Below are 108,657 nucleotides of genomic sequence, written 5' to 3'. Positions count from 1 at the left end.
ACCGGAGCCTATGGGGTATAGGTGAGGATTCCGAGCACCGCGCACAAATTCGCCGGGAGCGAATTTGAACCGTCTTTCGACGGGCCCGCAGGGTAGCCGCCATGGATGGCGGCTATAGCGCAGCGATTTGCCCGCGCAGGCATTTGTGCAGTGTTTTCTTAGGGGCAAGACGGCACCCAGACGGCAAATCGACTTCCGGCACCCTGCTCGCTCACCGCATCGATCCAGCCCCCGGCGCGGGCCATGAGCGTCTGACTGATCGAGAGCCCGAGCCCCGTGCCCTGGGAGCGCTTGGTGGTGAAGAAGGGATCGAAGATCCGCTTGAGCACCTCGGGCGCCATCCCGCGCCCGGTATCCATGACGATGATCGCGACCCCCGGCACCCCCTCGACGACGCGATCCTCAGTCTCCAGGGACAGGGTCCCGCCCTCGGGCATGGCATGAATGGCGTTCACCACCAGGTTGATGATGACCTGCTGCAGCTCGGTTCGCTCCACCAGGATGGCCGCCGTGCTGCGGTCATCCCGTTCGACGGTGATTTCGGCCTTGCTCGACAGGTGGCGAGTCAGTACCAGGCAGTCATCGATCACTTCGGCGGGAATCAGGCGATTGGCCGAGCCCGAAAACTCGCCGGGACGGGCGAACTGCAACAGCTTGGCGATAATCGCCGAAATGCGGTGCACCTGATCGTCGATCAGGTCGAACTCGGTGGTGACCTCATCGGCCCGCGCGCCAAGCGTCTGGCGGGCGACATCCAGATTGCCCTGGATGACCGCCACGGGGTTGTTGATCTCGTGGGCGACGCCGGCGGTAATTTCGCCGACCGCGGCAAGTTTCTCCGACATCACCAGCTGCTCGGTGGTGCGTTCCAGGCGTCGATTGGCCTCCTGGAGATCACGGGTGCGCTCCTCGACCTTGGCGTTCAGTTCACTCGCCCAGCCACGCAGGCGACGATCCCGCTCCTGGACCTGGTCGAGCAGGTCATCGAGGTGGCGGGCCACCCGGCTGATCTCGCCACGACCGCCGCCCGACCCGATGCGTGCCCCGAGGTCTCCCGCCTCGACGCGCCCGATCGTCTCGTTCATGCGCTCCAGCGGCCGAAAGATGCGCCGTGCCCAACGCAGGAAGATCGGCACCGAAATGGCGGTGATCGCCAGGAAGATCACCGCGATGAGAATGATGCTGGTGATCCGCGCCTCGCGAAACGGCGCCTCGAGGAAACCGACATAGAGCATGCCGACCCGCTCGCCGCGACTGTCGACGATGGGCTCGTAGGCGGAGATGTACCAGTCGTTGACCACGAAGGCGCGATCGAGCCAGACCTCGCCTCGCTCCAGCACCTGCGACCGGACCTCGGCCGAGACCCGAGTGCCCAGCGCGCGCTCGCCCTCGAACAGGCGCACATTGGTCGACACCCGGACATCATCGAGAAACAGGGTGGCCGTGCCCTGACTGCCCTCGGGCAGGCTGCGATCGCGATAGACCAGGTCGTTGATGGTATCGATAAAGTCGAGATTGCGGTTGAGCAGGCGCCCGCCGACCAGGGCCGCACGTTGACCGCTCGGCAGCCTGACCGGCGCCGCCGCGTGCAGCATCATGCCGTTCTTTACCACGCGACGGGAGGTAGGCACCGCCGCCCGGGTCGGGACGATCGGCACCCTCGCCCGCTCGGCCAGGGATGGCGACAGCCCCGTCAGTTGCTCATGGTTGAAGACATCGACCGCGCTGCGCGTGGTACCCTCAAGCGCCGCCCGCACCACCGGCCAGTCACGAGCCGCATAACCCGACATGGAAGGCGTATCGGATGAAATGATGCGCCCGCGACGCGTGACCACGTACAGGAAGTCGAGCCCGAGCGCGCGGCGGCGGCGCTCGAGGAAATCCGACGCCGCGCCGGATTGCGCCATGCCCTCGGCAAAGGCAACGGACGCGCCCAGCGCCTCGATGCGGTCCCCCGAATCCTCGCGGAGGCGTGCCATGTACTGGTGGGCAATGGTCAGGTCACCATTGACCTTCACCGTCAGCAGGTCATCCACCTTGCCGGACCAGCGCAACACGGCCATGCCCAGCAGCAGCGGCAACAGCACCAGCATCGGCAGCAGAGCGATGACCAGCAGGCGCACCCGCACCGACCGCGCCCAGGACGGCATCACACGCTTCATGTCAGAGGCCCCAGGCGGCACACTTGCGATCCACGGTCTTGCGCGACACCCCCAGCCGCCGGGCGGCCTCGGCGCGGTTGCCATGGGTCGCCTCCAGGGCATCGAGAATCTGGCGCCGTTCGACGACCTCCAGCGTCTCGATCTCGGTCTCGGGCAATGGCGCCAGCGTCTCGAGCGGAAAATGACCGAAGATCAGCGAGCGCTCGATGAAGTTCAGTAGTTCGCGGATATTGCCCGGCCAGCGATGACGCAGGATGGCCGCCCGGGTGGTAGTATCGATTTCCAGCCGCGCCAACCCCAGATGACGGGCGATCTCGGACATGAAAAGCTCGGCCAGCGCCAGGGTATCCGCGCCACGGCGCCGCAACGGCGGCATCTTGATCTCGATGACATTGACCCGAAAGTAGAGGTCTTCCCGGAAGCGTCCCGCGGCGACCTCACGGGCCAGATCCTTGGAAGTCGCACACACGAAGCGCAGGTCCAGCGGCACCTCCTGCTCGCCTCCCACCGGCCGCACGGTGCGATCCTCAAGCACCCGCGTCAGCGCCAGCTGCGCGGCGGCCGATAGCTCCCCGATCTCGTCGAGAAAGACCGTGCCGCCTTGGGCAGAAACCAGCAGGCCCTCGCGATGCCCCTCGACACCGGCGAAGGCGTTGCGCGTATGGCCGAACAGCTCGATCTCCAGCATATCGGCGGGGATCGCCGCGCAGTTCACCGCCACGAAGGGATACGACGCACGTTCCGAGGCAGCATGCAGGTGTCGCGCGGCCACCTCCTTGCCGGTGCCGGACTCGCCGCAGACCAGGATCGGCGTCGGCATGTTGACCACTCGTCCCAGGGTTCGGCGCACCTCCTCGATTTCCTCGGAATCGCCGATGAGCTCGCTGCGACGCCGCCGCCAGATATCCGTGCTCTGCAACTCGTGGCGCAGCAAGGTGTTCTCCCGCTTGAGCTGGCCCAGCTCGATGCAGCGACGCACGGCATTCAACACCTGATTAGAACGCACCGGCTTGAGGATGAAGTCACGGGCACCGGCACGCATTGCCTCGATGGCGGTATCCAGGTCGGCATAGGCCGTGACCACGATGGTGTCGGCGATGGCACCCTGACGGTGCCGCTCGGCAAGCCACTCGATACCGTTGCGCCCGGGCATGACGTTGTCGAGCAGCACCACATCGAAGCTCGCCTGGTGCATCCGGGCCTCGGCCTGGTCGACATCCTCGGCCTCGACGACCTCGCGGCAATACAGACGCAGCGTCTTCACCAGGAAGTTGCGCATGCCCGGCTCGTCGTCGATCACCAGCACGGCGGCCCGTGCCAGCAACCCGGTCAGCTCGTCCTCTCGATGTTCTTGATCTTGTTCTGGCATCGCCACTCTCCCCCGATAACGACGCGAACGCTCGATGATACGTCAACCGAAAGGCCTGGCGAGTGCGTCTACCACCAAAGATGAGTCTGGAAACCATTTCCGAAAGCAAGACAGAACGACAACGACACGGTATGCTGACGACTCAGGAAACGCTGAATAAATAGCCGAGCATAGTGAAGCGCAAGGCGCGCGGAGCACAGAAAGCGAGACATAACGAGGGGTTAGGCGAGCTTTCGAGCACCGTGCAACAAAGCGATTTGCATGCGCAGGCATTTAAGTAGTGTTTCCCTCAACAACAGCAGTGACGCGGGAGACGAGAGGTGAGCGAAGGCAGGCGTAGAACAGCGGGACGGCCGGCAACCGGCAAGAGCAGCGGCGGGCATAGCCAGTCGCTGGTGCGCGGGCTCAGTCTGCTCGAACGTCTGGCAGGCAGCCCCGGCGGCCTGGCCCTGTCCGAGATCGCCGAGCAGTCGGAACTCGCCCCCTCGACGACCCACCGGCTGCTGCAGGCTCTCCAGAGCCAGGGCTATGTCACTCAGGACAACGAGCTCGGGGTATGGAAGATCGACGTCAAGACCTTCCGCATCGGCAACAGCTTCCTCGAGGCAAGGGACTTCGTCGGCACCAGCCGGCCCTTCCTCCGCCGACTGACCACCCAGACCGGCGAAACCGCCAACCTCGGTGTACGTGATGGCAGCACGGCGGTCTTTCTCGCCCAGAGCGAGTCACCGCAGATGATGCGCATGATCACGCGACTCGGGTCCCGCGCGCCCCTGCACGCCTCCGGTGTCGGCAAGGCGTTGATGGCCTGGCTGCCGGACGACGAGTTCGAGCGCATTCTCGACGAACGCGGGCTGGCACGGGTCACCAACAACACCCTGCACGACCCGGTCGCCCTGCGCGAGAGCATGGCCGAAATCCGCGAGCGAGGCTATGCCTGCGATCGCGAGGAGCATGCCGTCGGCCTGCACTGCGTGGCCGCCTGCATCCATGACGAGCACGGCACCCCGCTGGCCGCCATCTCCGTTTCCGGCCCGGTCGCCCGCATTCCCGAGCCCCGGTTGCTGGAACTCGGCGAGCTGGTCCGCGACGCCGCCAGCGACATCACCGCCCGACTCGGCGGCCGCGTGCCCGCCCCGGACGAAGTGCCGGCCTGACCGCCCTCTCTCGGAGCGCCGGCTACTCGCCCTCCTGAAGCCGTCGCTCGAGCCTTCCCATCATGTCGAGCAGCCGGCGGTATTCGTCCGTCGTCAACGGCGCCACCAGCTCCGCTTCCCACGCCCTGACCTGCGGGACCAGCTCGACCATCAGTGCCTGTCCGGCCTCGGTCAGTCGCAGTTCGTGCAAGCGCTGATCCCGAGGCGACGGGCGGCGAACGATCAGATCACGCCCTTCGAGCACCTGAACGGCCCGTGACACCCGAGCCTTGTCCATGCGGGTCGACGCACAGATCTGCTTGGCGGTCAGCTCGTGCCGGTGATGCAACCAGGCCAACACCCGCCATTGCGCCACATTCAGGTCGTAATGGGCTTCATAGAGGTGGGCCAGGGCCTCGCTGACGCGATCCGCCAGGCGGTCCAGCCGATAGGGCAGGAAGTGGTCGAGATCGAAATCCGTCGGCGGCGTTTCGGCAGTCATGAGTCACCCGGGCGCGTTGTTCAGGCAGATGTTCGGATAGCGCGTGCTGAATAGTTGCACATGAAACCATACAGGGCTAGCATTCACTATATAGTTTCATTTGAAACCATATGCCGAGAGGTCGCCCAGAATGACAACATCGCTCGACTATCAGCGTGGCTTTCGCAATCACTTCGCCACCGAGGCCCTCCCGGGCGCGCTGCCCGAAGGGCAGAACTCACCACAGCGCTGCCCCTACGGCCTCTATGCCGAGCAGCTCTCCGGCTCGGCGTTCACCGCACCGCGCTCTCACAATCTGCGCAGTTGGCTATATCGCATCCGCCCCTCGGTGGTACAGAGTGCCTACGAGCCCTTGAACGTGGAGAAGGTGGCGACCTCACCGCTGGACGACCCCGCCGCCGACCCCAATCAGATGCGCTGGGACCCCGCCCCGCTGCCCGAGGCCCCCACCGACTTCATCGATGGGCTGCTGAGCGTGGCCGTCAACGGCAACGCCGATGCCCAGACCGGCTGTGGCGTGCATGTCTACGCCTTCAACCGCGACATGACCGAGCGCTTCTTCTACGACGCCGACGGCGAACTCCTGATCGTCCCGCAGCATGGCGGCCTGCGGCTGCGGACCGAGATGGGCGAACTCGACGTCACCGGCGGCGAGATCGCCGTGATTCCCCGTGGCATCAAGTTCCAGGTCCGCCTCGCCGACGGCAGCGACGCCGCTCGCGGCTATATCTGCGAGAACTACGGCATGCCCCTGGAACTTCCGGGCCTGGGCCCCATCGGCGCCAACGGCCTGGCCAACCCGCGGGACTTCGAAAGCCCCGTGGCCGCCTATGAGGATATCGAGGGCGACATCGAGCTGGTCGCCAAGTTTTCCGGTCGCTTCTGGGTCACCCGCCTGGATCACTCCCCCCTGGACGTGGTGGCCTGGCACGGCAACTACGCGCCCTGCAAGTACGACCTGTCGTGTTTCAATACCATCAACACGGTGAGCTTCGACCACCCCGACCCCTCGATCTTCACGGTGCTGACCTCGCCATCGGACACCCCGGGGATGGCCAATATCGATTTCGTCATCTTCCCGCCACGCTGGATGGTCGCCGAGCATACCTTCCGGCCACCCTGGTTCCACCGCAACCTGATGAGCGAATTCATGGGGCTGATCCATGGCACCTACGACGCCAAGGCCGAAGGCTTCCGGCCCGGTGGCGCCAGCCTGCACAACTGCATGTCGCCCCATGGCCCGGATGCCGACACCTTCGAGAAGGCCTCGACGGCAGAATTGACACCGCAATACCTCGGGAACACCTTGGCGTTCATGTTCGAGAGCCGTTACGTCTTCCACCCCACCGAGGCCGCGCTGGCCGCCGACTTCCGCCAACGCGACTACGTGGATGTGTGGTCGACGCTGCGACGCCACTTCGACTCGACATCTCGTTGAGCGGACATCTCTCCATGACGGCGTTTATTCAGAGATCGTTGAAGCCGCGGCCGAGGTGCTCATATGAGACGCTCTTCACCGTCAGAGTGTCCGGCGGCAAGCCTCCGCGAGGGCGCTGTAAACCCATCCATGGGCGCTACTTTTGCCCTGCGGCGCTAAAGCATCCTGCGCCGCTTGCAGGGCCTGGGTTGGCCATCCGTGGCCAACCCGCTCGGCGGGAAACGCATCCACTGGATGTGCTTCTCCTTCCGCCTCGCCCATGGCAAAAGACCCTCGCTTCGCCTTGCCCCCGGCACTTCCACTTACCGAACGTTTTGTCAGCGGCTCTATAGTCCGCCGCAACGCTTAATACCCAATCCCATTCACCTCCAACACCAAACAGGACGCCAAACATGAAACTCGCTTCTCTCAACCAGGGCCGCGACGGCGAACTGATCGTGGTCTCGCGCGACCTGACCCGCGCCGTACGTGCCACCGATATCGCGCCGACCCTGCAGGCGGTCATCGAGAACTGGAACAAGCTGGCGCCTCGCCTCGAGCAGCGCTATGCCCAGCTCAACGACGGCCAGGCCGAAGGCGCCTTCGATCTCGATCAGACCGCCCTGCATTCTCCCTTGCCGCGCACCTACCACTGGGCCGATGGCTCGGCCTATCTCAACCACGTCCAGTTGGTGCGCCAGGCACGGGGCGCCGAAATGCCGGAAACCTTCTGGACCGATCCCCTGATGTACCAGGGCGGCGGCGACAGTTTCATCGCCCCCACCGAGGACATCGAGGCCGTCAGCGAGGAGCACGGCATCGATTTCGAGGGCGAGATCGCGGTCATCACCGATGACGTTCCCATGGGCGTCGACACCGAGGCCGCCGCCGACCACATCAAGCTCGTGATGCTGGTCAACGACGTCAGCCTGCGCGGCCTGATTCCCGGCGAGCTGGCCAAGGGCTTCGGCTTCTTCCAGGCCAAGCCGGCCTCCAGCTTCTCGCCGATCTGCGTGACACCGGACGAACTGGGCGACGCCTGGCGGGACGGCCGCGTCCACTTGCCGCTCACCGTGCACCTCAACGGCGACAAGTTCGGTGAGCCCGAAGCCGGCCCCGACATGATCTTCGGCTTTCCCGAACTGGTCGCCCATGCCGCCCGCACCCGCTACCTGGGCGCCGGCGCGGTGATCGGTTCGGGCACCGTCTCCAACCCGGACGCCGATGGCGGCCCCGGCAAGCCAGTCACGGACGGCGGAGTGGGCTACAGTTGTCTGGCCGAGGTTCGCATGGTCGAGAAGATCCTCCACGGCGACAGCAAGACCCCCTTCATGCGCTTCGGCGACCGGGTGCGCATCGAGATGTTCGACCGCGACGGCCAGAGCATCTTCGGCGCCATCGACCAACAGGTCGTGAAATATCAGCCACACTGAATCTCGAGGAGGCAGGCAAATGACGACACTCTACGGCTATTTCCGTTCGTCGGCCGCCTACCGGGTACGCATCGCGCTGAACCTGAAGAACCTGGCCTATGACCAGGCCCCGATCAACCTGGTCAAGGGCGAGCAGCGAGACGACGCCTTTCTCGCCCATAATCCCCAGGGCCTGGTACCGGTGCTGGAGACCGACGACGGGCTGCGACTGACCCAGTCGCTGGCGATCTGCGAGTATCTGGAAGAACGCCACCCCGAGCCGGCGCTGCTGCCCGAGCATCCCGCCGATCGAGCCCGGGTCCGGGCGCTGTCCCAGGTAGTGGCCTGCGAGATCCATCCGCTGGACAACCTGCGAGTGCTCAAGTATCTGGTGAATGAGCTCGGGGTCGATGACGACGCCAAGCAGACCTGGTACCGCCACTGGATCCACCAGGGCTTCTCCGCCCTGGAGGCCATGCTCAGCCGGGAGGCCGGCAGCGGCGACTTCTGCCACGGCGACGCGCCGACCCTGGCCGACGTCTGCCTGGTGCCTCAGGTCTTCAACGCCGAGCGCTTCGAATGCGACCTCTCGGCCTACCCGCGAATCCGACGCATCACCGAGAACGCCCGCACGCTGGACGCCTTCCGGCTCGCCGCCCCCGGCGAGCAGCCAGATGCAAACTGAGTTATAATGAGCGGTCTAAATAATCTCGTCGCCACCGCCATGCCCAGGCGATCACGCTGACGAGTCTGGAACAGCTCGATCCATCAGGCGCCGCAGACAACAGGCGGGCACGGCACAGACCGTGCCCGCCTGTCGCGTCCCTGACGACCCTCACTCATCCATGGAGCAGCACGTGCTGAGGCTGACCTCGACCGCGACCGTAGTGCTACTGGCCACCTTGACCGCCCTTGGCCCCCTGGCCACCGACATGTACCTGCCCGCCATGCCCAGCATGGCCGCATCGCTGTCGACCGGACCCGACGAGATCCAGCTGACCCTGAGCCTCTACATGGCCGGCTTCGCCCTGGCCCAGCTGTTCTGCGGTCCCATCTCCGACCGTTTCGGGCGTCGGCCGGTGATGATCGCGGGGTTCGGCCTGTTCCTGTGCGCCAGCCTGCTTTGCATGCTGGCCAGCAATGTGGAAACGCTGCTCGTCGGCCGTTTCCTGCAGGCTTTTGGCGGCGCCGCCGGGCCGGTACTGGCCCGCGCCGCGGTACGCGACATCTTCGGTCCTGTCGAGGCCGGGCGGGTGCTCTCCTACATGGCCAGTACCATGGCGCTGGCACCGGCACTGGCGCCGGTCATCGGCGCCGGCCTGCTGTTGTTCTTCGGCTGGCAGGCCATCTTCACGCTGTTGGCCCTTTACGCCGTGGCGATGCTGCTGTTGCTGACATTCGCGATGCCCGAGCCGCTGCCCGTCGAGCGACGCCAGTCGATACAGCCCAGTGTGATTCTGGCCAATTTCCGCATGCTGCTGACCCAGCGCACCTTCCTCGGCTATACCCTGACCAATGCCACCGGCTTTGCCGGCCTGTTCGCCTTTCTCTCCGGCTCGTCCTTCGTGCTGATCGACTTCATGGGATTGACGCCCTTCGAGTACGGCATCGGTTTCATGCTGATCGTCGCGGGGTTCTTCGTCGGTTCATTGCTCAGCGGCCGCTACAGTCATCGACTGGGGCGCGACCGGCTGCTGCAATACGCCACCCTGCTGTGCGCCCTGGCCGGCACGACCATGGCCGGCCTGGCGTTCGCCGGCGTCTACGCCGCCTGGGCGGTCATCGGCCCGCACATCCTGTTCCTCGTCGGCTTCGGCATCCTGATGCCCCAGAGCATGGCGGGAGCCCTCGCGCCCAACCCGCAATGCGCCGGGTCGGCCTCCTCGCTGTTCGGTTTCCTGCAGATGACCGTGGCGGCGCTGATCGGCACCCTGGTCGGCCAGTTCCATGACGGCACCTCCCATGCCATGGCCCTGACTATCGGCCTGGCCGGCATCCTCTCGATGACCAGCTTCTGGTGCCTGGCCCGGCCTGCCTCGCGGCAGGCCGATGCCCGTCTCTCGCCGGCGAGATGAGGGTAACGCCGACTCAGGAAGCGCTGAACAAATCGACGAGCGGAGCGAATCGCAAGGCGCACGGAGCACAGGAACCGGAGCCTATGGGGTATAGGTGAGGATTCCGAGCACCGCGCAACGCAGTGATTTGCCCGCGCAGGCATTTGTGCAGTGTTTCCCTCAGTCCCGGGGGTAAAAGGCGCCTTCACCGACGAGACAGGCCTGACCGGCGACCTCGACCCGTACCTGGTCGCCGTCGCGCCGGGCCCGGGCGATGATCTCGCTGGGGCGCCCCATGTCCACTCCCTGGCGAATGCGCCACTGGCGATCGTCGAGCCGATCCCGGGTCCCCAGGTAGCCGGCCAGCGCCGATGCCGCGCTGCCGGTGGCAGGGTCCTCGCGTAACCCCGTGAACTCACGACTGAAGGTACGGGTCGACAGCGACTCGCCGTTCTCCACATACAGGTAGACCTGGTCGACCCCGCTGGGCGAGACATGCAGCGTCCATTGCCCGACGTCCGGCGCCACCTTCGCCAGCGAGGCTTCGCTATCCAGGGGAATGAGGTGGAACGGCAGCCCGCAGGAGGCCTGGACCGGGTCGCCGACGATCTCCGAGGGCTCGAGGCCGAGCAGTGTGGCCGCGGCAGTGCGCCCCAGTGAGCTCGTGCCGACCTCGACCGGCACAGCGGTAGTGAAACGCGCTTCCTCTCCCTCGAAGCGGACGTCCAGCGGCCCCACCGGGGCCCTCAGCGTCAGCGGTCGCGTTGCGTCCACCAGCCCCTGGGCGGCCAGCAGGTGCGCCGTACCGATGGTCGGGTGGCCGGCGAACGGCAGTTCGCGGCTCGGCGTGAAGATGCGCACCGGGAAATCGTTCTCTGCCTGTCGCGCCCCCACGAAGACCGTTTCCGCCAGATTGAGCTCGTTGGCGATCGCCTGCATGTGCGACGCCTCCATGCCCTCGGCATCGAGGAACACGGCCAGCGGATTGCCCGCCAGCGGCGTATCGGTGAACACGTCCAGCAGGTAGTAGCGTGAGAGTGGACTGGGCATGGAACCTCCTGTATCGAATTGTCGTGTTTCCCTCAGGCCACGACCTCGGCCCGGACTTTCCAGCATAGAGGCCATGGCCTGACACTGCCGATGCTCAACGTCGCCAGAACGGCTTGCGAGCTTCACGTTCGGCTCGAGCCGCACTGATCCCGACATCGTCGAGCAGCCGTGCATCGAGATCACGCAGCCGACGGCGAGTATGATGGCGCTGCCGCTGGCGACGCCAGACCAGTCTCCAGTTAACCCAATGATCACGCATCATGGCCGGCCTCCTGTCGCAGTCCTTCGGGAAGGTTCCGACAGGTTAGGCTCGACGCCGCGACCGATACAGATTCAGTATCATCGTTTATATAGGGTACAGTTTTACTGTCAGCCTGACTGTACCGAGCGCCTTGCGCTCATCTGTACCGCTTCGGATGAGTACCACGATGACAGCCCCGACACGCTACGACGACATTGCCGACCTTCTCGCCCGGCGCATCGCCCAGGGTATCTATCCGGTCGGCGACCGGCTCCCCTCGATTCGCGCGCTATGCCGTGAACAGGGCATCAGTGTCACTACCGCGCAGAGTGCCTATGCACGTCTGGAGGAGGCGGGCCTCGCTGCCGCACGCCCTCGCTCCGGCCATTATGTATTGCCGCGCCCTCGGCCCCGGGACTTGCCGACGATGTCCCGCCCCTCCCAGCGACCGCTCGAGGTCGCCCAGTGGGACCAGGTGCTGGCCATGGTCGGATCGGGCCCGGGCGACGATCAGCCGCGACGCCTGGGCGCCGGAACACCGGCCCTGGATGCCCCGACCCTCAAGCCGCTCGGTCGCCTGCTTTCCGGCCTGCACCGTGATCCGGACCCTCGCGACCTCGGTTACGATGGCCTGGCCGGTCATCCACCGCTACGCCAGCAGGTGGCACGCCTGGCCACGACATCCGGCTGCCTGCTGCATCCCGACGACGTGGTCATCACCACCGGCTGCCAGGAAGCCCTGGCCATCGCCCTGCGCATGCTCGCCGCCCCCGGCGACGTGGTCGCCGTGGATTCCCCCAGCTTCTACGGCGCCATGCAGATTCTCGAGGCCCATGGCCTCAAGGTGATGGAGATTCCCACCGACCCGCGTCGCGGCATCAGCCTCGAGGCGCTGGAGCTGGCGCTGGACCAGTGGCCGATTCGGGCCATCCAGGTCACGCCAACCTGCAACAACCCGCTCGGCTATACCATGCCCGAGTCGCGCAAGCGCGAGCTGCTCGAGCTGGCCCGGCGCTACGACGTGGCGATCATCGAGGACGATATCTATGGCGACCTGGCCTTCGACACGCCCCGGCCCAGGGCCATCAAGGCCTTCGACGACGAGGGGCGGGTATTGCTGTGCAGCGGGGTGTCGAAGAGCCTGATGCCCGGCCTGAGGGTCGGCTGGATAGCGCCGGGGCGCTACCGTGACCGCGCCCTGCACGAGAAGTACGTCTCCACCGGCGCCTCGGCGACTCAGCCCCAGCGTGCCGTAGCCGCCTTCATCGAAAAAGGCCATTACCAGCGCCACCTGCGCGAGATCACCCGCCGTTACCAGCGCCAGCGAGACCTCATGATCGACTGGGTCGGCGAATACTTCCCCGCCGGCACCCGCATCAGCCAGCCCCGGGGCGGCTTCCTGCTATGGGTGGAACTGCCCGAGACCATCGATACGACCCGACTCAATGAACGACTCGCCGCCGAACGCCTGCACGTGGCACCGGGGCCCATGTTCTCCGCCTCGGGCAAGTATCGCCACTGTCTGCGCCTCAATTACGCCGAGCGTCCCACCGCCTCGCGCGAGGCCGCCATTCGTCGCGTCGGCGAACTCGCCGGGGAAATGCTGGAATACCAAGACAGTGAAGCGCCCCTGCCATGACGTTACACTAGGCCCGCCATCTCCACCGCCAGCCGAGGCCCACGCATGAGTTCCCATCTTCTCTCCATCGATTCCCTGTCCCGCGACGATGTCGATCACCTGATGCGCGTGGCGGCACGCATGGAGCCGGTCGCCCAGCGCCGCAAGGTCACCCGGGTCCTGGAGGGCGCAGTGCTCGGCAACCTCTTCTTCGAAGCCAGCACCCGCACCCGGGTCAGTTTTCATGCGGCCTTCTGCCGGCTGGGCGGCAGCGTCTGTGATACCACCGGCTTCACCTTCTCCTCCATGGCCAAGGGCGAATCGCTCTACGACACCAGCCGGGTGATGAGCGGCTACTGCGACGCCATCGTGATGCGTCACCCGGAGCAAGGCTCGGTGGCCGAATTCGCCAGCGCGACCAACGTGCCGGTGATCAACGGCGGCGACGGCCCCGGCGAGCACCCCAGCCAGGCGCTGCTCGACATCTACACCATCGACAAGGAGTTCGCCCGGCGCGGCAAGCGCCTGGCCGGCGCCCATGTCCTGCTCACCGGCGACCTGAAGTTCGGCCGCACCGTGCACTCGCTGATCAAGCTGCTGTCACTCTACGAGCCGATGCGGATCACCCTGGTCTCGCCCCCCGGCCTGGAGATGCCGCAGCACCTGATCGAGCTGGTCGCCTCTCGCGGCCACCGGGTCGAGACCCGCGAAAGCCTGGCCGCCGACTACTCGGACGTGGACATGGTCTACACCACGCGAATCCAGAAGGAGCGCTTCACCGCCGAGATGAGCGAGGGCTTCAGCCTGTCCCGGGACTACACCGTGGACAAGGCCTTCATGGACCAGCGCGTCAATGACCACGCCATCGTCATGCACCCGCTGCCCCGCGACAGCCGTCCCGACGCCAACGACCTGGACGTGGACCTCAACGGCGACCCGCGCCTGGCGATCTTCCGCCAGACCGACAACGGCATCCCGGTGCGCATGGCGATCTTCGCCACCCTGCTGCAGGTGGAAGACCTGGTCGAGAAGGACCAGCGCGACGTGCCCTGGTTCGTGCCGAAGACCGTCGGTGTTGACGACGCCGAACGTTGACCGTCGACGAGGGGAGGAGCAATCGGCGAGTTTCACCTAAGCTGGCAGGGAGGCCGTCGATGGCCATCAGGGGCGGCGCCCCGCAAAGATGCAACCGACAACCTGTGACGAGGAGAGGCGAGCCGATGAATCTGCAACGTGCCTATACCCTGCTGGCGATCTTCTATACCGCGCTGCTGGCGGTCGGCGTCCTTGCCGTCGTGATGGGTGGCGGCACGCCACTCTCGCTGGTTCAACTGGCCATCGGCACCGTGACCGTCGTCGGGCTCTGGGGCTATTTCCTCGGCCGCCAGGTCATGAGCTGGCGGACCTGGCGGCCCTTCGCCGGGCTTCTCGCCGTCGCCATTGCGGCAAACATCTGGCTGATGTTCACGACCTCCCCCTCGAGCGCCGAACTCACCTGGCTGCTGGCCAACATCATCTTCACCGCGATACCGACGCTGCTGCTGTTCCGTTACGGCAATCGCGACCAGGACCTCTGGGCCTCGCCGGACGAGATCGAGGGCGGCCGCACATTGCGTGAGCTGCTCGAGCGACAAGGCGAGCTGGTGGTGGAAAAACGCGACGCCGCGCGCCCTGCCACCGTCAATGTCCGCCGGGAGGGCGAGCGCTACCGTGCCAGCGTGGTGCGTGGACAAGGCAACGAGTCGGAGCGTTTCGAGGAGCGCTTTCAACGCCCCTCGACCCTCGCCTTCTTCATCGAGAGATTCACCTGCGTCGAGGTGGGGGATTTCGTGGAGAAGTATCGCGGCGAGGAAGAAAGGGCCCAGGAGAGCTAAAAGCCCGCTTCAGCGGGGAAGGCCTTCCTGGTCGGCCAGCCAGCCTTCGAGAATCAGCACCGCGGCCAGGCCGTCGACGCCGTCGTCGCGGTAGTTGCCGCGATGCCCGGCGTCACGGGCGATGGCCTTGGCCTCGCGGGTCGAGCCACGCTCGTCGGCCATCTCGCAGGGGATGCCGAAGCGGCCGAACAGCCGCTTGCCGAACTTGCGAGCACGGGTGCTCATCACGCTCTCGGTGCCGTCCATGTTGAGTGGCAGGCCGACCACGAACAGGTCCGGCCGCCACTCGTCGACCAGCCGCGCCACCCGTTCCCAGTCGGGGATGCCGTCGCGAGCCGGCAGCGGCTCCTGGGGGCGGGCACTGGCGGTGAGCTCGTTGCCCACCGCCACGCCGATGCGCCGGGTGCCGAAGTCGAAGCCCAGGATCAGGCGTTGGCCCTTGCCACTCATCGGCACCGCCCCCCGGGGTGGCGCCCGGCTGGCGAACGTGCCGGACGAGCACAGGCCATTCCCGTCATATCAGGAGTGCCCCGCCTCGCGGGTCATCAGGTTCAAGTCGACGCCGAGAACGCCGGCACTGGCGCCGAGACGCTGCTCGGGCTCCACCTCGAAGAGGATATCGGCCCGACCCTCGACGGTGAGCCAGGCATTGTCCTTGAGCTCGGACTCGAGCTGACCGGACTCCCAGCCTGCACAGCCGAGACATACCAGAAAGCGTTCGGGACCACGACCGGCGGCCAGGGCCTCCAGAATGTCCATGGACGTGGTCAGGGCGATGTCATCGGCCACCTGAAGACTCGAATCCCAGTCTTCGCTGCCCCCTTCGTGCAGGATGAAGCCACGATCCTTGTGGGTCGGCCCACCATAGTAGACGGGCACGTTACGATGCGGGCTGTCGCCGCCCTCGAGCTCGAGCTGCTCGAACAGCGCATCGAGGGTCAGCTCCAGCGGCCGATTGACGATCACCCCCATGGTGCCCTTTTCGTCGTAATCGCACAGATAGCTCAGGGTGCCGGCGAAATTGGGATCTTCCAGGTGCGGCATCGCCATCAGGAAGTGGTTTTTCAAGCTTTGCATGGGACTCCCCGGCGGACCTTGTGAACGCCGTAATGTTTGCCTTCGCCGAATCGCCAGACGCGCGTGATGAACAGGTCCTCTCCTTGCCCATGCCCGCATCGAGGGGCCGACAGGGCACGACATCGAGAACGGTGTCCGGCACGGCCTGGTCGAGTTCGGTATTTCCCGAGGATTGTACCACCTCTACCCGGCGAGACGCCGAGAGATAGCGTCCATCAGCGAGCCAGCAATATCGGTGCCGCGCTGATCGTCGATCTCGCGCACGCAGGTCGGGCTGGTCACATTGATTTCGGTGATGTAGTCGCCGATGACGTCGAGGCCGACGAACATCAGCCCCTTGTCGCGAATCATCGGCTGCACCTGCTCGACCAGCCAGAGGTCCCGGTCGGTGAGCTCGCGGCTGACGCCCCGGCCGCCGGCTGCCAGGTTGCCCCGCGTCTCGCCGGCCTTTGGCACCCTGGCCAGGCCATAGGGCACCGGTTCACCCTCCACCAGGAGGATGCGGGTGTCACCGTCCTTGATCTCCGGGAGATAGCGCTGGGCCATGGCCTGCCGATGGCCTCGCTCGGTCAGCGTCTCGATCACCGCGCCGAGATTGCGTCCCTCTGGGCCGACATGGAAGATCCCGCTGCCGCCCATGCCGTCCAGGGGCTTGAGGATGACGTCGCCATGCTCGGCATGGAAGGCACGGATCTCAGTGTCGCGACTGGACACCAGGGTCGGCGCACAGCACTGCGGAAACTGCTGGGCGAACAGTTTTTCGTTGCATTCCAGCAGGGCGCGGGTCGGGTTGACCACCAGCACGCCTTCACGCTCGGCGAAGCCGAGCAGATGCACGGCATCGAGGAAGCGGCCGTCCACCGGCGGATCCTTGCGCATCAGCACCACATCCAGCTCGGCGAGCGGCGCGACTCGGGACTCGCCCAGCGCATACCAGTGTTCGGGGTCGCGATACACCTCGAGGTCACGCCAGCGGGCATGGGCCCGGCCATCGCGCAGGAACAGATCCTCCTGTTCCATGTAGTGCAACAACCAGCCGCGATCCCGGGCGGCCCACAGCATCGCCAGGCTGGTGTCCTTCTTGTAGCTGAGGTCGGCGATGGGGTCCATCACCACGCCGACCTTGAGGGGACGATCGTTCATCGAATCGGATTCCGGAGTGAAGGGTCAATGCGGCCAGTATGCCGTATGGCCGGCAAGGGCACCAAGGCGCTCGGGCTCAAGTCGTACCGCAAAGCGCTGATCCGTCGGCAGGCCTTCAAGGAGGCGCTGTAAACCCATCCCTGGGCGCTACCGACGCCGTCACTGGCGTCGGACCTCCTTTACGGCCTGCCCCCGGCGCGCTTCGCTACGGGGCTCCGTGAGAATCCTGATCCCTGCCAGGCACCAGGCGGATACCCGTCGGCTCCAGGGTGACGATCCCCTGCTTGTAGAGCCGGCCGATGGCCTGCTTGAAGGCATTCTTGCTGACGCCCAGTCGCGCCTTGATCTCGTCGGCCGAGCTCTTGTCGCCAAGCGGCAGGTACCCGCCGCTCTCGCGCAGCGCCTTGAGCACCGCCTCGCCCACCACATCGAGCCGCGCCGAGCCGGTCGGCAACAGCGACAGATCCAGGCGGCCGTCTTCGCGGACCCGCTTCACGTGACCCTCCAGGCGCTGGCCACGACGCAGCGGCCGGGTCACGTCATCGCGATACAGCAGTCCCCAGAAACGGCCGTCCACCACCGCCTTGTAACCCAGGTCGGTCTGATCGGCGATGACCAGCGCCACGGCATCGCCTGCCGCCAGGCCCTCGGCATGATCGGACAAGTAGCGGTCGAGACGCTGGGAGGCGAAAGGTCGACCGCGTGCGTCCTCGAGGATCATCACCAGCACGCGACGGCCCACCGTGGGACGAAAACGCTGCTCACCAAAGGGCAGCAGGAGATCGCGGGCATGTCCCCAGTCGAGGAAGGCCCCGGTCTCGTTGACCGTCACCACCGGCAGGTAGGCGGCCTCGCCGATGTTCACCCGGGGCTCGCGGGCACGGCGCATGGGCTCGCGGCGGGAATGGCCAGCGCGACGCTCTCGATAATCGGACATGCGAGTCTTCCGGAAGGATGTACGGTCATTATGGGGGCGAGGCCGACCAGTGGCTACAGGTCCCCGAAGCGATCCTGCAGCAGGCTCAGGGCGACCACCGGGGCGGTCTCGGTACGCAGGATGCGCGGACCGAGAGTCAAGGAGGCGAAACCAGCATCGGCGGCGGCATCCACCTCGGCAGAGGACAGCCCCCCCTCGGGGCCGATCAGCAACGCCGCACGGGCGGGAGCGTCGCGCCGGTCGAGCACACCGGGCGTGCCGGGATGCAGCACCAGGCGAAGGGGTTCGCCACGCTCGGCCAGCCACTCGGCCACGCTGCGGGGTGGATGCACCGGCGGCAGGGTAGCACGACCGCACTGTTCGCAGGCACTGGCCGCAACTGCCTGCCAGTGGGCCAGTTTCCTGGCCTCGCGCTCGCCCTTGAGACGCACGTCACCATGCTCGGTATAGAGCGGCGTGATCTCGGCGACGCCCAGCTCCACGGCCTTCTGAATGGCATAGTCCATGCGGTCGCCCTTGGAGATGGCCTGCCCCAGGTGCACGGCCAGAGGCGACTCGCCGCGCCCGGCGACAACGCGCTCGACCCGTGCCACCACGCGCTTCCGGCCGGTCTCGGACAGGACCGCCTCGGCCTCGTTGCCTCGACCGTCGAACACGGTGACCGACGCACCGGGCCCTAGACGCAGCACCCTCGCCACGTGACGCGCCGCCCCCTCGGGCAGCACGATATCGCCGCCGGCCGCCAGCTCGGTAGCGACGTGGATGCGAGGGGCTTTCATCGCCATAGGCTGTGCATGCTCTTGCTGATGGCCACCTTCGCGGGCGTTACTGCGTCGCCTGCTCGCCCTGCTGCTGCTGGGCCTCGCGCTGCTTGCGCTGGGCGTAGATCGCCTCGAAGTTCACCGGCGCCAGCATCAACGGCGGGAAGCCACCGCGGTTGACCAGGTTATCGACGCACTCGCGGGCATAGGGGAACAGCACGTTGGGGCAGAACGCGCCCAGGGTATGATCCAGTTGATCGCCCTCCAGGCCGCCGATGCGGAACATGCCGGCCTGCTCGACCTCGGCCAGGAAGGAGGTCGTGCCTTCCTCGCTGTGCGTCACCTGGGCGGTCACCTTGACGACCACTTCGTAGAGGTCCTCGCCGATCTTCTGGTGGGTCGTGTCCAGGTCCAGGCCAACCTTGGGCTTGAACGGCTGCTGGAACACGGCCGGAGAGTTCGGGGCCTCGAAGGAGAGATCCTTGATGTAGATACGCTGCAGGGCGAACTGTACCTGCGGCTTGTCCTGCTGGCCGGCGGCCTGGCCGTTGGCGCCGCTGCCCTGATTGTTGTCTTCCGCCATGGAAATGCGTCCTTTACGTTAAGTAGAGAATAGGAGAAACCGGCGTGTCACTTCTTGACCAGCGGCAGGCCATCGGTCTGCCACTGGGTCATGCCGCCCTTGAGCTTGAGCGCACGCTCGAAGCCGGCCTTGGCCAGCTTGCCCTGAACGGCACCGGAACTCTGGCCGTGCTTGCAGACCACGATGACCGGCTTGTCCTTGAACTTGTCGAGCTCGGCGAGGCGGTCATCGACCCGGCTCTGGGGAATATTGCGCGCGCCGGCGATATGGCCTGCCTTGAAGTCCTTGGCCTCGCGGATGTCGAGCACCACGGCGTCCTCACGATTGACCAGCTGGGTGGCCTCGCTGGTGGTCACGCCGTTGGCGCCGCTATTGCGGACCTCGTAGAGGACCCAGGCGAGCAACACCAGCAGGAAGGCGCCCACCAGCAGCGGATGGTTCTGCACGAATTCGAACAGCTGATCGATCATGGCTTGGAGTAACTCTTCTTCGGGTGCACGGTGAACGGGCCGGCAACCGCCGGCGGCGCCCAGTATACATGATGCAGGCCCCGACCGAGGACGGCCAAAATGACGCCCGGTGGACCCGTGCGATATGATGCCGTATGCAGTGGCAAGTCGCGACCCCACCAAGGCAACACGGTTGAAAAGCCGGTGCGAGTGAAGCGCTGCGCCATGTGTGGCTCGGAAGCTCGATGAATACTCCGTCATGTCGTGCTCTCCGTGCGCTCGGCGATATCTGCAGCGTTTCCCCGATGGCCTGCAAGGTGTCGCCCCCATCGCTTCTTCACTACGAGGCCTCTCCATGACCGATACTTCGACCCCCACGCCACGCCCGGTGGCACTGATCATCCTCGACGGCTACGGCCATAACCCGGATGCCGCCCACAATGCGGTCCAGGCCGCGCGTACCCCGGTAATGGACCGCCTCTGGAAAGAACGGCCCCATGCCCTGCTGCATACCGATGGACGCTTCGTGGGCCTGCCGGATGGCCAGATGGGCAACTCGGAGGTCGGCCACATGAACCTCGGGGCCGGACGTATCGTCTATCAGGACTTCACGCGCATCACCAAGGCCATCGAGGACGACGAGCTGGCCGACAATGCCATCCTGACCGACGCCATCGACGCTGCCGTGAGCGCCGGCAAGGCGGTTCACCTGCTGGGCCTGCTGTCACCGGGCGGTGTGCACAGTCACGAGGACCACATCCTGGCCATGGCCGAACTGGCCGCCCAGCGTGGCGCCAGGCGCATCTACCTGCACGGCTTCCTCGATGGCCGCGACACCGCTCCGAAAAGCGCCCTGGCCTCCATCGAGCGCGCCAACGCCAAGCTGGCCGACCTGGTCGGCGCCGACAATGGCTTCGTCGCCTCGCTGATCGGCCGCTATTTCGCCATGGATCGCGATAACCGCTGGTCGCGTGTCGAACAGGCCTACCGCCTGGTCACCGAAGGGCACGGCGACTATCGGGCAGCCAGCGCCGAGGCCGGCCTGCAGGCCGCCTACGAGCGTGACGAGACCGACGAGTTCGTCACATCCACCGCCATTGCCCCCGACGGCATGCCGGTCACCATGGACGACGGCGACGCCGCACTGTTCATGAACTTCCGCGCCGACCGAGCCAGAGAACTGACCCGCGCCTTCGTCGAGGACGATTTCGAGGGTTTCGAGCGCCAGGCCCGGCCCCGGCTGGCCAATGGCAGCCTGGTGACCATGACCCAGTATGCCGCCGACATTCCGGCACCAGCCGCCTTCCCGCCGGCCGATCTGCCCAACACCCTGGGCGAAGTGATGGAGCAGCGCGACCTCACCCAGCTGCGGATCGCCGAGACCGAAAAGTATGCTCACGTCACCTTCTTCTTCTCCGGCGGTCGCGAAGCCGAATTCAAGGGCGAAACCCGGATCCTGGTACCTTCGCCCCAGGACGTGAAGACCTATGACGAGAAGCCCGAGATGAGTGCCGTGGAGGTCACCGACCGCCTGGTCGGCGCCATCGAATCCGACGATTTCGACCTGATCGTGTGCAACTATGCCAACGGCGACATGGTCGGTCATACCGGTGACTTCGATGCCGCCGTGGCCGCCATCGAGGCCGTGGATGCCTGTGTCGGGCGGGTGGTCGAGGCCATGGAGAAGGCCGGCGGTGCCTGCCTGATCACCGCCGACCACGGCAACGCCGAGCAGATGGTGCACCCCGAGACCGGTGCGCCGCAGACCGCCCACACCACCTTCCAGGTGCCGCTGGTCCATGTCGGCGAGCGTCCCCTTCGGCTCCTCGACGATGGCAGCCTGTGCGACCTCGCGCCGACGCTGTTGGCAATGATGGACCAGCCGGTACCCGACGAGATGACCGGCCGGATTCTGATCGCCCCCCAGTGAGACGGGCATTCTCACGGCGACATAGCGCGCGCCACCTGCTGCCCCTGACGCTATGGCTGGCCATGTCGCCGGCCATGGCCGTCACCGATGAGCACGAAGCACGGCAACGGCTCGATGCCATCGGCGAGCGCATTCAGGACGTCTCAAGCGAGCTCGAGACCACCGGTCAGGCCCGGGACGAGGCCAGCGAGGCGCTGCGCGAGATCGAGACGACGCTGGCCGAGACCCACCGTCGACTCGACGACATCCAGTCGCAGCGTCGCGCGCTGCGTGACGAGGTCATCGAACTGGAAGAGGAGCGCGAACGCCTGGAGGCCGAGCGTCAGGAGCAGATCGCTGCCCTGGAGCAACAGGTCGAGGCCCTCTACCGCCTCGGTCTGACGCCACAGCTCAAGCTGCTGCTCAACCAGGACGACCCGAGTCGGCTGGACCGCCTGCAGACCTACCTCAACCATATCGCCGACGCCCGCAACGCCCGGCTGGAAGAACTCGACAGGCTGGACACGGCACTGGACGATAACCAGCAGGCCCTGGACGAGCGCGGGCAACGGCTGGAACAACTGGCCGCCGATCTGGAAAAACGCAGCGCCGAGCTGGCGAGTCAGGTGGACGAACGCGAGGCCCTGGTGGCCAAGCTCGACGAGCGCTACGCCACCAAGGAGGAGCGCCTTTCCGCCCTCGATCAGGAACAGGCCCATGCCGAGCAGGTGCTGCAGCAGGTTCAGGAGCGACTGGCTCGCCTGGAGCGTCCGCCTCCTTCCACCGCCATCGGCGAAACACGAGGCGACCTCCCCTGGCCAGTCCAGGGACAGGTGACATCGGCATTCCACCAGGGACGCGGCGTGCACCGCAATGGCATGCTGATCCGCACCGCGGCTGGCACGCCGGTCGAGGCGGTACATGCCGGCCGAGTGGTGTTCGCCGACTGGATGCGAGGCTTCGGCAATCTACTGATCATCGATCACGGCGATGGCGTGATGACGCTGCATGCCCACTTGCAGCACTTCAGCGTCGGGGTCGGCACGGCCGTCGAGACGGGACAGACCATCGGCGTGGTGGGGGCTTCCGGCGGGCAGTCCTCTCCGGGACTCTATTTCGAGGTACGTCGTGCCGGCGACCCGATCGACCCCCAGGGCTGGGTAGCCCAGCGATAAGCCCCGCGAAGATGTCCGGAACGACAGCCCCTTGCGACAGTGTTTTCTTGGCCGCCATGCCCACGCTATGCTGGGCCTACTCCACTGGAACCGCGAGAGACCGCATGTCCCTTAGTCCCACCCTTCGGCGCCGCCTGGGAGCGATACTGCTGCCCATCGCCGTGCTCGCCGCTCCGCTGCCCGCCGTTGCCGCTCCCGAGACGGAAGACGACCTGCCAGTGGCCGAGATCCAGGCCTTCGCCGAGGTGTTCGAGCGCATCAAGCGCGCCTATGTCGAGGAGGTCGATGACGCCACCCTGCTGCGCAATGCCATGCGCGGCATGTTGAGCGAACTGGACCCGCACTCCACCTACCTCGACGCCGAGGACTACGAGAGTCTGCGCGAATCCACCCAGGGCGAATTCGGCGGCGTGGGTATCGAGGTCGGCAAGCGCGACGGTCAGCTCACCGTGATCACCCCCATCGATGACACGCCCGCCTCGCAAGCCGGCCTCCAGGCCCAGGACACCATCCTGCGCATCGACGACACCCCGACCGAGGGCCTGTCGCTGCAGGAGGCGGTCGAGCTGATGCGCGGCGACCCGGGGACCGAGATCCGCCTGACCATCATGCGCCAGGGCGAGGATACGCCGCGCAACGTCACCCTGGAGCGCGAGATCATTCGTACCCAGAGCGTGAAAAGCGACACCCTGGCCCCGGGCTACGGCTACCTGCGGGTCAGCCAGTTCCAGACCCGCACCGGCGAGCAGGTCATCGACGCCCTGAACGAATTGAACGAGGACGGCCCGCTGCAGGGGCTGGTACTGGATCTGCGCAACAACCCCGGCGGCGTGCTCCAGGCTGCCGTCGACGTGGCCGATGCCTTCCTCGACGATGGCCGCATCGTCTACACCGAAGGCCGGCTGGCCGACAGCGAGTTGAGCTTCTATGCCAACCGCAAGACCACCGCGCCCGATGTGCCGCTGGTGGTGCTGATCAATGGTGGCAGCGCCTCGGCGGCGGAGATCGTCGCCGGCGCCCTGCAGGATCAGCGACGCGGCGTGGTGATGGGCACCGATAGTTTCGGCAAGGGGTCGGTGCAGCAGATCATGCCACTGGGTGAGGACGAAGCGCTCAAGCTGACCACCGCACGCTATTTCACGCCGAGTGGTCGCTCCATCCAGGCCCAGGGAGTCGAGCCCGATGTCGAGGTGGTACGCGGTCGCCTCGAGGTAGCCCAGGACAATGGCCTGCAGGTCCGCGAAGCCGACCTGGAAGGCCATCTGGTCGGCAACGGCGACGGCGCGGAAGACGGTGAACTCAATGCCCGCCTGCGCGACGACTACCAGCTCGGCGAAGCCCTGAACCTGCTCAAGGCCCTGAATGTGCTGGAGGAACGCAAGCGCTGACGAGGCGGGATCAGCGGCAGGCGGCGGGCAGGCGCCCTCGCTGCCCCGCCGCCTGCTGCATCAGCAGCCGCTTGACGGGGCCCAGCCGGTCGACGCCGGCAAGCCCCAGATTACGCGCCAGCGTCAGGGCCGGATGGCGCGCCCCGAAGAGCAGCCGGAACGCATCCATCAGGCATAGCATGGCGGCATTGTCGCCGCGCCGACGACGCGCATAGCGTGCCAGCCAGGCCTCATCGCCCGGGGCGATGCCGCGGCGCCGCGCCTCGAGCAATTCCTCGGCCAGCACCGCCACGTCCATCATCCCCAGGTTGGCCCCCTGACCCGCCAGGGGATGGATACTGTGCGCGGCATCACCCACCAGCGCCAGCCCCGGCAGCGTATAGCGTTCAGCATGACGCTGGGCCAGCGGCAGGCACACCGCGCGATCAGTCGGTGTCACCCGGCCCAGGCAGGCGCCGATGCCGGCCTCCAGCTCCGCCCCCAGCGATGCCGGCGACAGCGCCGCCAACCGCTCGGTTTTGGTCGGCGACGTCGACCAGACGATGGAGCAATGCCGCTCATCGCCGTCCAGCGTCAGCGGCAGAAACGCCAGGGGGCCATCGGCCAGGAAGGCCTGCCGCGCCACGCCTCCATGGGGGCGCTCGGTACGCACCGACGTCACCAGCGCCACCTGGCCGGTGTCATCTGATCGGGTCTCGATCCCGGCCATCTCCCTCAGTGGCGAACGCGCCCCATCGGCGGCCACCACCAGCGGCGCCCTCAGCCTTTCTCCACTTTCCAGGCACAACACCGGATCGTCATCGGACCTCTCGAGTCCGGCGACCCGAGCGGCGAAACGCCGCCGTACCGTCGGCAGCTCCGCCAGACGCGCGTCCAGGGCCGCCACCACGACATCATTCTCGACGATATGGCCGAGGACCGGCAGGCCCGCCTGGTCGGCGGAGAAGCTCACCTCGCCGGTGCCTTCGCCGTCCCAGACCCGCATGCGCCCGTAGGGCGTGACACGACGCTCACGCATCGACGGCCAGACACCCAGGCCATCCAGCAGGCGCTGGGAAACCGGCGTGAGCGCACTGACCCGCAGGTCTGCCGGGCCACACCCCGCCGTCTCGGCGTTCACGGACGACGGGGCGGCATCCAGCAGCATCACCGGCACGCCGGCCTGTCCCAGCAGGCAAGCCAGGGTCGCACCGACCATGCCGCCGCCGACGATGATCACGTCGTGATCCGCCATGTCACCCACCATATGTCATCCCTTCTCCACGCTCGTCTGGTGTCATCACCGCTCCACTCCCATGGCCCGCCTGGCCAGCGTGCGGCGCAGCGGCCCCAACAGGTTGAGCCCCACCAGGCCGGCGGCCCGGGCTCGCGACAACAGCGGATGATCGAAACCGAACAACCGCACCAGGCCATCGCTGAAGCGGATCACATTATCCCGATCCCCGCTGCGGCGCGCCTCGAAATCATTCAAGGTGGCCGCCTCGCCCGGCGCATCGCCTCGCACCACGCCCGCCTCGATGGCGGCCACCAGGTCCATCACGCCCCGCAGGGCCAGGTTGAATCCCTGCCCGGCCACGGGGTGCAGGGCATGGGCCGCATTCCCCATCACCGCCAGCCCCGGACGTACCGTCTCGCTGGCGGTGACCAGCGAGAGGGGATAGGCGTGGCGCTTGCCGACGCGGCGAAAGCGTCCTGCCCGGTCTCCGAAGGTGGCTTGCAGGCGAGCCAGGAAATCGGCGTCGGACAGCGACAGGGCGTCTCGCTCGCGACCGGCCGCAAAGGTCCAGATCAATGCCATGTGCTGCCCGGCCATGGGCAGCAAGGCGATGGGACCGGAATCCGTGAAACGCTCGTAGGCGATGCCATCGTGCGGGCGGTCGAGGGCTACGGTGGCGATCACGGCAACCTGCTCATAGGGGCGCTCCCGGCTCTCGATGCCGAGGCGCTCCTTGAGCCCCGAGCGACCGCCATCGGCCAGCACCGTCAGGCCGGCCTCGAGGCAGGCGCCATCGGAGAGGGCCAGTCGATGCCCCCCGGCCCGAGGCTGGATGCCTTCCACACGGGCCGGGCAGTGCCAGGCCAGGGGCAACTCGGTGAGTCGGCGATGCAGGACACGCCCCACCCAGGCATTGGGAATCACGTGACCCATGGCGTCTTCGCCGAATTCCTCGGCACGCAGCCGGGTCGTGCCCAGCCGGCCCTGCTCGCTGACATGGATACAGCGAATCGGAGAGGCCCGCTCGGCCATCTTCGACCATACGCCCAGGTTATCGAAATGGTTCGCCGTGCCCCGGGAAATGGCGCTCGCCCGAGCATCGAAGCTCGGTTGCCAGGGGGCATCCAGGCCATCGGGCAAGGGAGCCGCCTCGATCACCGCCACGGACAGCCCCCGGTCACGCATCAGCGGCGCCAGCGCCGCCCCCAGGCTGGCGCCGACCAGACCACCACCGACGATCGCGATATCCACGCGCTGTGGCGTATCAGACGAGGGCGATTCGCTCATGCGAGACTCTCCAGTATTTCATAACGTACATTACATAAAAGATGATTCGAGAACTTGCGAAGCGATCACTTTTCATCCATCAAGGCCTCGATATCAGCCACCCGTTTCGGTACCGCTCGTGTCAGCACCTCATGCCCCTCGGGCGTCACGACCACATCGTCCTCGATACGAATGCCGATGCCGCGAAATACCACCGGCAGATCGTCGTCGTCCGGCAGATAGAGTCCGGGTTCAATGGTGAGCACCATGCCCGGCCTCAGGGCTCGCGGCTCATCATTCGGGCGATAGCTGCCCACATCGTGAACATCGAGCCCCAACCAGTGAGAGGTGGCGTGAGGATAGAAGCGGCGTGCGACGATCGCCTCGGGCGTTTCCTCGCCATCCTCGGCCAGGATCCCCAGGGCCACGAGGCCGGCGGCGAGATCCCTCACCACGCCTCGGTGGATCGCCGCGAGGGTAGTACCGGGGTGCACGGCCTCGATGGCCCGCTCCTGGGCCGCCAGCACCACCTCGTACAGTGCCCGCTGCGCCGGCGTGAAGCGCCCGTTGACCGGAAAGGTCCGCGTGATATCACCGGCATAGAGATCGAATTCGACACCGGCGTCGACCAACACCAGCTCCCCGTCACGCAAGGGGTCTCGATTATCAATGTAGTGCAGCACACCGGCGTTGCGACCGCCAGCGACGATACTGGCGTAGGCCGGCCCGCTACCTCCATGCCAGCGAAACTCATGCTCCAGCTCGGCCTGTAGCTGGTATTCGGCGAGACCCGCACGGCAGGCTCGCATTGCCCGTCGATGGGCATGGGCAGAAATGTCGCCGGCATGGCGAAGCAGCGCGACCTCGTTGTCGCTCTTGGCGAGGCGCTGCTCATGCAGCATCGGCGCCACATCGGCAAGGCCAGGCAGGGCCTGCCCGCCCTGACGGGACCAAGCCCCCAGCGCCTCATGCAGCCGCTCCGCCAGATGCAGCGCCGAGGCGTCGCCCAGGGGTAGATAGAGCGTGACTCGCCCCGCCAGCAACTCGACCAGCCGAGCATCACGTTCGGCATTCTCGAAGGCCTGGTCGACACCATGAGCACGAACGGCCCCTTCGGCACCGAGACGATACCCCGTCCATGCCTCCATCGACGGATCACGGTCCTGGCAGAACAGCACGCATTCTCCTTCGGTGCGACCGGGCAGCAACAGCAGCAGGGCATCCGGTTCGGGAAAGCCGGTCAGGTAGTGAAAGTCGCTGTCCTGGCGAAACGGGAACTCGCTGTCACGGGAACGTGTGACCAGGGAGGCGCCGAGCAGCAGCACGGCGGCATCCGCCGGCAGGTTATCCATGAGGCGACGGCGTCGCCTCCGATACTCGTCCAGGCTGATGGCAGGCGGGCGGCACTCGGCTTCGGTCGACATGGCGACTCCTGGGTCAAGCGTGAAGGGGGGGAGACGAGGGGCATCAGACTCGGGCAACCGCAAGCGGATTCGAGCCGTCCCTGGCCGGGCCCACAAGGCAGCCGCCAGGGATGACGGCTACAACATGGCGGTGCACTCGCGCAGAACGTGAAACGGCATGTCCTCAGTGGGCCGGCCCCGGCTCCTCGACCTGCTCCACCTGCGGCTTGCCCGGATGCTGCTCGGTATAGAGCAGCATGGCAGCCATCCTCGCATGCTCGGTCAGCGCAAACAGGTCGTTCTCGTTCTCGGCGCTATCGTCGAGGTCGGTCTCGATGTCAGCCAGACCGCCCAGGTCGTCGATGGCCTCCCTGAGCGACTCCGACCAGCCCTTGCGTGGCCCGTCGCCGGCATCCTGAACCACCTCGAGGAATCCCAGGGTCCATTCCTGGAGGCCCTGGGCACGTTCCGCCAGCGAGAACAGCTCATCGGGCAGAAGAGGCTCATAGTTCATCTCCGCGGCGGACAAGGCCTCCAGCGTCTGGCGTCGCCAACCCAGCAGGCGCTCGGCGGATGGCTCGTCCCTGGGCTGCTCGACACCCAGATTGAGGCAGACCATCTCCAGCCAGCCTTCGGCATCGAGATCGTGCAGTGCCAGCGAGGCGCACAGGCGGCCGTCCAGGAAGGCCGGGGACTGCATGCTGCCATGCAGCAGGAAGGTATCGGCGATGGTGGAAAAGTCCTGGCGTTCGTTGATCAATGACATGACGCGATCCATGGTGGGGCCGCGCGCGTTGACCGCGCTTGAACGGCTCTCTTATAGTGACTGAAACTTCGTATTCCCCTCGATGTTAACGCATCGACCCCCCGAGGCGCGCCCTCGGCCCTCCGGAGCACCCATGAGCGACTCTTCACGGCCCACCATCGAGATCACCCTGCTGGAACGGCAGTACGTCATCGCCTGTCCACCGGACGAGGAAGACAAGCTCGAGCGCGCGGCACGTTATCTGGACCGCGCCATGCAGGGCATCCACGCCCAGGGCAAGGTGGTCGACCGCGAGAGGGTCGCCATCATGGCGGCCCTGAACATTGCCAACGAGCTGCTCGAGACCCAGGACGAACAGCGCGCCGGCGAGCAGAGCCTGAGCGAACTCAGCCAGCGCCTGGAGAAGGCGCTGGCCGATGCTCCCGGTCGTCAAGGGGCCTGAGGGGGATTCTTCCCTTTGGCCAGGCCGACGGCTCTGCTAGGATAGAAAGCGTTCCCTGGGGTGTCCGCCAGTCGTTATCGTCCCTCGAGCCTATGCGCATTACCCAGGGGGCCAACAGCTAGTCGGACCCGTGTGCATGTCCGTGAGACGGAAAGCCTGACGGTTCGACTGCGGCCACCCACCTTGAACCAATGGGTTCAAGGGCCAGAACGACAGCGGCACTCTGGGGAACTTCCTTCATCATGAGCGTCATGCAGGATACCGCCGCACCACAGGCACGACGCGAACTACGGCGAGAACTTCGGCGCCGTCGTCGTGAACTCGACCGGCGCGAGCAGGAGGCCGCCGCCATGCGGCTGTGCCGCTCCCTGCGACGATTGCCGGAGATCTTCAGCGCCCGGCGCGTGGCACTTTACCTGCCCAACGACGGCGAGATCGACCCGACCCCCCTGCTACCCTGGCTCGCGAAACGCGGGGCCCGTGCCTATCTCCCGGTACTGCGCCCCCTGGCACCCAATACCCTGTGGTTCGTCCACTACCATGGCGACACGCCCATGGTGACCAATCGCTTCGGCATCTCCGAACCCGATACTCGATACGGCGCGCATCGCGCCCGACGCCAGGCGGCCTGGACCCTGGATGCCATCCTCATGCCGCTGGTCGGCTTCGACGATGATGGCCAGCGTATCGGCATGGGAGGCGGCTTCTACGATCGCACCCTCGCTTTCACCCGTCGCCCCGGCCCCCGACCTCGACTGATCGGCCTGGCCCACGACTGCCAGCGCGTCGAACGGCTCCCGGTAGCCCCCTGGGATGTCCCCCTGGACGCCATCGTCAGTGATCGCCGAATCCTGCGCCCCTGAATCAAGCCGCTTCCAACGAAGAAGGCGGCCGATGCATTACGCGTCGGCCGCCTCGGCATTCATCTCATGGGAGCAGGTGGACAAAATCGCGATCAGTTGCCCGCCAGCGCCTGCGCATAGCCGGTCGCCACGACCGCGATGCTGAACAGCAGCACCAGTACCATGATCAGATCGGGCTTGCGCTTCATCGTCGACTCCCTGTTCGTCCAGCAGTTTCTGCCGTTATCATGTTCAAAACGACCTCGTTTCTCCGGCGACGCTGTCGCCATCTCCGGGAAACATTATCGGGACGACGACAGCGTTCCTTCGGGCTGTGAGAGTAGCCGAAGGCCCCGGACATGACAACCGCCATCCCCGGGAAAGTCGTGAAATAAGTTGATCTGACAGGCGTCTTGAAGTGAGTCAGCGCTCACTTTTCATGCATCACGCCATGAACAGCCGATATGCCGGGTTCTCGCTTTCCTTCCAGTAGCGATACCCGATGTCATCGAAGTACCCCTCGACATGACGATGATCGCCATTGGGCACCTGCATGCCCACCAGCACGCGTCCATAGGCGGCACCATGATTGCGATAGTGGAACAGCGAAATGTTCCAGTCCTGGGGCAGGTGGGTCAGGAAATTCATCAGGGCGCCGGGACGCTCGGGGAATTCGAAACGATACACTTCCTCCTCGAAGTGCTCCTGCGGACGTCCTCCTCCCAGATGACGAATATGCAGCTTGGCCAGCTCGTTGTCGGTGAGATCTTCCACCGGGTAGCCGGCACCTCGCAGCTTGTCGATCACTGCCTGGCGATCCTCGCCGCCCGGCTTGACCTGAACGCCGACGAAGATATGCGCCTGCTCGGGGTCGGCATAGCGATAGTTGAACTCGGTGACCATGCGCTTGCCGACGGTCCGGCAGAACTTCTTGAAACTGCCGGGGCGCTCGGGAATGGTGACCGCCAGGATCGCCTCGCGCTGCTCGCCCAGCTCGGTACGCTCGGCGATGTGCTGCAGGCGATCGAAGTTGGTGTTGGCACCCGAGTTGATGCACACCAGCGTCTCCCCGGTGGCTCCGGTCGACTGGATGTACTTCTTGAGGCCCGCCAGCGACAGTGCCCCGGAGGTCTCGGACACCGCCCGGGTCTCCTCGAAGATGTCCTTCACCGCGGCGCACATCTCGTCGGTGTTGACGGTGATGACATCATCCACCAGGTCACGCATGATCGCGAAGGGCGCCTCGCCGATCTGCGCCACGGCCACGCCCTCGGCGAAGACGCCGACCTGGTCGAGCGTCACGCGTTCGCCGCTTTCCAGCGCGGCCTTGAGACAGGCGCTGTCCTCCGACTCCACGCCGATCACCTTGATCTCCGGGCGCAGGTACTTGACGTAGGCGGCCACGCCGGCAATCAGCCCCCCGCCTCCCACCGGGACGAAGATCGCATCCAGGCGCCCGGCCTGCTGCCGCAGGATCTCCATGGCAACGGTCCCCTGACCGGCGATGACATCGGTATTGTCGAAGGGCGGGATATAGGTATAGCCGTGCTCCTCGATCAACTCCTGGGCGTGGGCGGCGGCAGCGGCGAAGGCATCGCCCTTGAGCACGACCCTGGCCCCCCAGGCACGCACCGCCTGGACCTTGATTTCCGGCGTGATGCGCGGCATCACGATCACGGCCTTGACGCCCATCTGCTTGGCGGCCATCGCCAGCCCCTGGGCGTGATTGCCCGCCGAAGCGGCGATCACGCCCTTGGCTTTCTGCTCGTCGGTCAGTTGGGCCATGCAGTTGTAGGCGCCGCGAATCTTGAAGGAGTGAACCGGTTGCAGGTCCTCGCGCTTGATCAGGATCTGGTTGTTGAATCGGCGGGAGAGGAAGGGGGCCGGCGAAATCGGCGTTTCCCGGGCGGCTTCATAGACCCGGGCCTGGAGGATTTTCTTGACGGTGGCTTCGAGCATCCTGATATCCCAATGGGGTAGCGCGTGAGAACCGCGGGAGTCACGGGCACCACGGACATGTGCCCGACGCGTCCCAATGCGGCTGAAGGGAACCCTTATTGGTAGCATTCTGCCTGCCACGGCGTCCAGCACGAGGCGACGACATGGCCTATAATGGCGCCGCATTCGCCACCTACCGGACAGCGAGCAGGACATGACCCAGGACGAACTCAAGGACGCCGTGGCCACCGCCGCCCTCGACGAGATCCGCCCGTTACTCGGGCGAAATACCGTCATTGGCGTCGGCACCGGCTCCACCGCCAATCGCTTCATCGACAAGCTGGCCACGCTGCGCGGCGATTTTCGCGGCGCAGTGGCCAGTTCGGAGGCTACCGCCGAGCGCCTGCGTGGCCACGGGATCGATGTCTTCGAGCTCAACGAGACCGGCACGCTTCCCGTCTATGTCGACGGCGCCGACGAAGTGAACGCTCACCTTCACATGATCAAGGGCGGCGGCGCGGCCCTCACTCGGGAGAAGATCGTCGCCGCCTGCTCGGAACGCTTCGTGTGCATCGCCGATGCCTCCAAGCGTGTCGAGCGCCTGGGCGACTTCCCCCTGCCCCTGGAGGTGATTCCCATGGCGCGTTCCTATGTGGCACGGGAGCTGGTCAAGCTGGGAGCGGACCCGGTCTACCGCGACGGGGTGGTGACCGACAACGGCAACCAGATCCTCGACTGCTATGAATTCATGATCGACGACCCGGAGGCTATGGAGGCCCGGCTCAACGCCATCGTCGGCGTGGTGACCAACGGCCTGTTCGCCGCCCGGGGCGCCGATGTGCTCCTGCTCGGTACCGACCGGGGAGTCGAGCGCCTGACGCCTGCAGGGTAAGCGAGCAACAACCTACCTCGCCAGGAGCGTTTCCAGGCCTTCCATGGTACGGGCCAGGGCCCCTCGGTTGGTCTCGACCACCGCTCGACCGGCCTCGGCGAGCCGCTGCCTTTCCGCCGGCTCGCCGAACAATCTCAGCAGGGCCGACGCCAGGGCATCGCCATCGGCCACTTCCACCAGGGCTCCGTGCTCGCGCAGCGCCTCGGCCACGTCCTCGAAGTTGGCCAACTCAGGACCGGTCAGGACCGGCACCCCCATGGCAGCCGGTTCGAGCAGATTGTGACCTCCCACCGGCACGAGGCTACCGCCGACGAAAGCCAGGTCCGCCGCCCCATAGAGGCTATTCAATTCGCCCATGGTATCGCCCAGATAAACGGCCGTCCCGGCGCCCGGTATCTCGCCTCTCGAACGCCGGGCCAGGACCAGCCCACGAGCCGCGCAAAGCTCGGCCACCGCCTCGAAGCGCCGGGGATGACGCGGCACCAGAATCAGCAACGCCTCGGGCAGCGCTTCACGCACCCTGGCATGGGCCGCCAGCAACGCCTCGTCCTCGCCGGGATGCGTGGACCCCGCGACCCAGACCGGCCGCTCGCCCAACGACCAACGCAAGCGCTCACTTACCTTGAAAATACCGTCCTCAAGGGAGATATCGAACTTCAACGAGCCGGTTACCGAGATGGCCTGCTCCGCCATGCCGAGCTCCCCGAAGCGTTCGGCATCCTGTCGTGACTTGGCGCCCAGCCAGTCGACATGGGAAAGCGCCTCGCGCATCAAGCGACGCAGGCGCCGGTATGTCCGCAGTGAGCGCGCCGACAGGCGGCCGTTCACCACGGCCACGGGCACGTCACACCGTCCGCAGGAGGCCAGCAGATTGGGCCAGAGTTCGGTTTCGAAGAAGATCGCCAGCGCCGGCTGGAGACGAGCGACGAAACGCCGGGCGGCGCAGGGGAAGTCCAGGGGCAGGAAGTAATGGCTCACTTCGCCGCCTCCCTCGCCGCTGTCGGCGTCGGCGTCGGCGTCGGCGTCGGCGTCGGCGTCGGCGTCGGCCAGCGCCATGGCACGCTCGGCACCGGTGGCCGTCATGGTGGTGATCACCAGACGACGCTGCGGATGGCGCCTGCGCAGGGCCTCGATCAGCGGCCGAGCGGCCTGGACCTCGCCGACCGAGGCGCAATGCAGCCACACGGGGCGATCGGCGGCCGACGAGGCGGGGATCCAGCCGAACCGCTCGCCCCGGGAGCAGCCGGCACGATGCTCACGCCACACACGCCACCAGAGCAACGGCGCCAGCGTCAGCAGGACGGCGGAATAGAGCCGACGCGTCCAGGGGTGGCCACCGGCCATCAGCGTTCCCGATCGAGAATGGTGGAAATCATGGCCGTGGTGGAAACGCCGTCCTCGAAGCCCAGCACCGTCACCTCGCCCCCGGCGGCGCGCACCGCCTCGCCACCGGCGATCTGTTCGGGGCGATAGTCGCCACCCTTGACCAGCACGTCGGGCAACACCGCCTCGATCAGCCGCTGCGGAGTGTCCTCGGCGAACGGCACCACCCAGTCGACGGCGCCCAGCCCGGCCAGCACCTGCATGCGCCGCGCCAGGGGGTTGATCGGCCGCGAGGCACCCTTCAGGCGCCCGATGGAGGCATCGTCGTTGACCGCCACGATCAGCCGATCGCCGAGCTGGCGGGCGTGTTCGAGGTAGGCGACGTGGCCGGCATGCAGAATGTCGAAACAGCCGTTGGTCATCACCACTCGCTCACCCCGAGCCTGGGCGGCACGCACCGCTTCACACAACGGGGCCTCCTCGATGGCACCGAACTCGGCCAGCTTGTCGCCGTGCAGCGCGGTGTAGAGCTCGGCGATGGACAAGGTCGCGGTACCGGGCTTGGCCACCACCAGGCCGGCGGCCAGGTTGGCGAGTGTCATGGCCTCGGGGAAGCCGTGGCCGGCCGCCAGCGCCAGCCCCAGCACGCCGATCACGGTATCCCCGGCGCCGGTCACGTCGAAGACCTCCCGGGCCCGCGTCGGCAGGTGCAGAGGGTCGGCCCCCTCGCGAATCAGGGTCATGCCCTTCTCGCTACGGGTGATCAGCAGTGCCTCGAGTTCCAGCTCGGCGCGTAGCGCCTCACCGCGAGCCGCCAGGGTGGCGTCATCGGGACAAGGGCCCATCACCGCCTCGAACTCGGTCAGGTTGGGGGTGATCACGCTGGCACCGCGGTACTTGCTGAAATCGCTGCCCTTGGGGTCGACCAGCACCCGTTTGCCGGTGTCGCGCACGCGGGCGATCAGGGTGGCGACATCGGTCAGGGTTCCCTTGCCGTAATCGGAGAGGATCACCAGGTCGGCGTCGGGTAACGCTTGCTCCACCTGTACCGACAACCCGTGGGTATCGACCTTGCCCAGCCCTTCCTCGAAATCGAGTCGGATCAGTTGCTGGTTGCGGCTCATCACTCGCAGCTTGGTGATGGTCGGTATCTCGGGGCTGCGAGAGAAGTGAGTGCTTACACCGGAGTCTTCCAGACGATGCATCAGCCGATCGGCGTTGTCGTCATCGCCGACCAGGCCAGCCAGGGCGGCTCGAGCCCCGAGCGAGGCGATATTGAGCGCCACGTTGGCCGCGCCACCCGGACGGTCTTCATCCTCCTCGACCCTGACCACGGGAACAGGGGCCTCGGGAGAGATGCGCGAGGTGCCGCCATGCAAGTAGCGATCGAGCATGACATCGCCCACCACCAGCAGGCGTGAGTGCTCCAGGGCGGTCAGATCAAGTTTCATCGGGGAACTCCGTTGGCTTGCGGGGCGAGGACGTGGCCAGCAATGCTTCAAGTCGATCGATCACGTCATCGGCACGAATCAGCGACATGGCGTCGGGATGACGCACACGCTGCCCCCAGGGCAGGGTGTCGGGGTCCTTGTGCAAATAGCGGCGTACCGCCTCGGGATAGCGGTTGACCACGAAATCCCGCCAGCGATAGGGGCCGGCACGCTCCGGGTTGGTGGTGGCAAACAGGCCGACGGTCGGCGTGCCCATGGCATTGGCCATGTGCACCGGCCCCGAATCCGGCGCGATCACCGTCCGCGCCTCGTCGATCAATGCCAGCAGTCCCTTGAGCGAGGATTCGCCGATCGCATCGATGACCGCGCCGGACTGGGCCTGGGCCGCGATGCGTTGGCCCATCTCGCGCTCCTGAGTACTGCCCCCGCCCGTCAGCACCGTCTTCAGGCCATGTTGCACCCAGGCGTGTTCGACCACCGCCGCGTAGCCTTCGGCGGACCAGTTGCGAAAATTGCGCAGGCGCGGGTTGGCACAGGGGCTCATCAGGATGTAAGGGCTTCCCGACGTGAAGCCGGCGGCCTCCTGGCGGGCGGCCTCGGGCACCGGCAATGACCAGTCCAGCGAGAGGTCCTCGACGCCCATCAGACGGGCAAAATCGAGAAAGGATTCCAGCACATGGGCCCGTGGGTGCGGATTCAGCTGGCGATGAGTGAACCAGTGCTGGGCATCCTTGGCTCGCGCCTTGTCGTAGCCGATGCGCAGGTCCGCCTTGAGCCCCAGCGACAGCACGCTGGCCCGCAGTGCCTGTTGCATGTGCAACAGCACATCGAAACGGGTATCGCCGAGGCGCCGCCAGAGCTCGCGCATGCCCGCCAGTCCGGTGGACTTGTCATAGACGATGAACTCGACCCCGGAAAGCCCGGCCAGTAGACTGTGCTCGCCCTTGCCGATGATCCAGGTGATGCGTGCCTCGGGCCATTGGCGTTGCAACGCGCGAACCGTCGGTACCAGATTGCAGACATCGCCCAGGGCAGAGAGACGCAGCACACCAATGTGCTCGGGTCGGTCGGGCAGAGGATGCTTCATGCGATTGGCAACGTATCGAAAGGGAAAGACTTGCATTCTATATGATGCGGATAGTTTATGTGACGCCGACGGGGCGCCACAAATCGGCCCGCATCACCTCGATCCCGAGCACTGGCGCCGAACAGGCAAGGTCGTCGGCGAAGCCCCCGGACGCGGCGCCAGTCTGTTTCTCCAGGCGGGGCACGAGCAATGGGTGCTGCGCCCCTACCGCCGCGGCGGTCTCGTCGCCCGAATCAGCGCCGATCGCTACCTGTGGTGCGGAGTGGAGCGCAGCCGCGCCTTTCGCGAAATGCGCCTGACCGCCCACCTCCATGCCCTCGACCTGCCCGTACCTCGCCCGGTGGCCGCCGGCGTGACGCGCGCCGGTCTCACCTACGAGGCCAGCCTGATCACCGTTCGCCTGCCCGGTTCGCGCGCCCTGGCCGAGTGTCTTCCCGAGGCCGACACGCCCTTGCTGCACCGAGTCGGCGATACCATACGACGTTTCCACGATGCCGGCCTCGACCACGTGGACCTCAACGCCCGCAACCTGCTGATCGCCCCCTCGGGTTCGGTCTGGCTGATCGATCTCGACCGGTGTCGCCTTCGCCGTCCAGGCCGATGGCAGCAGGCCAATCTCGAGCGCCTGGAACGCTCGTTGCAGAAGTTCCTGGCACCCAGCGAAGCGTCACGGGTAGCTCGGGTGATCACCCGCGGTTATGAAGGCTGACCGGTCTGCATGGCCGCAAAATGCGGCTCAACGAATTTGGCGATGAACTTTGCCCACTTGCGCCGTATCTTTCGCCCCCCCAGCCAAGGCAGGTACTCAGGCAGCGGAATCAGCTCCGAGGCACCCAGGCCATCTATTAACATGACGGTCGTGGCATCCGGCCTCTCGATCACCAGCAGATTGCTCATCACCAGGTCGCAGGGCACCACGTTATACGTCAACAAATACGCCTTGAGCGCATCAAGCCCCTCCCAGAAGCGGCTGATTTGCCGGGGTGTCAGCGGCACACTCAAGTATTGGGCGACATTGGGCGGTAGCTTGCCTTGATCATCAACGACCAGTTGCTGCTCGAAACCGATCAGGGCTTCATCTTCCACTATCCCGAAAAACTCTGGAATGTGTGTAAAAGGAATACCCCGGCGCCTCAAGGTCTGAAAATAGCGTAGTTCGCGACGGGTCTGCTTGGCCTTGTCTTTGCGACTGAGCTTGATGCAGCGTGACGGATCGTCTGGATGGAGATAGCAGTTGCGCTCATCCCCCCGCCCAATGATGTCCCAATGGTCGACCGTCAGCATCGGGTTGCCTGCTTCTGCCGATAGACGTCCAGGATGCAGCGGTAGTTCTCATCCATGACTTCTTTGACATCAAGCTTCAATGCCGTGTCTCGGCATTGTTCTCGCAATGACGCATCACCTTTGCGAGACGCCCAATAAGCCATGGCGGACGTCAAGCTGGCTATATTATCGGCCCGATCGATTACCGAGGCCACCTCGGATGATACTACCTCTTTTGCCCCGCAGTTTTCCGTGGTGATGACGGGTGTACCGCAGGCAAGCGCTTCGAGCATGGTAAAACCGAAAGGCTCATAATATGCCGGCAGCACATAACAGTCAGCGAGAGAAAAGTACCGTTCCGGAGACGACTGTTCGCCCAGAAAAAGGCATTTTTCGGCTATGCCAAGTTGTCGTGCCAACTCTTCAAACTTCGCCTGTCGGGAGTCGCGTCCCACTACCAGGAGATGTGCGTCGATGTCGAGTCGAGAGAACGCCTCAAGGGTCGAGGCCAATCCCTTACGCTGATAGCCGGTACCGAGAAACAGGAAGACCGGCCAGGATGCATTCAGCTCCAGCTCTCGAGCAAGATCAGGTACACTGTCACCCAGGCGTTCTCGGTCGAAACGTCGCGTATCGACAAAGTTGTGAATCACCGAGCGCTTTTCGACAGGAACCTCGTAGGCTTCAGCGATCTCCCTATCGCTCTGCCAAGAATTGGATACAACATGATAGTAGGCCCCGAGTGTCATGGCCCGAGCCTCGATTCGCGCCGCAACCCTGTCCTTCCAACGCCACTGACGCTTCGGTTTGGAGATCAGATGACGATGGACAGTACCTCCACCGATTCGCAACAAGTCGTGGGTCCAGGTTTTTCCCAAGCCATAGACAAGATCATAGTCCTCAGCTTCCACGTGACGCTCTACTGCCTGGGCAAAACGCCACATGCGCTGGGCCTTTCCAATACTGAATGGACGCAAGCGAACAAAACGAATGGCTGGATGAGGTGGGGCTGAATGAGAGCGGCATATGATCGTTACCTTTTCTCCACGTTCAGCCAAGTAACGCGACAATTCATTGAGAAATCTTTCGGTACCTCCGGATGCCGCATGACGCATGTGCACTAACGCTATTTTCATGAGCACTCCTTAGTGCCCACATGGACACTGGCGATGTTTACCAGCAAACCGAAGTTACAATATCTCGACAGCCGTTTTCTTTTAGACATCATCAAGGTACCATCATTGATCCCGAACACGGCGTTTCATGTATTTCCAGAAAACACCATTGGCATTTGACACCGCGATGACCAGCCCACGCCACCCGTCAAGAAAGCCTCTCTGCAAAAAGAAGGTACGAAAGAAGGCAAAGGCAGACTTAACCATAATGATCCATACAGGGTATACACGAAGGGTATCGGAGCTCGCACGAATCCCGGAGTAACGATTGACCTTTTCCAGAAACTGCCCAAGCTCGGTCACGGCTAGGTGCTCAATATGGCCATCCAGGCGAACCACCTGAGTGGTGTCGGTAACGGCAATGGATTCATGGACCATGGCATCATTGAAGTCATGGTGCTGGCGATTGAAGACCCGAATCAGCCAGTCACGGCCCCAACCGGAATGCTGGACGGGCTTCCCCAGCAGCCAGTTTTCTCGCCTCACCTCGACGACCTCCCGCGTGTCGGCATGGGTCAGCCAGCCGCCCAACGACTCGAGCCAGCGAGCTGTAGGCGCTTCATCGGCATCCAGCGAAAGAATCCAGTCCTGGCGGGCAAGAGATACGGCATGGCGCTTGGTCGGACCAAAGCCGAGAAAAGCGCCCGTATGCAGCGATACATTGTGATAACGACGGGCAATCTCGAGGGTCTCGTCAGTGGAGCCATTGTCATAGATGACCACCTCCCCGATGGGGTCGAGCGCGTTGAGCGTACGAGCCAGCGTGCCCGCCGCGTTGCGTGTAATAATAACGACACTTAACTCAGCGAGCATACAGAGGGCCATCCTGTCTGGATAGAAGATGAATGCTACTATAGCCGCCATTATCCCTACAAATCTTTCCGCGAGGCTGACTTTGCATATCATCCACGCCAATCTGGCCAAAGGGTTTCGTGGCGGTGAGCGACAAACCGTGTTGCTGATCAAGGCGTTGGCTGGCAAGCCCGGGGTCTCCTCCCAGACACTGGTGTGCCAACCTGACTCTCCTCTGCGGTCGGAACTGTCCACCACGCCGGGAGTGCGTTTTGTCAGCGCTCGCCATCAGCTGGCCGGACATCGGCAGGCCGGACGCACCGATTTGGTCCATGCCCATGATGCCAAAGCCGTTCATTGGGCCTGGCTGCATCGCCGATTCTTGGCCACGCCCTACCTCATTACTCGCCGGGTGGATACGCCGGTCAAGCGCAGATTCAGCAATCGCCTATTTTATCGCAATGCACAGCGCTGCGTCGCACTATCCAGTGTCATCGCCGATAATATTCAGCCCCTCAGCCCGTATCCGGTGGTAAAGATCCCCAGCGCCTTCACCTCGTTCACAACATCCCCTAAGGTGGCTCAGGATTTCCGTGCACGCTACCCTGATCGTTTCCTCGTGGGCCATGCCGGCGCGCTGGTGGATCGACACAAGGGTCAACGAGTGCTGATTGACGCCGCTCGCCGGCTACAGCGCTCGCAGCCGGACATGCTGTTCGTATTTTTTGGCCGGGGAGAAGATGAGACCACCCTGAAACAGGAAAGTGCCGATTTGGACAATGTGGTCTGGGCTGGCTTCAAGCCGGACCTGGGTCATTATCTTGCGGCGCTGGACGTTTTTGCCTTTCCTTCACGCAATGAAGGACTGGGATCGGTACTTCTGGATGCCATGAAAGCCGAAGTACCTATCGTCGCCAGTCAGACCGGCGGCATCCCGGATATTATCCACCATGGAAAGACGGGGTTATTGTTTCCCTCGGGTGACGCTGAAACATTGTCCCGCCACCTGGTCAGCCTGCGCGACAAGGCATTGCGTCTAACGCTTGCTCAAAATGCCACTCAACAACTCAGTCAATACACTCCCGAGGCCATGGCCAATTCTTACATGGATTTGTACTTGTCTATTGCCCAACATCCCAATCACTAGATCCTGCTCTCCATGATGAACGGCAAGAATGCTTATCGCGCGCACAAGATGATATTTTATTTCTCAGGTCTTCTGAGGTCACTTCCTCCAAGGCCTTTTTTTCAACGCCGTTGCCAGGCACTTCTCTCATCATTCGATGCCCTGCCCAGCGCTGAGCAGGAGGCCATCAACGCGCGTATCGATTACTACAACAAGCTTGATGCCACCCACGTTTTATCGGACACGGCAACCCGAAACCGCGACCTATCCCTGAGTTTCAAAAAGTCGACTTATCACCTTGACTTTTATCAAACAGCAAAATACTTTCCCGACGACGTTGCATACCATTATCGGTTTGGGGACAAAGTCTATGTGCCCGACGCCCCGACTTTCGTCAAAAGTCGGCCCATCCATGGTGAAAACCGAAACTCTGTACTCCTCAAACTCAACAGTGTACGTCATTTCTATACGGTAAAAGATCATTATCGTTACGACGACAAGAGAAACTCCTTGGTGTGGCGTGGAGCAGCCCACCAACCTCATCGTCGCCATTTCTTGGACCAATGCTATAATCTGCCATGCTGTGATATTGGTGCTACCGATGACAAGGAGAAAACCGCAGCTTACCGGAAACCCTTCATGCCTATCGAAAAACAGCTTGAGTACAAATTCATTTTAAGCATTGAAGGAAACGATGTTGCCACCAACCTGAAGTGGATCATGGCTTCCAACTCGCTCTGTTTCATGAAGCGCCCCATTTATGAAACTTGGCTCATGGAAGGCACGCTGATTCCCGGCTACCACTACGTAGAGGTGCGCGACGATTTTTCTGACTTGGAAGAAAAAATTGACTACTATTTAGCACACCCAGAAGAAGCCCAGGCCATCATTCGAAACGCAAATCGATACATTGCCGATTTCTTTAACTCGCAACGCGAAATGCTTGTCGCGATGAAGGTCTTTGAGCGCTACCTGTCGAAAACAAATAAAACCATATAAAGATCTATGCGCTAGTTCATGAAATGGCAACCTAAAGTTGATTGACACCGGCCGCCCGGGGTGCTTCTTTCCAGCGAGCGTCGCTTGGTGTGCCCTGCAAACACTCCTTGGGATATTCGTCATCGCCAACGCTCGCGCCAATGGCGTATTCTAACTGCATCTGAAGGCCCACTATCACGCCTCATGCAGTGCAGACTTTTATGACGCTTCGCTCTCGCTCAGACTGGCTAAAACATCCCCGCTGGTGGGCCTTGCTCACTCTCGGGCTCGCTCTTGGTTATGCCTTGGTCACGGCCCTCCAGCTCTCGCACTGGGGCCAGCTGCCCATCACGGCGGCCTGGCTGTTGACGGCTCGTGCCCTGCGCTGGGGCGTACCATCCCGTCATGCACCGGCGAAAGGCTGGCCCTGGTCGCTCGTGCCGCTCATCTTCTGGGGTGTCTACGTCTATCTCGCCGACAGCTTCGGCATTGTCGATCTCGGTGCGGTGCTCTTCCACCTGCAGGCCGGTATCAGCGAGCATGGCGGAGGCGAACGCACCATCGTCGCCATCCTCTACACCCTGGCCATGCTTCCGGTCCTGGCGGCCTTCACCTGGCTGGTCCGCCATGATCGTCGTTGGCGGCTGCTGGAGCGACTGCTGGCGTTGGTATTGCTGGCCACCAACCCTTTGCTCTACGGCATCGGCCAACGCAGTGCGGCCATCGTCGCCGAGGAAGGCGCCTGGCTGGACCAGCGTTACGTTGCCCCGGTGATCCTCGAGGCACCCGCCTCCCCACCCAACCTGCTGGTCATCTATCTGGAGAGCCTCGAGCGTACCTACGCCGACCGCGAGCGTTTCGGCGACGTCTATGCACCTCTCGGCGCCCTGGGCGACCAGGGCGTGGTGTTCGAGGGCGTACGACAGGTCGACAATACCGGCTGGACCATGGCCGGCATGATCGCCAGCCAGTGCGGGGTCCCATTGATGCCGGCAGGACTACTCCACGACAGCCAGCTGGAGCCGCTCGAACAGGTCGTCCCCGGCGTCTCCTGTCTGGGCGATCTGCTCGCCGGCCAGGGCTATTCACTGACCTACATGGGAGGGGCCAGCAAGCGCTTCGCCGGCAAGGGCAAGTTCTACGCGGGACATGGCTTCTCGCGGATCCTGGGTCGCGATGACCTGGCGCCCAGGCTGACGACTCCGGATGAGCTGAACAGCTGGGGCCTCTACGACGACGACCTCTATGCCTTGACCGTCGAGGAGATTCGACGCCTGGAAGCGAAGGATCGCCCCTGGGGACTGGTCAACCTGAGCCTGGCCACGCACCCGCCCTACGGCTATCCCCCCGAGAAGTGCCGTCAATACCAGGGGGCGTTCGATGGCACGGACATTCTCTACAGTGTCGAGTGTTCCGCCCGCATGGCGCATGACCTGGTGAAACGCCTGGCCGGCGACGGGCTGCTGAAGAATACCCTGGTGGTCCTCGCCAGCGATCATCTGTCGATGCGCGTCTCGGCCTGGGAGCAGCTGACCGCCAGCCCGCGCCACAACACCTTCATGCTGCTCGGCAACGACCTCGCACCGCGACGCATCAAGGTCGAGGCCTCGACCATGGACGTCCTGCCCACGGTGCTCGAAGCCATGGGGTTCGTCATCGACTGGCATCGCGCCGGACTGGGCGTGTCACTGCTCTCGAACGAGCCGACCCTGATCGAGCAGCACGGCCTGCAGACCCTCAACGATCAGCTCAAGCGGGAAACCGCGCTCCACGAACGTCTCTGGCAGGGCTTCGACATTGGCGGCATGGCTCCGGACGATGCGTCACGAACGCCATGGCTGCCCCCCGAAACGCCACCGGCCAAAGCGGCGGAGTGATCCATCGTCGGCCCCCTGGCGGCGCTATTCGAAGCGCCGCACCAGGGTGGCCAGGACCACCAGGAAGAAGGCATAGACCATCGCACCACTGTTGTGTTCGAAGAAGGACTGGGACAGGCCGAAATCGATGAAGCATATCGGCAACAAGGCGCCGCACAGGCTCATCGAGCGCCGAGTCAGGTCGTTGCTCTCGATCCCCGGCAGGAAGCGCCACAAGGCCGCCCCGTAGAGCAGCAGCAGTCCGAACAGGCCGATGATCCCCTCGAAGAGCAGGGTATTGAGTATCTCATTGTGCGGGTGCCCGAAATTCGCGATCGCCGGGGCCACGTCTCCGCGCTCGATGAGATCGGCCTCGAAGGCCATGTAGTCTTCCCTGTCCCAGCCAAGCACAGGATGCCGGGGAATGGCCTGCGCCGCCGCCGACCACATGTCGAAGCGCAGTCCCACCGAGGTGTTGGCATTGCCCTCGACCAGGTATTGCTCGACATTGCTGACGGCCTGGCCGACACGCTGGGCAACGCCGGTCTGCGGAATGGCCAGTATCAGGGCCAGCATGATCGTGCCGCCCCCGACGATAAGTGCCTGAAGGCGCCGACTCACATAGGGCGCATAGGCCCGGTAGAAGGCCAGGGCCACCAGGGGTAGCCCGACCCAGCCGCCTCGGCTCCCGGACATCAATGAACCCAGCATGCCCAGCAGGCCGCCCAGGATCAGCGCGCCCATCCAGACACGGGCATGCTGTGATCGCATGGCCGCCCAGCCCAGCCCCGCCAGGCATAGCAGTCCCATCAGCATGCTGATGTTGCCGAACTGAATGACATGGGTATATCCCATGGCCCGCGGGACGCCCTCGATCAACTTCTGCCACAGTCCCCAGAGCCCGGTCATCGACGCGCCCGCGACCAGCCCTGCCATGAAGTGCTCGACACGAGGCGGGAAGCGCAGCATCAGGAGAAAGGCCGGTATCGCCAGCAGGAAACGGCTCGGTCGGTCGAAGTCACTCCATGACAGGTCATGCACCACCTGCGCCACGAGATGCACCAGGACATAGCCCAGCAAGGCGACAAGGATCCAGGCCTCGCGGCGCCCGATGCGTTGCGTCGCCCCCCGCCAGCCGAACATCAGGCCCCCCAGCAGCAGCACTGCCGACCCGAGCGAGTAGCCGCTATCGATGATCAGGGACAACGCTGGCAGCAACAGCACGCCAGTGGCGACCAGCCCCTGGCCAAGCAGTGCCGGAAAACGGTGAGAATCGGTCTGACTGGTGGTCATATCGCCCATGCTTGATCAACAGTAGGTGTCATATCGGGAAAACGGCCTTCTAGCCACGAATGGCACTCAGCAAGCGCTCCGGCGGCAGGTGATTGAGGCAGTTGGTGTGTCCCAGCGGGCAGGTACGCTCGAAGCAGGGCGAGCACTCCAGCGCCAGGTAATGGATCTCGGCATTGTCGGTAAGCGGTGGTGTGTAGTCGGGCGAAGAGGAGCCGTAGATCGCCTGGACGCGAGTGCCGGCCGCCGCGGCCACATGCATGAGACCGGAGTCGTTGGTCACCGCCTGCCGACAATCGGCGAGCAGGTCCACGGCATCCCCCAGGCGGGTTCGTCCGCAGAGGTTATGCGCGTCGGCAAGCCCCGTCGCAATCGTGTCACCGGCCGCGGCATCCTTGGGTCCGCCCATCACGCGAACCTCATGGCCTTCGGCCACCAGTGCCTCGGCCAGTTCACGGAAATAGGACAGGGGCCACTGCTTGGCCGGCCCGTACTCGGCACCCGGCATCATGGCAATAGCCGGACGCGTGCTCAGCCCAAGCGCTTCACGCAGTCGTTCCAGATTGGCCGAGTCCCGACGCAGCTCCGGCCTGGGCAACGCGAAATCGCCCCGTTCGGCCTCGTCGACCGACAGGCCGAGTGCCACGAAGCGCTTGACGGTCTGATCGAGGATCGCCTTGTCGAGACGACGTCGATCAGTGAGCAGACCGTAGCGTTGCTCGCCGGTAAACCCTGTACGGCGGGGAATTCGCGCCAGAAACGGTACCAACGCCGATTTCCACGAGCGAGGCAGGACCAGGGCCCGGTCGAAACGCCCGCGCAGCTCCGCGGCCAACCGGCGCCGTGTCGCCCAGCCGAACTCGCCGTGTCCGACCTCCAGGGGCGCCACCTCGTCGACCTCCGCCATGCGCTCGAGGATCGGACGCGACCAGGCCGGCGCCACGACGCCGATATAGGCATCCGGCCGTTGTGCCTTAAGGGTCTTGAACAGGCTTTGCGCCATGACCATATCGCCGACCCAGGATGGGCCGACGATCAGGATACGCTCGCCGGGAGCGGCCTCAGCCATTCAGCCACTCCATATAGGCGCGTACGCCCTCGGCAACGGTGCGGAACTCGCGGTCATAGCCGGCTTCGCGCAGCTTCTCGATATCGGCGCGCGTATAACTCTGGTAACGCCCCTTGAGGTTCTCGGGGAAATCGATGTACTCGATCCGGCCACGCCCATGGTAGTCGATCACGGCCTCGCCGATGGCCTTGAAGGGCTCGGCACGCCCGGTCCCCAGGTTGAAGATGCCCGAAGCCTCAGGGTTGTCGAGGAACCACAGGTTGACGTCCACCACGTCGCCCACATAGATGAAATCGCGGCTCTGCATGCCCGCCTCGTATCCTTCCCAGGCACCGAACAGCTTGAGATTTTCGCCGCCACTGATCTGTGTATGGTGGTGATAGGCCACGCTGGCCATCTTGCCCTTGTGCTGTTCCCGGGGACCATAGACGTTGAAGTAGCGAAAGCCCACCACCTGGCTCTCGAACTCGTGATGCCGGGCTCGGACATACTGATCGAACAGCAACTTGGAATATCCGTAGACGTTCAGCGGCTTCTCGTGCTCGGGTTCCTCCCGGAATACCTCGCTGCCGCCATAGGTCGCGGCGGAGGATGCATACAGGAAAGGAATCCCCTTGAGCTGGCAGAAATGCAGGAGTTCCTTGGAATACTCGAAGTTGTTCTCGAGCATGAAACGACCATCCCACTCGGTGGTGTCGGAACAGGCCCCCTCGTGGAAGATGGCCTCGATGGTCGGCAGGTGCGTCTGTTCGCCTCGCAGGGCGGCTCTGACTCGCGACAGAAACGTGTCCTTGTCGAGATAGTCGCCGAGGGTACAGTCGGCGAGATTGATGAACTTGGTGCCGTCGCGTAGATCGTCGACCACCAGGATGTCGTCATGGCCTCGCTCGTTGAGTGCCTTGACCAGATTCGAGCCGATGAAGCCGGCCCCGCCTGTCACTACGATCATGGGATTCCTCTTGCTCCGGGCCTGCGCCTATAACCGATCTGCCTGTGATTGTATACTTGACGGCTCGTGAATTCATGGCCAACGGTGCTTTCGCAATGACACAGTCGACGCCAGACGTGACAACCTTCCAGGGCCTGATCCTGGCCCTGCAGCAGTACTGGGCCGAACAGGGCTGCGTGGTCCTCCAGCCCCTGGACATGGAGGTCGGGGCCGGGACCTTCCACACGGCTACCTTCCTGCGCTCCATCGGTCCCGAGACCTGGAATGCCGCCTATGTGCAGCCCTCCCGTCGTCCCACCGATGGCCGCTATGGCGAAAACCCCAACCGCCTGCAGCACTACTACCAGTTCCAGGTGGTGATGAAACCTTCCCCGGCGGACCTGCAGGAACGTTATCTCGGCTCGCTGAAGTGTCTCGGCATTGATCCGCTGGTCCATGACATCCGTTTCGTCGAGGACAACTGGGAATCCCCGACCCTGGGCGCCTGGGGGCTCGGCTGGGAGGTCTGGCTCAACGGCATGGAAGTGACCCAGTTCACGTACTTCCAGCAGGCCGGCGGCCTGGAATGCTATCCCGTCACCGGCGAGCTGACCTATGGTCTCGAGCGAATCGCCATGTACGTACAGGACGTCGACAGTGTCTACGACCTGGTATGGACGGTGGCCCCGGACGGCACCAGGGTCACCTATGGGGACGTCTTCCTGCAGAACGAGCGCGAGCAGTCCGCCTACAACTTCGAGCATGCCGATGTCCCGGCACTCTTCGAGGCCTTCGATCATCAGGAGCGCGAGTGCAACAAGCTGCTCGATGCCAGCCTGCCGCTACCGGCCTACGAACAGGTCCTGAAAGCCTCGCACACCTTCAACCTGCTCGATGCCCGTCACGCCATCTCCGTGACCGAGCGGCAGCGCTACATCCTGCGCGTACGCACCATGGCCCGCGACGTGGCCCATGCCTACTATGAATCCCGCAAGGCCGCCGGCTTCCCGCTGGCCTCCGAGGCCCTGCGCCAAGAACTGCTGGCGAATGAGTCGCCTGCCGAACAGGGAGACGCTTGAAGATGGCCGCCGATACCTTTCTGCTCGAACTGGGCGTCGAAGAACTGCCGCCGAGCGCGATCGACACCCTGTCCGACGCCCTCGCCGATGGCATCCGCCAGGGGCTGGACGACGCCGATATCGAACACGGTGATATTCGCGCCTACGCCAGTCCGCGCCGCCTGGCCGTGCAGGTCGCCACCCTGGCCGACAAGCAGCCGGATCGCGAAGTCGAACGCCGAGGCCCCTCCCTGAACGCCGCCTTCAAGGATGGCGAACCGACCAGGGCCGCCGAAGGTTTCGCCCGCTCCTGTGGCGTCAGTGTCGATGCGCTGATCCACCTCGAAACGGACAAGGGAACCTGGCTGGGCTACCGTGAACAGCAGCCCGGAGAGGCCACCACCACCCTGCTCCCGGGCATCGTCGAGAAGTCCATCGCCGCCCTGCCGGTCCCCAAGAACATGCGTTGGGGCGCCTCTCGGGTGGAGTTCTCGCGGCCCGCTCACTGGCTGGTGATGCTCTATGGAGAACGTGTCGTCGAGGCATCCGCCCTGGGACTCCAGGCAGGCCGAACCACCCGCGGTCACCGCTTCCACGCTCCAGAACCTGTCGATCTCGGTCATGCCGACGACTACCTGGATACCATGGAGAACGCCTGGGTCCTGGCGGATCGCGAGCAGCGTCGTGAGCGCATTCGCGAGCAGGTGCTCGCCGAAGCCGAAGTCCAGTCCGCCACCGCAGTGATCGACGAGGAATTGTTGACCGAGGTCAGCGGCCTGGTCGAATGGCCTGTCGCCCTGACCGGCAGCTTCGACGAGCGTTTCCTCGAGGTTCCGGCCGAATGTCTGGTGTCCTCCATGAAGGCCAACCAGAAGTACTTCCACCTGCTGGATGACGACGGACGGCTCCGCCCCCAGTTCATCACCATCGCCAATATCGACAGCCAAGCGCCCGAACAGGTGATCCAGGGTAACGAGAAGGTCATTCGCCCTCGCCTGGCCGATGCCGCCTTCTTCTATGACACCGACCGGCAGCAACCGCTTGCCGAACGCGTCAAGGGGCTCTCCAGCGTCGTCTTCCAGCAGCAGCTCGGCACCCTGGCCGACAAGGCGCATCGTAGTGCCGCCGTGGCTGCCTTTATCGCCGGTCGCATCGAGGGTGATGTGGGTCATGCCCGGCGTGCCAGCGAGCTGGCCAAGTGCGACCTGGTCACCGAAATGGTCCAGGAGTTCCCTGAACTCCAGGGCACCATGGGGCGCTACTACGCCACTCACGACGGCGAGGACGCCGAAGTGGCCCATGCTCTGGAAGAGCAATACCTGCCACGCTTCGCCGGCGACGAGGTACCGAGCACCCGAACCGGCCTGGCTCTGGCCCTGGCGGACCGCCTCGACACCCTGACCGGCATCTTCGGTATCGGCCAGCGCCCCAGCGGCACCAAGGACCCCTTCGCCCTGCGCCGCGCTTCCATCGGTGTACTCAATATCCTGATCAAGGGCGAGCTCGATCTGGATCTGCGCGAGCTGCTCGAACTGGCCGCATCCCAGCACCAGAGCCTGCCCAATGCCGAAGGACTGGTGGATGAGGTCCTGGCCTATATGCTCGACCGCTTCCGTGCCTGGGCACGCGACGAGGGCATCGAGGCCGAGGTCTACCTTGCCGTGCGCGCCCGTCCGGTAACCAAGCCACTCGACTTCGCTCGTCGCCTGCAGGCAGTGCACGCCTTCGCCAGCCGCGAGGAGGCTGGCGCCCTGGCCGCCGCCAACAAGCGGGTTTCCAATATCCTCGCCAAGCAGGACGGCAAGGTATCCTCCGAGGTCGAGTCCGGCCTGCTTGGCGAGGACGCGGAGCGTGATCTCGCCGAGGCACTGGCCCATTGCCGCGAGAAAGTCGCGCCTCTGTTCGCGGAAGCCCGCTACAGCGATGCGCTGGACGTCCTCGCCGGCCTGCGCAAGCCGGTGGATCGCTTCTTCGATCAGGTGATGGTCATGGCCGACGACGATGCAGTGAAGCGCAATCGTCTGGCGCTACTGGCCAGCCTCCAGGCCCTGTTCCTGGAGGTTGCGGATATCGCCGAACTCCAGCACTGACCCGACGGACTCGCCCGGAGAAAGTTCGGGGCAAGATCAGGGGCCTGTTTCACGTGAAACAGGCCCCTTTTCGTTCCGGGCTCTCTCGCCCTGTATTCACCGAACCGACACCCCGCGATGTTTCACGTGAAACACGGGTCATGTTCCATGGCTCCAGAATGGCGCTTGTCCAGAATGCCAAGGGCACTAGTGTCCTGTTTCGGAAGTTCGTTGAAGAGGTGGCGAGCGCATTGGACCGTCAGGCAAGATGCTGTCGCGTGGCTAGCCAAGCCCAAGGGTCGGCAGAACGCTACCGCCTACCTTTGAAACAGACACTAGGGCATCAGAATGACGTTCTTTCCCAAGGATGGAGAAGACGTTAGCGCCTCCCTCAATGCTCCCGGCGCATATCGACCTCCGATCAGTGGACGCACCCCCTTTCGGACCATGAATGCCAGGAGATCCTCGAAATGCTGGCGACTGCCGACGCTGATGCCGACCAGATGCAGTAATTTTGCAAGCATGGGACCGACCAGTTCGCCCTCGACCCGGTCATTCCCGAGAAAGCCGATCACGGCGACCCTTCCAAGGGTGGCCATGACCGGCAGCACCAACTCCGTCAGCATATGGCCACCGACGACCTCCATGGCTACGTCGATGCCATGCCAACCGCTTGCCTCGAGGATAGCCTTGCGTCGATCGGCATCCTTCCCGGGGCCAATCACAGCTTCGGCGCCCAATTCCAGCAGTTTCCGCCGACTGTCTTCATCATTTCGCGAAGTCAGTACCAGGGGATGAGCCCCCGCGGCGGCTGCCAGCTGCAGTGCCTGCAGGGAAACATTACCGCTTCCCTCGAGCAGCACCCACTTCCCCGGCAGGGCTTCGATATCTCCCAACGCATGCCAGGCTGTAACCCCGGAGACAGCCAATGCGGCGGCTTCTTCGAAGCGCCACCCGACCGGTACAGGCAACAACGCAGAGGCCGGCAGGATGATTTCCTCAGCCAGCCAACCATCCACAGGACCTCCAACCTTGCTGGCATGGTATTCCTGCTGGAAAGGTCCTTCCAGCCAGCTACTGGTATAGTGTCCCAACACCCTCTGGCCCGGGGACAGGGTCCTTACGCCCTCCCCAACCTCTATCACATCGCCGGCCCCTTCCGAGAGAGGTACATAGGGTCTTGGCATATCCGGCAGGTAGTCTCCCTGCAACAAGACCAAGTCACGGTAATTGGTGGCGGCTGCACGTACTCGTACTCGAACCTCCTGGGTGCCCAGCGCCCGCCTTGGCCTCTCCACTCGCTTCAGAGCATCCCACCCAATCTCCTGCACCTCATAAGCCCACATGGCACTCACTCCTTCTATCCTCGAAACATGCTTCAAGGATGTGATGCCAAGGTACTCACTTCCAGCGCAGCGCTTGCTAAGCTGACTTGCGTGCCATGCAAGAATCCGCGACGTATGCCTTTCACCTCATCCGCTGGACACCTCTATGACACGACATCATGGCGTGACTCTCGACGAAATTGCCGCCTTCATCGAGGTGGCTAGGCGCGGTTCTCTGCAGGCTGCCGCCGAGAGACTCTTGATCGGCAGTGGCTCGGTCGGCCGATGTCTCGATGCCCTGGAGCAACGTCTCGGTACGAGGTTGTTGAACCGCTCTACCCGTGCCCTGACCCTGACCGAGGATGGAGAGGACTATCTCGCCCGAGTAGAGCCGGCACTAGGGAGCATCACTCAGGCCGGTGACCGCCTGAGAGATCGCCAGGAGGGCCCTCAGGGCGAACTACGCGTCTCCCTGCCAGTCAACTACGGCCGCCTGCATATAGCGCCTCATCTGGCTGATTTTCTTCGCCTTCATCCCTCGGTCAGCGTCGATGCCTGCTTCGATGACCACTTCGTCGATATCATCGGTGAGGGCTTTGATCTCGCCATTCGCATTGGTCAACTCGGCGACTCCCGACTGGTGGCTAAACGCATCGCTCGGGATCGCCGCCTGATCGTGGCCTCACCCGACTATCTTGCGCATCATGGCGAACCTCGCCATCCCTGTGATCTTCGTGAGCATCATTGTCTCCACTTCACACGCTTTCAAGGTCCTGCCCAGTGGGCAATGCAACGCGATGATGAGCGTCATGTCATCCCCGTGTCCGGCCGACTCAAGTCCAATTACGGCCTTCCCTTGACGCTTGCCGCCGAACAGGGGCTCGGCCTCGTTCAGACCTCGGAGTCCATTGTCGCTGAAGCCTTGGCAAATGGTCGTCTGTGCGAGGTGCTGAGTGACTGGAAACTGCCTGACATCGCCGTCCATGCTGTCATGCCCGCACGTCAACATACCCCACTCAAGGTCTCGGCCTGCATCGACTTTCTGGCCAAGCGTCTGCCACTATCGGACTAGGTCGATGCCATGGACTTCGGCAATAGAAGCGTGTTGTTTCACGTGAAACACCCTACCCTTACCAAACAGCGCGTAAAGCATCGCCCAATCGGGCGGTGATACAAGCGCGCATCGCGAAGTGGTGCTGAATTGATATTGCCTCGATCCCCTGATATTTTTCCAGTATGATAAAACGTGCCTACAAGGAACGGTTCTACCCCACTCCCGAGCAGGCGGCACTGCTGGTGCAGTCGTTCGGGTGTGTCCGTTTTGTCTGGAACAATACGCTGGCTTATCGCACCGAGGCGTATCAACAGCGCGGCGAGACGGTGTCGCACACCGCCGCAGAAAAGCGCCTGGCCGCACTCAAGGCCGAATACCCATGGTTGAAGGATGTCTCCAGCGTGATCCTGCAGCAGACGCTGCGGGATCAGAAAGCCGCCTTCGATAACTTCTTCAACTCCACGCTCAATGCGCGCTATCCACGCTTCAAGCGCAAGAATAGCCGGCAATCGATCCGGCTAACCAAGGCGGCGTTTCGCTATCGCGATGGCGAGATCACCATCGCCAAGACGACGACGCCGTTGCCAATCCGCTGGAGCCGCCCACTGCCCAGCGAACCGTCCAGCATCACGATCTCGCGGGACCGTGCCGGCCGCTATTTCATCAGCTGTCTATGCGAGTTCACGCCGGACGTGCTGCCGGTCACGCCCAGGATGACGGGGATCGATCTGGGATTGTCCGACCTGTTCGTCACCAGCGAGGGGATGAAGTCGGGCAATCCGCGCCACCTGAAACGCTACGAAGCCAAGCTGGCGTACCTGCAACGCCGGTTGGCAAAAAAGCAGAAAGGCTCGAAGAATCGGGCCAAGGCACGCAACAAGGTGGCACGGCTTCATGCCAAGGTCGCGGACTGTCGCCGCGATGCCATCCACAAAGCGACCCGCACGCTCGTCAACGAAAACCAAGTATTGTGTGTCGAGTCGCTGAACATCGCCGGCATGGTCAAGAACCGTTCACTGGCCAAGGCCATCAGCGATGCCGGCTGGGGCGAGTTTATGCGCCAGCTTGAGTACAAGGCCGATTGGGCGGGCAGGCAGTTGGTCAAGGTCGGCCAGTGGTTCCCCAGTAGCAAGCGGTGCCACGGCTGCGGGCACAAGGTCGAGAAGCTGCCTCTCTCACGGCGTCACTGGCACTGTGAGTGTTGTGGCCTCGCGATCGACCGCGATATCAACGCGGCCAGAAATATCAGAACCGCCGGGCTGGCGGGGATAGCCTGTGGAGCGATTGGAGCGGGGGCCGTGGCCTAGCCACGGCCCAGTGAAGGCGTGTCGAAGCAGGAAGGTTCTCGGGGTGACCTTGGAACCCTCGACCTAAGCGCGAAGCGCGGCGGACGGAGAGTGTCAGAGGAGTGTCCTGTTTCCAGGGTTGTCTGTAGAATTCCGCGGTCGGATCCTCGAACCTCCATTGCTTTCCTCTGCCCTTATAGCCACTACGGAACTGTGCCATGACCACCAGACTTGTCATTCTCGATCGGGATGGCGTCATCAACCAGGACTCCGATGATTACATCAAATCGCTCGATGAGTGGATTCCCTACCCCAGTGCCATCGAGGCAATAGCGAGGCTCCACCATGCAGGCTGGCGGGTTGCCATCGCCACCAACCAGTCCGGCATCGCACGCGGCTATTATAACGAAGCTGTGCTTTCCGATATGCACCGTCACATGCAGTCACTGGTGCATGCCGCTGGTGGTGAGCTGGATTATATCGCTTACTGCCCACATGGCCCGAACGATGGCTGTCATTGCCGCAAGCCTCTACCGGGAATGCTTCACGAAATTCGTCAGGCCTTGAGCCTTCCTTCTCTCAAGGGAAGCTGGATGGTCGGCGACAGTCTGAGAGACATCCAGGCGGGCGAAGCAGCGGGCTGTCGACGGGCCCTTGTACTGACAGGCAAGGGGCAACGCACACTGGACAAACACCCCGAACTCACGTCATCGAACGTAACCATCTTCCGGGACCTGGCTGGCTTTACCAATTGGTTGCTCGACGATTCTTCGGTTTGAGAGAGCGACCTCCCCCTCCCTCGTCACTCAATCACGATGTTTCACGTGAAACATCGTACTGACGATGCTGGGCTTCGAGCGACAAGGTACTCGACAGGGTGCGAGAAAGACTCCCATTATGCATGGCCTCTCATACAATCTCTTGAAGAGTGATTAACCCATCCTGCCTTGTCGTGTCGGTCGTATGCACGTCCTCGATAGCATGTCCAGGTGATGTAAGGTCACCCGTGCACTTCGCCGAAAACGCCTCTGTCGTGCCCGCTGTCCTCAGTAGCGTGCCTGGCGCGTAACTATTAACCTGGCAATCAAATGGATCGTCCTGAGCTATTTGATCGTCGTCCGCACCACGCTGGCGCAGATGCGTGGATCCTCTGGGGTGTGGCGCGGGCTCGCGCCGGCCTGACGGCCGGCGGCGACACTTCCCTGTGCCGCGATTAACCCGACATAAAAGCTTGCCGGGTTACTAAAGGGGCCGCATCGCCAATTCGATGCGGCCCCTTGCCTCACGACCTCACCGGAGATGTTTCACGTGAAACATCTCCGGTCTGTGCAACCGACTAGATGTCCAGATTGGCCACCAGAGCATTGCGCTCGATGAAGTAGCGGCGAGGCTCCACCTCATCCCCCATCAGGGTGTTGAACATCATGTCGGCCGCCACCGCATCCTCGATGGATACCCGCAGCATGCGACGGGTATTCGGGTCCATGGTCGTTTCCCACAGCTGATCCGGATTCATCTCCCCGAGGCCCTTGTAGCGCTGGATAGAGAGGCCACGCTGGGCTTCGTTCATCAGCCACTCTAGGGCATCGTAGAAGCTGCCAACCGACTTCTTCCGCTCGCCACGGGCCACGTAGGCGCCCTCCTCGAGCAGATCATCCAGTGTCTCGCCGAGCCCGGTGATCGCCCGATAATCCGCACTAGTGAAGAAATCCACGCCCCAGACATAATCCGAGGTGACGCCATGTGCGGCCAGGGTCACGGCAGGTAGATAGAAGCCTCGCTCACTGTCTTCCTCGAGACGGAAGGTATAGCGGGGACCGCCCTCGTAAGAGACGATGGCGTCCATCTCGGTTTGCAGGTATTCGATCCAGTTCTGCATGGTCACGCGGTCGCGCAGGCTTTCCTCGCCTTCCAGCCTGGCGGCATGCACGATCTTGCGCAGCACCATGTCGGGATAGACGCGTGACAGGCGATCGATCCGGTGCATGACGTCCCGGTACTGTTTGACCAGCCCCTCGAGCCTCTCTCCCTCGATCCCCGGTGCATCGGCGTTGACGTGCAGGCGCGCACCGTCAAGTGCCGTGGTGGTCAGGTAATCGGTCAGCGCCTGCTCGTCCTTGAGATAGCTTTCCTGCTTGCCACGCTTGATCTTGTACAGAGGCGGTTGTGCGATAAAGACGTGCCCACGCTCGATCAGTTGCGACATCTGCCGGAAAAAGAACGTCAGCAGCAGTGTACGGATGTGCGAACCATCGACATCCGCATCGGTCATGATGATGATCGAATGGTAGCGCAACTTGTCGGGGTCGAACTCTTCCCGGCCGATACCACAACCCAGGGCGGTGATCAGGGTGCCGACCTCGGCGGAAGACAGCATCTTGTCGAAACGCGCCTTCTCCACATTGAGGATCTTGCCCTTGAGCGGCAGGATTGCCTGGGTACGACGATCACGCCCCTGCTTGGCACTGCCACCGGCCGAGTCACCCTCGACCAGATAAAGCTCCGACAGGCTGGGATCCTTTTCCTGACAATCGGCCAGTTTGCCGGGCAGTCCGGCGATATCCAGCGCCCCCTTGCGGCGCGTCATGTCACGTGCCTTGCGCGCCGCTTCACGCGCCCGGGCCGCATCCAGCATCTTGTTGACGATGGCCTTGGCCTCGTTCGGCCGCTCGACCAGATATTCCGAGAACTGGCGCCCCATCTCCTGCTCCACCGCGGTCTTCACCTCGGAGGACACCAGCTTGTCCTTGGTCTGCGACGAAAACTTGGGATCCGGCACCTTGACCGAGATGATGGCCGTGAGACCTTCCCTGGCATCATCGCCCGAGGTGTTGACCTTGGCCTTCTTCAGCAAGCCCTCGGCCTCGATGTAATGATTGAGCGTCCGCGTCAGCGACGCCCGGAACCCGGCCAGGTGTGTTCCACCATCGCCCTGAGGGATATTGTTGGTATAGCAGAAGATGTTCTCGGCAAAGGTATCGTTCCACTGCATCGCCACTTCGACACCGACGCCATCCTCGCGCTCGACATTGAAGTGGAATACCGGATTGAGCACCGTCTTGTTGGTGTTCAGATGGTCGACGAAGGCGCGAAGTCCACCCTCATAGTGAAAGAGTTCTTCCTTGCCGGTACGTTCGTCGGTCAAGCGAATCGCCACACCGGAATTCAGGAACGACAGCTCTCGCAGGCGCTTGGCGAGGACATCATAGTGAAACTCGATGTTATGAAAGGTCTCGGTCGAAGGCCGGAAGTGCACCCGACTACCGGTCTGCTCGGTGGTGCCGACCACTGACAACGGCGCCTCGGCCTCACCGTGCCGATAGATCTGCTCATGCACCTTCCCTTGCCGCCAGATAGTCAGCTTCAGCTCCTCGGAGAGCGCATTGACCACCGAAACCCCGACGCCATGCAGGCCACCGGAGACCTTGTAGGAATTATCATCGAACTTGCCGCCGGCGTGGAGCACCGTCATGATCACCTCGGCGGCCGAAACGCCCTCTCCCTCATGGATCTCGGTAGGAATTCCGCGCCCATTGTCGCTGACGGTGATCGACTCGTCCGGGTGAATCAGCACACGAATTTCACTACAGTGTCCGGCCAGGGCTTCATCGATGGAGTTGTCCACCAGCTCGAACACCATGTGGTGCAGGCCTGTACCGTCATCGGTGTCGCCGATGTACATGCCGGGCCGCTTGCGTACCGCATCCAGGCCCTTGAGGACCTTGATGCTTGATGAGTCGTAAGCTTGTTCGCTCATTGACTACTCCATCATGAAGTCTGTCTGTCCATTGGCAGCAGCTGCCCCTGCCCCGCCTCGGTATGTTTCACGTGAAACATCGACACCGGTGTGTCCACATTCCACGAATCAGTCAAGGCATTCGGATCGACACTGGTAATAAACGCCTGACAGTGCATGTGCGCCAACCACTCGCAGAAGACACGCCGGCGGTCGCCATCCAGCTCGGCCGGCAGATCATCGATCAGATAGACGCAAGAGCGGCCGGTAAGGCGCTCCAGCAACCGACCTTGTGCCAGCTTCAACGCACTGACCACCAGCTTCTGCTGGCCTCTCGACAGGGTCTCGATCGCCGGCCGACGCCCCAGACGGATCCCGAGGTCAGCTCGCTGCGGGCCCTGCTGGGTAAATCCCATCTGTTGATCGGTTTCCCTGCTTTGCTCGAGCACATCGGCAAGCTGTCGCTTGCGATCCCACCCCCGGGCATAACGCAACTGGAGTTCGGGCAAGGAGATCAGCCCTTCCAGGGTCTCCTGGAAGACAGGTAGAAACGCATCGATCCAGGCTCGACGCCATTCATCCAGCCGAGTGCCCCAATGCGCCAGTTCCCGCTCCCAGGCGCCCATTGACGCATCCGTCATTCTACCATGCCTGAGGAGAGCATTCCGATGCTTCAACGCCCTTCGGAAACGCTTCCAGGCATCGAGAAAATCATGTTTCACGTGAAACACTCCCCAGTCGAGAAACTCGCGGCGTCCCGCCGGGGAGCCCTCAAGAAGGCGAAAGGCATCGGGGTTGATGAGCTGCAACGGCAGGGTTTCCACCAGCTGCGACACTCGGCTCACCCTTTCCCCTGCCAGGCGCATTTCCAGTTCATCACTGTCCCGGCGGCGGCGCACCCCTATCGGCAAGGGTGGCTCACCCGACAGGCGGCCATGCAGGGTCACGCCATCCTCCTCATGGGCGATGGCATGACGCAACTGTCTCGTGCGGAAGGAGCGCCCCATGCCCAGAACATGAATCCCCTCCAGCAAGCTGGTCTTGCCGGTGCCGTTGTCACCGATGAAGAGATTGATTCGAGGGCCTGGGGACAGCTCCAGGGCCTGGAGGTTACGCAGGCCCTGAAAAGCGAGGCGATCGAGAGGCATCGAGAGAAAGGGTCCTATTGCCGATGCCTGCTGGAAGAGGGCCATCGGCACGGGAAGTCGAGGGTCGTCTCAAAGGCGCATCGGCATGACGACATAAAGCGCATCGCCACCGCCTGGCTCCTCGAGCAAGGCACTGCTGTTGGGATCCGCCAGGGTCAGTTGCACGCGATCCTCGTCCAGCACACCGAGAACATCGACCAGATAACCGACATTGAAGCCGATCTCCATGGCCGGCCCGGCGTATTCGACGCCGACATTCTCCTCGGCCTCCTCCTGCTCGGGGTTGTTGGCCATGACGCGCAAGTTGCCTTCCTCCAGGTTGAGGCGCACGCCGCGATATTTCTCATTGGACAGGATCGCGGTGCGCGACAGCACCTGGCGCAGCTCTGTTCGCTCGGCGATGAGAACCTTGTCCCCGCCCTTTGGCACCACGCGCTCGTAGTCGGGGAACTTGCCGTCCACCAACTTGGACGTAAAGGTGAAATCCCCCGTGTGGGCACGAATATGCGTCGAACCCAGTGTCAGGCTAACGGGATCATCACCGTCATCAAGCAGACGAACCAGCTCCATGATCCCCTTGCGCGGCACGATCAGCTTCTGAGCAGGTTCGACCTGGATCTCGGCAGAACGCGACGCCACCGCCAGCCGATGGCCATCGGTGGCCACGGTCCGTACCAGATTGGTGCCGAACTCCAGCAGCATGCCATTGAGATAATAGCGAACATCCTGCTGCGCCATGGCAAAGGATGTCGCATCGATAAGGCGCTTCAACGTGCCTCGCGGCAAGCTCAACTCGACGCTGCTCTGGCCATCCTCGATATTGGGGAACTCCGCCACCGGCAGGGTCGACAGCGTGAAGCGGGACCGTCCGCTGCGCAGCACCGCCCGATTTTCCTCCAGACCGATTTGAATCTCGGCCTGGTCCGGCAGTGACTTGCAGATATCCATCAGCTTGCGCGCCGGCACGGTGGCAGAACCCGCCTCATCCACCTGGCTGGCCACGGTGCGACCGATCAGCTCGACTTCCAGATCGGTGCCGGTCAACGACACTTGATCCTGTTCGACCTGGATCAAGACGTTCGACAGCACCGGCAGGGTCTGACGCCGCTCCACCACGCCGGCGACCAGAGTCAGCGGGCGCAACAGCGCTTCTCGGGAAATGGAAAATTTCATGTCGACTCCACTTCTTGTCCTGGAGGGGTTGTGAGGCCGGCGAGCCGACCGGTCGATCGAGTCATATGGCAAACTCAGCTCGTCAATAGACGTAGCAGGTTCTTGTAATCCTCGCGAATATCCGCGTTTTCATCCTGAAGGGCCTGCACCTTGCGGCACGCATGCAACACCGTGGTGTGGTCTCGACCTCCAAACGCATCGCCGATTTCGGGGAGACTATGGTTGGTCAGTTCCTTGGCCAGCGCCATGGCAACCTGGCGAGGTCGCGCCACGGAACGCGAACGGCGCTTCGACAAGAGATCCGCCAGCTTGATCTTATAGTACTCGGCGACCGTACGCTGGATGTTGTCCACGCCGACCTGCTTGTCCTGCAAGGCCAGCAGATCCTTGAGCGACTCGCGGATGAAGTCCTGGGTGATCGTCTTGCCCATGAAGTGGGAATCGGCGATGACCTTCTTCAAGGCCCCCTCGAGTTCACGCACGTTGGAGCGGATCTTCTGGGCGATGAAGAAGGCGGCATCGTGCGGCAGATTGACCTTGGCCTGATCGGCCTTCTTCATGAGGATAGCCACCCGGGTCTCGAGCTCCGGAGGCTCGATCGCCACCGTCAGCCCCCAACCGAAGCGCGACTTGAGACGCTCCTCTACCCCACTGATTTCCTTGGGGTAGCGATCCGAGGTGAGGATCATCTGTTGGCCACCTTCAAGCAAGGCGTTGAAGGTATGGAAGAACTCTTCCTGGGAACGCTCCTTGCCGGCGAAGAACTGGATATCGTCGATCAGCAAGGCATCGACACTGCGATAGAAGCGCTTGAAGTCGTTGATGGCATTGAGCTGCAACGCCTTGACCATGTCGGCGACGAAGCGCTCGGAATGCAGATACACCACCCGGGCATTCTCGCGGCGTACGTCCAGGGCGTTACCGACGGCATGCATCAGGTGGGTCTTGCCCAGGCCGACCCCGCCATAGAGAAACAACGGATTATAAGCGCCGCCGGGGTTCTCCGAGACCTGTCGCGAAGCGGCCCGGGCCAATTGGTTGGACTTGCCCTCGACGAAGGTTTCGAAGGTGAAATTCTGGTTCAGCCCGCTGTTATGCTTGAGGCTGCCCTCGACCTGTACCTGCCGTTCGCCCGAGGGGCGACGCGGCGCCTCCCCTTCTTCTCGCAACCGATCGATTTCGGATTCGTCCGCCACATCGCCTCGTGGAGGGGTATGCACGGCAGGCGATCGAGGCGCCGCGGATACCGGATCACCGAGTTCACGCGGCTGGGGGGCGGGTGCCGCCCGACGACTGCCCACGGCCAGCACCACCTTGGGTGGCTTGGCCGGGGCCAGCTCGCGCATCAGCTCGCTGATGCGCTTGGCATACTTGTCACTGACCCAATCGCGCACGAACCGGTTGGGAGCCAACAGGCGCAACTGGTTGGACTCCCCCTCCTCTTCCGCCTGCAATGGGCGAATCCAGGTGTTGAACTGCTGAGAGCTCAATTCATCCTGCAGGGTAGCCAGACACTGTTGCCAGAGAGCGAGCGACACGCAACCTCACCATCAAAGATTCAAGAACGACCGCACATTGTATCGTCCAGCCCTCGGGTTATCCACATGAAGCGGCATTCCGATGAACTTTGTGGAAAACCCTGTCCCGAAGACCGGGATATGGCCGGGAGCGAGATGGGGACCGGTCGGCGCTGTGGACAGCCTCCGTTTCCATGCACCGGATACCCACCATGGGTACACCATCACCCCCAAGGATGTCCACATCAAAAAGAACAAAATAACAACATGATTTTTATGGATAATATTCGGTTATCCACAAAAAGGCTCCCCAGTTATAATAACAGCTTCATCAATTTACATACGTAATTAGTGATAATTGAGCACGTCCAGTGCGGCGGGCTCACGGCATGACGACGGGCAAGGAGGAATTGCGCCGGGGCCATGAAATCACTACAATTCCCGGTCTTGATCCGAATCTCCCCCGGTTTCCAGTCGAAACCGGGTGCCTCCGAAGTTATCGATCCGTTCCAAAAACCACGTGGGAATAATCAGTTATGAAACGCACCTTTCAACCCAGCGTTCTCAAGCGCAAGCGCGCACATGGCTTCCGCGCTCGCATGGCCACCAAGAATGGTCGTGCCGTCCTGGCGCGTCGTCGCGCCAAGGGCCGCAAGCGTCTGAGCGCCTGATCGCAAACGCGTGTCCTATCAGGGCTTCCCTCGGCGGCTGCGCCTGCTGACCGCCGAGGATTATCGACGTGTCTTCGATACGGCAGCTTTCAAGCTTCACGGCAAGGGGTTGATGGCCCTGGCCTCGCCCAACGCATTGGGTCACCCTCGTCTAGGTCTCATCTTCAGCAAGAAGAACGTCCGTCGGGCCGTTGATCGCAATCGCCTCAAGCGAATCACGCGCGAATCCATTCGGCTTCGCCAGCATCGACTCCCCGCCGTGGACATCGTGTTGCTCGCCCGGCGAGGCGTACAGGAGCTGGACAATGAGGTTGTCCATCGCCAACTACATGGCATGTGGCGACGCCTTGAACGCGAAGCGCAAAAGACGTCGAGCCGCGCCTCGACAGACCGCTGATGGCCGATCCGGCGTACCGCCGCTGTCATTCTTCGGAGCTCGCATGAGCCTGTTCTCGCCTCTCGCCGCGAAGCTTGACGCCGCCCCTTCGAAAGCGGACGCTCCGCTGACGGAAGCCAGCCTGCCACCGGCAGGCTTTCGTGTATGTCGGGTGTGCGACTCACGCTGCGCCATCGGAATGTTCACCACCCATCGGGCAGACCCCTCATGGACGTAAAACGACTACTCCTGTTGATTCCCCTGGCGATACTCGCCTACCTGATCGTCGTGCAGTGGAATCAGGATTATGGCCAGGTAGCCCAGGCGCCGGAGGCCCCGGCCATCACCGGCGATGCATCGGCTCCATCCCAGGATACCGGAGACACTGACGGCGGCGACCTGTCGGTTCCGTCCAGCGGCACCACCGACGCTGACATGGGCAACGAGATGCCCGGCAACGAATCGGCGTCCAGCAGCCGTGACCTGGTAGCGGTTTCCACCGATGTGCTCGATGTGCGTATCGATCCGCAAGGCGGCGACATCGTGTATGCCGCCCTGCCTCAGCACAAGTATGCCGAGAACTCCGAGCAACCCTTCGTGCTGCTTTCCGATAACGGCACACGCAGCTATGTAGCCCGCTCGGGACTCCAGCTGGAGGGGCATCAGGGCCGTATCGCCTTTACTCCCCAACAGACCGAATATCGATTGAGCGAAGACGATGACCAGGTCCAGGTGGATCTTGGTGCCACCGTCAATGGCGTGGACGTCATCAAGCGCTTCACCTTCGATCGCGACAGTTACGCCGTTCAGGTTGCCTACCTGCTGGATAACCCCAGCGAGACGCCGGTTACCGCGCGTTTCGTCGGCCAGTTGGTGCGCGATAACACCAGCGACCCGTCGAGCGGTCCGAAGATGGGCATGCGTTCCTTCCTCGGCGCCGCCTTTTCCACGCCGGAAGATCGGTACCTGAAGGTCGATTTCGAGGATATCCGCAACGGCGAGTTCGAGAATCGCGACGTCGAGGGGGGCTGGGTCGCCATGATCCAGCACTACTTCACGTCTGCCTGGGCACCGCCCCAGGATCAGCAGAACCTCTTCTACGCCGCGACCGACTCCCAGAATCGCAACGTGGCAGCCTTCGCCGGCCCGACCCGCACCCTGGGTGCCCAGAGCGAAACCACGCTGCAGGCCACGCTCTATGTGGGCCCGAAGATCCAGGATCGCCTGGAAGCGATCGCACCGCATCTGGAACTGACCGTCGACTTCGGCTGGCTGTGGTTCATCGCCAACCCGCTGTTCTGGCTGCTCGATCACATCCATGACCTGATCGGCAACTGGGGCTGGTCCATCGTCATTCTGACGCTGCTGGTCAAGACCGCTCTCTGGCCTCTCTCCGCCAAGGCCTACAAGTCCATGGCGCGCATGCGCAAGCTGGGTCCCGAGATGCAGCGCCTCAAGGAACAGTACGGCGATGATCGCCAGAAGATGTCCCAGGAGATGATGAAGTTCTACCAGAAGGAGAAGATCAACCCTCTGGGGGGCTGTCTGCCTATCCTGGTGCAGATGCCGGTCTTCATCGCCCTTTACTGGATGCTGCTCGAATCGGTGGAGTTGCGCCACGCGCCCTTCATGCTCTGGATCACTGACCTCTCGGTGAAGGATCCCTTCTTCATCCTGCCGATCCTGATGGGCGCGTCGATGTTCGTGCAGCAACTGCTCAACCCGACACCGCCGGACCCGACCCAGGCGAAGATCATGAAGCTGCTGCCGGTGGTCTTCACCTTCTTCTTCCTGTGGTTCCCGGCCGGCCTGGTGATTTACTGGGTGGTGAACAACATCACCTCCATCGCCCAGCAGTACTTCATCACCCGCAAGATCGAGGCCGACCCCAACGTCGGCAAGGGCATGAAGACCAAGTAGGCTTCCCTGCTCGCCCGTTTCACCAGACCCCCGCCCCTTGCGGGGGTCTGGCGTTTCTGCCCTCCGACATCGACAATGTCGTCGATCCACTCGAGGAAATCACCGATGGCCGAACGCCTCTACTCACAGGACACCATTACCGCCCTGGCGACACCGCCCGGACAAGGCGGCGTCGGCATCATCCGCGTATCAGGCCCTGCCTGCCGTTCGATCGCCGACAGTGTGCTGGGACACTGCCCGGCCCCTCGACAAGCGTTCTATGGCCCTTTCCGGGGCGAGAACGGCATGCTCGACGAAGGCATCGCGCTGTTCTTCGAGGGGCCCAGCTCCTTCACCGGAGAGGATGTGCTCGAACTCCAGGGACACGGCGGCACGGTGATCATGGACTTGCTGCTGGAGCGCTGCGTGCAGCTGGGAGCGCGACTGGCCAGACCCGGCGAGTTCTCCGAACGCGCCTTCCTCAACGACAAGCTGGATCTGGCCCAGGCCGAGGCCATCGCCGACCTGATCGAGGCAAGCTCCAGAGGTGCCGCCGAGAACGCCTTGCGCTCGCTGCAGGGAGAGTTCTCGAGACGCGTCGAGGCACTGGTCCAGGAACTCATCGAACTGCGCATGTACGTCGAGGCGGCCATCGACTTCCCCGAGGAAGAAATCGACTTTCTCGCCGATGGCCACGTCGCCGGCAAGCTCGAATCGATTCGCACGAAGCTGGCCGATGTCCGGGATAGCGCCGGTCAGGGCGCCTTGATGCGCGAGGGCATGAATGTGGTCATCGCCGGCCGGCCCAATGCCGGCAAGTCGAGCCTGCTCAATGCCCTCACCGAACAGGACACCGCCATCGTCACCGAAATCGAAGGGACGACACGGGACGTGCTGCGCGAGCACATTCACCTGGACGGTATGCCATTGCACGTGATCGATACGGCCGGATTGCGCGATACACCGGACGCGGTGGAAAAGATCGGCGTGGCCAGGGCCTGGTCGGAAATCGAAAAGGCCGATCGCGTACTGCTGATGGTGGATGCCACGACCACCGATACCGTGGACCCCATGACCATCTGGCCCGAGTTCGTCCAGCGGCTCGCCGACCCGAGCCGCCTCACTCTGGTGCGCAACAAGGTCGATACCAGCCAGGAACCGCCGGGGCTCGACTTATCCACACCCACTCCTATCGTGCGTCTCTCGGCGAAGACCGGACAGGGTGTGGATAACTTGAAGGAGCACTTGAAGGCGGTCATGGGCTTCTCGACGACGACCGAGGGACGCTTCTCGGCGCGCCGCCGCCACCTGGATGCCCTGGACCGCGCCGCCACGGCCCTGCAGAGCGGCGACGCCCAGCTTTCCGGCCATGGAGCCGGCGAGCTGCTCGCCGAAGACCTGAGAGATGCACAGCAGTCACTGGGGGAAATTACCGGCGAATTCAGCGCCGATGACCTCCTGGGCGAGATCTTCGGCAGCTTCTGCATCGGCAAGTAACAGCTTGCCTGCCAATGCCAGCGCTCGCCCATGCCGAGCCGGGACTCGGCGCGCAGGTGACTTCGATCAACGCGTTCGTTGACGGGTCGGGACGATTGCCGGGTTGATCGTTCATTCCGGAACCCACCAGTCATCCCGGTAGTGGCAGGCGTCTCCCAGCACGGGCGCCAGTTGTGCCATGGCATCTGCCAGACGCCGGTCCAGTCCCCAGGGGGGATTGATCACCAGCATGCCGCTGCCATACATGCCGTGCTCCTGTCGGGGCGAAGCAATCTTCAGTTCGCTGCGCCAGATCTTGCGCAGCCCATCCGCCTTTAGCGCGTCGAGAAGCGCCTCGTGGCGACCCGCGGGCAACAGCGGATACCAGACCAGCACCACCGCGTGTCGCGCCTTGCGCATGGCCTTGAGCAGCGTATCGGCAACGTCGCCATACTCCGCCTTGCGCTCGTAGCTCGGATCGACCAGTACGCACAACCGTGGCGTTGCCACCGGCAAGGCCTCCACCAGTCCCGACAGGCCATCGCCATGTACGCGCCGTGTCCTGTCGGGCAAGCGCTGTCTGTTCAGGTGATCGTGCTCTCCGGGATGCAGCTCAAACAGCTGCAACGCATCCTGCTCACGTAGTCGCTGGGCCAACCACCAGGGAGAGCCTGGATAGTGATCGAGAATCTTCGGGTTCCGTTTGTTCTGGGCGCTCGCCACCCCCTCGAGCCAATCCGCCAGCAACGGGTCCTCGGCAAGGCGACGTCGTGCTTTCCAGAGCTTCTCCGCACCATCACGGTACTCCCCTAGCCGACGCGTCTCCTCGGCGTCCAGTGGGTAACGACCACGACCGGCATGAGTATCGATATACGTAACAGAAGAGGATTTACGTAATAGATGATCAATGACGGCATAAAGCGTCAAATGCTTGTGAACGTCGGCGAAATTGCCCGCATGATAGGCGTGCTGATAGGAAAGCATGGTCCTGAATCCCGGGATGGGCAAGAGTGGGCAAGTAAAGGCCCGCCTCCCCGAAGGAAGGCGGGCCTATGCGTGGGAACAAAAGCTCGATCAGCTCTGCGTCATGGGCGTCAGGGTCATCTCGACGCGCCGATTCTGGGCACGGCCGGATTCGGTATCGTTGCTGGCGACCGGTTGATTCTCGCCATGACCCTGCATGTTGAGTCGATTGGCCGATACCCCCGACTGGCTCAGGTACTGCCCCACCGACTGTGCACGACGCTCGGAAAGGCGCTGATTGTAGGCAGCATCGCCGGTACTGTCGGTGTGGCCGGCAATGTTGATCAAGGTCTCCGAGTACTCGGTCAGTACCTGGGAAACATCCTGCAAGGCGCTGGTGGCCTCCGATGTCAGGTCACTGGAGTCGAAACCGAAGGTGACACTGCTCGGCATGTTGAGGACGATGTCGTTCCCCTGACGCTCCACTCCGATACCGGTACCTTCCATGCTGCGACGCAGTTGCTCTTCCTGGCGATCCATGTAGGCGCCGACCCCGCCACCGGCGGCGGCCCCCACAGCGGCACCGATCAGGGCACGGTCGCGTCGACTGGTGCTGCCATCGCCGCTCAAGGCACCGGCAGCAGCCCCGACCACCGCGCCAATGGCGGCGCCGGTTCCCGTCTGGTTGCGCTGGGTCTGCCCGCTGTTCGGGTTCGTGGTGGTACAGCCCACCAGCAGAATGGCGGCCGCCAGCGGGGCCAGCGGACGAAGAGATGTCATCATGGGTAACTCCTTGTGAAAGGGATGGCGTCCTTTACGCGTCGGCTTCACTGATGAGAGCCAACAGCTCATTCAAGAATAATAGACCGCGGGGCGATGCTTGAAGCTTCCCGGCATCTTCCACCAAAAGTCCTTTTTCCCGTGCCTCTACCAGACGCGATGACATGACCGCCGGCGTATACCCAGTGTGTGCGCGCCACGTCGCCATCGAGACACCATCGACGAGGCGCAACGCGTTCATGGCGAATTCCAGGGGCAGCTCATCGGCATCCACCGGGGCACGACCGGCAACGAATCCTCGAGGATCCCGGCGACGCCTCAGATAGGCCTCCGGCTGACGCGCCTTCCAGCGTCGCTCGATCGCCAATCCATCGCCTCCCCGTGCACTCAACTTGCCATGGGCGCCGGCCCCGATTCCCAGATAGTCGCCGAAGCGCCAGTAATTGAGGTTATGGCGTGCGCGCTGGCCGGGGCGCGCATAGGCGGATATCTCGTAACGTTCGAGACCCGCGGCTTCCAGGCGGTCGTGGCCGATATCCTGGATATCCCAGAGCACTTCTTCTTCCGGCAGCGTCGGCGGTCGAGAGTGGAATTCGGTATTGGGTTCGAGGGTCAGTTGATACCAGGAAATATGCTCGGGCGAAAACGCCAGGGCCCTGTCCAGGTCGGCCAGCGCCAATTCGACCGTCTGGCCGGGGAGGCCATGCATGAGATCGATATTGAGATTATCGAAACCGGCATGCCGGGCCTCCATGATGGCCGCCTCGGCGTCGGCACCACCATGGATGCGTCCCAGGACGGCGAGTTGATCGTCCTGGAAACTCTGGACGCCGAGCGAGAGTCGATTGATGCCGGCCTCGCGATACCCCGCGAAACGCCCGCGCTCCAGCGTGCCGGGGTTGGCCTCGAGGGTAATCTCGATATCCGGGGCCAACGGCAGACGAGCCTTCAGTGCCTCGAGCAATCGACGATAGAAGGAGGGTGCCATCAGGCTCGGCGTCCCCCCTCCGATAAAGACGCTGACAATCTCGCGACCAGCGGCCAACGGTAGATCGGCATCCAGATCGTCGATCAGCGCCGCCAGATATTCCTCTTCCGGCAACTCGGCGCCACGACCCACACCATGGGAGTTGAAGTCACAATACGGGCACTTGCGCACACACCAGGGAACGTGCACATAGAGCGCCAGAGGCGGCAGATGGTCGATCATGGTGACCACGCGGCATCGGACAAGGCGTCCACCAGGGCGTGAAGGGCGCGGCCACGATGGCTCAGGCGATTCTTCTCCGAGGCCGACAGCTCGGCTGCCGACATCCCCTGATCCGGCACCCAGAACAGGGGATCGTAGCCGAAGCCTCCTTCGCCACGGGGATGCGCCAGGATCTCGCCGTCCCAGTGTTGCTGGACGATCAAGGGGACCGGATCCTCGGCGTGGCGCAACAGCACCAGCACGCACCAGTAGCGGGCATGACGATGCCCTTCCGGGATATCGCTCAACGCCTCGAGGAGATGGCGGTTATTGCGTTCGTCATCCCGGGGTTCCCCGGCGAAGCGAGCGGAATAGATACCGGGTCGACCCTGCAGCGCCTCGACGGCGAGGCCGGAATCATCCGCCAGGGCCGGTGCGCCACTGACACGACTGGCCTCGCGGGCCTTGAGCAGGGCATTCTCGATGAAGGTCAACCCGGTCTCTTCGACCTCGTCGACGGCAAATGCCGACTGAGGACTGACGTCGAAACCCAACGGGGCGAGAAGCTGATGGAACTCGCGTAGCTTGCCGGCGTTACCGCTGGCCAGTACCAGATGCTTGGACATGTCGTGCGCTCATTGCAAATGAAAGGCGAAAAATGGGAGTCGACGACGCATTCTACGAGCCATGGAGAGGAGAGGGAACGCTTCGATATCGGTCACGGATAGCCATGAATTAGCGGATTTAACATTAACAAACAATCACATATGCCTTTTTGTGACACATTATTTAACTTTCCCGGACGAGCGATTACATTCATGATAGAGATAAGCTATTACGCCCATGGCAAGGAACTATGGTATGGATCAACGAGCGCCCCCACCACAAGGCAGCATGCTGGAGAGACCATGATAGCCCGAAGCGGCGAAGAACCGCAGGTCTAGCGTCGACCGGAGCATTGGGCAGTATATGAGGTTGACGTACCGGCACCGCGCAGAGAAACCGCGATAACGCCGAGAATGACCCACGCGGGCATTCATTCCGCGCTTCCCCGACGGGCCTCACGCCACAACAATGCTTTCGTCACGCCAAGGACGCTCCCCATGGAAAAGGACCACCGCTCCCTGCTACTCGTCACCGAACCCAGCCCGCAATCCCAGCTGTTCGTGGACTATCTGCATCGGCAGCTCGATTGCCCCGTCGCCATCGCTCTTCCCCGGTCAGAGCCGGCAGAGAACACGGCGTTCCCCACGGTGGTGATGCTGGACATCGACCACATGGACACGGCGGCGATACAAGCCTGGTATGACCATTCCGCCGATCAGCCCGGCGTGTCACTGGCCGTCTTCAATCTCACCGACGAAGACAAGGCCGCCGAGCTGCTGGCTGCCATGCATCTGCAGGGCGTATTCTATCGTCAGGATGACCTGTCACTGATCTGCAAGGGCTTGAATACGCTCATGGATGGGCTCCCCTGGATGTCCAGGTCGCTGATGGCAAGACTGCTGGAATACCTGCGCCAGCAGCAACTGAATGCCTATCGTCCGGCATGCGGACTCACTCAGCGGGAACGGGAAATCATCGGACTGCTGGGTTCCGGCTCCTCCAATCTGGAAATCGCCGAAGTCCTGGAGATCAGCGAGCACACCGTCAAGTCGCACCTCTACAACACCTTCAAGAAGATCGGCGTCAACACTCGGAAGCAGGCGGTGAATTGGGCTCGCCAGCATCTCGGTACGCCACCGACCCGTGGCGAACGCTGAGTCGCCCTTGTCTCAGCGTACATGCTCCTGAATCAACCCGGCCAGTATCTCGGCGGCATTATCAGCGGTGGTATCAAGCCTGACCAGCAGCAGACGTTCCTCGTCGCTGAAGTCCTCGAAGGCTTCACGTTGTCGGGCCAGAATGGCGAGGCTCTCTTCGGCGAGCACGTCCTGACGGGCGGCCCGCTTGGTGATACGCCGTTCGAGAGTTGCCTCATCGGCTTCGAAACTGATCAACAGCACGGGCAAGCCACGGCCTTCGGCCTGATGGCGCAAGAGGTCACGTTGTTCACGCTTGAGGCAGGTGCCATCGATACAGACGGGCAAGCCGGCATCCAGCAAGGCGCCGGCACACTTCGCCAGGCGATGGTAAGTCTTTTCCGTGGCCGCATCGAAAAAGATATCCACAGGCACATCCCCCTTCTTCTCCTGTGGATGAATTCCATGCAACCGACGTCGCTCCACATCCGAGCATAACCGGATCGCGCCCAACCGGCTCACCAGGGTGCGTGTAAAACGACTCTTGCCGCTCCCGGCCACACCGACACCGATGACCAGAGGAGGGAATCGGAATTCGGTATGGTACTCGGCGAGATCGAGATATCGTCGACAGGCACTCATGGTTTCCGCCAGCAGCGCCGGCTGCTCGTCGTCGCCAGCCTCCTCGCGACGCCGCAAGGCCCGGCGTGCACCGGACAGGCACTCGATGACTCGGAAAACCGGCAACAGACGGGGCAATTCGTAATCACCGGAAATACGCAAGTAACCATCAAGGGCTTGATGAGAGAGCCGGCCCTCATCGCGAATCTCGAGCCCCACCAACAGCGATGCCACATCGCTGGCCGGATCGAGGGGCCCGTCGACGCCAGCGCCGTCGAGATCCCGATCGATGGCATTGGCCACCAGGACACGTCCTTCATCGAGCAACCGGCTGCGGGGATTGGCGTGTGCCCAGCTTTCAGGCAACAACATCGTGTTGCGTGCGCGCAACAATGGCTCGAGGCGAGTGATGTTCTCCTCGAGCCAGCGAGCCAGATCGGACAACCGCAGGCGATCCTCGTCACCGCTCATCAGCGACTCCAGGGCCTGTATCTCGATATTCATCCGCTCCCGGACCGCCCGGGGGGAGCGCGATGCATCATCCGTGTCATGCCCATGTTCACCATGCCAGGCGCAGAGGGACGGAAGCAGTGATACAAGATCGAAGTCACCTTCCCGAGGCAGGGTATCGTGGGGCTGTCGCTGGCTCATCGCCTATCTCCTAGCTGGAACGTCGTCTCAAGCCTGGCGCATCGACGCGAAAGCCGATTCAGCGGCATCGAGGGTCGCCTGAATATCCTCGGGTGCATGGGCGCTGGACATGAAGCCGGCCTCGAAGGCCGACGGCGCCATGTAGATGCCATGCTCCAGCATGGCAGAGAAGAAGCGCCGGAAGGCATCCGCATCGCAGGCCGTGGCCTGAGCGAAATTATCCACACGGCTCTGTCCCGTGAAGAAGATGCCGAACATGCCCCCGGCCTGCTGGGCAATCATGTCGATGCCGGCCTCCTCGGCCCTGGCCCGAAGCCCGTTGCACAGCGTCTCGACGCGCTGGGTCAGGGCGTCGTGGAACCCCGGCTCACGAACCTTGTTGAGCAGGGCAATGCCCGCTGCCATGGCCAAGGGATTTCCGGCCAGGGTGCCGGCCTGATAGATCGGACCGAGCGGCGAGATGTTTTCCATGATCGAACGGCGCCCGCCGAAGGCGCCCACCGGCATCCCGCCACCGACGATCTTGCCCAGACAGGTCAGATCGGGCGTGACGCCATAGTGGGCCTGGGCACCTCCCATGGCGACCCGAAAGCCGGTCATCACCTCATCGAAGATCAAGACGCTCTCGTGACGATCACAGACCCGACGCAGTGTCTCGAGAAATCCCGGCTGAGGCGGAATGCAGTTCATGTTGCCAGCCACCGGCTCGACGATGATGCAGGCGATCTGGTCACCGATTTCCTCGAAACAGGCTTCCACGGCATCGGCATCGTTATAGGACAGGGTCACGGTGTGTTCGGCCAGGGAAGCCGGTACGCCCGGGGAACTCGGTTCACCATGAGTGAGAGCGCCGGAACCGGCCTTGACCAGCAGGGAGTCGGTATGGCCATGGTAGTTGCCTTCGAACTTGACGATCTTGTCGCGTCCGGTATAGCCACGGGCCAGGCGCACCGCCGACATGGTGGCCTCGGTACCGGAATTGACCATGCGCACCATCTCGATGCTGGGCATCATCTCGCAGATCAGATCGGCCATCTGGGTCTCGATGGCGGTGGGCGTGCCGAAAGAGAGGCCGGCATCGAGTCGCTCGCGAACCGCCCCCAATACATCGGGATCGGCATGGCCAGTGATCATCGGCCCCCAGGAACCGACATAATCGATATAACGCTTGCCTTCCACATCGAACAGATAAGCGCCCTGGGCACGCTCCATGAAGACCGGAGGACGTTCCAGCCCCTTGAAGGCACGCACCGGCGAATTGACACCGCCGGGGATGTGTCGACAGGCCCGTTCGAAGAGCTGTGCAGATGTGGTCATGTCAACCTCTTGTCCTGTTGAAGGATAACCTTGTGATCACCTGGAAGCGTGATACCTGCGGCCTCCAGGCTGTGGATAAATCTCTGGATAAGCTTTTGGCGAACGGTGACTTGACGGTGAACATCGCCGAAATACACTGACTGGGTCGGCCAATCATCGTGTTTCCCCATTCTCGACGCAGACGCCGGCAAAGACCAGCCCGGTGGCCACGGATCGCCTTACTTCATATCAACCGGTAACCGCCAGAGTCGCCTCGGCAGACACTGATCCTGGCCGGGACGCCAGCCATTCGCCAGGGCCTCCCAGGTAAAGGCCTGGGCCCGCTCGCTGGCACCGGCCAACGATTCGCCCAGCGCCAGCCGGGCCGCCAGGGATGACGCCAGGGTGCACCCCGAGCCGTGGAAGACACCGTCCAGACGCGGCCACTCCCATTGCCGATCACCATCCGGCGTGTGCAGGGTATGCACCACGCTTTCGGCCGACTCACGGGCCTCGGGGGCCTCGGTCCCCGTGACCAGTACCGCCTGACACCCCAGACGCATCAGGCTCACCGCCTGTTGGGTCTCGTCATGACAATGCCCTTCGGCCAGCCTCGACAGCTCCAGATGATTCGGCGTCAGAATATCCACAAGCGGCAGCAATCGCGACCGATAGGCGCTGACCAACGCCTCGGTGGATAACTCGCGACCACCGCCGGCCTTGAGCACCGGATCCGCTACCACCGGCACGCCGGGGCGTTGCCGCACGATCTCCACCACGGCATCCAGCGTCGCCATATCGGCCAGCAGGCCGATCTTGATGGCGGCAATCTCGATATCCACAAGCTCGGCTGCCATCTCGACAACGAGACCAGCCTCCACCGGATGAACGGCACTGACATCCCGGCAATTCTGGACCGTCATGGCGGTAGGAATCGTCAGCGCCCATCCACCGCAGGCGGCAATGGCCTCGGCATCGGCCACCAGGCCGGCACCGCCGGTGGGATCATGTCCCCCCAGCACCAGTACCACCGGCAAGTGGGGATTGGTTGTTCGGGAGGTCGACATCAGAACGGCTTCAGCACGGCGAGAATGACGATTACCAGCAAGGCAACCACGGGCAACTCATTGAAGATACGAAAATAACGCGGAGAGCGCTGGCATCGCTCGGCGGCGAACTGCTTGAGATAGATCAGGCAGACATGGTGGTAGGCCACCAGCAATGCCACCAGGGTGAGCTTGATATGCATCCATCCCTGTCCGAGCCAGGCCGGTGCCTGATAGAGCAGTATCCCGCCGAACACCAGAACGGCGATCATCGAGGGGGTCATGATGCCGCGATAGAGCTTGCGCTCCATGGTGGCGAAATACGCCATGGCTTGCTGCTCGTCCCGATCACGCGCCGTGGCGTGATAGACGTAGAGTCGCGGCAGATAGAACATGGCGGCAAACCAGGTCACCACGGCCACGAGGTGAAGGGCCTTGATCCAGGGATACATGTCGACTCCTCAAGTGTCGCTGAAGCGATAATAACGTTCGATGGCATCACGGGTGATGATACCGGAAATGCGCTTCTTCCCGGGACGATGCCCATGCTCCACGTAGAGGGCATCCACGTGCTTGGTGTTGAGCCGATCGAAGGCCTCGGAGAGGGTCGCCTGCAGGTGGATTGGCGCCAAGTCCAGGCGCTGACCGGGGATTTCCAGCAGATCAAGCCGCCCATCCTTGCCGATCTTGTCATCCTCGTCATGTTCCAGCATCCAGCGCGCCAGGGCTGCGGCCTTGAGCGCCAGCGTCGGCTTGTCATCCCGGGAACGCTCGATGATCACCCATTCCGGCTTGCCATCCAGCAGGGCGCTGGCCTCGCCCCGTGTCACACGACGCGGGGTACGCACCAGGGCACGTTCCATGACCGCCGGAACCGATACGCGAGAGAGGGCCTGCATCAGCGGCTGTTGCAAGGGATGCAGGCCATGGCGCGTGACACTGATGAAGAAACCATCACAGCCGCACAACTGCCGCGACGTCAATCCCGCCACGACAACGGCCAGCATGCCCGGCAGGATCAGGCCGGGATTGTGGGTCAGCTCCAGCAGTGCCATCAATGCCGCCAGAGGTGCTTGCAACACGGCTCCCATCATCGCCGCCATGCCCAGCATGGCGTATACCTCGGGACCGGCGGCGATTTCGGGCAGCAGCCAACCGCCGAACATCCCGCACAGAGCGCCGGCGGCACCGCCGGCCACCAGTATCGGGCCGATGATGCTCACCGGAATGCCACAGGCCACGGCGATCGCCGTCAGCAACAGCTTGCCGATGGCCAGCGCCAGCAGCATATCGATCGGCTGTGTACCGTTCAGGATCGCGCCCAGGCTGTCGTACCCCATCCCCTGTACCTGGGGATACCACCAGGCCACACCTCCCACCAGCAGCCCGACCATCGCCAGGCGTACCGAAAAGGGCAGGCGCTTCATGACGTTTCCGGTACGCGCCACCCTCACGAAGAGACCGGCCATCAGGCCGATCAACAGGGCACTGAGCACGATCCAGGGCAGATTGAAGAGCGATTCCAGCTCCACACCGCTCATCTGGAAGGGACGTTCGCCCCCATAGACCACCCTTGCCACCAGCGCACCGATCGTCGATGCCAGGATGACCGGCATGAAGCCAGTGATGGTGTATTCCATCATCACCACTTCCATGGCGAAGATGACCCCGGCGATCGGCGTATTGAACGAGGCCGATATACCGGCGGCGGTGCCGCAGGCCACCAGAACGCGCAGGCTGTTGTGAGGCAAGCGCAACCGCTGGCCGAGTCCACTGGAGGCCGCGGCGCCGAGATGGATGGCCGGTCCCTCACGCCCGGCGGACAGCCCTCCAAGCACCGATACCAGACCGACCCACCACTGCGTGAACCAGTTGCGCATCGGGAAGCGTCCCTGATGATAGGTCAATCGCTCGATGACATGGGCCACGCCAATCTGGCGTCCGGCAGGCGGCTGGCGCCATAGCCACAGGCCGATCAGGGTCACCGCCAGCAATGGCAGCAGGGCCCTGATCGCGGGAGGCAGGCCCTCGAACGCCTCGGGATCGGCATCGGGCATGAAGGCCATGGCCCCGACTTCCAGCAACAGGCGGAAGCCGACCATCAGCCCCCCGGTGATCAATCCCGAGAAGATACCCAGTACGCACAATTGAGGTAGGGCATCGACACTGGCCAACCGACGGCGGAAGCCATCCAGGGTGAAATCGAGTAGCGGGCGTCGCGACAAGGTGACCTTCCTCTGGACCCGAGCATGATGGAAACGCTGGATGGCCACCACTGGGTAGGCCATGCTTCTCTTGTGTATCATATCCGGAGACAGAGGTCCCAGCGTCCACCAATGAGGAGTCCATCGTGATCAAGGTCGGAATCGTCGGCGGCACCGGCTATACCGGGGTCGAACTGCTCAGACTGTTGGCTCGCCACCCGCAGGTGCATGTCGAGGCCATCACCTCGCGCAGCGAAACCGGCCTGGCAGTCAGCGAGCTGTATCCCAACCTGCGCGGTCATTACGACGATCTGCGTTTCAGCGACCCCGACCCCGCACGACTGGCGGCCTGCGACGCCGTGTTCTTCGCCACGCCTCATGGCGTGGCTCATGCCCTGGCCGGCGAGCTTCTTGCCGGGGGAACCCGGGTCATCGACCTGTCGGCGGATTTCCGCCTGCGTGACGCCGAGGAATGGACTCAATGGTACGGGCAGCCGCACGGCGCTCCGGAACTCCTCGATGAAGCGGTCTACGGTCTGCCCGAGACCAACCGCGAGCGTATTCGCGATGCCCGGCTGGTTGCCGTGCCCGGCTGTTATCCCACCGCCGTTCAGCTCGGCCTGCTGCCGCTGCTCGAGAGCGAATCGATCGATCCGGGCCGGATCATCGCCGACTGCAAGTCCGGCGTCACCGGCGCCGGGCGAGGGGCCAAGGTTCCCTCGCTGCTGGCCGAGGCCAGCGAATCGATGAAATCCTATGGCGCCTCGGGCCATCGCCATCTGCCGGAAATCCGCCAGGGGCTCGGCGACGCGGCCAAGGGCCCGGTGAACCTGACCTTCGTGCCGCACCTGACCCCGATGATCCGCGGCATCCACGCCACCTTGTATGGCCAGCTCCACGATGATGCCGACGACCTCCAGGCCCTGTTCGAGCGTCGCTTCGCCGATGAGCCCTTCGTCGACGTGATGCCGGCGGGCAGTCATCCCGAGACCCGCAGCGTCAAGGGCGCCAACATCTGCCGCCTGGCGGTGCATCGTCCCGGCGACGGCGACACCGTGGTCGTGCTCTCGGTGATCGACAACCTGGTCAAGGGCGCCTCCGGCCAGGCGGTGCACAACCTCAACCTGATGTTTGGCCTCGACGAGACCGCCGGCCTCGACGCCCCGGCCATGATGCCTTGAGCCCACTCACCCCAAGGACAATCTCGCCGACGGGCCGACAAAAGTTGACCCTTTTACTGGGTGGTGTGGATAATCGTGGCATGAACCACACCCACCGATCACGAGGAGGTCACCGATGAGCGGTGTCGCATCCTTCGTTCCTACACCGCTGTTGCTGTCCGACAGCGCCAAGGCGCGCATCAAAAGCCTGGTCGAGGAAGAAGGTAACCAGGACCTCAAGCTGCGGGTCTACGTGACCGGCGGCGGCTGTTCGGGTTTCCAGTACGGTTTCGATTTCGCCGAGGCCGTCGCCGACGACGATACGCTGGTGAAATTCGACGACGTGTCCCTGGTGGTCGATCCCCTGTCCTACCAGTATCTGGTCGGCTCCACGGTGGATTTCGAGGAAGGCCTGGCCGGAGCACGCTTCATGATCCAGAACCCCAATGCCACCACCACCTGCGGTTGTGGCGCCTCCTTCATGGTCTGAACGGAACCGTTGACCCGGCGCTGGATAGCGCCGCCGGCCCGGACTTGACGCTTTCACGACAACTCGCCATGGTGGAGTCGTATTCCACAATAATTGCTTCCATGGGGAAACGTATGAAACGTCAACTGAAGGCGGTCTCGCTGGCATCCTGCATCGGTCTCGGCCTGGGTATCTCCGGCCTCGCCGTCGCCCAGGACCAGACTCTCGACGTGGCCACCGATCCGAGCTTCGTACCCTTCGAGATGATGGACCAGGAAACCGGCGAGATGGTCGGTTTCGACATGGACATCATCCAGGAAGTCTCCGAACGGGCCGGGTTCGACTACGATCTCCGGACCATGGACTTCAACGGCATCATCCCCGCCGTCCAGACCGGTAACATCGATATCGCCATCGCCGGTATCACCATTACCGACGAACGCGCCGAAATCGTCGACTTCTCCGATCCCTACTACGACAGCGGCCTGAAGCTGCTGGTCAACGCCGACGACGACAGCATCCAGACCGTCGAAGACCTGGAAGGCAAGAAGGTCGGTACCAAGGTCGGTTCCACCAGCTACGACTATCTCGAGGAAAACCTCGGCGACAGTGCCGATATCACCCCCTATCCAGGCTCCAGCGACATGTACATGGCGCTGCTCGGCGGCAGTGTCGATGCGGTCTTCTACGATGCGCCCAACGTCGGCTACTTCTCCCAGACCAAGGGCGAGGGCCGCGTGAAGACGGTCGGTCCGCTCTACGAGGGCCAGCAATACGGTCTTGCCATCGCCAAGGGCAGCGAATGGGTCGACCCCATCAACGAGGCGCTGGCCGCGATGAAGGAAGACGGCACCTACGATGACATCCACGCCAAGTGGTTCGGTTCTTCCTCGAACGAGGAATGATTCGTCTGCCTTGCTGAACACGGGGTCGGGTCCCAGGACCCGACCCCGTTGCGTTGTGCCTGTACCCAAGAACTCAGGAAACGCTGAATAAATCGCCGAGCATCGTAAAGGCTAGCCCCGTTCCCGACGGGCCTTCGCATTGCCCACATCCTTGTGGGTCACGCAAGGGCACGGAGCGCAGAAAGCGTGACATAACGGGTAGTTAGGCGAACTTTCGACCGGGCTGGTTCACCAGCACCGCGGAACGACGCGATTTGCATGCACAGGCATTTAGGCAGTGTTTCTCTCACCCAGGAAGCGCTGACGGGAGACCCCAAGTGGACTTTCAATTCGACTGGCAGGCGGCCTTCGCCTCCATCCCGCATCTTGCACCGGGTATCCCCTACACCCTGCTCATTTCCTTCGGTGGCCTGGCCATCGGCTTCATCATCGGCATCATCTTCGGCCTGCTGCGCATCAGCCCGACCATCTGGCTGCGGATTCCCGCCGCGACCTATATCGAGATCTTCCGCGGGACCCCGGTACTGGTGCAGGTCCTGTTCATCTTCTATGGCCTGCCCCAGCTTCTCGGTGGACCGATCAATGCCCTGGTCGCCGGTATCGCGGCCATCGCCGTCAACTCCGGCGCCTACATTTCGGAAATCGTGCGCGGCGGCGTCCAGTCCATCGAGCGCGGCCAGCGCGAGGCCGGATTGTCGCTGGGTCTCTCGAGGGTCCAGACCTTCCGCTACATCATCTGGCCCCAGGCCCTCCGGCGCATGATCCCGCCACTCGGCAACCAGGGCATCATCAGCATCAAGGACACCTCGTTGTTCTCGGTCATCGGCGTCGGCGAACTGGTCCGCCAGGGACAGATCTACATCGCCACCACCTTCACGGCCCTGGAGGTATACCTGATGGTCGCCATGCTCTATCTGGCGATCACCCTGACGCTATCGCTTGCGCTACGCCTGCTCGAGCGCAAGGGCCTGGTCGGACAATAAAGGAACGCACGACATGAATCACGAGAAGTCCACGTCCGGCGCCGAGCCCATCGTGCGCCTGAACAAGCTCAACAAGCACTTCGGCAGCCTTCACGTCCTCCAGGATATCGACCTGGCGGTGACGCCCGGCGAGGTGGTGGTCATCATCGGCGCCAGCGGCTCCGGCAAGTCGACGCTGATCCGCTGCGTCAACGGCCTGGAAGAATTCCAGCAGGGCGAGCTGGACGTCGATGGCAACCCGCTCTTGCCCGACGGCAAGGCCACTCAGGCATTGCAGAAGATCCGTACCGAAGTCGGCATGGTCTTCCAGCAGTTCAATCTCTTTCCGCATCTGAGCGTGCTCGACAACGTGATCCTGGCACCGATGAAGGTCCGGGGGTTGGACCGATCCACTGCCGTCGAGACCGGCGAACGTCTGCTGGCCCGGGTCGGCATCAGCGATCAGGCGAACAAGTATCCGACCCAACTGTCCGGCGGCCAACAGCAGCGGGTCGCGCTGGCACGAGCCCTGGCCATGGAACCACGCCTGATGCTCTTCGATGAGCCTACCTCGGCACTGGACCCCGAGATGATCGGCGAGGTGCTCGATGCCATGCGTGAGCTGGCCAACGACGGCATGACCATGATGATCGTGACCCACGAGATGGGCTTCGCCCGTGAGGTCGCCGACCGGGTCATCTTCATCGACAAGGGCCGAATCGTCGAGGAGGGTCCTCCCGAGACGATCTTCGATACTCCTACGGAAGCACCGACACAAAGCTTCCTGTCTCGAGTGCTCAAGCACTGACACCGCCTTTTCTACCCTGCTTTTCCACCCTGTCCGCAGGCCCTGTCGTTATCGACAGGGCCTTTTTTTTGCCTGTGGAAAACCTGAACGGCTCAAGCACCTGAATCACGCCACGATCCCCGGCATTGAAGGGATGTGGAAAAACAGGCCGGGTTGTTCACAGTCGCGGTGACAAGCCAGGTAGTGATCGGTGGACAAGCCGTGTCCGCATCGATCTGTGGGCAACTCAGTCTTTCATCCACAGGCCCCGAACACCTCGTCCGCAGGTCGCCCGCGCTTTCTCCTACTTTCGATCAACATCGCAAAATATTGATATTCAATAGATAAAACGCGTTATCCACGGAAAACGTCCACACCAGTAGTAACTACAACAACAGAACTTCTTATACTTATATTGTTTATGTAATAGCCAATGAGACGAGGATCCGCCGATGATGAAAATCCGGGTGTGGAAAACCCTGACGATTACCCACAGGAGGTTTATACTGGCTGGCTGATTTCATCCCCGATCCGCAATATCGGCGCCGTAGCGCCGAACGAGGTGAACCTTGGAGTACCCCGACCGTTTCGACGTCATCGTCATCGGTGGTGGTCATGCGGGCACCGAAGCCGCCCTGGCCTCGGCCCGCACGGGCTGCCGGACGCTGCTCTTGACCCACAACATAGAGACCCTGGGCCAGATGTCGTGCAATCCCGCCATTGGCGGGATCGGCAAGAGCCATCTGGTCAAGGAGATCGATGCCCTCGGTGGCGCCATGGGACTGGCCACCGACATGGGGGGGATCCAGTTTCGCGTGCTCAATGCCCGCAAGGGACCCGCCGTACGAGCCACACGTGCCCAGGCGGATCGCGTTCGCTACAAGGCCGCCATCCGCGGCATGCTCGAAAACCAGCCCAACCTGACGCTTTTCCAGCAGGCGGCCGGCGATCTCATCGTCGAGGGGGACCAGGTACGCGGTGTCCTCACCGAGACCGGGATCCGTTTCATGGGCGAGACCGTGGTGTTGTGCACAGGTACCTTCCTCGGCGGCGTTATCCACATCGGTCTGGACAACAGCCGTGGAGGACGCGCCGGCGATCCGCCTTCCAACGCCCTGGCCGAACGGCTACGCGCCCTGCCGTTTCGCGTCGATCGTCTGAAGACCGGGACGCCACCGCGTCTCGATGCCAAGAGCGTGGACTTTTCGATGCTCGATGAGCAGCCCGGTGATGATCCGACGCCGATCATGTCCTATCTCGGCGAGCGCCGCCTGCATCCCCGTCAGGTCAGTTGCCATATCGCTCACACCAATGAGCGGACCCACGAAATCATCCATGCCAACCTGGAGCGCTCACCGATGTTCTCCGGGGTCATCGAAGGCGTGGGGCCTCGTTATTGCCCCTCCATCGAGGACAAGGTGCATCGTTTCGCCGACAAGGCGAGCCACCAGATATTCATCGAGCCGGAGGGACTGGATACCCACGAGCTGTATCCCAATGGCATTTCCACCTCACTGCCATTCGATGTCCAGTTACAGGTCGTCCGCTCGATCCGGGGAATGGAGAACGCTCATATCACGCGTCCCGGTTACGCCATCGAGTATGACTTCTTCGATCCCCGTGATCTCAAGCACTCCCTCGAGACGAAATTTGTCCACAACCTGTATTTCGCCGGACAGATCAACGGCACCACCGGTTACGAAGAAGCGGGAGCCCAGGGGCTCCTGGCCGGTCTCAATGCCGCACGTCGGGCACGTGGCCTCGATGCCTGGTGGCCACGCCGTGACGAGGCCTATCTGGGGGTACTGGTCGATGACCTGATCACCCTGGGTACCCGGGAGCCTTACCGAATGTTCACGTCTCGAGCGGAGTATCGCCTCTTGCTGCGTGAGGACAACGCCGACATGCGTCTTACCGAGACCGGTCGAGAACTGGGGCTCGTCGATGATCGACGCTGGGCCGACTTCAGTGCCAAGCGCGAGGCCGTGGAACGCGAAACCTCGCGTCTGAAGTCCCACTGGGTCCAGCCCGGCAGTGATGCCGCCAAGCGTGTCGCCGAGACAACCGGTCAGCCCTTGAAGCGTGAATACAGCCTGCTCGACCTGCTCAGGCGTCCCGAACTCGGCTACCGGGACGTGGCAGGATTGGTCGGAGAGCCGGTCGACGATGATCGGGTGGCCGACCAGGTCCAGATTCAGGCCAAGTATCAGGGCTACATCGATCGCCAGCAGGACGAGATCGACAAGCTCAAGCGACATGAGGCCACGCCTCTGCCCGATGATCTGGACTACGAGCAGGTCGAGGGACTGTCCAACGAGATTCGTCAGAAGCTCGTCGAGGCCAGGCCGGAAACCCTGGCACAGGCATCGCGTATTTCCGGTGTGACCCCGGCGGCGGTGTCGATCCTGTTGATTCACTTGAAGAAGCGACGCCTGCTCGACGATAGCCGGGTGGCCAACGGATGACCCGTGACGATCATCAGCTGCGCGAGCGCCTCGAACGAGGCCTGAACGATCTCGGTATCGAAGCCTTCCCGGCACGCCGGGAAGGCTTGTTGACGCTGCTGGCGCTGTTGCACAAGTGGAACCGCGCCTATAACCTCACCGCGGTACGTGCTCCCGAAGAGATGGTTTCCCGCCATCTGCTCGACAGCGCGGCCGTGGCACCCTTCGTGACGGGATCGACTCTGCTCGACGTCGGCGCCGGTCCCGGTTTGCCGGGCCTCGTACTGGCGATTCTGGAACCCGAGCGCCGAGTGACCCTGCTCGACAGCAATGGCAAGAAGGTGCGTTTCCAGCGCCAGGCGGTGATGGAACTGGGCCTGACCAATGTCACGCCTGTCCAGGCCCGGGTCGAGGCCTTCGAAGGCCCGCAGGAAGGGTATTGCGAGGTGATTTCCCGAGCCTTCGCCAGCCTCGGGGATTTCGTCTCGCTGAGTGCCGATCTGGTGGCCAATGGCGGGCGGTGGCTGGCCATGAAGGGTCCCACCGTGGATGATGAACTGAGCGGATTGCCCGAGAATGTGGCACCGGTTGCCCGCCATGAGCTGAGAGTGCCCTTCGAGTCTGGCCAGCGTCGGCTCGTGATTCTCGAGCGTACCGATTCCACCCAGGGTCGCCCCTGAGGCGTCCGTCACTCGCAAGGAATGTCGCCGTGACCAAGATCATCGCCTTGACCAACCAGAAGGGCGGCGTGGGCAAGACCACCACCGCCGTCAACCTGGCCGCCAGCCTGGCGGCCCTGGATCGACGCGTGCTGCTGGTCGACCTGGACCCGCAGGGGCATGCCACCATGGGCAGCGGTATCGACAAGCATGAGCTCGATGGCAGCGTACTCGATGTGGTGCTAGGTGATCGCAAGCCCAGCGAGGTGATCCTCGATTGCCCCGAGGCCGGCTTTGCCCTGTTGCCCGGCAATGGTGACCTGACCGCCGCCGAGGTGGAACTGCTGGAGCGCGATGAGGGGCGCGAACGTTGTCTGGTCAGGGCGCTGGAAGACGTAGCCGCCGAGTACGACGTGGTACTGATCGACTGCCCGCCGTCGCTGAACATGCTCACCGTCAATGCCTTGACCGCCGCCGATGGCGTGCTCATCCCCCTGCAGTGCGAGTTCTATGCGCTCGAGGGGCTCTCGGCCTTGCTCGATACCGTCGAGCAGATCAAGGATAGCGTGAATCCGCCCCTGGAGATCTTCGGCATCCTGCGAACCATGTTCGATAGCCGCAATAGTCTGACCCGTGACGTCAGCAAGCAGTTGCGCGACTATTTCGGCGATGCGCTGCTCAAGGCCACCATCCCGCGTAACGTGCGGGTCGCCGAGGCACCGAGCCATGGCCTGCCGGTGACCAAGTACGCTCGTTTTTCGCGAGGCAGTCAGGCCCATCGGGTGTTGGCCAAGGAACTGATCCGTCGCCTGTCGTTGTAACCGTATAGCCCCGGAAATGAGGGAAACTCGATGACGCGCAAACAACGCGCCCTGGGACGTGGCCTGGATGCCTTGATCGGCGCCAATGCTCGACGCCGTGACAGCCTGGATCTGCCCGAGGTCGATACGTCACTGGAGGAGGCCGAGCTGGATGGTGCCACCAAGGTGCTGCCGGGAGCCGAGGAACGGCTCGAACGCCTGCCGCTCGGTCAACTGACACGAGGCCGCTATCAGCCTCGTCGCGATATTCAGCCCGAGGCCCTGGAGGAACTGGCCGACTCGATTCGTGCCCAGGGCGTCATGCAGCCGATCGTGGTGCGTCCGATCGACGAGGAGCGCTACGAGATCGTTGCCGGCGAGCGGCGCTGGCGAGCGGCGCAACTGGCCGAGCTCGATGTCATTCCGGCGGTGATACGCGAGGTCTCCGACGAAGTGGCGCTGGCACTGGCGCTGATCGAGAACATTCAGCGCGAGAGCCTCAATCCGGTTGAGGAAGCCATGGCCATGAAGCGTCTTCTCGATGAGTTCGAGTTGACGCAACAGCAGGCAGCGGACGCCGTGGGGCGTTCTCGGGCTCAGGTGGCGAACCTGCTGCGACTGCTGTCGCTGGATCCCGAGGTACAGACGCTGCTCGAGCGGGGCGATCTCGATATGGGACATGCTCGAGCCCTGCTGGCGTTGTCTGGCGCCAAGCAGCGCAAGGCCGCCCATGAAGTGGTCAACAAGGATCTGACCGTGCGCGCCACCGAGGCCCTCGTGAAACAGCTGGCTGCCGGTGGAAGCAAGAAAGCCGCCAGGGCCGAGCCGAGTCCGGATGTGGCCAGGCTGGAATCCCGCCTGGGCGAGCTGCTCGGAGCGCCGGTGAAGATCCAGCACGGTCAGAGCGGCAAGGGGCGGGTGACGATCCGCTATGCCAGTCTCGAAGAACTGGATGGCATTCTCGAGCATATCCGTTGAGGTACTGACCCATTTAGCAGGCTAAAGAAGTTCGCGTTTTTTCCTCGACTTTTAGTCGTAAGCTGGCGCGATATCGCGCATATTCGCCCGTCATCCGGTTGAAGCCATCGAGCCGCTTCCCTATAATCGCGCCGGACCGCCGACGTTGGCAGACGCGGTGGTCATCGAGGCGGCCTGGGTGCCACGACAAGGTTGAGAAACGGAGACCTCATGGCAGCCAGGATCAAGCGCCCCGGCATTCGGCGACTGTTACTTGCACAATTGGTGGTGATAGTCTTGATGACGGGGGTTGGCGCCTTGTCGGGAGGGAGTCCCGGTGCTTACTCAGCTTTCGTGGGCGGAGTTGTGGCCTTCCTGCCCAATGCCTTTTTTGCCTGGCGAGCCTTCCGCTATCGGGGAGGACGTCACGCCAAGAACATCGTGAGTGGCTTCTATCGAGCGGAAGCCGGCAAGTTTGGTTTGACGGTGGCTCTTTTGACCGTGGTGTTCGTCGCAGTGCCCCCCTCAAATCATGCTTTCTTCTTTGGCGCTTATGTGGTGATGCTGTTCGTCCACTGTCTGGCCGCCTGGCTGGGCACGCGACCATCACCCAACTGAAATCGAGGCAGCTCATGGCAGGCAACAACCCGACTCCTACGGAGTATATTCAGCACCACCTGCAGAATCTGACATACGGCTACCACCCCGAGAACGGTTGGTCCATCGCGCATTCCGGCACCGAGGCCCAGGAGATGGGGTTCTGGGCCATTCACCTGGATACCATGGGCTGGTCGCTGGCCATGGGGGTGTTGTTCATCTGGCTGTTTCGCAAGGTGGGCAAGGCCGCTACCACGGGTGTGCCGGGCAAGCTGCAGAACGCCATCGAAATGGTCTTCGAGTTCATCGAAGGTACCGTGCGTGGCGCCTTCCACGGCAAGAACTCTCTGATTGGCCCGCTGGCGTTGACGCTGTTCGTCTGGATCTTCCTGATGAACCTGCTCAAGCTCGTGCCGGTCGACCTGGCCCCCGAGCTGTTCGCCCGCCTCGGGGTCGAATACATGAAGCTGGTGCCTACCACCGATCCTAATGCCACCCTGGGCATGGCGTTGGGCGTGTTCTGCCTGATCATCTACTACAGCATCAAGGTCAAGGGGCTCGGCGGCTTTGCCAAGGAGCTTTCACTGACGCCCTTCAACCATTGGTTATTGATCCCCTTCAACCTGGTGATGGAAATCATCAGCTTGCTCGTCAAGCCGCTCAGCCTGGGTCTGCGACTCTTCGGCAACATGTTCGCTGGCGAGGTGATATTCATCCTGATTGCCCTGCTGCCGTTCTGGGTTACCTGGACGCTCAACGTTCCCTGGGCCATCTTCCATATCCTGGTCATCACCCTGCAGGCATTCATCTTCACCGTCCTGACGGTGGTCTACCTGAATGCGGCCCATGAGCATCACTGAATCGCGCAACATCTGATAAACCCTTGAACCTTAACCTCAACTCGATAGGAGTATCACCATGGAACTCGTCTACATCGCCGCCTCTCTCATGATCGGTCTGGGCGCCCTGGGCACTGGTATCGGCTTCGCCCTGCTGGGTGGCAAGCTGCTCGAGACGACTGCCCGTCAGCCGGAGCTGGCTAACCAGCTGCAGACCAAGACCTTCCTGATGGCTGGCCTGCTGGACGCCGTACCGATGATCGGTGTGGGCATCGCGATGTACCTGATCTTCGTTGTCGCCGGCTAACGAATCGCACACCGAGCGCGTTGCGCTCGGTTTGCTTGTTTCCGGTCGCCACGAATCTGTCAGAGGTACGTCCTTGTGAATATCAACATGACGCTTATCGGACAAATGATCGCCTTCGCGATCTTTGTCTGGTTTTGCATAAAGTACGTGTGGCCGCCGATCAACAATGCGCTTCACGAGCGCCAGAAAAAGATCGCCGATGGCCTGGACGCTGCCAGCCGTGCTTCACGCGACCTCGAATTGGCCGAACAACAGGCCGAAGAGACGCTGCGTGAGAGCAAGGAGCAGGCGGCTGAGATCCTGGAAAAAGCCCATAAGCGGTCCAACCAGATGATCGACGAGGCACGTGAGCAGGCCCGCCAGGAAGGCGAGCGCATGGTCGCCAATGCCAAGACCGAGATAGATCAGGAAGTCAACCGCGCGAAGGAAGAGCTGCGTGGACAGGTATCGCGGCTCGCTATCGTGGGGGCAGAGCGCATTCTGGAATCCTCCATTGACGAGAAGCAGCACGCGAAGCTCGTCGACAAACTCGCTGAAGAGCTTTGAGGAGGTGACCCATGGCGCAACTGTCAACTGTCGCTCGCCCCTATGCCAAGGCAGCCTTCGAGTACGCCTCTGCACATCAGGCGCTCGAGGACTGGGCCGGCATGCTCGACAGCGTGGCGCAGGCCGTCGGCAACGATGACCTGCGTCGGCAGGTGCTCGGCAATCCGCGGCTGACCAGCGCGCAGAAGGTGGACCTGCTCGTCGAAATCTGCGGCGATGCCGTGAACGACGAGCTGCGCAACTTCCTTTTCCAGGTCGGTCAGAAGGGCCGCCTGGCGGCTCTGCCGGCCATCGCCGAGCAGTTCGCACTGCTCAAGGCCCAGCAGGAAAAGCGTATGGACGTGGACATCGTCTCCGCTTACCCGCTGGACGACGCGCAGCAACAAACGCTCGCGAGTGCGCTGGCCAAGCGTCTGAACCGCGAAATCTCCATTACCACTCAGGTGGATAGCAGCCTTCTGGGCGGCGTTGTCCTGCGTGCCGGCGATACCGTCATCGACGGATCGGTGCGTGGTCGACTGAATCGCCTCCACGAGGCCCTTTCCGCCTGAGTCTGAGGGACATGGCATGCAGCAACTGAATCCTTCCGAGATCAGCGACATCATCAAGCAGCGTATCGAGAAGCTGGATGTCGCATCCGAAGCCCGAAATCAGGGCACCATCGTCAGCGTGTCTGACGGTATCGTGCAGATCCACGGCCTCGCCGACGCGATGTTCGGCGAGATGATCGAGTTCCCCGGCGGCATCTATGGTATGACGCTGAACCTCGAGCGTGACAATGTCGGCGCCGTGGTACTGGGTGACTATCTGCAGCTCGAAGAGGGCATGACCGCCCAGTGCACCGGCCGCATCCTCGAAGTCCCGGTGGGACCGGAACTGCGTGGCCGCGTGGTCGATGCCCTGGGCAACCCGATCGATGGCAAGGGCGAGCTGGGCACCGACAAGACCGATGCGGTCGAGAAGGTGGCACCGGGCGTCATTACCCGTCAGTCCGTCGACGAGCCGATCCAGACCGGCTTCAAGTCGATCGATTCCATGGTGCCGATCGGTCGCGGTCAGCGTGAGCTGATCATCGGCGACCGCCAGATCGGCAAGTCCGCCATCGCCATCGATGCCATCATCAACCAGAAGGGCAAGGACGTCACCTGCGTCTACGTGGCCATCGGTCAGAAGCAGTCGACGATTGCCAACGTGGTGCGCAAGCTCGAAGAGCATGACGCCATGGAGCACACCATCGTGGTCGCCGCCGGCGCCGCCGACCCGGCCCCGATGCAGTTCCTCGCCGCCTATTCCGGCTGCACCATGGGCGAATACTTCCGCGATCGCGGTGAAGATGCCCTGATCGTCTATGACGACCTGTCCAAGCAGGCTGTGGCCTATCGCCAGGTCTCCCTGCTGCTGCGTCGTCCGCCGGGCCGCGAAGCCTTCCCGGGCGATGTCTTCTACCTCCACTCGCGTCTGCTCGAGCGCGCCGCGCGCGTCAATGCCGACTACGTCGAGAAGTTCACCGACGGTGAAGTGAAGGGCAAGACCGGTTCTCTGACCGCATTGCCGATCATCGAGACCCAGGGCGGCGACGTTTCCGCGTTCGTTCCGACCAACGTGATCTCCATCACCGACGGTCAGATCTTTCTCGAGACCGACCTGTTCAACTCGGGCGTCCGCCCGGCGATCAACGCCGGCCTGTCGGTGTCCCGTGTGGGTGGCTCGGCCCAGACCAAGATCATCAAGAAGCTCGGTGGTACCGTTCGTCTGGCCCTGGCCCAGTATCGCGAGCTGGCAGCCTTCGCCCAGTTCGCCTCCGACCTGGACGAGGCCACCCGCAAGCAGCTGGAGCACGGCCAGCGCGTTACCGAACTGATGAAACAGCATCAGTACGCGCCGATGTCCGTGGCTGAAATGGCCGTCACCCTGTATGCCGCCAACGAAGGCTATCTGGAAGATGTCGAGGTCAACAGGGTGCTGGACTTCGAGCGTGCCCTGCAGGACTTCATGAAGTCCGAGTACGCCGAGCTGCTCGACAAGATCAACCAGAGCGGCGACTACAGCGACGAGATCAAGAACGGCTTGAAGGAAGGTCTCGACAAGTTCAAGGCGACTCAGAGCTGGTAATCCGCCGGCCCGCTCTCCGGAGCGGGCCATGGAGCTTTCTGAGGCCACGAACAAGGGTAGATCGCTATGGCAGCCGCAAAAGAGATTCGCTCCCAGATCGGGAGCATCAAGAACACGCAGAAGATCACCAGCGCCATGGAAATGGTGGCTGCGTCGAAGATGCGCAAGGCCCAGGACCGCATGCGGGCCAGCCAGCCCTACGCCAAGCAGATTCGCAAGGTCGTGGGCCATCTCGCCGATGCCAACCCGGAATACAAGCATCCGTGGATGGAAGAGCGCGACGTCAAGCGTGTCGGTTTCATCGTGGTATCCAGTGACCGGGGGTTGTGCGGTGGCTTGAACGTCAACTTGTTCAAGTCCGTCGTCAAGGAAGCCAAGGCCTGGCATGAGCAGGGGGCGGAGCTCGATTTCTGCACCCTGGGCAGCAAGGCGGGCACTTTCTTCCGCAAGTATGGCGGCAACCTGGTGGCGGCCAAGGGCGGACTGGGCGAGGCGCCCAGGGCCGATGAATTGGTCGGCAGCGTGAAGGTAATGCTGGATGCCTATGACGAGGGCAAGCTGGACCGCCTCTACGTGGTGTTCAACGAATTCGTCAACACCATGACCCAGAAGCCGGTGGTCCGCCAACTGTTGCCGCTGTCTTCCGACATGGGAGCCGAGGCGCAGGACGACGAGGAATTCGAGCGTCCCGGTAGTTGGGACTACCTGTATGAACCGGATGCCCAGGCGCTGCTGGATAGCCTGCTCGTGCGCTTCGTCGAGGCTCAGGTCTATCAGGCGGTGGTCGAGAACGTGGCCTGTGAGCAGGCTGCACGCATGATTGCGATGAAGAGTGCCACCGATAACGCCGGCAACCTGATCGACGACCTGGAACTGGTGTACAACAAGGCCCGACAAGCGGCCATTACCCAGGAAATCTCCGAGATCGTCGGTGGCGCCGCCGCCGTATAGCGCCAGGCATACAGGTTTCATTTGCAGGTACTTTGAGAGGAACCAAGATGAGCGGACGTATCGTACAAATCATCGGCGCGGTGATTGACGTAGAGTTTCCGCGGGACGAAGTGCCCAAGGTCTACGACGCGCTGACGGTCTCGAACAGCGAGACCATCCTTGAGGTCCAGCAGCAGCTGGGTGACGGCGTGGTGCGTACCATCGCCATGGGCTCCACCGAAGGGCTCAAGCGCGGTCTCGAGATCGCCAGCACCGGTGCCGCCATTTCCGTGCCGGTGGGTGAAGAGACCCTGGGCCGGATCATGAACGTCCTGGGCCAGCCGATCGACGAGGCTGGCGAGATCGGTGAGCAGGAGCGCATGCCGATCCACCGCAAGGCCCCCGGTTATGCGGATCAGGCGGCGGCCGACGAGCTGCTGGAGACGGGCATCAAGGTCATCGACCTGGTCTGTCCCTTCGCCAAGGGCGGCAAGGTTGGCCTGTTCGGCGGTGCCGGTGTCGGCAAGACCGTCAACATGATGGAGCTGATCCGTAACATCGCCACCGAGCACAGCGGTTACTCCGTGTTCGCCGGTGTCGGCGAGCGGACTCGCGAGGGCAACGACTTCTATCACGAGATGCAGGAGTCCAACGTCCTCGACAAGGTCTCCCTGGTCTACGGTCAGATGAACGAGCCGCCCGGCAACCGCCTGCGCGTGGCCCTGACCGGCCTGACCATCGCCGAGAAGTTCCGCGATGAAGGCCGCGACGTGCTGCTGTTCGTCGACAACATCTACCGCTATACCCTGGCCGGTACCGAGGTATCCGCACTGCTCGGCCGCATGCCGTCCGCGGTGGGTTACCAGCCGACCCTGGCCGAGGAGATGGGCGTCCTGCAGGAGCGCATCACCTCCACGAAGACGGGTTCCATCACCTCCGTTCAGGCGGTCTACGTCCCCGCGGACGACCTGACCGACCCGTCACCGGCGACCACCTTCTCGCATCTGGATGCGACCGTGGTTCTGGCGCGTTCCATCGCCGAGCTGGGTATCTATCCGGCCATCGACCCGCTGGATTCCACCTCTCGTCAGCTGGATCCGCTGGTCATCGGTGAGGAGCACTACAAGGTCGCGCGTGGTGTACAGGGCGTGCTGCAGCGCTACAAGGAGCTCAAGGATATCATTGCCATCCTGGGCATGGACGAGCTGTCCGACGAAGACAAGCTGTCCGTGGCCCGGGCGCGCAAGATCCAGCGCTTCCTGTCGCAGCCGTTCTTCGTCGCCGAGGTATTCACTGGTGCGCCGGGCAAGTATGTCTCCCTCAAGGAGACCATCCGCGGGTTCCAGGGCATCCTCGAAGGCGAGTACGACGAGTTGCCGGAGCAGGCCTTCTACATGGTCGGCACCATCGACGAGGCCGTCGAGAAAGCCAACCAGATGAAGTAATCCCTCTACCTGGGAGACGTCATCATGACGAAAAGCATCAAATGCGAGGTCGTCAGCGCCGAGGCGTCGATCTACTCCGGCGAAGCCGAGCAGGTCGTGGCGGCCGGGAGTATGGGGGATCTCGGTATCCTCGCCGGCCACACGCCGCTGCTGACCGAGCTGGCGCCCGGTCCGGTGCGTATCGTCCGGGGTGGAGGTGAGGAAGATCACTTCTATGTCTCGGGGGGCTTCCTCGAGGTGCAGCCCGATGTGGTCACCGTGCTGGCCGATACCGCCGTGCGTGCCGATGACCTGGACGAGGCGGCCGCCGAGCAGGCTCGCCAAGAGGCGCTTCAAGCCATGAGCGACAAGTCCGCGGAGCTGGATTATACCCGCGCCGCGGCCGAGTTGGCCGAAGCCATGGCCCAGCTGCGTACCATCCAGCAGCTGCGTCGCAAGGCCGGTCGCGGCTGACGCCAGCGCCGCGCCGAGCGTGATTGACGAGGGTGCCTCCCGGATCTATTTCGGGAGGCGTTTTCGTGTTCGTATCGGGTGATCGAGCCGTTCTGACGGTGGGAGAGGATGTCCATGTCACTCAACGAGTCTCTCGAGCAACACAAGGCAGACCTGCTCCGTGCCCTGGAAGACGATGACCGGGAACGGTTGAATGCCCAGCTGCCCGAGCTGCGCTCGGCCGATATCGCCGAGATCCTGCATGATCTGCTCGAGAACGACGATGAGCTGCGGGGTCGAGCCTTGCTGGACAGCCTCCCCCTGGAGCGTCAGGCCAGCGTTCTCGGCCATCTGCATGGCGAGGAGCAGCTCACCTTCACGGCTGTCATGCGCAACGACAAGCTGCAGGCGGTGCTCGAGGAAATGGGCGCCGACGAGCGGACCGACTTGTTCAAGGTGCTCGGCGAGGATCGTCGCGAGGTACTGCTGCGGCGCATGGCGCATCGGGAGCGTGAGGAACTCATGCGCCTGGCCAGCTACGAGGAGGGAACGGCCGGTGCCTTGATGACCTCCGACTATGTGGCGATCCCGATGGGCATGACCGTTTCGCGGGCGATGATGCGGGTACGCCAGACCGCACCGGACGCCGAGACGGTCTATCAGCTCTATGTGCTCGATGCCGATGGACGTCCGGCCGGTACCATGTCGTTGCGGCAACTGATGGTGGCCCGTCCCGGGGCTCGGGTCGACGAGCTGATGATCCGTGATGTGATTCACGCCACCGTGGATACGCCTCAGGAGGAGGTGGCCCGAATCGTGGCACGCTATGACCTGCTGGCGGTACCGGTGGTGGACGAGGAACACCGGCTGGTCGGTATCGTCACCCACGATGACGCGCTGGACGTGGTCGAGTCCGAGGCCACTGAAGATATCCACAAGGGGATGTCCATCGGTCAGCTCGAGGATGGCGTCAGCCGAGTGCCGCTGCTCAGCCTCTATCGAAAGCGGGTGACCTGGCTGGTACTGCTGGTATTCGGCAACCTGCTGTCCGGCGCCGGCATTGCACACTTCGAGGAGACCATCGCCGCCCAGGTGGCCCTGGTGTTCTTCCTGCCGCTGTTGATCGGCAGTGGCGGCAATGCCGGTGCCCAGGCCGCGACTCTGATGGTGCGTGGCATGGCCACCGGGGATGTCGGCGTTCGCGATTGGGGCAAATTGCTGGGACGCGAGCTGCTGGTGGCCGGGTCGCTGGGGCTGACCATGGCGCTGGCGGTGGCCCCGATCGGTGTGATGCGTGGCGGTGAGGCGGTGGCCCTGGTGGTGGCGGTGAGCATGATCGCGATCGTACTGTTCGGGAGCCTGCTCGGGATGTGCCTGCCCTTCGTGCTCGATCGTTTCGGTTGGGATCCGGCGACCGCCTCGGCTCCGCTGGTGACGACCTTGATCGATGCGTCCGGTGTGTTGATCTATTTCAGCTTCGCGACCTTGATCCTGTCCGGCGGCTGAGTCGAGCGGACAGCGGGGCGCGGGATGTGTATCCTCGTGAGCCGGTTGCCTGCGGGCGCCGTTTCCCAGCCTGACACAGAGTGCTCCATGGATTGGCTACAGATCATTCTGCTTTCCATTGTCCAGGGATTGACCGAGTTCCTGCCGGTTTCCAGCTCCGCCCACCTGATCCTGGTGCCGGTACTGACCGACTGGCCGGATCAGGGCCTGGCCTTCGATGTGGCGCTGCACCTTGGCAGCTTGATGGCGGTAGTGCTTTATTTTCGCGATGAGCTTGCGGCCATGACGACCAGCTGGTGTTGCAGCCTGGCAGGGCGCGGTACCGATGAAGATGCACGTCTGGCCTGGTGGGTCTTGTTGGCGACGATCCCGGTCTGTGTGGTCGGCCTGGCGTTCAAGGATGTCATCGAGGGCGTGATGCGCTCCCCGCTGGTGCTGGCCGGAGGATTGATCGTCTTCGGTCTATTGCTCGGCTATGTCGACTGGCGCCACCGTGGTCGGCGCGACGAGTACCGGATGAGCTGGCGTGATGCCTTGTGGATCGGTCTGGCCCAGGCGCTGGCCTTGATACCCGGCACCTCGCGTTCCGGCATCACCATGACGGCTGCCTTGATGCTGGGGTTGACCCGGGAAGCCGCGGCGCGCTTCTCCTTCCTGCTATCGATTCCGGTGATCGTGCTGGCCGGTGGGCTGGAGTCGCTGGAGTTGATCCGTTCCCCGTTGCCGGTGGACTGGACGGCGCTGGTGGTGGGGGCGGTGCTGTCGGGCATCAGTGCCTATCTGTGCATCCACTTCTTCTTGGCCTTCATCAAGCGGATCGGCATGCAGCCCTTCGTTGTCTACCGTCTCATTCTGGGCATTGCGCTGATCTGGTTGTTTGGCTGAAGTACTTCATCGAGCCGGAGGGAGGATGAGCTGTTCCGTCGACAAGCTTTCGCGAGGGCGCTGTAAACCCTTCCATGGGCGCTACCTTTGCCATCCATGGCAAAGGACCCTCGCTTCACCTTGTCCCCGGCGCTCATCCTGTCTGCTGGCTGACTTCTTTCTGGAGTTTCGTCATGCCACTTTGGAACTACCGCCTTGTTTTTCCAGCCCTGCTGATGGTCGTCCTGCTGGCCGGATGTTCGGAGCGTACGCTGGAGTCACCCGTCACCCTGAAGGGCGATATCTTCGGTACTTTCTATCAGGTGACCATCGCCGATCCCCTCACGCCGTCCGAGGCCGAGGCGCTGGAAGACGGCTTTCTCGAGGAACTGGAGGCGGTGGACGCCTCGATGTCGACCTATCGCGATGACGCTGAACTGGTGGCCTTCAACGACGAGCCGGTCGGTGAATGGCAGACGCTCTCCGCCCCGCTGATCCATGTGCTGGATATCGCCCGATCGGTGGGCGACGCCAGTGGCGGCGCCTTCGATGTCACCGTGGGCGACCTGGTCAACCTGTGGAGCTTCGGCCCCGAGGCGCGTCCCGAGGAAGTGCCCGCCGATTCCCTCATCGAGCAGCGTCTCGCCGAGGTCGGCATGGAGACTCTGGAGCTGAAGGTCGACGATAATCGAGCCAGGCGGCTGAAGGATGTCTTCGTCGACCTCTCCGGCGTGGCCAAGGGCTATGCTACCGATCGAGTCGCCGCCTATCTGGCCGACCAGGGCGTGGAGAACTTCCTGGTCAACCTGGGCGGTGAGGTCAAGGTGGATGGCCATCGCGATGGCGAAGCCGAGCCCTGGCGAATCGGCGTCGAAGTGCCACGCAACGGTCGCCCCCAGGCGGAGCATGTCCTGCCCCTGGAAGACACCTCGGTGGCCACGTCGGGAGACTATCGCCATTACTTCGAGGCGGATGGTCGTCGCTACTCGCACACCATCGATCCCCGTACCGGGCGACCGATCCAGCACCGTCTCGCCTCGGTGACGATCATCGATTCGTCCAACGCCCGGGCCGATGCCTGGGCCACGGCCATGACGGTGCTCGGCGAGCGAGAAGGCATGGCCCTTGCTCAACGTCATGACCTGGCGGTGTTGATGCTGGTACGCCAGGGAGATGGCTGGCAGAGCCTGGCGAGTCCGGCTTTCGCGGCACATTTCGGACGTGATGTGGTCGACAGGCTGGGGATCGAGGTGGCGGAAGCCGGCGACAGCGAGAGCCCCGTCGCCGATGAAGGAAGCGATGAAGCGAACCGAGATGGCCAGTGATGCGGCCGACAGCCTAGAATGAACCGGATCTGATGAGTGGACAAGGAGTCATGATGACCCTCGACGTGGTGATACTCGCAGCGGGCAAGGGAACGCGCATGCGCTCTTCGCTGCCCAAGGTGCTGCATCCGCTGGCCGGCAAGCCGATGGTGCGCCATATACTCGATACCACCTCGGGGCTCGAGGCCGAACGGACCCATGTGGTCGTGGGTCATGGTGCCGAACGGTTGCACGAGGCACTGGCCGAGTACCCGGTGCATTTCGTTCTTCAGGCCGAGCAGAAGGGCACCGGCCATGCCGTGGCCCAGTCCCTGGAAGAGCTCGGCGACGGCAAGGTGCTGGTGCTCTACGGCGATGTGCCCTTGATCCGGCGCGACACCCTGAGGGCGCTGCTGGCCCCCGTCGATGAGCAGCACATGGGGCTGTTGACGGTAACGCTGGAGGATCCCGCCGGCTATGGCCGTATCCTGCGTGACGAAGCCGGCGAGGCAGTGGCCATCGTCGAGCAGAAGGATGCCGATGAGGCCCAGCGGGCAGTGCGCGAGTGCAACACCGGCATCATGGCCATGACCGCCACCCAGTTGCGTCGCTGGTTGCCCCGCCTGTCGGCCGATAATGCCCAGGGCGAGTACTATCTCACCGATGTCATCGCCATGGCCGCCGCCGAAGGCGTGAAGGTCACCACCGCCCAGCCCTCGCGCCCGGTCGAGGTGGAGGGGGTCAACGATCGCCGCCAGATGGCTCGACTGGAACGCACCCTGCAGGGCGATATCGCCGAGTCGTTGATGGCGCAAGGGGTCGCCCTGCGTGACCCGTCTCGTCTGGATGTACGAGGTCGCCTCACGTGCGGTCATGATGTCGAGATCGATGTCGGTTGTGTCTTTGAAGGGGATGTCGAACTGGGAGAAGGGGTGCGCGTTGGCGCCCACTGTGTGATCCGCGACAGTCATATCGGTGCCGAGACGGTCATCGAACCCCACAGCGTCATCGAGGGGGCCGTGGTGGCCGGCCACAATCAGCTCGGCCCCTTCGCGCGCCTGCGTCCGGGGACCCGACTGGCGGTCGGCGCCAAGGTCGGCAATTTCGTCGAGACCAAGAATGCCGAGGTCGGCGAAGGCTCCAAGATCAACCACCTGAGCTATGTCGGCGACGCCCGACTAGGACGGGGCGTCAACGTGGGGGCGGGGACCATTACCTGCAACTATGACGGCGCGAACAAGCATCGCACCGAGATCGGCGATGACGCTTTCATCGGCTCCAACACGGCCCTGGTGGCGCCGGTCAGCGTGGGCAAGGGGGCTACCGTGGGGGCTGGATCCACCATCGATCGTGATGTTGCCGACCATGCCCTGGCGGTCGAGCGGTCGCGGGTGATCAGCAAGGATGACTGGAAGCGCCCTACCAAGCTTGGGAATGACTAAGGAGATTCGGCATGTGTGGCATCGTCGGCGCCGTGGCGCAACGCAACGTACAGGGAATCCTGCGTGAAGGGCTCTTGCGCCTGGAATATCGCGGTTATGATTCGGCAGGCATGGTGGTGCGGGATACCGACGGGTGCCTGCAACGTCGCCGGGCCCTGGGCAAGGTGGCGGCTCTCGAGGAAAAGCTGGAAGCGTCGCCGCTCACCGGTCATAGCGGCATCGCCCACACTCGCTGGGCGACCCATGGGCGTCCCAGCGAGGAGAATGCCCATCCCCACCAGTCCGGTGAACGCCTGGCGGTAGTACACAATGGGATCATCGAGAACCATGAGTCCCTGCGGGTCGAGCTGGAGAGTGCCGGTTACGACTTCGCCTCCCAGACCGACACCGAGGTCATCGCGCATCTGATCGAGCGTGAAGCACGCACCACGGACCTGCTGTCGGCGGTGCAGGGAGTGATCGCGCGGCTCGATGGTGCCTACGCCCTGGGCGTGATCCATGCCGACGAGCCGGATGTGGTGATCGGTGCGCGCAAGGGCAGCCCCCTGGTGGTAGGGGTCGGGATCGAGGAGGCCTTTATTGCCTCGGACCCGCTGGCCCTGCTGCAGGTCACCGATCGCTTCATCTATCTCGAGGAAGGCGACGTGGTGCGGCTCTCCGCCGGCGGCAGCATCGAGGTATTCGATGCCTCGGGTCAGGCCGTCGAGCGCGAGGTCCAGACCTTCGAGCATGGCGATGGCAGCGCCAGCAAGGGCGAATATCGTCACTTCATGCTCAAGGAGATCCATGAGCAGCCGGCGGTCATCGCCGAGACCCTGGAAGGGCGGCTCGGTGATCGCTCGGTACCGGTGGGGAGTTTCGGTCCCGGTGCCGAGGCGTTGTTCTCGCGGGTATCCCAGATCCACCTGGTGGCCTGCGGAACCAGCTATCATGCCGGTCTCGTGGCCCGCTACTGGCTCGAGCGTTATGCCGGCATACCGGTACAGGTGGAGGTCGCTTCCGAGTACCGTTATCGCCGGGTGGTGGTGCCCGAGAACACGCTGTTCGTGACGCTCTCCCAGTCCGGCGAGACCGCCGATACCCTGGCGGCGCTGCGGTTCGCCAAGGACAGCGGTTACCTGGGCAGCCTGGCGATCTGCAACGTGCCGGGCAGTTCCCTGGCACGCGAGTCCGACCTGACGCTGATGACCCGGGCCGGTCCGGAGATCGGTGTGGCTTCGACCAAGGCCTTCACCACTCAGTTGACCGCCCTGATGCTGCTGACCCTGGCGCTCGGCCGCGTGCGTGGCCAGGATGCGCAGGAACAGGCCACTCTGGTCGAGGCCCTGCGCGGGCTGCCCGCCCGGGTCGAGCGGGTTCTGGCGCTGGATGGGGAGATCGAGGCGTTGTCCACGGCCTTCGCCGAGAAGCATCATGCCCTCTTCCTCGGCCGTGGCGCCCACTTCCCGGTCGCACTGGAGGGGGCGCTGAAGCTCAAGGAAATTTCCTACATCCATGCCGAGGCCTATCCGGCGGGAGAGCTCAAGCACGGCCCGCTGGCACTGGTCGACAGCGACATGCCGGTGGTCTCGGTGGCGCCCAATGACGAGCTGCTCGACAAACTGAAGTCGAACCTCCAGGAAGTCAGGGCGCGCGGGGGAGAGCTCTTTGTCTTTGCCGATGAAGGCGTGGGTCTGTCCAGCGACGATGGCATCCGGGTACTGCACCTGCCGCCTGTCGAGGACGCGCTGGCGCCGATCCTCTATACCCTGCCGCTGCAGCTGTTGTCCTACCATGTTGCGGTGCTCAAGGGCACCGATGTGGATCAACCCCGCAACCTGGCCAAGTCCGTGACGGTCGAATAGCGGTCACCACGGCCCATCGGGCATATCTGAAAGAGCGACGCCGGGGTAGAAACCCCGGCGTTATCGTCTTGATAAGGAAAACCTTCCCTCGCCGTGAGGGCGTTAAAAGGCCCAGTCCTCATCCTCCGTCCGCTCGGTGCGCCCGATGACATAGGAGGAGCCCGAGCCCGAGAAGAAGTCGTGGTTCTCTTCGGCACCCGGCGAGAGCGCGGCCAGGATGGCCGGGTCGACGGCTTCGGTGGCGTTCGGGAACAGCGCCTCGAACCCCAGGTTCATCAACGCCTTGTTGGCGTTGTAGTGCAGGAACGCCTTGACGTCTTCGGTCAGGCCGACGTCGTCGTACAGCGATTCGGTGTACTGGACCTCATTGTCGTAGAGGTCGAGCAGCAGGTCGTAGGTGGTGTCCTTGATCTCTTTCTGGCGCTCCGGCGTTTCCTGCTCCAGGGCAAGCTGGAACTTGTAGCCGATGTAATAGCCGTGCACCGCCTCGTCACGGATGATCAGGCGAATCAGGTCGGCGGTATTGGTCAACTTGCCGCGGCTCGACCAGTACATCGGCAGGTAGAACCCCGAATAGAACAGGAAGGACTCGAGGAACACGCTGGCGACCTTGCGCATCAGCGGATCGTCGGTGCGGTAGCGCTCGAGGATCAGTTCCGCCTTGTTCTGCAGGTGCGGGTTTTCCTCGCTCCAGCGGTAGGCGTCATCGACATCCCGGGTGGCGCACAGCGTCGAGAAGATCGAGCTGTAGGAGCGTGCATGCACCGATTCCATGAAGCTGATGTTGGTGAACACGGCTTCCTCGTGGGGTGTCACCGCATCCTCGATCAGTACCGGCGCACCGATCGTGCCCTGAATGGTGTCGAGCAGCGTCAGGCCGGTGAACACCCGGATGGTCAGTTGCTGCTCGCGTTCGCTGAGGGTGTTCCACGATGGTACATCATTGGACAGCGGGATCTTTTCCGGCAGCCAGAAGTTGCTGGTGAGCCGGTTCCAGACCTCGAGGTCCTTGTCGTCCTGGAGGCGGTTCCAGTTGATGGCATCGACGCGGGTCAGTCGAGCGGTCATGGTAGTCATCTCATCCGGTGGTCATGCGGGGCGCACCTGGCGCCCCGAGAGAAGGAATAACGCTTTAGGGAAGCGCTGAACAAATCGACGAGCGGAGCGAAGGCTAGGCCCGTTCCCGACGGGCCATCGCATTTCCCACATCCATGTGGGTCACACAAAGCGCACGGAGCACAGGAACCGGCGCCTATGGGGTATAGGTGAGGATTCCGAGCACCGCGCAACGCGGTGATTTGCCCGCGCAGGCATTTGTGCAGTGTTTCCTTAGAGAGTGCAGGACACACAGCCTTCCACTTCCGTTCCCTCCAGCGCCGCCTGACGCAGCCGCACGTAGTAGATCGTCTTGATGCCCTTGCGCCAGGCATAGATCTGCGCGCGGTTGATATCCCGCGTGGTGGCCGTGTCGCGGAAGAACAGCGTCAGCGACAGGCCCTGATCGACGTGTTGCGTGGCCTCGGCATAGGTATCGATGATCTTTTCGGGGCCGATCTCGTAGGCGTCGCGATAATAGTCCTGGTTGTCATCGTTGAGGTAGGGCGCCGGATAGTAGACGCGTCCCAGCTTGCCTTCCTTGCGGATCTCGATCTTCGACACCACCGGGTGAATGCTCGAGGTGGCGTGATTGATGTAGGAAATCGAGCCGGTCGGCGGCACCGCCTGCAGGTTGCGGTTGAACAGGCCATGGCGCATGACCGAGGCCTTGAGCTCGCGCCAGTCCTCGCGCGTGGGAATCTGGATGCCGGCTTCGTCGAACAGCTCGCGGACGCGTCGTGTCCTGGGTTGCCATTCGCTGTCGGTGTACTTGTCGAAATAGCTGCCGCTGGCGTAGGCGGAATCCTCGAAGCCGGCGAAGGATTCGCCACGCTCGATGGCCAGGCGGTTCGAGGCGCGCACGGCGTGATAGGTGATGGTGTAGAAGTAGAGGTTGGTGAAATCCAGCCCCTCTTCGGAACCGTAATGGATGTGCTCGCGAGCCAGATAACCGTGCAGGTTCATCTGCCCCAGGCCGATGGCGTGGGAGCGGGCATTGGCCTCGGCGATCGAGGGTACCGAGCGGATGTCGCTCATCTCGGATACCGCGCTCAGCGCACGCACGGCGGTCTCGACACTGGCACCGAAATCCGGAGAGTCCATCACCCGGGCGATGTTGAGCGAGCCCAGGTTGCAGGAGATATCCTCGCCGGTATGGCGATAATCCAGGTCGTCGTCGTACTCGCTGGGCGAGTTGACCTGCAGGATTTCCGAGCAGAGATTGCTCATGTTGATACGCCCGGCGATGGGGTTGTCGCGGTTGGCGGTATCCTCGAACAGCACGTAAGGGTAGCCGGATTCGAACTGCAGTTCGGCGAGCGTCTGGAAGAGTTCCCGAGCGTCGGTCTTGGTCTTGCGGATGCGCGCATCGTCGACCATTTCCTGATACTTCTCGGTCACGCTGATATCGCCGAAGGGCACGCCGTAGACGCGTTCGACATCATAGGGCGAGAACAGGTACATCGTTTCGTTGCGCTTGGCCAGCTCGAAGGTGATGTCGGGAATCACCACACCCAGCGACAGGGTCTTGATGCGAATCTTCTCGTCGGCGTTCTCGCGCTTGGTATCGAGAAAGCGCAGGATATCGGGATGGTGCGCATTGAGATAGACCGCCCCGGCACCCTGGCGCGCGCCCAACTGGTTGGCGTACGAGAAGGCGTCTTCCAGCAGCTTCATGATCGGAATGACGCCCGACGACTGGTTGGCGATACGCTTGATCGGCGCGCCGGCCTCGCGGACGTTGCTGAGCGAAAAGGCCACACCGCCACCGCGCTTGGACAACTGCAGCGCGGAGTTGATGGCGCGACCGATCGATTCCATGTTGTCCTCGATGCGCAGCAAAAAGCACGAGACCAGCTCACCGCGCTGTTGCTTGCCGCAGTTGAGGAAGGTCGGCGTGGCGGGCTGGAAGCGGCCATGGAGAATCTCGTCGACCAGGGTCCGGGCCAGCGCTTCGTCGCCGCGAGCCAGGGTCAGGGCGACCATGCAGACGCGATCCTCGAAGCGTTCCAGGTAGCGCTGGCCATCGAAGGTCTTGAGGGTGTAGCTGGTGTAGTACTTGAAGGCGCCGAGGAAGCTCTGGAAGCGAAACTTCAGCGCATAGGCCTGATCGAACAGGGCCTTGACGAAGCTCGCATCGTACTGCGCGAGGATCTCGCCTTCGTAGTAGCCTTCCTCGACCAGGTAATCCAGCTTCTCTTCCAGCGTGTGGAAGAACACCGTGTTCTGGTTGACGTGCTGAAGGAAATACTGACGCGCCGCTTCCTTGTCGGCATCCAGTTGCAGGCGACCGTCGGCGTCATAGAGGTTGAGCATGGCATTGAGTGCATGAAAGTCCAGCACCTTCGGCGCCGCATGATTGGCGGTAGCCATCGCCGTTTCCTCTGTGTCGTCGGGGTGGGTCAGGGTGTCATCCAGCATTGTCGATCTCCGTGGCCAGGCATTCGCGTACCTTGGCGACATCCTCGGGGGTGCCCATCAGCTCGAAGCGATAGAGCAACGGGACCTGGCACTTGTGGGCAATGACGCGGCCCGCCAGGCCGTAAGCGCTGCCGAAGTTGGTGTTGCCGCCCGCCACCACACCCCGGATCAGGGCGCGATTGTGCGCATCGTTGAGAAAGCGGATCACCGGAGCGGGCACCGCCGTGCCGGGATTGCCATCGCCATAGGTGGGAACCACCAGCACGAAGGGGCGGTGTACGCGCAGTGCTTGTTCATCGCGGCTCAACGGTATCCGCTGGGCGGGCAGGCCGAGCTTTTCCACGAAACGGCGCGTGTTGCCCGATCGCGTCGAGAAATAGACCAGTTCGCTCACGCTCGTCTCCGCCGTCAGCTGGCCAGCTGACGAATGCGTTCCGGGCGGAAGCCGGACCAGTGCTCATCCGCGGCGACCACCACGGGCAGTTGGCGATAGCCGAGTTCCCGAACGGTGTTGGCCGCCTCGGGCTCTTCGCTGATGTCCACCACGGTGTAGTCGAGACCCTGCTTGTCGAGGGCACGGTAGGTGGCGTGGCACTGCATGCAGTCGGGTGAGCTATAAATCTTAATAAACATGATATAGATTCTCAGTTAAAACAGTCTCAACACAACCCATCGGGTCGAAATCCTGGACGAGGCCACCTTGGCAGCGACACCGCTATTATACAAGATATGGTGTCTATACGTCATTCTAGACAAACATATGGTGTTGTCGACTCATTCATCGATGGTTGCGGAGAACCGGAAAGGGCCTCGCGACGGCAGAGGCGGCGGCCTGGTGGAGAAGGGTGATCGAGAGCCGGGAGGCCGGGTATAGTGTGGCACTCGATACATGTGCCGATGACGGTCGGTACCCATAGGGCGTCGAGGGTGGGGATACCGCAATGAACGGACGATTGCATCTGGGGTTGCCGATGTGGGCCAACGATGCCTGGCGAGGCAGCCTTTACCCACCTCATGGAGGGGCGGAAGACCGTCTCGGTGATTACGCGAGGGTATTTTCTGCCGTCGAGGGGAATACCACCTTTTATAGTGGGGCACCGAGGGCGGAGACGGTGGCGACCTGGGCTCGCCAGGTGCCGGCCGACTTCCGGTTCTGCTTCAAGTTGCCGTCGAGTCTGACGCATGAGCGACGACTGGAAGGTGTCGAGGCGTCCTTTGACGCCTTCCTCGAAGCGCTCGATCCCCTGCGCGGAAGGCTCGGTCCCCTGATGGTCCAGCTACCGCGGGATTTCGGGGCCGAGGAACTGCCCAGGCTGCGGGCCTTGCTGGCGCGCTGGCCGAGCGACATTCCCTGTGGCGTCGAGGTTCGTCACAGTGAATTTTTCCACAAGGGGGCGGTCGAGACAGAACTCAACAGGTTGTTGATAAGTCATGCCGCCAATCGTGTCATGCTCGATGTCCGTCCACTGTTTTCCACCTCGACCCAGGGCCACCCCGGCATGATCAAGGCCCAGGATGAAAAGCCCAAGCGCCCGCTACATGTGATTTCCACAGGAAATTTTCCTGTGGTGCGTTTCATCGGCCATGTCGATGCCGATATCAATGACCGTTATTTCCAACCCTGGGTCGACAGGCTGGCGCTGTGGATAAAACAGGGGATAAGCCCTTTCCTTTTTGTGCATACTGCCGATAATCGCCACTCCCCTCGGATGGCGCGTCGGCTCTACGATGCCCTCGCCGGGCACATCGAATTGCCACCCTTGCCCGAGTTCGCCGGAGAACGGCAGGCCGAGCTGTTCTGACCCTTTCGACAAGCGGTCCGGCATGTCGATGGCTGGCCATCAAGCGTATGATCAGATATTTTTACGGCTTGATCGTCACTTGCCATGGGGTATTGCGGGCATTCACGCTTATCCGGCGTGATTTTGTCTTCGAACCCCTCGAGGTTCCCGTTACATTGTACGAACGGTGACGGGACGCCGCCCTGGCAGCGATCCTGCTCGGCACCTGTCATGCCCTTGAAAGCGGTCCGTCGTGATCCGACGTACCGCGGACGTGACGACTACAAGCACAACGCCGTCATTGCATCCGATCGATCGATGACGACACGCACTCTCAAGGTGAAACATGTCGAAACTCTCCCATGCACAATGGTCATCCCGGCTGACCTTCATCCTCGCGGCAACCGGTTCCGCGGTCGGTCTGGGCAATATCTGGAAATTTCCCTACATGGTGGGCGATAGCGGTGGCGCCGCCTTCGTTGCGGTCTACCTGCTGTGTATCGCCCTGGTGGGGCTGCCGATCCTGGTGGCGGAATGGTTGATCGGCCGTCGTGGCCAGAACAACCCGGCCAATGCCATGAGCGACCTGGCCAAGGGTGCTGGACAGCCCCGCATCTGGATGCTGGTCGGGGTCAGCGGAATTCTCGGGGCCTTCCTGATCCTGTCGTTCTACAGCGTGATCGGTGGTTGGTCGCTGTACTACACCCTGAGTTCGGTGACCGGAGCCTTCAGCGGCCAGGATGCCGATGGCATCAATGCGCTGTTCACGGGCATGCTGGGCAATCCCGGCCTGCTGCTGATCGGTCATTCGATCTTCATGCTGTTGGTGATCGGTATCGTCGCTCGTGGCGTGACCAAGGGGCTGGAGGGAGCCGTGCGCACCCTCATGCCCGCGCTTGGCGTGCTGTTGCTGGTACTGGTGGGTTACGGCATGACCACCGGCCACTTCGGCGAGGCGGTCGGATTCATGTTCAATCTCGATTTCGGCAAGCTCGATGGTGGCGTGGTCCTGGCGGCCATGGGCCAGGCCTTCTTCACGCTGTCACTGGGCATGGGCATCATGATGGCCTATGGCTCCTACCTGGGGCAGGAAGTCAATCTGCTCAAGACCGCTCGGACCGTCATCATCCTCGATACCCTGGTGGCCCTGGTCGCCGGCCTGGCGATCTTCCCCATTGTCTTCGCCAATGGCCTCGACCTGAGCTCCGGCCCCGGATTGATCTTCGTCACCCTGCCGCTGGCCTTCGGCAACATGGGAGGCGGCATCATCCTTGGATTGATGTTCTTCCTGCTGCTGACCTTCGCCGCCCTGACGTCGGCGATTTCCCTGCTGGAGCCGGTGGTGGAGTTCGTCGAAGAGCGCACCCCGCTGTCGCGTGTCGGCGCAACCCTGGTTGCGGGCGTAGCGACCTGGGCATTGGGGATCTCGGCGTTGCTCGCGTTCAACGTGTGGAGTGACGTGCTGATTTTCGGCTTCAACGTGTTCGACTTCCTCGACACCCTGACCAGCAAGTATCTGTTGCCGTTGACGGGTCTGATGGCGATCGTCTTCGTCGCCTGGGTGCTGGATCGTGATAGCGTGCGTCGCGAGCTGGGTTTCGGTGACACCGGCGCCATGATCTGGACGATCGTGTCACGCTTTGTCGCTCCGATAGGGGTGATTGCGGTGTTCGTGTCCAGCCTCTGAGAAGCCGGCGATGCGGCGTCACACAGAGTGACACTCCCATGAGCCCCGCTTCGGCGGGGCTCTGCATTGGCGTCGGGCGCTGAATGAAGAGTCTGGTGATCAGTGCATATCGTCGTTCGGTTCGTCCTCGGGAAGTTCGGCGATATCCTGGCTCAGGCGCTTGAACTCTTCATGCAGTTCGATACCGCGCCGAGCGCGCAGGTTGCGTTGGGCCGCGGTGCGGGAACGCTGCTCGTGCTCGCTGACTTCCATGCTCATGAAGATGTCGAGAAGTTCGCTCTTGACGGAGGTTAACCGTTCGGCTTTTCGCATGATCGACTCTCCTGTCTGCAGTGAATGTGCCGGCATCCAATGACGCTGCCCGACACTGCACTTCTTACTATACCCCACTTGACAGAATGATGACGTCACGTCAACCAACGCCAGTGATTCTGGCTTGGTGAGAACCTGGGTGCGCATTGCCGTACGGCTTGGGGCATACTGTGTACATCGAGATCCTCAATACATGCGCGGGACGCCGAGATGATGCCCGCGAGCCGCAACAAGGAGTGCCGCGTGAGCCTTGGCCTGTTCGATGAAATGAGACGTCGCATGGAGCACTTTCGCCGCTCCGAGCAGAAAGTGGCGCGTTTCGTGCTGCGCAATCCCGAAGAAGTGATCCACATGCGCATCGTCGATCTGGCCACCGAAGCCAAGGTCAGCGAACCCACGGTGGTTCGCTTCTGCCGGGCATTGGGCTGCAACGGTTTTCAGGACTTCAAGCTCAAGCTGGCTCAGATGCTGGCCACGGGCAGCCAGTTCGCTCAGTTCTCCATGAACGACAGCGACTCGGTGGCGGAATTCTCGCAGAGCATTTTCGATTCCACCGTCGGCACCCTGCTGTCGGTCCGCGATCGGCTGGACAACGAATCGCTCAGCCAGGCGATCAATGCCCTGGCCATGGCCAATCGTGTGGAGTTCTACGGGTTCGGCGCTTCCGGAGCGGTGGCCTTCGACGCCCAGCACAAGTTCTTCCGCCTGCAGATTTCCACGGCCGCCTATACCGATCCGCACATGCAGAACATGTCGGCGGCGACCCTCAAGGAGGGGGACGTGGTCGTGGCGATCTCCCAGACCGGCCGTACCAAGGCGCTGGTGGCCAGCGTGCGGATGGCGCGTGACGCCGGCGCCACGGTGATTGGCCTGTGCCCGAGCGATACGCCCCTGGCCGGTGAAGTGAGCCTGCCGCTATACATCGACGTGCACGAGGACACCGAGATCTACACGCCGATGAGCTCGCGCATCGCCCACCTGGTACTGGTCGACGTACTGGCGGTGGGCGTGGCCAAGACACGAGGGCCCAAGCTCGCCGAACAGCTCAAGGCGGTGAAGCGAAGCCTCAACCCGCTGCGTTTCCCTGAAGAGGACGAGTCCTGAGCCGGCTCAGGAGCTGTAAGCCATAAGCTTGAAGCTGGAAGTCCCCGGCTTCGCCGGGAGCTTGAAGCCATAAGCTTGAAGCTGGAAGTCCCCGGCTTCGCCGGGAGCTTGAAGTCGTAAGCTTGAAGCTGGAAGTCCCCGGCTCCGCCGGGAGCTTGAAGTCGTAAGCTTGAAGCTGGAAGAAAAAACCTTGACCCCATGCTGTCGGGGTTCATGCTGTCTTCCAGCGTCCAGCGTCCAGCGTCCAGCGTCCAGCGTCCAGCGTCCAGCGTCCAGCGTCCAGCGTCCAGCGTCCAGCGTCCAGCG

99 protein-coding genes and 1 other RNA gene are annotated in these 108,657 nt (G+C 63.0%); 55 read left to right on the top strand and 45 right to left on the bottom strand.

What is annotated here, in order from left to right; all coding sequences use genetic code 11:
- Positions 1 to 158 precede the first annotated feature (158 nt).
- Positions 159 to 2,162 (bottom strand): sensor histidine kinase, encoded by a 2,004-nt coding sequence (locus tag LU493_RS12570; protein ID WP_275288126.1) that lies wholly within the window; start codon positions 2,160 to 2,162, stop codon positions 159 to 161.
- A gap of 1 nt (position 2,163) precedes the next feature.
- Complete coding sequence (locus LU493_RS12565; protein WP_275288125.1) at positions 2,164 to 3,531, bottom strand: sigma-54-dependent transcriptional regulator; 1,368 nt, start codon at positions 3,529 to 3,531, stop codon at positions 2,164 to 2,166.
- 320 nt (positions 3,532 to 3,851) lie between these two features.
- On the opposite strand from LU493_RS12565, the gene LU493_RS12560 reads away from it, so the two are divergent.
- Positions 3,852 to 4,688, top strand: coding sequence for an IclR family transcriptional regulator (locus tag LU493_RS12560; RefSeq protein WP_275288124.1), 837 nt, complete (start codon positions 3,852 to 3,854; stop codon positions 4,686 to 4,688).
- Between the two features lie 22 nt (positions 4,689 to 4,710).
- On the opposite strand, the gene LU493_RS12555 is transcribed toward LU493_RS12560, so the two are convergent.
- Entirely contained in the window at positions 4,711 to 5,169 is a 459-nt protein-coding gene (locus LU493_RS12555; protein WP_275288123.1) for a MarR family winged helix-turn-helix transcriptional regulator, read from the bottom strand.
- A 130-nt stretch (positions 5,170 to 5,299) separates the two neighbouring features.
- On the opposite strand from LU493_RS12555, the gene hmgA reads away from it, so the two are divergent.
- The 4 genes from hmgA (at position 5,300) to LU493_RS12535 (ending at position 10,073) form a co-directional block, all read left to right on the top strand.
- Positions 5,300 to 6,607, top strand: coding sequence for a homogentisate 1,2-dioxygenase (gene hmgA / locus LU493_RS12550; RefSeq protein ID WP_275288122.1), 1,308 nt, complete (start codon positions 5,300 to 5,302; stop codon positions 6,605 to 6,607).
- 392 nt (positions 6,608 to 6,999) lie between these two features.
- Positions 7,000 to 8,019, top strand: a complete 1,020-nt coding sequence (locus tag LU493_RS12545) for a fumarylacetoacetate hydrolase family protein (protein WP_275288121.1) — start codon at positions 7,000 to 7,002, stop codon at positions 8,017 to 8,019.
- Positions 8,020 to 8,038: 19 nt separating this feature from the next.
- Positions 8,039 to 8,683, top strand: coding sequence for a maleylacetoacetate isomerase (maiA, locus tag LU493_RS12540; RefSeq protein ID WP_275288120.1), 645 nt, complete (start codon positions 8,039 to 8,041; stop codon positions 8,681 to 8,683).
- A 172-nt stretch (positions 8,684 to 8,855) separates the two neighbouring features.
- Positions 8,856 to 10,073 carry a multidrug effflux MFS transporter gene (locus tag LU493_RS12535; RefSeq protein WP_275288119.1) on the top strand — a complete coding sequence of 406 codons (1,218 nt, stop codon included), beginning with the start codon at positions 8,856 to 8,858 and terminating at the stop codon, positions 10,071 to 10,073.
- 159 nt (positions 10,074 to 10,232) lie between these two features.
- Here the strand turns inward: LU493_RS12535 and LU493_RS12530 are convergent, their stop codons facing one another.
- Complete coding sequence (locus LU493_RS12530; protein WP_275288118.1) at positions 10,233 to 11,102, bottom strand: PhzF family phenazine biosynthesis protein; 870 nt, start codon at positions 11,100 to 11,102, stop codon at positions 10,233 to 10,235.
- A gap of 94 nt (positions 11,103 to 11,196) precedes the next feature.
- Entirely contained in the window at positions 11,197 to 11,364 is a 168-nt protein-coding gene (locus LU493_RS12525) for a DUF1127 domain-containing protein (RefSeq protein ID WP_275288117.1), read from the bottom strand.
- A gap of 166 nt (positions 11,365 to 11,530) precedes the next feature.
- On the opposite strand from LU493_RS12525, the gene LU493_RS12520 reads away from it, so the two are divergent.
- The 3 genes from LU493_RS12520 (at position 11,531) to LU493_RS12510 (ending at position 14,835) form a co-directional block, all read left to right on the top strand.
- On the top strand, positions 11,531 to 12,982 hold the full coding sequence (locus tag LU493_RS12520; RefSeq protein ID WP_275288116.1) for a PLP-dependent aminotransferase family protein: 1,452 nt from the start codon (positions 11,531 to 11,533) through the stop codon (positions 12,980 to 12,982).
- Positions 12,983 to 13,027: 45 nt separating this feature from the next.
- Positions 13,028 to 14,056, top strand: a complete 1,029-nt coding sequence (gene pyrB, locus LU493_RS12515) for an aspartate carbamoyltransferase (RefSeq protein WP_275288115.1) — start codon at positions 13,028 to 13,030, stop codon at positions 14,054 to 14,056.
- A gap of 125 nt (positions 14,057 to 14,181) precedes the next feature.
- Positions 14,182 to 14,835, top strand: a complete 654-nt coding sequence (locus LU493_RS12510) for a hypothetical protein (RefSeq protein ID WP_275288114.1) — start codon at positions 14,182 to 14,184, stop codon at positions 14,833 to 14,835.
- A gap of 9 nt (positions 14,836 to 14,844) precedes the next feature.
- On the opposite strand, the gene ruvX is transcribed toward LU493_RS12510, so the two are convergent.
- The 7 genes from ruvX to LU493_RS12475 all read right to left on the bottom strand — a co-directional run bounded on the left by ruvX (position 14,845) and on the right by LU493_RS12475 (position 19,806).
- Complete coding sequence (gene ruvX, locus LU493_RS12505; protein ID WP_275288113.1) at positions 14,845 to 15,285, bottom strand: Holliday junction resolvase RuvX; 441 nt, start codon at positions 15,283 to 15,285, stop codon at positions 14,845 to 14,847.
- Positions 15,286 to 15,354: 69 nt separating this feature from the next.
- Positions 15,355 to 15,912 (bottom strand): YqgE/AlgH family protein, encoded by a 558-nt coding sequence (locus LU493_RS12500; protein ID WP_275288112.1) that lies wholly within the window; start codon positions 15,910 to 15,912, stop codon positions 15,355 to 15,357.
- 183 nt (positions 15,913 to 16,095) lie between these two features.
- Positions 16,096 to 17,055 (bottom strand): glutathione synthase, encoded by a 960-nt coding sequence (gene gshB, locus LU493_RS12495; RefSeq protein WP_275288111.1) that lies wholly within the window; start codon positions 17,053 to 17,055, stop codon positions 16,096 to 16,098.
- A gap of 205 nt (positions 17,056 to 17,260) precedes the next feature.
- Positions 17,261 to 17,944 (bottom strand): CvfB family protein, encoded by a 684-nt coding sequence (locus LU493_RS12490; RefSeq protein WP_275288129.1) that lies wholly within the window; start codon positions 17,942 to 17,944, stop codon positions 17,261 to 17,263.
- 101 nt (positions 17,945 to 18,045) lie between these two features.
- Complete coding sequence (locus tag LU493_RS12485) at positions 18,046 to 18,777, bottom strand: 16S rRNA (uracil(1498)-N(3))-methyltransferase (protein ID WP_275288110.1); 732 nt, start codon at positions 18,775 to 18,777, stop codon at positions 18,046 to 18,048.
- Positions 18,778 to 18,817: 40 nt separating this feature from the next.
- Entirely contained in the window at positions 18,818 to 19,336 is a 519-nt protein-coding gene (gene secB, locus LU493_RS12480) for a protein-export chaperone SecB (protein ID WP_275288109.1), read from the bottom strand.
- A gap of 47 nt (positions 19,337 to 19,383) precedes the next feature.
- Complete coding sequence (locus LU493_RS12475) at positions 19,384 to 19,806, bottom strand: rhodanese-like domain-containing protein (RefSeq protein WP_275288108.1); 423 nt, start codon at positions 19,804 to 19,806, stop codon at positions 19,384 to 19,386.
- A gap of 334 nt (positions 19,807 to 20,140) precedes the next feature.
- Between LU493_RS12475 and gpmI the strand changes: the two genes are divergently transcribed.
- From gpmI to LU493_RS12460, 3 genes are all read left to right on the top strand, one after another.
- Positions 20,141 to 21,715, top strand: a complete 1,575-nt coding sequence (gene gpmI, locus LU493_RS12470) for a 2,3-bisphosphoglycerate-independent phosphoglycerate mutase (RefSeq protein WP_275288107.1) — start codon at positions 20,141 to 20,143, stop codon at positions 21,713 to 21,715.
- Entirely contained in the window at positions 21,628 to 22,869 is a 1,242-nt protein-coding gene (locus LU493_RS12465; RefSeq protein WP_275288106.1) for a murein hydrolase activator EnvC family protein, read from the top strand. Before gpmI ends, LU493_RS12465 begins: the two co-directional genes overlap by 88 nt.
- 104 nt (positions 22,870 to 22,973) lie before the next feature.
- Positions 22,974 to 24,257, top strand: coding sequence for a S41 family peptidase (locus tag LU493_RS12460; RefSeq protein ID WP_275288105.1), 1,284 nt, complete (start codon positions 22,974 to 22,976; stop codon positions 24,255 to 24,257).
- Between the two features lie 10 nt (positions 24,258 to 24,267).
- Here the strand turns inward: LU493_RS12460 and LU493_RS12455 are convergent, their stop codons facing one another.
- From LU493_RS12455 to LU493_RS12440, 4 genes are all read right to left on the bottom strand, one after another.
- On the bottom strand, positions 24,268 to 25,491 hold the full coding sequence (locus LU493_RS12455; RefSeq protein WP_275288104.1) for a UbiH/UbiF/VisC/COQ6 family ubiquinone biosynthesis hydroxylase: 1,224 nt from the start codon (positions 25,489 to 25,491) through the stop codon (positions 24,268 to 24,270).
- A gap of 45 nt (positions 25,492 to 25,536) precedes the next feature.
- Positions 25,537 to 26,760: a 2-octaprenyl-6-methoxyphenyl hydroxylase gene (ubiH, locus tag LU493_RS12450; RefSeq protein WP_275288103.1), complete on the bottom strand. Its 1,224-nt coding sequence runs from the start codon at positions 26,758 to 26,760 to the stop codon at positions 25,537 to 25,539.
- A 65-nt stretch (positions 26,761 to 26,825) separates the two neighbouring features.
- A complete protein-coding gene (pepP, locus tag LU493_RS12445; protein ID WP_275288102.1) occupies positions 26,826 to 28,163 on the bottom strand; it encodes a Xaa-Pro aminopeptidase in 1,338 nt (445 codons plus the stop codon).
- Between the two features lie 163 nt (positions 28,164 to 28,326).
- The gene (locus LU493_RS12440; RefSeq protein WP_275288101.1) at positions 28,327 to 28,908 is read right to left on the bottom strand and encodes a UPF0149 family protein; all 582 of its coding nucleotides are present in this window, start codon (positions 28,906 to 28,908) and stop codon (positions 28,327 to 28,329) included.
- Positions 28,909 to 29,041: 133 nt separating this feature from the next.
- Here LU493_RS12440 and LU493_RS12435 point away from each other — a divergent pair, with 133 nt between their 5' ends.
- The 3 genes from LU493_RS12435 (at position 29,042) to LU493_RS12425 (ending at position 30,213) form a co-directional block, all read left to right on the top strand.
- A complete protein-coding gene (locus LU493_RS12435; protein ID WP_275288100.1) occupies positions 29,042 to 29,350 on the top strand; it encodes a cell division protein ZapA in 309 nt (102 codons plus the stop codon).
- 49 nt (positions 29,351 to 29,399) lie between these two features.
- A non-coding RNA gene (gene ssrS / locus LU493_RS12430) (6S RNA) lies at positions 29,400 to 29,584 on the top strand.
- Between the two features lie 8 nt (positions 29,585 to 29,592).
- Positions 29,593 to 30,213: a 5-formyltetrahydrofolate cyclo-ligase gene (locus LU493_RS12425; protein ID WP_275288099.1), complete on the top strand. Its 621-nt coding sequence runs from the start codon at positions 29,593 to 29,595 to the stop codon at positions 30,211 to 30,213.
- A gap of 423 nt (positions 30,214 to 30,636) precedes the next feature.
- On the opposite strand, the gene ilvA is transcribed toward LU493_RS12425, so the two are convergent.
- Positions 30,637 to 32,151 (bottom strand): threonine ammonia-lyase, biosynthetic, encoded by a 1,515-nt coding sequence (ilvA, locus tag LU493_RS12420; RefSeq protein ID WP_275288098.1) that lies wholly within the window; start codon positions 32,149 to 32,151, stop codon positions 30,637 to 30,639.
- A gap of 193 nt (positions 32,152 to 32,344) precedes the next feature.
- Here ilvA and rpiA point away from each other — a divergent pair, with 193 nt between their 5' ends.
- Positions 32,345 to 33,022, top strand: a complete 678-nt coding sequence (rpiA, locus tag LU493_RS12415) for a ribose-5-phosphate isomerase RpiA (protein ID WP_275288097.1) — start codon at positions 32,345 to 32,347, stop codon at positions 33,020 to 33,022.
- 12 nt (positions 33,023 to 33,034) lie between these two features.
- Here the strand turns inward: rpiA and waaA are convergent, their stop codons facing one another.
- Genes waaA through LU493_RS12400 form a run of 3 tightly spaced genes read right to left on the bottom strand, consistent with a single transcriptional unit; the run spans position 33,035 to position 36,883 of the window.
- Complete coding sequence (gene waaA / locus LU493_RS12410) at positions 33,035 to 34,366, bottom strand: lipid IV(A) 3-deoxy-D-manno-octulosonic acid transferase (RefSeq protein ID WP_275288096.1); 1,332 nt, start codon at positions 34,364 to 34,366, stop codon at positions 33,035 to 33,037.
- Positions 34,366 to 35,796: a bifunctional D-glycero-beta-D-manno-heptose-7-phosphate kinase/D-glycero-beta-D-manno-heptose 1-phosphate adenylyltransferase HldE gene (hldE, locus tag LU493_RS12405; RefSeq protein WP_275288095.1), complete on the bottom strand. Its 1,431-nt coding sequence runs from the start codon at positions 35,794 to 35,796 to the stop codon at positions 34,366 to 34,368. Before hldE ends, waaA begins: the two co-directional genes overlap by 1 nt.
- On the bottom strand, positions 35,786 to 36,883 hold the full coding sequence (locus LU493_RS12400) for a glycosyltransferase family 9 protein (RefSeq protein ID WP_275288094.1): 1,098 nt from the start codon (positions 36,881 to 36,883) through the stop codon (positions 35,786 to 35,788). The genes hldE and LU493_RS12400 overlap by 11 nt, the downstream gene beginning before the upstream one ends.
- Between LU493_RS12400 and LU493_RS12395 the strand changes: the two genes are divergently transcribed.
- On the top strand, positions 36,882 to 37,592 hold the full coding sequence (locus LU493_RS12395) for a 3-deoxy-D-manno-octulosonic acid kinase (protein WP_275288093.1): 711 nt from the start codon (positions 36,882 to 36,884) through the stop codon (positions 37,590 to 37,592). The two genes, LU493_RS12400 and LU493_RS12395, sit on opposite strands and share 2 nt — an antisense overlap.
- Here LU493_RS12395 and LU493_RS12390 read toward each other — a convergent pair.
- The 3 genes from LU493_RS12390 to LU493_RS12380 all read right to left on the bottom strand — a co-directional run bounded on the left by LU493_RS12390 (position 37,580) and on the right by LU493_RS12380 (position 40,134).
- Complete coding sequence (locus LU493_RS12390; RefSeq protein WP_275288092.1) at positions 37,580 to 38,167, bottom strand: YrbL family protein; 588 nt, start codon at positions 38,165 to 38,167, stop codon at positions 37,580 to 37,582. The genes LU493_RS12395 and LU493_RS12390 overlap by 13 nt on opposite strands.
- Complete coding sequence (locus LU493_RS12385) at positions 38,161 to 39,282, bottom strand: glycosyltransferase family 4 protein (protein ID WP_275288091.1); 1,122 nt, start codon at positions 39,280 to 39,282, stop codon at positions 38,161 to 38,163. Before LU493_RS12385 ends, LU493_RS12390 begins: the two co-directional genes overlap by 7 nt.
- Before the next feature lie 102 nt (positions 39,283 to 39,384).
- Positions 39,385 to 40,134: a glycosyltransferase family 2 protein gene (locus LU493_RS12380; RefSeq protein ID WP_275288090.1), complete on the bottom strand. Its 750-nt coding sequence runs from the start codon at positions 40,132 to 40,134 to the stop codon at positions 39,385 to 39,387.
- Between the two features lie 28 nt (positions 40,135 to 40,162).
- Between LU493_RS12380 and LU493_RS12375 the strand changes: the two genes are divergently transcribed.
- From LU493_RS12375 to LU493_RS12365, 3 genes are all read left to right on the top strand, one after another.
- Positions 40,163 to 41,260 carry a glycosyltransferase family 4 protein gene (locus LU493_RS12375; protein WP_275288089.1) on the top strand — a complete coding sequence of 366 codons (1,098 nt, stop codon included), beginning with the start codon at positions 40,163 to 40,165 and terminating at the stop codon, positions 41,258 to 41,260.
- 12 nt (positions 41,261 to 41,272) lie between these two features.
- The gene (locus tag LU493_RS12370) at positions 41,273 to 42,238 is read left to right on the top strand and encodes a glycosyl transferase family 90 (protein WP_275288088.1); all 966 of its coding nucleotides are present in this window, start codon (positions 41,273 to 41,275) and stop codon (positions 42,236 to 42,238) included.
- 200 nt (positions 42,239 to 42,438) lie between these two features.
- Positions 42,439 to 44,094, top strand: coding sequence for a sulfatase-like hydrolase/transferase (locus LU493_RS12365; protein ID WP_275288087.1), 1,656 nt, complete (start codon positions 42,439 to 42,441; stop codon positions 44,092 to 44,094).
- Between the two features lie 24 nt (positions 44,095 to 44,118).
- Here the strand turns inward: LU493_RS12365 and LU493_RS12360 are convergent, their stop codons facing one another.
- Genes LU493_RS12360 through rfaD form a run of 3 tightly spaced genes read right to left on the bottom strand, consistent with a single transcriptional unit; the run spans position 44,119 to position 47,381 of the window.
- On the bottom strand, positions 44,119 to 45,366 hold the full coding sequence (locus LU493_RS12360; protein ID WP_275288086.1) for an O-antigen ligase family protein: 1,248 nt from the start codon (positions 45,364 to 45,366) through the stop codon (positions 44,119 to 44,121).
- Between the two features lie 49 nt (positions 45,367 to 45,415).
- On the bottom strand, positions 45,416 to 46,432 hold the full coding sequence (gene waaF / locus LU493_RS12355; RefSeq protein ID WP_275288085.1) for a lipopolysaccharide heptosyltransferase II: 1,017 nt from the start codon (positions 46,430 to 46,432) through the stop codon (positions 45,416 to 45,418).
- Positions 46,425 to 47,381, bottom strand: coding sequence for an ADP-glyceromanno-heptose 6-epimerase (rfaD, locus tag LU493_RS12350; RefSeq protein WP_275288084.1), 957 nt, complete (start codon positions 47,379 to 47,381; stop codon positions 46,425 to 46,427). Before rfaD ends, waaF begins: the two co-directional genes overlap by 8 nt.
- Before the next feature lie 95 nt (positions 47,382 to 47,476).
- On the opposite strand from rfaD, the gene glyQ reads away from it, so the two are divergent.
- Positions 47,477 to 48,439: a glycine--tRNA ligase subunit alpha gene (gene glyQ, locus LU493_RS12345; protein WP_275288083.1), complete on the top strand. Its 963-nt coding sequence runs from the start codon at positions 47,477 to 47,479 to the stop codon at positions 48,437 to 48,439.
- Positions 48,440 to 48,441: 2 nt separating this feature from the next.
- Entirely contained in the window at positions 48,442 to 50,508 is a 2,067-nt protein-coding gene (gene glyS, locus LU493_RS12340; RefSeq protein ID WP_275288082.1) for a glycine--tRNA ligase subunit beta, read from the top strand.
- 314 nt (positions 50,509 to 50,822) lie between these two features.
- Here glyS and LU493_RS12335 read toward each other — a convergent pair whose 3' ends face one another.
- The gene (locus LU493_RS12335) at positions 50,823 to 51,833 is read right to left on the bottom strand and encodes a zinc-dependent alcohol dehydrogenase family protein (RefSeq protein WP_275288081.1); all 1,011 of its coding nucleotides are present in this window, start codon (positions 51,831 to 51,833) and stop codon (positions 50,823 to 50,825) included.
- Positions 51,834 to 51,978: 145 nt separating this feature from the next.
- Between LU493_RS12335 and LU493_RS12330 the strand changes: the two genes are divergently transcribed.
- The 3 genes from LU493_RS12330 (at position 51,979) to gmhB (ending at position 54,931) form a co-directional block, all read left to right on the top strand.
- The gene (locus tag LU493_RS12330; protein ID WP_275288080.1) at positions 51,979 to 52,884 is read left to right on the top strand and encodes a LysR family transcriptional regulator; all 906 of its coding nucleotides are present in this window, start codon (positions 51,979 to 51,981) and stop codon (positions 52,882 to 52,884) included.
- A 164-nt stretch (positions 52,885 to 53,048) separates the two neighbouring features.
- Positions 53,049 to 54,173: an RNA-guided endonuclease InsQ/TnpB family protein gene (locus tag LU493_RS12325; RefSeq protein ID WP_275288079.1), complete on the top strand. Its 1,125-nt coding sequence runs from the start codon at positions 53,049 to 53,051 to the stop codon at positions 54,171 to 54,173.
- Positions 54,174 to 54,370: 197 nt separating this feature from the next.
- A complete protein-coding gene (gmhB, locus tag LU493_RS12320; RefSeq protein WP_275288078.1) occupies positions 54,371 to 54,931 on the top strand; it encodes a D-glycero-beta-D-manno-heptose 1,7-bisphosphate 7-phosphatase in 561 nt (186 codons plus the stop codon).
- 557 nt (positions 54,932 to 55,488) lie between these two features.
- Here the strand turns inward: gmhB and gyrB are convergent.
- From gyrB to dnaA, 4 genes are all read right to left on the bottom strand, one after another.
- Positions 55,489 to 57,909 (bottom strand): DNA topoisomerase (ATP-hydrolyzing) subunit B, encoded by a 2,421-nt coding sequence (gyrB, locus tag LU493_RS12315; protein WP_275288077.1) that lies wholly within the window; start codon positions 57,907 to 57,909, stop codon positions 55,489 to 55,491.
- Positions 57,910 to 57,920: 11 nt separating this feature from the next.
- On the bottom strand, positions 57,921 to 59,036 hold the full coding sequence (gene recF / locus LU493_RS12310) for a DNA replication/repair protein RecF (protein WP_275288076.1): 1,116 nt from the start codon (positions 59,034 to 59,036) through the stop codon (positions 57,921 to 57,923).
- Between the two features lie 69 nt (positions 59,037 to 59,105).
- Complete coding sequence (gene dnaN, locus LU493_RS12305) at positions 59,106 to 60,209, bottom strand: DNA polymerase III subunit beta (protein WP_275288075.1); 1,104 nt, start codon at positions 60,207 to 60,209, stop codon at positions 59,106 to 59,108.
- Positions 60,210 to 60,283: 74 nt separating this feature from the next.
- Positions 60,284 to 61,747: a chromosomal replication initiator protein DnaA gene (gene dnaA / locus LU493_RS12300; protein WP_275288074.1), complete on the bottom strand. Its 1,464-nt coding sequence runs from the start codon at positions 61,745 to 61,747 to the stop codon at positions 60,284 to 60,286.
- Between the two features lie 515 nt (positions 61,748 to 62,262).
- Between dnaA and rpmH the strand changes: the two genes are divergently transcribed.
- The 4 genes from rpmH to mnmE all read left to right on the top strand — a co-directional run bounded on the left by rpmH (position 62,263) and on the right by mnmE (position 66,169).
- Positions 62,263 to 62,397 carry a 50S ribosomal protein L34 gene (gene rpmH, locus LU493_RS12295; RefSeq protein WP_008959105.1) on the top strand — a complete coding sequence of 45 codons (135 nt, stop codon included), beginning with the start codon at positions 62,263 to 62,265 and terminating at the stop codon, positions 62,395 to 62,397.
- Positions 62,398 to 62,407: 10 nt separating this feature from the next.
- Positions 62,408 to 62,794 (top strand): ribonuclease P protein component, encoded by a 387-nt coding sequence (gene rnpA / locus LU493_RS12290; protein WP_275288073.1) that lies wholly within the window; start codon positions 62,408 to 62,410, stop codon positions 62,792 to 62,794.
- A gap of 207 nt (positions 62,795 to 63,001) precedes the next feature.
- Positions 63,002 to 64,693: a membrane protein insertase YidC gene (gene yidC, locus LU493_RS12285; RefSeq protein WP_275288072.1), complete on the top strand. Its 1,692-nt coding sequence runs from the start codon at positions 63,002 to 63,004 to the stop codon at positions 64,691 to 64,693.
- 105 nt (positions 64,694 to 64,798) lie between these two features.
- Positions 64,799 to 66,169 (top strand): tRNA uridine-5-carboxymethylaminomethyl(34) synthesis GTPase MnmE, encoded by a 1,371-nt coding sequence (gene mnmE / locus LU493_RS12280; RefSeq protein ID WP_275288071.1) that lies wholly within the window; start codon positions 64,799 to 64,801, stop codon positions 66,167 to 66,169.
- A gap of 111 nt (positions 66,170 to 66,280) precedes the next feature.
- Here mnmE and LU493_RS12275 read toward each other — a convergent pair whose 3' ends face one another.
- The 4 genes from LU493_RS12275 to rdgB form a co-directional block, all read right to left on the bottom strand.
- Positions 66,281 to 67,132 carry a 23S rRNA (adenine(2030)-N(6))-methyltransferase RlmJ gene (locus tag LU493_RS12275; protein ID WP_275288070.1) on the bottom strand — a complete coding sequence of 284 codons (852 nt, stop codon included), beginning with the start codon at positions 67,130 to 67,132 and terminating at the stop codon, positions 66,281 to 66,283.
- 90 nt (positions 67,133 to 67,222) lie between these two features.
- On the bottom strand, positions 67,223 to 67,891 hold the full coding sequence (locus LU493_RS12270) for an OmpA family protein (RefSeq protein WP_275288128.1): 669 nt from the start codon (positions 67,889 to 67,891) through the stop codon (positions 67,223 to 67,225).
- Between the two features lie 34 nt (positions 67,892 to 67,925).
- Positions 67,926 to 69,101, bottom strand: coding sequence for a radical SAM family heme chaperone HemW (gene hemW / locus LU493_RS12265; protein ID WP_275288069.1), 1,176 nt, complete (start codon positions 69,099 to 69,101; stop codon positions 67,926 to 67,928).
- On the bottom strand, positions 69,098 to 69,706 hold the full coding sequence (rdgB, locus tag LU493_RS12260) for an RdgB/HAM1 family non-canonical purine NTP pyrophosphatase (protein WP_275288068.1): 609 nt from the start codon (positions 69,704 to 69,706) through the stop codon (positions 69,098 to 69,100). The genes hemW and rdgB overlap by 4 nt, the downstream gene beginning before the upstream one ends.
- A gap of 477 nt (positions 69,707 to 70,183) precedes the next feature.
- Here rdgB and LU493_RS12255 point away from each other — a divergent pair, with 477 nt between their 5' ends.
- The gene (locus LU493_RS12255) at positions 70,184 to 70,843 is read left to right on the top strand and encodes a LuxR C-terminal-related transcriptional regulator (RefSeq protein ID WP_275288067.1); all 660 of its coding nucleotides are present in this window, start codon (positions 70,184 to 70,186) and stop codon (positions 70,841 to 70,843) included.
- A 12-nt stretch (positions 70,844 to 70,855) separates the two neighbouring features.
- Here the strand turns inward: LU493_RS12255 and LU493_RS12250 are convergent, their stop codons facing one another.
- The 5 genes from LU493_RS12250 to LU493_RS12230 form a co-directional block, all read right to left on the bottom strand.
- Positions 70,856 to 72,094 carry an AAA family ATPase gene (locus LU493_RS12250; protein ID WP_275288066.1) on the bottom strand — a complete coding sequence of 413 codons (1,239 nt, stop codon included), beginning with the start codon at positions 72,092 to 72,094 and terminating at the stop codon, positions 70,856 to 70,858.
- Between the two features lie 27 nt (positions 72,095 to 72,121).
- Positions 72,122 to 73,411, bottom strand: coding sequence for a glutamate-1-semialdehyde 2,1-aminomutase (hemL, locus tag LU493_RS12245; RefSeq protein WP_275288065.1), 1,290 nt, complete (start codon positions 73,409 to 73,411; stop codon positions 72,122 to 72,124).
- Positions 73,412 to 73,629: 218 nt separating this feature from the next.
- The gene (gene thiD / locus LU493_RS12240) at positions 73,630 to 74,457 is read right to left on the bottom strand and encodes a bifunctional hydroxymethylpyrimidine kinase/phosphomethylpyrimidine kinase (RefSeq protein WP_275288064.1); all 828 of its coding nucleotides are present in this window, start codon (positions 74,455 to 74,457) and stop codon (positions 73,630 to 73,632) included.
- Positions 74,457 to 74,888, bottom strand: a complete 432-nt coding sequence (gene hemJ / locus LU493_RS12235) for a protoporphyrinogen oxidase HemJ (RefSeq protein ID WP_275288063.1) — start codon at positions 74,886 to 74,888, stop codon at positions 74,457 to 74,459. Before hemJ ends, thiD begins: the two co-directional genes overlap by 1 nt.
- A 9-nt stretch (positions 74,889 to 74,897) precedes the next feature.
- Complete coding sequence (locus LU493_RS12230) at positions 74,898 to 76,661, bottom strand: chloride channel protein (protein WP_275288127.1); 1,764 nt, start codon at positions 76,659 to 76,661, stop codon at positions 74,898 to 74,900.
- Positions 76,662 to 76,786: 125 nt separating this feature from the next.
- Between LU493_RS12230 and argC the strand changes: the two genes are divergently transcribed.
- The 23 genes from argC (at position 76,787) to glmS (ending at position 99,951) form a co-directional block, all read left to right on the top strand.
- Positions 76,787 to 77,821 carry an N-acetyl-gamma-glutamyl-phosphate reductase gene (gene argC, locus LU493_RS12225; protein WP_275288062.1) on the top strand — a complete coding sequence of 345 codons (1,035 nt, stop codon included), beginning with the start codon at positions 76,787 to 76,789 and terminating at the stop codon, positions 77,819 to 77,821.
- 115 nt (positions 77,822 to 77,936) lie between these two features.
- Positions 77,937 to 78,290: an iron-sulfur cluster insertion protein ErpA gene (gene erpA, locus LU493_RS12220; RefSeq protein ID WP_275288061.1), complete on the top strand. Its 354-nt coding sequence runs from the start codon at positions 77,937 to 77,939 to the stop codon at positions 78,288 to 78,290.
- A 113-nt stretch (positions 78,291 to 78,403) separates the two neighbouring features.
- Positions 78,404 to 79,174, top strand: coding sequence for a transporter substrate-binding domain-containing protein (locus tag LU493_RS12215; RefSeq protein WP_275288060.1), 771 nt, complete (start codon positions 78,404 to 78,406; stop codon positions 79,172 to 79,174).
- A gap of 317 nt (positions 79,175 to 79,491) precedes the next feature.
- Entirely contained in the window at positions 79,492 to 80,157 is a 666-nt protein-coding gene (locus tag LU493_RS12210; protein WP_275288059.1) for an amino acid ABC transporter permease, read from the top strand.
- Between the two features lie 13 nt (positions 80,158 to 80,170).
- Positions 80,171 to 80,944: an amino acid ABC transporter ATP-binding protein gene (locus tag LU493_RS12205; protein ID WP_275288058.1), complete on the top strand. Its 774-nt coding sequence runs from the start codon at positions 80,171 to 80,173 to the stop codon at positions 80,942 to 80,944.
- A gap of 548 nt (positions 80,945 to 81,492) precedes the next feature.
- On the top strand, positions 81,493 to 83,388 hold the full coding sequence (mnmG, locus tag LU493_RS12200; RefSeq protein WP_275288057.1) for a tRNA uridine-5-carboxymethylaminomethyl(34) synthesis enzyme MnmG: 1,896 nt from the start codon (positions 81,493 to 81,495) through the stop codon (positions 83,386 to 83,388).
- Positions 83,385 to 84,047, top strand: a complete 663-nt coding sequence (gene rsmG / locus LU493_RS12195; protein ID WP_275288056.1) for a 16S rRNA (guanine(527)-N(7))-methyltransferase RsmG — start codon at positions 83,385 to 83,387, stop codon at positions 84,045 to 84,047. The genes mnmG and rsmG overlap by 4 nt, the downstream gene beginning before the upstream one ends.
- Before the next feature lie 29 nt (positions 84,048 to 84,076).
- Positions 84,077 to 84,847: a ParA family protein gene (locus LU493_RS12190; RefSeq protein WP_275288055.1), complete on the top strand. Its 771-nt coding sequence runs from the start codon at positions 84,077 to 84,079 to the stop codon at positions 84,845 to 84,847.
- Positions 84,848 to 84,877: 30 nt separating this feature from the next.
- On the top strand, positions 84,878 to 85,804 hold the full coding sequence (locus tag LU493_RS12185) for a ParB/RepB/Spo0J family partition protein (RefSeq protein ID WP_275288054.1): 927 nt from the start codon (positions 84,878 to 84,880) through the stop codon (positions 85,802 to 85,804).
- A gap of 210 nt (positions 85,805 to 86,014) precedes the next feature.
- Complete coding sequence (locus tag LU493_RS12180; RefSeq protein WP_275288053.1) at positions 86,015 to 86,401, top strand: ATP synthase subunit I; 387 nt, start codon at positions 86,015 to 86,017, stop codon at positions 86,399 to 86,401.
- A 14-nt stretch (positions 86,402 to 86,415) separates the two neighbouring features.
- Entirely contained in the window at positions 86,416 to 87,240 is an 825-nt protein-coding gene (gene atpB, locus LU493_RS12175; protein WP_275288052.1) for a F0F1 ATP synthase subunit A, read from the top strand.
- Between the two features lie 58 nt (positions 87,241 to 87,298).
- Positions 87,299 to 87,526, top strand: coding sequence for a F0F1 ATP synthase subunit C (gene atpE / locus LU493_RS12170; protein ID WP_064699929.1), 228 nt, complete (start codon positions 87,299 to 87,301; stop codon positions 87,524 to 87,526).
- Positions 87,527 to 87,601: 75 nt separating this feature from the next.
- A complete protein-coding gene (locus LU493_RS12165) occupies positions 87,602 to 88,072 on the top strand; it encodes a F0F1 ATP synthase subunit B (protein WP_275288051.1) in 471 nt (156 codons plus the stop codon).
- Positions 88,073 to 88,083: 11 nt separating this feature from the next.
- Positions 88,084 to 88,623: a F0F1 ATP synthase subunit delta gene (locus LU493_RS12160; RefSeq protein WP_275288050.1), complete on the top strand. Its 540-nt coding sequence runs from the start codon at positions 88,084 to 88,086 to the stop codon at positions 88,621 to 88,623.
- A gap of 16 nt (positions 88,624 to 88,639) precedes the next feature.
- On the top strand, positions 88,640 to 90,184 hold the full coding sequence (gene atpA / locus LU493_RS12155; RefSeq protein ID WP_275288049.1) for a F0F1 ATP synthase subunit alpha: 1,545 nt from the start codon (positions 88,640 to 88,642) through the stop codon (positions 90,182 to 90,184).
- 66 nt (positions 90,185 to 90,250) lie between these two features.
- A complete protein-coding gene (gene atpG, locus LU493_RS12150) occupies positions 90,251 to 91,135 on the top strand; it encodes a F0F1 ATP synthase subunit gamma (RefSeq protein WP_275288048.1) in 885 nt (294 codons plus the stop codon).
- 47 nt (positions 91,136 to 91,182) lie between these two features.
- Entirely contained in the window at positions 91,183 to 92,559 is a 1,377-nt protein-coding gene (gene atpD, locus LU493_RS12145) for a F0F1 ATP synthase subunit beta (protein WP_275288047.1), read from the top strand.
- 24 nt (positions 92,560 to 92,583) lie between these two features.
- The gene (locus LU493_RS12140; protein ID WP_275288046.1) at positions 92,584 to 93,012 is read left to right on the top strand and encodes a F0F1 ATP synthase subunit epsilon; all 429 of its coding nucleotides are present in this window, start codon (positions 92,584 to 92,586) and stop codon (positions 93,010 to 93,012) included.
- Positions 93,013 to 93,126: 114 nt separating this feature from the next.
- On the top strand, positions 93,127 to 94,497 hold the full coding sequence (mgtE, locus tag LU493_RS12135) for a magnesium transporter (RefSeq protein WP_275288045.1): 1,371 nt from the start codon (positions 93,127 to 93,129) through the stop codon (positions 94,495 to 94,497).
- Between the two features lie 87 nt (positions 94,498 to 94,584).
- Positions 94,585 to 95,382, top strand: a complete 798-nt coding sequence (locus LU493_RS12130) for an undecaprenyl-diphosphate phosphatase (protein WP_275288044.1) — start codon at positions 94,585 to 94,587, stop codon at positions 95,380 to 95,382.
- 173 nt (positions 95,383 to 95,555) lie between these two features.
- Complete coding sequence (locus LU493_RS12125) at positions 95,556 to 96,686, top strand: FAD:protein FMN transferase (RefSeq protein WP_275288043.1); 1,131 nt, start codon at positions 95,556 to 95,558, stop codon at positions 96,684 to 96,686.
- A gap of 50 nt (positions 96,687 to 96,736) precedes the next feature.
- On the top strand, positions 96,737 to 98,107 hold the full coding sequence (gene glmU / locus LU493_RS12120; protein WP_275288042.1) for a bifunctional UDP-N-acetylglucosamine diphosphorylase/glucosamine-1-phosphate N-acetyltransferase GlmU: 1,371 nt from the start codon (positions 96,737 to 96,739) through the stop codon (positions 98,105 to 98,107).
- 11 nt (positions 98,108 to 98,118) lie between these two features.
- Positions 98,119 to 99,951, top strand: coding sequence for a glutamine--fructose-6-phosphate transaminase (isomerizing) (glmS, locus tag LU493_RS12115; RefSeq protein WP_275288041.1), 1,833 nt, complete (start codon positions 98,119 to 98,121; stop codon positions 99,949 to 99,951).
- 102 nt (positions 99,952 to 100,053) lie between these two features.
- Here the strand turns inward: glmS and nrdF are convergent, their stop codons facing one another.
- From nrdF to nrdH, 4 genes are all read right to left on the bottom strand, one after another.
- Positions 100,054 to 101,028 carry a class 1b ribonucleoside-diphosphate reductase subunit beta gene (nrdF, locus tag LU493_RS12110; protein WP_275288040.1) on the bottom strand — a complete coding sequence of 325 codons (975 nt, stop codon included), beginning with the start codon at positions 101,026 to 101,028 and terminating at the stop codon, positions 100,054 to 100,056.
- A 252-nt stretch (positions 101,029 to 101,280) separates the two neighbouring features.
- The gene (gene nrdE, locus LU493_RS12105) at positions 101,281 to 103,467 is read right to left on the bottom strand and encodes a class 1b ribonucleoside-diphosphate reductase subunit alpha (protein WP_275288039.1); all 2,187 of its coding nucleotides are present in this window, start codon (positions 103,465 to 103,467) and stop codon (positions 101,281 to 101,283) included.
- Positions 103,457 to 103,861, bottom strand: coding sequence for a class Ib ribonucleoside-diphosphate reductase assembly flavoprotein NrdI (gene nrdI, locus LU493_RS12100; RefSeq protein ID WP_275288038.1), 405 nt, complete (start codon positions 103,859 to 103,861; stop codon positions 103,457 to 103,459). The genes nrdE and nrdI overlap by 11 nt, the downstream gene beginning before the upstream one ends.
- A gap of 14 nt (positions 103,862 to 103,875) precedes the next feature.
- Positions 103,876 to 104,100 (bottom strand): glutaredoxin-like protein NrdH, encoded by a 225-nt coding sequence (nrdH, locus tag LU493_RS12095; protein WP_069384780.1) that lies wholly within the window; start codon positions 104,098 to 104,100, stop codon positions 103,876 to 103,878.
- A gap of 308 nt (positions 104,101 to 104,408) precedes the next feature.
- Here nrdH and LU493_RS12090 point away from each other — a divergent pair, with 308 nt between their 5' ends.
- Together LU493_RS12090 and LU493_RS12085 are read left to right on the top strand one after the other, a co-directional pair.
- The gene (locus LU493_RS12090) at positions 104,409 to 105,269 is read left to right on the top strand and encodes a DUF72 domain-containing protein (RefSeq protein WP_275288037.1); all 861 of its coding nucleotides are present in this window, start codon (positions 104,409 to 104,411) and stop codon (positions 105,267 to 105,269) included.
- Positions 105,270 to 105,594: 325 nt separating this feature from the next.
- The gene (locus tag LU493_RS12085; RefSeq protein ID WP_275288036.1) at positions 105,595 to 106,935 is read left to right on the top strand and encodes a sodium-dependent transporter; all 1,341 of its coding nucleotides are present in this window, start codon (positions 105,595 to 105,597) and stop codon (positions 106,933 to 106,935) included.
- A 99-nt stretch (positions 106,936 to 107,034) separates the two neighbouring features.
- On the opposite strand, the gene LU493_RS12080 is transcribed toward LU493_RS12085, so the two are convergent.
- A complete protein-coding gene (locus LU493_RS12080) occupies positions 107,035 to 107,247 on the bottom strand; it encodes a PA3496 family putative envelope integrity protein (protein ID WP_013334182.1) in 213 nt (70 codons plus the stop codon).
- Positions 107,248 to 107,490: 243 nt separating this feature from the next.
- Here LU493_RS12080 and hexR point away from each other — a divergent pair, with 243 nt between their 5' ends.
- Positions 107,491 to 108,351, top strand: a complete 861-nt coding sequence (hexR, locus tag LU493_RS12075) for a transcriptional regulator HexR (protein ID WP_275288035.1) — start codon at positions 107,491 to 107,493, stop codon at positions 108,349 to 108,351.
- Positions 108,352 to 108,657 lie beyond the last annotated feature (306 nt).

It is taken from the genome of Halomonas elongata (assembly GCF_029081005.1).
Classification (GTDB): Bacteria; Pseudomonadota; Gammaproteobacteria; order Pseudomonadales; family Halomonadaceae; genus Halomonas; species Halomonas elongata_B.
Note: the sequence above shows the minus strand (reverse complement) of the source record. Positions and strands in the feature narration are given on the sequence as shown.

Excerpts from the sequence above, each read along its gene's own strand:
- LU493_RS12255 (WP_275288067.1), top strand. The coding sequence starts at position 70,184 with ATGGAAAAGGACCACCGCTCCCTGCTACTCGTCACCGAACCCAGCCCG.
- pepP (WP_275288102.1), bottom strand. The coding sequence starts at position 28,163 with ATGTCGACCGAAGCCGAGTGCCGCCCGCCTGCCATCAGCCTGGACGAG.
- LU493_RS12370 (WP_275288088.1), top strand. The coding sequence starts at position 41,273 with ATGATGAACGGCAAGAATGCTTATCGCGCGCACAAGATGATATTTTAT.
- gyrB (WP_275288077.1), bottom strand. The coding sequence starts at position 57,909 with ATGAGCGAACAAGCTTACGACTCATCAAGCATCAAGGTCCTCAAGGGC.
- waaF (WP_275288085.1), bottom strand. The coding sequence starts at position 46,432 with ATGGCTGAGGCCGCTCCCGGCGAGCGTATCCTGATCGTCGGCCCATCC.
- LU493_RS12565 (WP_275288125.1), bottom strand. The coding sequence starts at position 3,531 with ATGCCAGAACAAGATCAAGAACATCGAGAGGACGAGCTGACCGGGTTG.
- rsmG (WP_275288056.1), top strand. The coding sequence starts at position 83,385 with ATGACCCGTGACGATCATCAGCTGCGCGAGCGCCTCGAACGAGGCCTG.
- LU493_RS12555 (WP_275288123.1), bottom strand. The coding sequence starts at position 5,169 with ATGACTGCCGAAACGCCGCCGACGGATTTCGATCTCGACCACTTCCTG.
- hemJ (WP_275288063.1), bottom strand. The coding sequence starts at position 74,888 with ATGTATCCCTGGATCAAGGCCCTTCACCTCGTGGCCGTGGTGACCTGG.
- hmgA (WP_275288122.1), top strand. The coding sequence starts at position 5,300 with ATGACAACATCGCTCGACTATCAGCGTGGCTTTCGCAATCACTTCGCC.
- LU493_RS12085 (WP_275288036.1), top strand. The coding sequence starts at position 105,595 with ATGTCGAAACTCTCCCATGCACAATGGTCATCCCGGCTGACCTTCATC.
- LU493_RS12205 (WP_275288058.1), top strand. The coding sequence starts at position 80,171 with ATGAATCACGAGAAGTCCACGTCCGGCGCCGAGCCCATCGTGCGCCTG.
- atpA (WP_275288049.1), top strand. The coding sequence starts at position 88,640 with ATGCAGCAACTGAATCCTTCCGAGATCAGCGACATCATCAAGCAGCGT.
- LU493_RS12360 (WP_275288086.1), bottom strand. The coding sequence starts at position 45,366 with ATGACCACCAGTCAGACCGATTCTCACCGTTTTCCGGCACTGCTTGGC.
- ruvX (WP_275288113.1), bottom strand. The coding sequence starts at position 15,285 with ATGAGTGGCAAGGGCCAACGCCTGATCCTGGGCTTCGACTTCGGCACC.
- glyQ (WP_275288083.1), top strand. The coding sequence starts at position 47,477 with ATGACACAGTCGACGCCAGACGTGACAACCTTCCAGGGCCTGATCCTG.
- LU493_RS12545 (WP_275288121.1), top strand. The coding sequence starts at position 7,000 with ATGAAACTCGCTTCTCTCAACCAGGGCCGCGACGGCGAACTGATCGTG.
- yidC (WP_275288072.1), top strand. The coding sequence starts at position 63,002 with ATGGACGTAAAACGACTACTCCTGTTGATTCCCCTGGCGATACTCGCC.
- mgtE (WP_275288045.1), top strand. The coding sequence starts at position 93,127 with ATGTCACTCAACGAGTCTCTCGAGCAACACAAGGCAGACCTGCTCCGT.
- LU493_RS12140 (WP_275288046.1), top strand. The coding sequence starts at position 92,584 with ATGACGAAAAGCATCAAATGCGAGGTCGTCAGCGCCGAGGCGTCGATC.
- hemW (WP_275288069.1), bottom strand. The coding sequence starts at position 69,101 with ATGATCGACCATCTGCCGCCTCTGGCGCTCTATGTGCACGTTCCCTGG.
- glmS (WP_275288041.1), top strand. The coding sequence starts at position 98,119 with ATGTGTGGCATCGTCGGCGCCGTGGCGCAACGCAACGTACAGGGAATC.
- LU493_RS12270 (WP_275288128.1), bottom strand. The coding sequence starts at position 67,891 with ATGACATCTCTTCGTCCGCTGGCCCCGCTGGCGGCCGCCATTCTGCTG.
- LU493_RS12130 (WP_275288044.1), top strand. The coding sequence starts at position 94,585 with ATGGATTGGCTACAGATCATTCTGCTTTCCATTGTCCAGGGATTGACC.
- LU493_RS12530 (WP_275288118.1), bottom strand. The coding sequence starts at position 11,102 with ATGCCCAGTCCACTCTCACGCTACTACCTGCTGGACGTGTTCACCGAT.
- mnmE (WP_275288071.1), top strand. The coding sequence starts at position 64,799 with ATGGCCGAACGCCTCTACTCACAGGACACCATTACCGCCCTGGCGACA.
- LU493_RS12485 (WP_275288110.1), bottom strand. The coding sequence starts at position 18,777 with ATGGCGATGAAAGCCCCTCGCATCCACGTCGCTACCGAGCTGGCGGCC.
- LU493_RS12510 (WP_275288114.1), top strand. The coding sequence starts at position 14,182 with ATGAATCTGCAACGTGCCTATACCCTGCTGGCGATCTTCTATACCGCG.
- LU493_RS12335 (WP_275288081.1), bottom strand. The coding sequence starts at position 51,833 with ATGTGGGCTTATGAGGTGCAGGAGATTGGGTGGGATGCTCTGAAGCGA.
- pyrB (WP_275288115.1), top strand. The coding sequence starts at position 13,028 with ATGAGTTCCCATCTTCTCTCCATCGATTCCCTGTCCCGCGACGATGTC.
- LU493_RS12525 (WP_275288117.1), bottom strand. The coding sequence starts at position 11,364 with ATGATGCGTGATCATTGGGTTAACTGGAGACTGGTCTGGCGTCGCCAG.
- LU493_RS12180 (WP_275288053.1), top strand. The coding sequence starts at position 86,015 with ATGGCAGCCAGGATCAAGCGCCCCGGCATTCGGCGACTGTTACTTGCA.
- atpE (WP_064699929.1), top strand. The coding sequence starts at position 87,299 with ATGGAACTCGTCTACATCGCCGCCTCTCTCATGATCGGTCTGGGCGCC.
- nrdE (WP_275288039.1), bottom strand. The coding sequence starts at position 103,467 with ATGCTGGATGACACCCTGACCCACCCCGACGACACAGAGGAAACGGCG.
- LU493_RS12385 (WP_275288091.1), bottom strand. The coding sequence starts at position 39,282 with ATGAAAATAGCGTTAGTGCACATGCGTCATGCGGCATCCGGAGGTACC.
- LU493_RS12520 (WP_275288116.1), top strand. The coding sequence starts at position 11,531 with ATGACAGCCCCGACACGCTACGACGACATTGCCGACCTTCTCGCCCGG.
- LU493_RS12425 (WP_275288099.1), top strand. The coding sequence starts at position 29,593 with ATGAGCGTCATGCAGGATACCGCCGCACCACAGGCACGACGCGAACTA.
- glyS (WP_275288082.1), top strand. The coding sequence starts at position 48,442 with ATGGCCGCCGATACCTTTCTGCTCGAACTGGGCGTCGAAGAACTGCCG.
- erpA (WP_275288061.1), top strand. The coding sequence starts at position 77,937 with ATGAGCGGTGTCGCATCCTTCGTTCCTACACCGCTGTTGCTGTCCGAC.
- ubiH (WP_275288103.1), bottom strand. The coding sequence starts at position 26,760 with ATGAGCGAATCGCCCTCGTCTGATACGCCACAGCGCGTGGATATCGCG.
- LU493_RS12435 (WP_275288100.1), top strand. The coding sequence starts at position 29,042 with ATGAGCGACTCTTCACGGCCCACCATCGAGATCACCCTGCTGGAACGG.
- hldE (WP_275288095.1), bottom strand. The coding sequence starts at position 35,796 with ATGAAACTTGATCTGACCGCCCTGGAGCACTCACGCCTGCTGGTGGTG.
- dnaN (WP_275288075.1), bottom strand. The coding sequence starts at position 60,209 with ATGAAATTTTCCATTTCCCGAGAAGCGCTGTTGCGCCCGCTGACTCTG.
- LU493_RS12390 (WP_275288092.1), bottom strand. The coding sequence starts at position 38,167 with ATGCTGACGGTCGACCATTGGGACATCATTGGGCGGGGGGATGAGCGC.
- LU493_RS12440 (WP_275288101.1), bottom strand. The coding sequence starts at position 28,908 with ATGTCATTGATCAACGAACGCCAGGACTTTTCCACCATCGCCGATACC.
- LU493_RS12215 (WP_275288060.1), top strand. The coding sequence starts at position 78,404 with ATGAAACGTCAACTGAAGGCGGTCTCGCTGGCATCCTGCATCGGTCTC.
- LU493_RS12375 (WP_275288089.1), top strand. The coding sequence starts at position 40,163 with ATGAATGCTACTATAGCCGCCATTATCCCTACAAATCTTTCCGCGAGG.
- maiA (WP_275288120.1), top strand. The coding sequence starts at position 8,039 with ATGACGACACTCTACGGCTATTTCCGTTCGTCGGCCGCCTACCGGGTA.
- hemL (WP_275288065.1), bottom strand. The coding sequence starts at position 73,411 with ATGACCACATCTGCACAGCTCTTCGAACGGGCCTGTCGACACATCCCC.
- rpiA (WP_275288097.1), top strand. The coding sequence starts at position 32,345 with ATGACCCAGGACGAACTCAAGGACGCCGTGGCCACCGCCGCCCTCGAC.
- rfaD (WP_275288084.1), bottom strand. The coding sequence starts at position 47,381 with ATGATCGTAGTGACAGGCGGGGCCGGCTTCATCGGCTCGAATCTGGTC.
- LU493_RS12455 (WP_275288104.1), bottom strand. The coding sequence starts at position 25,491 with ATGGCGGATCACGACGTGATCATCGTCGGCGGCGGCATGGTCGGTGCG.
- LU493_RS12500 (WP_275288112.1), bottom strand. The coding sequence starts at position 15,912 with ATGCAAAGCTTGAAAAACCACTTCCTGATGGCGATGCCGCACCTGGAA.
- recF (WP_275288076.1), bottom strand. The coding sequence starts at position 59,036 with ATGCCTCTCGATCGCCTCGCTTTTCAGGGCCTGCGTAACCTCCAGGCC.
- LU493_RS12570 (WP_275288126.1), bottom strand. The coding sequence starts at position 2,162 with ATGAAGCGTGTGATGCCGTCCTGGGCGCGGTCGGTGCGGGTGCGCCTG.
- LU493_RS12365 (WP_275288087.1), top strand. The coding sequence starts at position 42,439 with ATGACGCTTCGCTCTCGCTCAGACTGGCTAAAACATCCCCGCTGGTGG.
- LU493_RS12090 (WP_275288037.1), top strand. The coding sequence starts at position 104,409 with ATGAACGGACGATTGCATCTGGGGTTGCCGATGTGGGCCAACGATGCC.
- LU493_RS12250 (WP_275288066.1), bottom strand. The coding sequence starts at position 72,094 with ATGAGCCAGCGACAGCCCCACGATACCCTGCCTCGGGAAGGTGACTTC.
- gpmI (WP_275288107.1), top strand. The coding sequence starts at position 20,141 with ATGACCGATACTTCGACCCCCACGCCACGCCCGGTGGCACTGATCATC.
- rpmH (WP_008959105.1), top strand. The coding sequence starts at position 62,263 with ATGAAACGCACCTTTCAACCCAGCGTTCTCAAGCGCAAGCGCGCACAT.
- LU493_RS12475 (WP_275288108.1), bottom strand. The coding sequence starts at position 19,806 with ATGATCGATCAGCTGTTCGAATTCGTGCAGAACCATCCGCTGCTGGTG.
- LU493_RS12400 (WP_275288094.1), bottom strand. The coding sequence starts at position 36,883 with ATGAAGCATCCTCTGCCCGACCGACCCGAGCACATTGGTGTGCTGCGT.
- LU493_RS12490 (WP_275288129.1), bottom strand. The coding sequence starts at position 17,944 with ATGCGCCGTGCCCGCGAGCCCCGGGTGAACATCGGCGAGGCCGCCTAC.
- LU493_RS12460 (WP_275288105.1), top strand. The coding sequence starts at position 22,974 with ATGTCCCTTAGTCCCACCCTTCGGCGCCGCCTGGGAGCGATACTGCTG.
- gshB (WP_275288111.1), bottom strand. The coding sequence starts at position 17,055 with ATGAACGATCGTCCCCTCAAGGTCGGCGTGGTGATGGACCCCATCGCC.
- LU493_RS12080 (WP_013334182.1), bottom strand. The coding sequence starts at position 107,247 with ATGCGAAAAGCCGAACGGTTAACCTCCGTCAAGAGCGAACTTCTCGAC.
- LU493_RS12125 (WP_275288043.1), top strand. The coding sequence starts at position 95,556 with ATGCCACTTTGGAACTACCGCCTTGTTTTTCCAGCCCTGCTGATGGTC.
- LU493_RS12185 (WP_275288054.1), top strand. The coding sequence starts at position 84,878 with ATGACGCGCAAACAACGCGCCCTGGGACGTGGCCTGGATGCCTTGATC.
- LU493_RS12395 (WP_275288093.1), top strand. The coding sequence starts at position 36,882 with ATGCGATTGGCAACGTATCGAAAGGGAAAGACTTGCATTCTATATGAT.
- glmU (WP_275288042.1), top strand. The coding sequence starts at position 96,737 with ATGATGACCCTCGACGTGGTGATACTCGCAGCGGGCAAGGGAACGCGC.
- atpD (WP_275288047.1), top strand. The coding sequence starts at position 91,183 with ATGAGCGGACGTATCGTACAAATCATCGGCGCGGTGATTGACGTAGAG.
- LU493_RS12330 (WP_275288080.1), top strand. The coding sequence starts at position 51,979 with ATGACACGACATCATGGCGTGACTCTCGACGAAATTGCCGCCTTCATC.
- ilvA (WP_275288098.1), bottom strand. The coding sequence starts at position 32,151 with ATGCTCGAAGCCACCGTCAAGAAAATCCTCCAGGCCCGGGTCTATGAA.
- atpG (WP_275288048.1), top strand. The coding sequence starts at position 90,251 with ATGGCAGCCGCAAAAGAGATTCGCTCCCAGATCGGGAGCATCAAGAAC.
- waaA (WP_275288096.1), bottom strand. The coding sequence starts at position 34,366 with ATGGCCGGTGGCCACCCCTGGACGCGTCGGCTCTATTCCGCCGTCCTG.
- secB (WP_275288109.1), bottom strand. The coding sequence starts at position 19,336 with ATGGCGGAAGACAACAATCAGGGCAGCGGCGCCAACGGCCAGGCCGCC.
- thiD (WP_275288064.1), bottom strand. The coding sequence starts at position 74,457 with ATGTCGACCTCCCGAACAACCAATCCCCACTTGCCGGTGGTACTGGTG.
- LU493_RS12380 (WP_275288090.1), bottom strand. The coding sequence starts at position 40,134 with ATGCTCGCTGAGTTAAGTGTCGTTATTATTACACGCAACGCGGCGGGC.
- nrdF (WP_275288040.1), bottom strand. The coding sequence starts at position 101,028 with ATGACTACCATGACCGCTCGACTGACCCGCGTCGATGCCATCAACTGG.
- nrdH (WP_069384780.1), bottom strand. The coding sequence starts at position 104,100 with ATGTTTATTAAGATTTATAGCTCACCCGACTGCATGCAGTGCCACGCC.
- rdgB (WP_275288068.1), bottom strand. The coding sequence starts at position 69,706 with ATGTCCAAGCATCTGGTACTGGCCAGCGGTAACGCCGGCAAGCTACGC.
- LU493_RS12325 (WP_275288079.1), top strand. The coding sequence starts at position 53,049 with ATGATAAAACGTGCCTACAAGGAACGGTTCTACCCCACTCCCGAGCAG.
- gmhB (WP_275288078.1), top strand. The coding sequence starts at position 54,371 with ATGACCACCAGACTTGTCATTCTCGATCGGGATGGCGTCATCAACCAG.
- LU493_RS12160 (WP_275288050.1), top strand. The coding sequence starts at position 88,084 with ATGGCGCAACTGTCAACTGTCGCTCGCCCCTATGCCAAGGCAGCCTTC.
- LU493_RS12275 (WP_275288070.1), bottom strand. The coding sequence starts at position 67,132 with ATGCTTTCCTATCAGCACGCCTATCATGCGGGCAATTTCGCCGACGTT.
- atpB (WP_275288052.1), top strand. The coding sequence starts at position 86,416 with ATGGCAGGCAACAACCCGACTCCTACGGAGTATATTCAGCACCACCTG.